At 67.6% G+C, this 108,450-nt stretch carries 91 protein-coding genes and 1 tRNA gene (1 of these 92 cut by a window edge); 54 read left to right on the top strand and 38 right to left on the bottom strand.

Features of this window, described 5'->3' with window-relative positions; all coding sequences use genetic code 11:
* Window positions 1-26 precede the first annotated feature (26 nt).
* The 9 genes from ASF77_RS06485 to wrbA all read right to left on the bottom strand — a co-directional run bounded on the left by ASF77_RS06485 (window position 27) and on the right by wrbA (window position 11,959).
* Window positions 27-998, bottom strand: a complete 972-nt coding sequence (locus tag ASF77_RS06485) for an IS110 family transposase (protein ID WP_056336086.1) — start codon at window positions 996-998, stop codon at window positions 27-29.
* A gap of 458 nt (window positions 999-1,456) precedes the next feature.
* Window positions 1,457-3,475: a Cache 3/Cache 2 fusion domain-containing protein gene (locus tag ASF77_RS06480; protein WP_056336083.1), complete on the bottom strand. Its 2,019-nt coding sequence runs from the start codon at window positions 3,473-3,475 to the stop codon at window positions 1,457-1,459.
* Between the two features lie 127 nt (window positions 3,476-3,602).
* Entirely contained in the window at window positions 3,603-5,441 is a 1,839-nt protein-coding gene (locus tag ASF77_RS06475) for an ABC transporter transmembrane domain-containing protein (RefSeq protein ID WP_056336080.1), read from the bottom strand.
* Window positions 5,442-5,479: 38 nt separating this feature from the next.
* Window positions 5,480-6,544: a lipocalin-like domain-containing protein gene (locus ASF77_RS06470; RefSeq protein WP_056336077.1), complete on the bottom strand. Its 1,065-nt coding sequence runs from the start codon at window positions 6,542-6,544 to the stop codon at window positions 5,480-5,482.
* The gene (locus tag ASF77_RS06465; protein WP_056336074.1) at window positions 6,544-9,090 is read right to left on the bottom strand and encodes an FtsX-like permease family protein; all 2,547 of its coding nucleotides are present in this window, start codon (window positions 9,088-9,090) and stop codon (window positions 6,544-6,546) included. The genes ASF77_RS06470 and ASF77_RS06465 overlap by 1 nt, the downstream gene beginning before the upstream one ends.
* Window positions 9,078-9,512 (bottom strand): DUF4124 domain-containing protein, encoded by a 435-nt coding sequence (locus tag ASF77_RS06460; protein ID WP_056336071.1) that lies wholly within the window; start codon window positions 9,510-9,512, stop codon window positions 9,078-9,080. Before ASF77_RS06460 ends, ASF77_RS06465 begins: the two co-directional genes overlap by 13 nt.
* Window positions 9,513-9,523: 11 nt before the next feature.
* The gene (locus tag ASF77_RS06455; RefSeq protein WP_056336068.1) at window positions 9,524-10,933 is read right to left on the bottom strand and encodes an FAD-binding oxidoreductase; all 1,410 of its coding nucleotides are present in this window, start codon (window positions 10,931-10,933) and stop codon (window positions 9,524-9,526) included.
* Window positions 10,926-11,324, bottom strand: a complete 399-nt coding sequence (locus ASF77_RS06450; RefSeq protein ID WP_056336065.1) for a DUF2069 domain-containing protein — start codon at window positions 11,322-11,324, stop codon at window positions 10,926-10,928. Before ASF77_RS06450 ends, ASF77_RS06455 begins: the two co-directional genes overlap by 8 nt.
* Window positions 11,324-11,959 carry an NAD(P)H:quinone oxidoreductase gene (gene wrbA, locus ASF77_RS06445; protein ID WP_056336061.1) on the bottom strand — a complete coding sequence of 212 codons (636 nt, stop codon included), beginning with the start codon at window positions 11,957-11,959 and terminating at the stop codon, window positions 11,324-11,326. The genes ASF77_RS06450 and wrbA overlap by 1 nt, the downstream gene beginning before the upstream one ends.
* Window positions 11,960-12,020: 61 nt before the next feature.
* On the opposite strand from wrbA, the gene ASF77_RS06440 reads away from it, so the two are divergent.
* Window positions 12,021-13,391, top strand: coding sequence for a YihY family inner membrane protein (locus tag ASF77_RS06440; protein WP_056336058.1), 1,371 nt, complete (start codon window positions 12,021-12,023; stop codon window positions 13,389-13,391).
* A gap of 46 nt (window positions 13,392-13,437) precedes the next feature.
* Here ASF77_RS06440 and ASF77_RS06435 read toward each other — a convergent pair whose 3' ends face one another.
* The 3 genes from ASF77_RS06435 to ASF77_RS06425 are packed head-to-tail and all read right to left on the bottom strand — an operon-like array spanning window position 13,438 to window position 15,862.
* A complete protein-coding gene (locus ASF77_RS06435) occupies window positions 13,438-13,728 on the bottom strand; it encodes a DUF962 domain-containing protein (protein WP_056336055.1) in 291 nt (96 codons plus the stop codon).
* On the bottom strand, window positions 13,725-14,549 hold the full coding sequence (locus ASF77_RS06430; RefSeq protein ID WP_056336052.1) for an alpha/beta fold hydrolase: 825 nt from the start codon (window positions 14,547-14,549) through the stop codon (window positions 13,725-13,727). The genes ASF77_RS06435 and ASF77_RS06430 overlap by 4 nt, the downstream gene beginning before the upstream one ends.
* Before the next feature lie 2 nt (window positions 14,550-14,551).
* On the bottom strand, window positions 14,552-15,862 hold the full coding sequence (locus ASF77_RS06425) for an O-acetylhomoserine aminocarboxypropyltransferase (protein ID WP_056336050.1): 1,311 nt from the start codon (window positions 15,860-15,862) through the stop codon (window positions 14,552-14,554).
* A 203-nt stretch (window positions 15,863-16,065) separates the two neighbouring features.
* On the opposite strand from ASF77_RS06425, the gene ASF77_RS06420 reads away from it, so the two are divergent.
* Window positions 16,066-16,518 carry a CBS domain-containing protein gene (locus ASF77_RS06420; RefSeq protein ID WP_056336048.1) on the top strand — a complete coding sequence of 151 codons (453 nt, stop codon included), beginning with the start codon at window positions 16,066-16,068 and terminating at the stop codon, window positions 16,516-16,518.
* A 101-nt stretch (window positions 16,519-16,619) separates the two neighbouring features.
* Here ASF77_RS06420 and ASF77_RS06415 read toward each other — a convergent pair whose 3' ends face one another.
* Window positions 16,620-18,851 (bottom strand): EAL domain-containing protein, encoded by a 2,232-nt coding sequence (locus tag ASF77_RS06415; protein WP_056336044.1) that lies wholly within the window; start codon window positions 18,849-18,851, stop codon window positions 16,620-16,622.
* Window positions 18,852-19,060: 209 nt separating this feature from the next.
* Between ASF77_RS06415 and aroC the strand changes: the two genes are divergently transcribed.
* Entirely contained in the window at window positions 19,061-20,152 is a 1,092-nt protein-coding gene (aroC, locus tag ASF77_RS06410) for a chorismate synthase (RefSeq protein WP_056336500.1), read from the top strand.
* 46 nt (window positions 20,153-20,198) lie between these two features.
* Here aroC and ASF77_RS06405 read toward each other — a convergent pair whose 3' ends face one another.
* Together ASF77_RS06405 and ASF77_RS06400 are read right to left on the bottom strand one after the other, a co-directional pair.
* A complete protein-coding gene (locus ASF77_RS06405) occupies window positions 20,199-21,701 on the bottom strand; it encodes an HDOD domain-containing protein (RefSeq protein ID WP_056336042.1) in 1,503 nt (500 codons plus the stop codon).
* Entirely contained in the window at window positions 21,698-23,434 is a 1,737-nt protein-coding gene (locus ASF77_RS06400) for a GGDEF domain-containing protein (RefSeq protein WP_082493588.1), read from the bottom strand. Before ASF77_RS06400 ends, ASF77_RS06405 begins: the two co-directional genes overlap by 4 nt.
* A 339-nt stretch (window positions 23,435-23,773) precedes the next feature.
* Between ASF77_RS06400 and ASF77_RS06395 the strand changes: the two genes are divergently transcribed.
* The 4 genes from ASF77_RS06395 (at window position 23,774) to ASF77_RS06380 (ending at window position 27,075) form a co-directional block, all read left to right on the top strand.
* A complete protein-coding gene (locus ASF77_RS06395; protein ID WP_056336036.1) occupies window positions 23,774-25,450 on the top strand; it encodes an isovaleryl-CoA dehydrogenase in 1,677 nt (558 codons plus the stop codon).
* Window positions 25,451-25,546: 96 nt separating this feature from the next.
* Window positions 25,547-26,197, top strand: a complete 651-nt coding sequence (upp, locus tag ASF77_RS06390; RefSeq protein ID WP_056336497.1) for a uracil phosphoribosyltransferase — start codon at window positions 25,547-25,549, stop codon at window positions 26,195-26,197.
* Between the two features lie 3 nt (window positions 26,198-26,200).
* On the top strand, window positions 26,201-26,581 hold the full coding sequence (locus ASF77_RS06385) for an Hpt domain-containing protein (protein ID WP_056336032.1): 381 nt from the start codon (window positions 26,201-26,203) through the stop codon (window positions 26,579-26,581).
* Between the two features lie 290 nt (window positions 26,582-26,871).
* Window positions 26,872-27,075 carry a cold-shock protein gene (locus ASF77_RS06380; RefSeq protein ID WP_036166698.1) on the top strand — a complete coding sequence of 68 codons (204 nt, stop codon included), beginning with the start codon at window positions 26,872-26,874 and terminating at the stop codon, window positions 27,073-27,075.
* Window positions 27,076-27,203: 128 nt separating this feature from the next.
* Here ASF77_RS06380 and ASF77_RS06375 read toward each other — a convergent pair whose 3' ends face one another.
* Window positions 27,204-28,130, bottom strand: a complete 927-nt coding sequence (locus tag ASF77_RS06375) for a LysR family transcriptional regulator (RefSeq protein WP_056336029.1) — start codon at window positions 28,128-28,130, stop codon at window positions 27,204-27,206.
* Window positions 28,131-28,310: 180 nt separating this feature from the next.
* Between ASF77_RS06375 and aceB the strand changes: the two genes are divergently transcribed.
* Window positions 28,311-29,900, top strand: coding sequence for a malate synthase A (gene aceB / locus ASF77_RS06370; RefSeq protein ID WP_056336027.1), 1,590 nt, complete (start codon window positions 28,311-28,313; stop codon window positions 29,898-29,900).
* Between the two features lie 54 nt (window positions 29,901-29,954).
* On the opposite strand, the gene gloB is transcribed toward aceB, so the two are convergent.
* The gene (gene gloB / locus ASF77_RS06365; RefSeq protein WP_056336024.1) at window positions 29,955-30,779 is read right to left on the bottom strand and encodes a hydroxyacylglutathione hydrolase; all 825 of its coding nucleotides are present in this window, start codon (window positions 30,777-30,779) and stop codon (window positions 29,955-29,957) included.
* A 20-nt stretch (window positions 30,780-30,799) separates the two neighbouring features.
* Here gloB and ASF77_RS06360 point away from each other — a divergent pair, with 20 nt between their 5' ends.
* From ASF77_RS06360 to ASF77_RS06345, 4 genes are all read left to right on the top strand, one after another.
* A complete protein-coding gene (locus ASF77_RS06360) occupies window positions 30,800-31,573 on the top strand; it encodes a class I SAM-dependent methyltransferase (protein WP_056336021.1) in 774 nt (257 codons plus the stop codon).
* Between the two features lie 36 nt (window positions 31,574-31,609).
* The gene (gene rnhA / locus ASF77_RS06355; protein WP_056336018.1) at window positions 31,610-32,047 is read left to right on the top strand and encodes a ribonuclease HI; all 438 of its coding nucleotides are present in this window, start codon (window positions 31,610-31,612) and stop codon (window positions 32,045-32,047) included.
* A gap of 55 nt (window positions 32,048-32,102) precedes the next feature.
* A complete protein-coding gene (gene dnaQ, locus ASF77_RS06350; RefSeq protein WP_056336015.1) occupies window positions 32,103-32,810 on the top strand; it encodes a DNA polymerase III subunit epsilon in 708 nt (235 codons plus the stop codon).
* A 39-nt stretch (window positions 32,811-32,849) separates the two neighbouring features.
* Window positions 32,850-32,924, top strand: a tRNA-Val gene (locus ASF77_RS06345).
* Between the two features lie 48 nt (window positions 32,925-32,972).
* Here ASF77_RS06345 and ASF77_RS06340 read toward each other — a convergent pair.
* A complete protein-coding gene (locus ASF77_RS06340) occupies window positions 32,973-33,482 on the bottom strand; it encodes a hypothetical protein (protein ID WP_156648744.1) in 510 nt (169 codons plus the stop codon).
* 103 nt (window positions 33,483-33,585) lie between these two features.
* On the opposite strand from ASF77_RS06340, the gene ASF77_RS06335 reads away from it, so the two are divergent.
* Entirely contained in the window at window positions 33,586-34,686 is a 1,101-nt protein-coding gene (locus ASF77_RS06335; RefSeq protein WP_056336010.1) for an MBL fold metallo-hydrolase, read from the top strand.
* 29 nt (window positions 34,687-34,715) lie between these two features.
* On the opposite strand, the gene ASF77_RS06330 is transcribed toward ASF77_RS06335, so the two are convergent.
* A complete protein-coding gene (locus ASF77_RS06330; protein ID WP_056336008.1) occupies window positions 34,716-35,030 on the bottom strand; it encodes an EthD family reductase in 315 nt (104 codons plus the stop codon).
* Between the two features lie 150 nt (window positions 35,031-35,180).
* Here ASF77_RS06330 and lhpI point away from each other — a divergent pair, with 150 nt between their 5' ends.
* The gene (lhpI, locus tag ASF77_RS06325) at window positions 35,181-36,122 is read left to right on the top strand and encodes a bifunctional Delta(1)-pyrroline-2-carboxylate/Delta(1)-piperideine-2-carboxylate reductase (protein WP_056336003.1); all 942 of its coding nucleotides are present in this window, start codon (window positions 35,181-35,183) and stop codon (window positions 36,120-36,122) included.
* Between the two features lie 193 nt (window positions 36,123-36,315).
* The gene (locus ASF77_RS06320; RefSeq protein ID WP_082493587.1) at window positions 36,316-38,991 is read left to right on the top strand and encodes an EAL domain-containing protein; all 2,676 of its coding nucleotides are present in this window, start codon (window positions 36,316-36,318) and stop codon (window positions 38,989-38,991) included.
* Window positions 38,992-39,010: 19 nt separating this feature from the next.
* On the opposite strand, the gene ASF77_RS06315 is transcribed toward ASF77_RS06320, so the two are convergent.
* Window positions 39,011-40,519, bottom strand: a complete 1,509-nt coding sequence (locus tag ASF77_RS06315) for a CYTH and CHAD domain-containing protein (protein WP_056335997.1) — start codon at window positions 40,517-40,519, stop codon at window positions 39,011-39,013.
* Window positions 40,520-40,651: 132 nt separating this feature from the next.
* Here ASF77_RS06315 and ASF77_RS06310 point away from each other — a divergent pair, with 132 nt between their 5' ends.
* The gene (locus ASF77_RS06310; protein WP_056335994.1) at window positions 40,652-42,106 is read left to right on the top strand and encodes a Ppx/GppA phosphatase family protein; all 1,455 of its coding nucleotides are present in this window, start codon (window positions 40,652-40,654) and stop codon (window positions 42,104-42,106) included.
* A gap of 24 nt (window positions 42,107-42,130) precedes the next feature.
* Here the strand turns inward: ASF77_RS06310 and ASF77_RS06305 are convergent, their stop codons facing one another.
* Complete coding sequence (locus ASF77_RS06305) at window positions 42,131-42,592, bottom strand: histidine phosphatase family protein (RefSeq protein ID WP_056335992.1); 462 nt, start codon at window positions 42,590-42,592, stop codon at window positions 42,131-42,133.
* 2 nt (window positions 42,593-42,594) lie between these two features.
* Window positions 42,595-44,724, bottom strand: a complete 2,130-nt coding sequence (ppk1, locus tag ASF77_RS06300) for a polyphosphate kinase 1 (RefSeq protein WP_056336494.1) — start codon at window positions 44,722-44,724, stop codon at window positions 42,595-42,597.
* A 176-nt stretch (window positions 44,725-44,900) separates the two neighbouring features.
* Here ppk1 and ASF77_RS06295 point away from each other — a divergent pair, with 176 nt between their 5' ends.
* Entirely contained in the window at window positions 44,901-46,058 is a 1,158-nt protein-coding gene (locus tag ASF77_RS06295) for a DUF3616 domain-containing protein (protein ID WP_082493585.1), read from the top strand.
* A gap of 145 nt (window positions 46,059-46,203) precedes the next feature.
* Window positions 46,204-46,410, top strand: coding sequence for a hypothetical protein (locus ASF77_RS06290; RefSeq protein WP_056335989.1), 207 nt, complete (start codon window positions 46,204-46,206; stop codon window positions 46,408-46,410).
* Between the two features lie 93 nt (window positions 46,411-46,503).
* Here the strand turns inward: ASF77_RS06290 and ASF77_RS06285 are convergent, their stop codons facing one another.
* Complete coding sequence (locus ASF77_RS06285; RefSeq protein WP_056335986.1) at window positions 46,504-46,860, bottom strand: translation initiation factor Sui1; 357 nt, start codon at window positions 46,858-46,860, stop codon at window positions 46,504-46,506.
* A 61-nt stretch (window positions 46,861-46,921) separates the two neighbouring features.
* Complete coding sequence (locus ASF77_RS06280) at window positions 46,922-47,395, bottom strand: hypothetical protein (RefSeq protein ID WP_056335981.1); 474 nt, start codon at window positions 47,393-47,395, stop codon at window positions 46,922-46,924.
* Between the two features lie 182 nt (window positions 47,396-47,577).
* Between ASF77_RS06280 and ASF77_RS06275 the strand changes: the two genes are divergently transcribed.
* The 7 genes from ASF77_RS06275 to ASF77_RS06245 are packed head-to-tail and all read left to right on the top strand — an operon-like array spanning window position 47,578 to window position 55,027.
* Complete coding sequence (locus ASF77_RS06275) at window positions 47,578-49,203, top strand: AMP-binding protein (RefSeq protein ID WP_056335978.1); 1,626 nt, start codon at window positions 47,578-47,580, stop codon at window positions 49,201-49,203.
* A complete protein-coding gene (locus ASF77_RS06270) occupies window positions 49,200-51,593 on the top strand; it encodes a bifunctional salicylyl-CoA 5-hydroxylase/oxidoreductase (protein WP_056335975.1) in 2,394 nt (797 codons plus the stop codon). The genes ASF77_RS06275 and ASF77_RS06270 overlap by 4 nt, the downstream gene beginning before the upstream one ends.
* Window position 51,594: 1 nt before the next feature.
* Window positions 51,595-52,149 (top strand): MarR family winged helix-turn-helix transcriptional regulator, encoded by a 555-nt coding sequence (locus ASF77_RS06265; RefSeq protein ID WP_056335972.1) that lies wholly within the window; start codon window positions 51,595-51,597, stop codon window positions 52,147-52,149.
* An 8-nt stretch (window positions 52,150-52,157) separates the two neighbouring features.
* The gene (locus ASF77_RS06260) at window positions 52,158-53,012 is read left to right on the top strand and encodes an enoyl-CoA hydratase family protein (protein WP_056335969.1); all 855 of its coding nucleotides are present in this window, start codon (window positions 52,158-52,160) and stop codon (window positions 53,010-53,012) included.
* 4 nt (window positions 53,013-53,016) lie between these two features.
* On the top strand, window positions 53,017-54,189 hold the full coding sequence (locus tag ASF77_RS06255; protein ID WP_056335965.1) for an acyl-CoA dehydrogenase family protein: 1,173 nt from the start codon (window positions 53,017-53,019) through the stop codon (window positions 54,187-54,189).
* On the top strand, window positions 54,182-54,616 hold the full coding sequence (locus tag ASF77_RS06250) for a thioesterase family protein (protein ID WP_056335962.1): 435 nt from the start codon (window positions 54,182-54,184) through the stop codon (window positions 54,614-54,616). The genes ASF77_RS06255 and ASF77_RS06250 overlap by 8 nt, the downstream gene beginning before the upstream one ends.
* An 18-nt stretch (window positions 54,617-54,634) precedes the next feature.
* Window positions 54,635-55,027: a RidA family protein gene (locus ASF77_RS06245; protein ID WP_056335959.1), complete on the top strand. Its 393-nt coding sequence runs from the start codon at window positions 54,635-54,637 to the stop codon at window positions 55,025-55,027.
* Window positions 55,028-55,109: 82 nt separating this feature from the next.
* On the opposite strand, the gene ASF77_RS06240 is transcribed toward ASF77_RS06245, so the two are convergent.
* The gene (locus ASF77_RS06240; RefSeq protein WP_056335956.1) at window positions 55,110-56,357 is read right to left on the bottom strand and encodes a glutamate carboxypeptidase; all 1,248 of its coding nucleotides are present in this window, start codon (window positions 56,355-56,357) and stop codon (window positions 55,110-55,112) included.
* A gap of 213 nt (window positions 56,358-56,570) precedes the next feature.
* On the opposite strand from ASF77_RS06240, the gene ASF77_RS06235 reads away from it, so the two are divergent.
* From ASF77_RS06235 to ASF77_RS06220, 4 genes are all read left to right on the top strand, one after another.
* On the top strand, window positions 56,571-58,514 hold the full coding sequence (locus tag ASF77_RS06235; protein ID WP_156648764.1) for an alkaline phosphatase D family protein: 1,944 nt from the start codon (window positions 56,571-56,573) through the stop codon (window positions 58,512-58,514).
* Window positions 58,515-58,705: 191 nt separating this feature from the next.
* Window positions 58,706-59,266 (top strand): efflux RND transporter periplasmic adaptor subunit, encoded by a 561-nt coding sequence (locus ASF77_RS06230; RefSeq protein WP_082493584.1) that lies wholly within the window; start codon window positions 58,706-58,708, stop codon window positions 59,264-59,266.
* Window positions 59,267-59,320: 54 nt separating this feature from the next.
* Window positions 59,321-60,301, top strand: a complete 981-nt coding sequence (locus ASF77_RS06225) for a GGDEF domain-containing protein (RefSeq protein WP_056335948.1) — start codon at window positions 59,321-59,323, stop codon at window positions 60,299-60,301.
* Window positions 60,298-60,924 carry an NUDIX hydrolase gene (locus tag ASF77_RS06220; protein WP_056335945.1) on the top strand — a complete coding sequence of 209 codons (627 nt, stop codon included), beginning with the start codon at window positions 60,298-60,300 and terminating at the stop codon, window positions 60,922-60,924. The genes ASF77_RS06225 and ASF77_RS06220 overlap by 4 nt, the downstream gene beginning before the upstream one ends.
* A 27-nt stretch (window positions 60,925-60,951) precedes the next feature.
* On the opposite strand, the gene ASF77_RS06215 is transcribed toward ASF77_RS06220, so the two are convergent.
* A complete protein-coding gene (locus ASF77_RS06215; protein WP_056335941.1) occupies window positions 60,952-62,139 on the bottom strand; it encodes an ABC transporter substrate-binding protein in 1,188 nt (395 codons plus the stop codon).
* Window positions 62,140-62,424: 285 nt separating this feature from the next.
* Between ASF77_RS06215 and ASF77_RS06210 the strand changes: the two genes are divergently transcribed.
* Genes ASF77_RS06210 through ASF77_RS06195 form a run of 4 tightly spaced genes read left to right on the top strand, consistent with a single transcriptional unit; the run spans window position 62,425 to window position 66,954 of the window.
* Window positions 62,425-63,480, top strand: a complete 1,056-nt coding sequence (locus tag ASF77_RS06210; RefSeq protein WP_056335939.1) for a branched-chain amino acid ABC transporter permease — start codon at window positions 62,425-62,427, stop codon at window positions 63,478-63,480.
* Window positions 63,477-65,261, top strand: coding sequence for an ATP-binding cassette domain-containing protein (locus ASF77_RS06205; protein WP_056335935.1), 1,785 nt, complete (start codon window positions 63,477-63,479; stop codon window positions 65,259-65,261). The genes ASF77_RS06210 and ASF77_RS06205 overlap by 4 nt, the downstream gene beginning before the upstream one ends.
* Complete coding sequence (locus ASF77_RS06200; protein ID WP_056335931.1) at window positions 65,261-66,007, top strand: ABC transporter ATP-binding protein; 747 nt, start codon at window positions 65,261-65,263, stop codon at window positions 66,005-66,007. Before ASF77_RS06205 ends, ASF77_RS06200 begins: the two co-directional genes overlap by 1 nt.
* Window positions 66,008-66,015: 8 nt before the next feature.
* The gene (locus tag ASF77_RS06195; RefSeq protein ID WP_056335926.1) at window positions 66,016-66,954 is read left to right on the top strand and encodes a 3-hydroxyacyl-CoA dehydrogenase NAD-binding domain-containing protein; all 939 of its coding nucleotides are present in this window, start codon (window positions 66,016-66,018) and stop codon (window positions 66,952-66,954) included.
* Between the two features lie 132 nt (window positions 66,955-67,086).
* On the opposite strand, the gene ASF77_RS06190 is transcribed toward ASF77_RS06195, so the two are convergent.
* On the bottom strand, window positions 67,087-67,935 hold the full coding sequence (locus tag ASF77_RS06190) for a universal stress protein (RefSeq protein WP_056335923.1): 849 nt from the start codon (window positions 67,933-67,935) through the stop codon (window positions 67,087-67,089).
* Between the two features lie 90 nt (window positions 67,936-68,025).
* The gene (locus ASF77_RS24495) at window positions 68,026-68,178 is read right to left on the bottom strand and encodes a hypothetical protein (RefSeq protein ID WP_162244814.1); all 153 of its coding nucleotides are present in this window, start codon (window positions 68,176-68,178) and stop codon (window positions 68,026-68,028) included.
* A 17-nt stretch (window positions 68,179-68,195) separates the two neighbouring features.
* Between ASF77_RS24495 and ASF77_RS06185 the strand changes: the two genes are divergently transcribed.
* A complete protein-coding gene (locus tag ASF77_RS06185) occupies window positions 68,196-69,146 on the top strand; it encodes a 2-hydroxyacid dehydrogenase (RefSeq protein WP_056336488.1) in 951 nt (316 codons plus the stop codon).
* Here the strand turns inward: ASF77_RS06185 and ASF77_RS06180 are convergent.
* Complete coding sequence (locus ASF77_RS06180; RefSeq protein ID WP_056335920.1) at window positions 69,143-70,531, bottom strand: nucleobase:cation symporter-2 family protein; 1,389 nt, start codon at window positions 70,529-70,531, stop codon at window positions 69,143-69,145. The two genes, ASF77_RS06185 and ASF77_RS06180, sit on opposite strands and share 4 nt — an antisense overlap.
* Before the next feature lie 66 nt (window positions 70,532-70,597).
* Between ASF77_RS06180 and ASF77_RS06175 the strand changes: the two genes are divergently transcribed.
* A complete protein-coding gene (locus ASF77_RS06175; protein ID WP_056335918.1) occupies window positions 70,598-71,332 on the top strand; it encodes a hypothetical protein in 735 nt (244 codons plus the stop codon).
* Here ASF77_RS06175 and ASF77_RS06170 read toward each other — a convergent pair.
* A complete protein-coding gene (locus ASF77_RS06170; RefSeq protein WP_162244828.1) occupies window positions 71,329-73,797 on the bottom strand; it encodes an ATP-binding protein in 2,469 nt (822 codons plus the stop codon). The two genes, ASF77_RS06175 and ASF77_RS06170, sit on opposite strands and share 4 nt — an antisense overlap.
* 339 nt (window positions 73,798-74,136) lie before the next feature.
* Here ASF77_RS06170 and paoA point away from each other — a divergent pair, with 339 nt between their 5' ends.
* The 4 genes from paoA to ASF77_RS06150 are packed head-to-tail and all read left to right on the top strand — an operon-like array spanning window position 74,137 to window position 79,646.
* Window positions 74,137-74,838: an aldehyde dehydrogenase iron-sulfur subunit PaoA gene (paoA, locus tag ASF77_RS06165; protein ID WP_056335911.1), complete on the top strand. Its 702-nt coding sequence runs from the start codon at window positions 74,137-74,139 to the stop codon at window positions 74,836-74,838.
* On the top strand, window positions 74,835-75,788 hold the full coding sequence (locus ASF77_RS06160) for a xanthine dehydrogenase family protein subunit M (protein ID WP_056335908.1): 954 nt from the start codon (window positions 74,835-74,837) through the stop codon (window positions 75,786-75,788). The genes paoA and ASF77_RS06160 overlap by 4 nt, the downstream gene beginning before the upstream one ends.
* Before the next feature lie 4 nt (window positions 75,789-75,792).
* A complete protein-coding gene (paoC, locus tag ASF77_RS06155; RefSeq protein WP_056335905.1) occupies window positions 75,793-77,994 on the top strand; it encodes an aldehyde oxidoreductase molybdenum-binding subunit PaoC in 2,202 nt (733 codons plus the stop codon).
* 50 nt (window positions 77,995-78,044) lie between these two features.
* The gene (locus tag ASF77_RS06150; protein WP_056335901.1) at window positions 78,045-79,646 is read left to right on the top strand and encodes a TerC family protein; all 1,602 of its coding nucleotides are present in this window, start codon (window positions 78,045-78,047) and stop codon (window positions 79,644-79,646) included.
* A 46-nt stretch (window positions 79,647-79,692) separates the two neighbouring features.
* On the opposite strand, the gene ASF77_RS06145 is transcribed toward ASF77_RS06150, so the two are convergent.
* Window positions 79,693-79,971: a hypothetical protein gene (locus ASF77_RS06145; RefSeq protein WP_056335898.1), complete on the bottom strand. Its 279-nt coding sequence runs from the start codon at window positions 79,969-79,971 to the stop codon at window positions 79,693-79,695.
* 310 nt (window positions 79,972-80,281) lie between these two features.
* Window positions 80,282-81,859, bottom strand: coding sequence for an FAD-dependent monooxygenase (locus ASF77_RS06140; RefSeq protein ID WP_056335895.1), 1,578 nt, complete (start codon window positions 81,857-81,859; stop codon window positions 80,282-80,284).
* 234 nt (window positions 81,860-82,093) lie between these two features.
* Here ASF77_RS06140 and ASF77_RS06135 point away from each other — a divergent pair, with 234 nt between their 5' ends.
* From ASF77_RS06135 to cphA (ASF77_RS06125), 3 genes are all read left to right on the top strand, one after another.
* The gene (locus ASF77_RS06135) at window positions 82,094-83,278 is read left to right on the top strand and encodes a 6-phosphofructokinase (protein WP_056335891.1); all 1,185 of its coding nucleotides are present in this window, start codon (window positions 82,094-82,096) and stop codon (window positions 83,276-83,278) included.
* Window positions 83,279-83,398: 120 nt separating this feature from the next.
* Window positions 83,399-84,856, top strand: a complete 1,458-nt coding sequence (locus ASF77_RS06130; protein ID WP_082493581.1) for an iron-containing redox enzyme family protein — start codon at window positions 83,399-83,401, stop codon at window positions 84,854-84,856.
* Window positions 84,857-84,957: 101 nt separating this feature from the next.
* Window positions 84,958-87,591, top strand: coding sequence for a cyanophycin synthetase (gene cphA / locus ASF77_RS06125; RefSeq protein WP_056335888.1), 2,634 nt, complete (start codon window positions 84,958-84,960; stop codon window positions 87,589-87,591).
* Between the two features lie 289 nt (window positions 87,592-87,880).
* On the opposite strand, the gene cphA (ASF77_RS06120) is transcribed toward cphA (ASF77_RS06125), so the two are convergent.
* The 4 genes from cphA (ASF77_RS06120) to ASF77_RS06105 form a co-directional block, all read right to left on the bottom strand.
* Window positions 87,881-90,472: a cyanophycin synthetase gene (gene cphA / locus ASF77_RS06120; protein ID WP_056335885.1), complete on the bottom strand. Its 2,592-nt coding sequence runs from the start codon at window positions 90,470-90,472 to the stop codon at window positions 87,881-87,883.
* A complete protein-coding gene (locus ASF77_RS06115; protein ID WP_056335881.1) occupies window positions 90,469-91,353 on the bottom strand; it encodes a cyanophycinase in 885 nt (294 codons plus the stop codon). Before ASF77_RS06115 ends, cphA (ASF77_RS06120) begins: the two co-directional genes overlap by 4 nt.
* A complete protein-coding gene (locus tag ASF77_RS06110; RefSeq protein ID WP_056335879.1) occupies window positions 91,353-92,261 on the bottom strand; it encodes an isoaspartyl peptidase/L-asparaginase in 909 nt (302 codons plus the stop codon). Before ASF77_RS06110 ends, ASF77_RS06115 begins: the two co-directional genes overlap by 1 nt.
* 143 nt (window positions 92,262-92,404) lie before the next feature.
* Window positions 92,405-92,860 (bottom strand): DUF2244 domain-containing protein, encoded by a 456-nt coding sequence (locus ASF77_RS06105; RefSeq protein WP_056335876.1) that lies wholly within the window; start codon window positions 92,858-92,860, stop codon window positions 92,405-92,407.
* A 219-nt stretch (window positions 92,861-93,079) separates the two neighbouring features.
* Here ASF77_RS06105 and ASF77_RS06100 point away from each other — a divergent pair, with 219 nt between their 5' ends.
* From ASF77_RS06100 to ASF77_RS06055, 10 genes are all read left to right on the top strand, one after another.
* The gene (locus tag ASF77_RS06100; RefSeq protein ID WP_056335872.1) at window positions 93,080-94,348 is read left to right on the top strand and encodes an Hsp70 family protein; all 1,269 of its coding nucleotides are present in this window, start codon (window positions 93,080-93,082) and stop codon (window positions 94,346-94,348) included.
* A 133-nt stretch (window positions 94,349-94,481) separates the two neighbouring features.
* Window positions 94,482-95,120, top strand: coding sequence for a PolC-type DNA polymerase III (locus tag ASF77_RS06095; RefSeq protein WP_200934129.1), 639 nt, complete (start codon window positions 94,482-94,484; stop codon window positions 95,118-95,120).
* A 51-nt stretch (window positions 95,121-95,171) separates the two neighbouring features.
* The gene (locus ASF77_RS06090) at window positions 95,172-95,543 is read left to right on the top strand and encodes a hypothetical protein (RefSeq protein ID WP_056335869.1); all 372 of its coding nucleotides are present in this window, start codon (window positions 95,172-95,174) and stop codon (window positions 95,541-95,543) included.
* A gap of 77 nt (window positions 95,544-95,620) precedes the next feature.
* A complete protein-coding gene (locus ASF77_RS06085) occupies window positions 95,621-97,030 on the top strand; it encodes a hypothetical protein (protein ID WP_056335867.1) in 1,410 nt (469 codons plus the stop codon).
* An 11-nt stretch (window positions 97,031-97,041) separates the two neighbouring features.
* On the top strand, window positions 97,042-97,956 hold the full coding sequence (locus ASF77_RS06080; RefSeq protein ID WP_056335863.1) for a metal ABC transporter solute-binding protein, Zn/Mn family: 915 nt from the start codon (window positions 97,042-97,044) through the stop codon (window positions 97,954-97,956).
* Complete coding sequence (locus tag ASF77_RS06075) at window positions 97,953-98,729, top strand: metal ABC transporter permease (protein WP_056335860.1); 777 nt, start codon at window positions 97,953-97,955, stop codon at window positions 98,727-98,729. The genes ASF77_RS06080 and ASF77_RS06075 overlap by 4 nt, the downstream gene beginning before the upstream one ends.
* 270 nt (window positions 98,730-98,999) lie before the next feature.
* Complete coding sequence (locus tag ASF77_RS25145) at window positions 99,000-100,394, top strand: tetratricopeptide repeat protein (RefSeq protein ID WP_056335857.1); 1,395 nt, start codon at window positions 99,000-99,002, stop codon at window positions 100,392-100,394.
* Window positions 100,395-100,520: 126 nt separating this feature from the next.
* On the top strand, window positions 100,521-102,659 hold the full coding sequence (locus ASF77_RS06065) for a prolyl oligopeptidase family protein (protein ID WP_056336480.1): 2,139 nt from the start codon (window positions 100,521-100,523) through the stop codon (window positions 102,657-102,659).
* A gap of 59 nt (window positions 102,660-102,718) precedes the next feature.
* Window positions 102,719-103,282, top strand: coding sequence for a sigma-70 family RNA polymerase sigma factor (locus ASF77_RS06060; RefSeq protein WP_056335854.1), 564 nt, complete (start codon window positions 102,719-102,721; stop codon window positions 103,280-103,282).
* Entirely contained in the window at window positions 103,279-103,995 is a 717-nt protein-coding gene (locus tag ASF77_RS06055) for an anti-sigma factor domain-containing protein (RefSeq protein ID WP_056335851.1), read from the top strand. The genes ASF77_RS06060 and ASF77_RS06055 overlap by 4 nt, the downstream gene beginning before the upstream one ends.
* Before the next feature lie 51 nt (window positions 103,996-104,046).
* On the opposite strand, the gene ASF77_RS06050 is transcribed toward ASF77_RS06055, so the two are convergent.
* On the bottom strand, window positions 104,047-105,699 hold the full coding sequence (locus tag ASF77_RS06050; RefSeq protein ID WP_056335848.1) for a DUF4394 domain-containing protein: 1,653 nt from the start codon (window positions 105,697-105,699) through the stop codon (window positions 104,047-104,049).
* A gap of 185 nt (window positions 105,700-105,884) precedes the next feature.
* Window positions 105,885-106,463, bottom strand: coding sequence for a helix-turn-helix domain-containing protein (locus tag ASF77_RS06045; RefSeq protein ID WP_056335845.1), 579 nt, complete (start codon window positions 106,461-106,463; stop codon window positions 105,885-105,887).
* A gap of 205 nt (window positions 106,464-106,668) precedes the next feature.
* Between ASF77_RS06045 and ASF77_RS06040 the strand changes: the two genes are divergently transcribed.
* Both ASF77_RS06040 and ASF77_RS06035 read left to right on the top strand, forming a co-directional pair.
* The gene (locus ASF77_RS06040; RefSeq protein WP_056335842.1) at window positions 106,669-107,883 is read left to right on the top strand and encodes a glycine C-acetyltransferase; all 1,215 of its coding nucleotides are present in this window, start codon (window positions 106,669-106,671) and stop codon (window positions 107,881-107,883) included.
* Window positions 107,884-107,911: 28 nt separating this feature from the next.
* On the top strand, window positions 107,912-108,450 hold the 5' portion of the coding sequence (locus tag ASF77_RS06035) for an NAD-dependent epimerase/dehydratase family protein (protein ID WP_056335839.1). It continues 418 nt past the right edge of the window; only the first 539 of its 957 coding nucleotides appear in the window; the start codon lies at window positions 107,912-107,914; its stop codon lies beyond the right edge, outside the window.

The raw sequence follows: 108,450 nt of genomic DNA, 5'->3' as shown, positions 1-108,450 counted from the left end.
GTAGATACCGTCTTGCCCGTCAAGCCTCACATCGCAAATGTTGGATCGTAAGGCTTGCCGGTGTAGACGACACCGAAGCAAAGATGTGCCAGTTTGCGCATCGCTGCCCCGATTGCGGCCATCGTTGACTTGCCTTTGGCGAGCAGCCTGTCGTTAAGTGCCTTGATATGAGGATTGCAGCGTCGTGCCACGACGGCGGGCATGTACAGCACTTTGCGTAGATGGGCAGGCCCGGCTTTTGACATGTGTGGCCGACCACGCACCGACGAGCCAGACTCCCACTGAACCGGCACCAGCCCAAGGTAAGCGGCTAGTTGCTCGGCACGCTCAAACGTTCGCGCGGCAAATAACGCTGTCATATGGCTCGAGACACGCGGGCCAACGCCGGGGATTGTCTCGAGTAGCTCTTTCTTGTTACGCATATCCGGATCGTCGTTGATATGCGTAGTGATCAGCTTTTCGAGACGCTTGAGCTCTGCCTCTAAAAAAGCAATTGATTGAGCAATCGATTCTCCAACTGCTTCAGGTGTCGGACTGAAATCATTGGCTTCTTTGCGATTACGCTCGCGCTGCAAATCGTCCGCGACCGCATCGCGTCGCGCCAGCAAAGCCTTGAGCTGCCTGGCCGATGGCGATGGTGGCTGCCAAGGGTCAGGATTTTGGGTGGCGCCGTAACGCGCCAAGACGACGCTATCGGCCTTGTCGGTCTTGGTTTTCACGCCCAAGCCTTGGGCAAACGAGCGCAACTGGGCAGGATTAACCAGTGAAACGGTCAAGCCAGCATCGGTCAGCGCCAATGCAGCGCCTTCGTGATACATCCCGGTCGGCTCCATCACCACGTGCGGCTTGGGTGCCTTGTTCTTAGTCAGCCACTCCAGCAGCTGGACAAAACCAGCTGGCGTATTGTGAATCGATTTTGACTTCATCTTGCCGCTCGTTGAGTCGAGCAGCATGCAATCGAGCTTGGCTTTGGCAACGTCGACGCCCAGGTAAAACATGTTCTCTCCTTGTGTTCTCGATCATCACACCCACTCTCCTTGTGCATACAGGGTCATTGCCCTTGGCTACCGTCCAGTGTTTGGTATGGTGTGGGAACGAGGTGAAGGACTTGATCTACCTTCCAAGGTCGAGCCTTAAGGGTGGGCCCAAGCTGGTCTTCACCTCTGCTGGCAGTAGCTAACCACCAACTCGATCAAGATACAAGGGTGGGCANCTACCTTCCAAGGTCGAGCCTTAAGGGTGGGCCCAAGCTGGTCTTCACCTCTGCTGGCAGTAGCTAACCACCAACTCGATCAAGATACAAGGGTGGGCATGCCCACGCGTTCGTGCGGGGGCATGCCGTGAACATTCCGAAAGGCTGCGTAACGTGAACAGCGAGCGTCAGCGTTCCCGGTTTAGCCGCAACGGATCACACCGTGAACGCGTGGGCATGCCCACCCTACGCCATAGCCGCAGACTAATCCTGTGTCAGCGCGAGGCGGCGCATTGGCGCCTCCACAGCCGCCACACCCTCATCCAGCCTGAACAAGCGTACCGCGCGCGCCAGTTCGGCCGCCTGATCCTGCATCGCCTGCGCCGCGGCGCTGGCTTCCTCGACCAGCGCGGCATTGTGCTGGGTGGTGTCGTCCATCTCGCCGATGGCGCGGTTGACCTGCTCGATGCCGCTGCTTTGCTCGGCGCTGGCGGCCGTGATGTCGGCCATGATGTCGGTCACCCGGCCGACGCTGGCGAGCACCTCGTTCATGGTGGCGCCGGCTTTCGAGACCAGCTCGCGGCCGGCGTCGACGTCGACGCTCGAGGCCGCGATCAGGGTCTTGATCTCTTTCGCCGCGGCGGCGCTGCGCTGGGCCAGGTTGCGCACCTCGCCGGCGACGACCGCGAAGCCGCGGCCCTGTTCGCCGGCGCGCGCCGCTTCCACGGCGGCGTTCAGCGCCAGGATGTTGGTCTGGAAGGCGATGCCGTCGATGACGCCGGTGATGTCCGAGATCTTGCGCGAGGACTGGTTGATCGATTCCATCGTCTCCACCACCTGCGCCACCATGCTGCCGCCCTTCTGGGCGATGGTCGACGCCGACACCGCCAGGGTATTGGCCTGGCGCGCGTGCTCGGCGTTCTGGCGCACGGTCTCGGTCAGTTCGCCCATCGACGAGGAGGTCGTGGCCAGGCTGCTGGCCTGCTGCTCGGTGCGGCTGCACAGGTCGAGGTTGCCGGTCGAGATTTCATTCGAGGCGTTGGCGATCTGCTCGGCGCCGATGCGCACCTGGCCCACCACGGTGGAGAGCTTGCGGCTGATGCCGTTCATGGCATCGATCAGCAGGCCGATCTCGTCAGCATGGCGGCGTTCGATATTGACCGTCAGGTCGCCGTCGGCGATGCGCATCGCGGCGTCGCGGGCGACGGCCAGCGGACGGGTGATGGTGGCGCGCACGAAAGCGTACAGGCAGGCGGCGAACACCGACAGCGCGACCAGGCCGAAGACAATGTACTTGTTGCGCAGGCGTGCCGCTTCCTCGGTGATCTCGTCGCGGTAAGTGCCGCCTGCGATGACCCAGTTCCAATCCTTGAAGTGGTCGAAGGCGACGACCTTCTCGCGCGCGGCCGACTCGCCCGGATTCTGCCAGTCGTAATGGATGATGCCGCTCTTTTTCTCCAGGATCTCCTTGACGAAGGCGCGCCCATCCGAGGCCTTGCTGTCGAGGATATTGTCGCCTTCGCGCTTCGGGTGCACCAGCAGCTCGCCATAAGCCTTGCCGGGCGCGGCGTTGAGCACGTAGAAATAGCCCGTGTCGCCGACCTTGATCGCGCGGATGCGCTCCTTGAGCGCGGCCAGTTCGGCACTGATGTCGACGCCGACGTAGAGGGCGCCGACCACCTTGCCGGCGGCGTCGCGCACCGGAGCGTACTGGGTGATGAACTGCTTGCCGAAGAGCTTGGCCAGGCCGACGTAGACCTTGCCGTCCCTCAGGGCAGCGTAGGCGGGGCTGGCGCGGTCGAGCTGGGTGCCGACGGCGCGCTCGCCGTTTTCCTTCTTGACCGAGGTGGTGACGCGCACGAAGTCCTCGCCGTCGGCCACGAAAATGGTGGCGTTGCCGCCGGTCTCGGCGCTGAAGCGATCCGGCGCGCTGAAATCGAGATTCAATACCTTGCCATCGTGTTTCAGCGAAGGTACCTGCTTGCCGCCGATGTCGACGGTTGCGGCGGGATCGACTTCGAAGCTGCCGCCGAAATCGGCGCCGAAGATCCTGCCGAAGCTGACGGCTTCGCTCGACACCGTGCGGTTGAACAGCTCGACGGTGTTGACAACGCCATGCAACTCGTTTTGCATGTTCTGCTGGGCGCGATCCTCCAGCAGCGAGGCGGTCGTGACCGTAATGGTCAGCACCAGCGCGGCGATGATGGCGCCGACGAGCGCGAAGCTGAAGGCACTGATCTTGGTGCCGACATTCCAGTTGGACGGGTGATATTGAGTGGTCATGGCTGAGAAAACCGAGAGTAGATAATGCCGATCATACCCCGGTATTGCCGTGAGTCAATACATAATATCGAAAAATCCGGTAATTCTTTTTCGCTGCGCAACACCCGTGCGCAACATTTCATCAGCTTTAATGTTCGACATGCACGTTATGGAACTGCAGTGCCGCCAGGTTGGCATAGATGCCGCCGAGGGCCACCAGCGAGGCGTGGGTTCCCGTTTCGACCACCCGGCCGTCTTCCATCACCACGATGCGGTCGGCGCGCTGCACGGTCGCCAGGCGGTGGGCGATGATGACGGTGGTGCGGCCGACCATCGCCGCTTCCAGCGCGCCCTGCACCAGGCGCTCGGATTCGGCGTCGAGGGCGCTGGTCGCTTCGTCGAGCAGCAGCAGCGGGGGATTTTTCAGCAGGGCGCGCGCGATCGCGATGCGCTGGCGCTGGCCGCCCGACAGGCGCACGCCGCGTTCGCCGAGGAAGGAACGGTAGCCCTGCGGCAGGCGCTCGATGAATTCGTGGGCGGCGGCCAGGCGCGCGGCCGCGATGACTTCTTCGTCCGAGGCTTCCGGGCGGCCGTAGCGGATGTTCTCCATCGCGTCGGCCGAGAAGATGACCGTGTCCTGCGGGACGATGCCGATCGCGCCGCGCAGGGTGTGCAGGTCGAGGTCGCGGATGTCGATGTCGTCGAGCGTGATCGAACCGGCCTGCGGATCGTAGTAGCGCAGCAGCAGCTGGAACAGCGTGGTCTTGCCGGCGCCCGACGGGCCGACCACGGCCACGGTCTCGCCGGGGCGGATGGCCAGGCTCACGTGCGACAGCGCAGCCGTGTCCTGGCGCGAGGGGTAGGCGAAGGTCAGGTCGTGCAGGGCCAGCGCCGCGCCGTTGGACGAGCGCTGCGGCAGCGCGCGCGGATGCGCGGGGTTGCGGATGTCCGAGCGGGCGGCCAGCAGTTCCAGCAGGCGTTCGGTGGCGCCGGCGGCGCGCTGGGCCTCGCCCATCACTTCGGCCAGGGCGCCGATGGAGCCGGCCACGATCGAGGCGTACAGGATGAACTGGCCGAGGTCGCCCCCGGTCATCGATCCTTCCAGCACGGCATGCGCGCCCAGCCACAGCACGAACACGATGGTGCCGAACACCAGCACGATGGCCAGCATGGTCAGGAGCGAGCGCGCGCGGATGCGCTGCATGGCGGCCCCGAAGGCGCCTTCGACGCTGCGGCCGAAGCGTTCGGACTCGATGGTCTCGTGGGTATAGGCCTGCACGGTCGGCATCGCGTTCAGGATCTCGCCGGCCAGGGCCGATGCGTCGGCGATGCGGTCTTGCGAATCGCGCGAGAGTTTACGCACGCGCCGGCCGAACAGCACGATCGGCACGATCACCAGCACCAGCAGGGCCAGGATGATGGCGGTCAGCTTGGCGCTGGTCACGAACAGCATCACCAGGCCGCCAGTGAACAGCAGGGTATTGCGCAGCGCCAGCGAGATGCTGGTGCCGACCACGGTCTGGATCAGCGTGGTGTCGGTGGTCAGGCGCGAGAGCACCTCGCCGGTCTGCGTGGTTTCGAAAAACTCCGGGCTCTGGTGCACGACGTGACGGTAGACTGCGCTGCGGATGTCGGCCGTGACACGCTCGCCCAGCCAGGACACCATGTAGAAGCGCGCGGCCGTGGCGACGCCCAGCACGGCGGCGACGCCGAACAGGGCGAGGAAGGTGGCGTCCACGTGGCGGATGCTCTGGGCGCCGGCCTGCGCGCCGAAGCCGTGGTCGATCATCTGCTTGAAGGCGGCGGGGATGGCCAGCGTGGCGCCGGCCGCGAACAGCAGGGCGATGCCGGCCAGGATGAACTGGCGCCGATAGGGAAGCATGAAGGGCATCAAGCCCTTGAGCGCGGCGAGGCTGCCCTTGCGGGGCCCGGTGCTGTCTGGAGCGGTGGCTGCGTTGTTGCCGGAGAGGGTGGAGCGCTTGGTCATCGTGTCGCTTGTTGTTCTACTTGTCGTTATGGTGTGATTCACAGTTTCATCTGCCGCACATAGCCCGTCATCTCGAGGTAGCCGCGTCCCGCCGGCACGCCGTCGCGCGCGACCGTCACCGCGCCTTCCCAGTAGACGGCGCCGGTCGAGCGGCGCGAGTCGAGTTCCTGGTCAAGCTGCAGGGGCGCGATCGTCCAGCGCGTGGCGCCCGTCGCGATCGTGGTCGCGACCGGATAGGCGGCATTGGTACGCGGCGACTTCCACCGCGTTTGCGGAGAAAACGCCACCTGATCCGGCGCGTAGCGGGTGACCCTGCCGTCGCGGCCGCGCACGGTGGCGTGCGCCCATAGTTTACCACCGTCCTTGGCGCGGATCTGGAAAGCCATCAGCGCCCCGCCGTCGTCGAGATTGGCGCCGATCCAGTCCCAGCCCTGGGCCTCGGGCTGCAGCGCCTCGCTCGACCATTCGTGGTCGAACCAGGCGCTGCCCGTGACCGGCCCGGCAGCGGTGCCGCGCCCGGCCACACCCGTCACCTTCAGCTGCGGCAGGCTGTAGTAATAGCTGGCGTGCCGCGCCGCCGCGCCTTTGCGCGAATAGCCGCCTTCGCCCTGGATCAGCGCCGGCTGGGTCGGCGCGAGGGTCAGGTCGAGCGTGATCTCGGCCGATTTCAAGGTGACGCGGTAATTGCCGTCGGCGCCGCGCACCATGCGCCAGTCGTCGAGCTTCACGTCGAGGTCGCCCGATTTCGCCCAGGCCAGCCCGAAACCGGCGCGGCTGCTGCGCTCGGCGTGCACCAGGCGGCCGACGGCCGGATCGGACAGGGCGGCGTGGCCGATCACCAGCTGGTGCGGCGCAAACGCGCTCGGATTGGCCGGATCGTGCTCGGTGCGGCTGCGGAAGAAGGTGACCTGGAAACCGAGCGGCTTGCCGCTGGAGGTATTCAACCAGCCGGTGACGTACCACCATTCGGTGCGGAAGTCGGGATGGGCGCCGTAATCGCGCGGAAAGGCGAGCGCCTGGCCCGGCGTCACCGGGGCGAAGGTCGGCGGCGCGGCCTGGGCCAGGCCTGACAAGAACAGCATGACAATCAACAGCAGGCGCATCACCAATCCTCCCTGACAGCGCGTACCGGCCCGCCCGACAATGCATAACGGCCCGAGACCAGCGCCGTGCCGACCGATGCGGCGACGAGCACCGCAGCCACCGTGCCCAGCAAGCCCCAGGGCAGGTGCAGCCCCATCGTCCAGTGGAAGGACTGCGGGTTGACGACGAAGACCAGGATCAGGCTGATCACGAGGCCGAGCGCGAAGCCGCAGCCCACGCCGAGGGTCGTCAGCAAGCCGCCCTCGCAGGCGAGGATGCCGAGCACCTGGCCGCGCGTAACGCCCACATGGCGCAGCATGCCGAACTCGCGCGCCCGCGCCAGCGTCTGCGCCGAGAAGGTGGCGGCCACGCCCGACAAACCGATCACGATGGCGATCGCTTCCAGCAGGTAGGTGACGGCGAAGCTGCGGTCGAAGATCTGCAGGCTGGCCGCGCGGATTTCACCGGGACGGGCCAGCTGCAGGGCGCCGCCGAAGGGCAGCTGGCGCAGGGCGCGTTCGATCCGGTCGGTCTCCCGCGCGCTGCCGGCATAGATCGCGGCGTCGGTCACTTCGAGCGCGCCGGTCAGGGCGCGGTAGTCCGCCAGGCGCACGACGACCGAGCCGGACTGGTTGGCGTAATCGCGCCAGACGCCGGCCACAAAGAAGGAGGCCGGCTTCCCGCCCAGCGGTACGGTGAGCGTCTGCCCGACCTGTACACCATACAGGTCGAGCATGGCTTCCGACACCCAGGCCGGGCGCGCACCGGCGGGTACGGGGCTTGAATCTCCAACGAGAAACAGCAGCCGCCCCGGATCGGCAGCGTCGATGTCGCGCGCGATCAGGATCACGTCGGGCCGGTCGGCCGCCAGCGACACCGGCCGCGTGCGCAGGAACTGCACCTGGCCGACCGCCGCGCGCGCGATCGCATCCTGCTCGGGCTTGCCGAAGAAACCTGAACTGCCGCCGGCGCTGCTGCGCACATACAGGTCGGCCGGCAGGATGTGGCGCATCCAGTCGTCGACCGAGATGCGAAAGCTCGCGACCATGATGCCCATCGCGACCATCAGGCTGAAGCTGGCCAGCACGCCGCCCAGCGCGATCGAGGCCTGGCCGGGCGCGTTCGCCAGGCGCGCCAGCGTCAGCGCCAGCACCGGCGGCGGGCGCTTCAAATGCAGCAGCGCGCGGTCGAGCAGGCGGAAGCCGCCCGAGGCCAGGCGCGGCATCAGGCCGATGCCGCCGATCAGGAGCAGGGCGATCGCGAAATAGCCGAACAGGGGCAGCTCGAATACGGGCGGCGCGAACGCGAACAGGGCGGCCAGCGCCAGGCAGACCAGGGACGGCCAGACCCGCGACAGGCGCGACAGCGCGGCCTCGTCGTTGCCGGCCTTGAGAGCGACGGCCGGCCGCGCGCGCGCCGCTTCCAGCGCCGGCGCCAGGCAGCCGAGCAGGGCGACGCCCAGGCCCAGCGCGAAGAAGACGGTGGCTGCCACCGGCGTGAACACGACTTGCGGTTTGATGCCGGGGAAGTAGCCCGCGCCGAGGTCGCCGCCGAAGAAGCGCAGCGCCAGCGCAGCCAGCGCATAGCCGGCCGCCACGCCCAGCAGCGCGCCGATCACGCCCAGGCCGGCGCCTTCGAGCAGCACCTGGCGCAGCAGCTGGCCGCGTTCGACGCCGAGCACGCGCAGCAGCGCGAACTGGCTGCGCCGGCGCATCACCGACAGCGCCTGGGTCGAGAAAACGAGGAAGGCGCCGGTGAACAGGGCGACCAGGGCCAGCACCGTGAGGTTCACGCGGTAGGCGCGGCTGAGGTTATTGTTGCGGCTTTGCTGGTCGCTGTCGTTGGGCTGGCCGATACGGAAGCGCCCCGGAAAGCGGCGCTCCAGATCCGCCGTCAGGCGCGCTTCGAACTCGGCGCGGTTGACGCCGTCGCGCAGCTTGAGGTCGACGCGCGAGAGTTTGCCCAGCTGGCCAAAGCGCCATTGCAGGGCGCCGATGTCCATCACGCCGAAGCGCTGCCCCGGCCGTGCGCGCTGCACCGGGCCGGCATGGCGCAGCGCCAGGTCGCCGGTGCCGGCACGTACCGTCAGCCGTCCTCCAGGCTGCAGCCCCAGCCAGCTTTGCGCGGCGGGCGAGAGGAAGACCGCGTCGTCGGCCAGGATGTCGCTGCTGCGCCCGTCCTGCGGCATGCCCAGCAGGTCGGGCGCGATGTAGCCGGCGCGCAGCGGGTCGATGCCGACCAGGCGCAGCGATCCTCCGGCACGCGGCACTGCCGCCTGGATCTCGAGCACCGGCGACGCCAGCGCGACGCCCTCGGTCTGCGCCAGCAGCGGATAAATGGTTTCGTCGAACAGCGCTTCGCGCCCGGCGACCTGGATGTCGGCCTGGCCCGACAGGCTTTTGATTGCGCTGGAAAATTCGTTGAAGGCGGCGGCGTTGATCAGGTGGATGGCGAAGCCCATGGCGACGCCGACGGCGATGGCGGTCACCGCCAGCACGGCGCGCACCGGATGGGCGCGCCACTCGCCGAGCAGCAGCCAGCGCGAGAGCGTGCTCAGCCCGGACATTGAACCGCCAATGCCTCCGCCTGCCGCCTCGCCTTGATTTGCTGGGCCTCGGTCGCTTCGCGCCCGGCGCGCGCCACGTCTTCCTGCGCCCATTTCTGCTGCAGGCGCAGGCGGTCGCATTTGCTGCGCGCCGTCGCCTCGGCACGGGCGGCGCGTTCGCCCTCGCGTTCCTCGCGCGCTGCCGCCGCGCTGCGTTCCTTCTCGACGGCCGCAAGGCGCGCCTTGTTGCGGGCAAGGCTGGCCGCTGCGGCCTTGTCGGCGCCAGGCGGTGGCGGCGGCACGGTCAGGGGAGTCGTCTTGCCCTCGGCGCAGGGCTGCTCGCGGTAGCTCACCTTGCCGTCCACCGTACATTTGTAGACCGTCTGCGCCGCCGCGCTCTGCACCAGCGCGCACAGGGCCAGCATCGTCATCGTCGTTTTCATGGTTCGCTCCCTCACAAGATTTTGCCAGGGTTCATGATGCCGAGCGGGTCGAGGGCGCCTTTGATGGCACGCATCATGTTCAGTTCGACGGGATCCTTGTAGCGCTGCAGGTCGTCGCGCTTGAGGGCGCCGATGCCGTGTTCGGCCGAGATCGAGCCCTCGAAACGGGCCACGCTGTCGTGCACGATGCGGTTGATGGCGCCCTGGTTGCCCAGGAATGCGTCGTGCGACACGCCCTGCGCCGGCGCGACGTTGTAGTGCAGGTTGCCGTCGCCCAGGTGGCCGAAGCAGACCACCTGGCATCCCGGAAAGGCGGCGGCAAGCAGCGCGTCGGTGGCGGCGATGAAGGCGGAGATCTGCGAAATCGGCAGCGAGACGTCGTGCTTGATGTTCTTGCCGGCGTTCGCCTGCGCCAGCGGAATGTGTTCGCGCAGCTGCCACAGGCCGGTCGACTGCGCCATCGAGGTGGCCACGACGGCGTCGTCCGCCAGCCCGCCTTCGAGCGCGGCTTCGATCGCGCCTTCGAGCAGGCCGACGGCGTGCTGTTCGGATTCGCTGCTCGACACTTCCAGCAGCGCGTATTGCGCATGCCTGCGCGCGAAGGGGCGCGGCAGGTGCGGGAAGTGCTCGCCCACCAGGCGCAGGCAGAAGTCCGACATCAGCTCGTAGGCCGTGAGGTTCGATCCGCACTGATCCTGCATCAGCGACAGCAGGGCCAGGGCGCGCTCGGGCGATTCCATCGCCACCAGGGCCGTGGTCGAGGCCTTTGGCTGCGGATAGAGTTTCAGCACGGCAGCGGTGATCACGCCCAGCGTGCCTTCGGCGCCGATGAACAGTTCGCGCAGCGCATAGCCCGTGTTGTCCTTGCGCAGGCCGCGCAGGCCGTCCCAGACTTCGCCGCGCGGGGTGACGACCTGCAATCCCAGGCACAGGTCGCGCGTGTTCCCGTAGCGCAGTACGGCGGTTCCGCCGGCATTCGTCGACAGGTTGCCGCCGATGGTGCAGCTGCCTTCGGCGGCCAGCGAGAGCGGGAATAGCAGGCCGGCCGCGGCGGCCGCGTCCTGGATCTGCTGCAGGATGGCGCCGGCTTCGACCGTGATGGTGCGGTTGGTGGTGTCGAGTTCGAGGATGCGGTTCAGGCGCCGCAGCGAGAGCACGACGGCCGCGCCGCTGGCATCGGGCACGCTACCCAGCACCAGGCCGGTGCGCCCGCCTTGCGGCACGATCGGCACACGGGTCTCGGCGCAGGCGGCCACCAGTTGCGCGACTTGCTCCACGGTGGCGGGCAGCAGCACCGCGCGCGCGCGGCCGGTGAAGCGGCCGCGCCAGTCGGTGAGGTAGGGCGCCATCTCGGCCTCGCCGGACAGCACCCAGGACGTGCCCACGATGCCGCGGCAGCGTCCGAGGAAATCCTCAGTCATGCGGCACTTTTACCTTGTCGAGCAGTTCCTTGGCCAGCTTCTGCGCCGCCTTTTTATAGGGACGCAGGTAGAGCAGGGCGCAGGCGAAATACACGCAGACCAGGCCGACCTCGCCGAGCGCCATCATGCGCGAGAGCTCGCCGGTATCGCTCCAGGCGCGCACCACGCCCTCGGTGAAGTAGATCAGGATCACCATCGACGACCATTGCAGCGTGTAGAGGTCGCGTTTGATGACGCCGCGCAGCGGCAGCAGCAGCGGTAAGGCTTTAAGCGCTAGCAGCGAACCGCCCGGGTGCAGCGGGGCGACCCAGATTTCCCAGGCCACCAGCCAGCCGATCAGCCAGATCAGGCTGGCGATGGCGCCACCGTGGAAGAGCTTTTGGGTTTGCATCAGCGTGGTCCGTGCAGGGGTGCCTGCGAATGCGTGTGGAGCTTGGCTGCGGCCTCGGCCAGGCGGCGTCCGAGCGCGATCGCCAGGCGCTTTTCGTCTTCCGTGACCGCCTTGTCGCCGTCGATGCCGGCCCAGTGGGTGGCGCCGTAGGGACTGCCGCCGCTGGACGTGGTCATCAGTTCCGGCTGGGTGTAGGGCAGGCCCATCACCAGCATGCCGTGGTGCAGCAGCGGAATCATCATCGAGAGCAGGGTCGCTTCCTGACCGCCGTGCAGGCTGCCGGTGGAGGCGAACACGACCGCGGGCTTGCCGGACAGGGTGCCGGCCAGCCATTCGGCCGCGGTGCCGTCGAGGAAGTACTTGACCGCTGCCGCCATGTTGCCGAAGCGCGTGGGCGAACCCAAGGCCAGTCCCGCGCACTCGGCCAGGTCGGACAGCTCGACGTAAGGAGCGCCATCCGTTGGAATGGCGGGCGCCGTCGCTTCCGCCACCGTCGAGACCGCCGGCACGGTGCGCAGGCGCGCCTCCATGCCCGGAACGCTTTCGATGCCCTGGGCGATCAGCTCGGCCAGCTTGCGGGTGGCGCCGTGGCGCGAGTAGTACAAAACGAGAATTGTCAGGGAGGTCGGGTTCATCGTTGATATTATAGAATGCTTTGCTGCAGCGAATACCCTCGGGTGCTTCTAGAACGACAACATGCTTTCCAAAACGGTTCACGCGAAATTAAACACCCTGTCGCGTTCCACGAACGAGCTCTTTAGCGACGGCTTCGAGCGCGTGCGCGGCCTCAGCCTGATCGAGGTACGCGACCTGATCCGCTTCGCGCGGCGCCGCCTGCGCGAGGAAATGCTGCCGCAGGTCGCCGGCAGCCTCACCTTTACGACGACGCTGGCGCTGGTGCCCCTGCTGACGATCGTACTGGCCATTTTTACCACGTTTCCGATCTTCGGTCAGCTCCGTACGGCCCTGGAAACGTATTTCGCACAGGCCCTGATCCCGCGCGCCATCTCGAACACGATCATCGCCAACCTGACGCAATTTGCCGACAAGGCCAAGGGCCTGTCCGCCCTCGGCGCCGTCGTGCTGCTGTTCACGACGACGGCGATGATGGGCATGATCGAGCGCGTCTTCAACCAGATCTGGCGTGTGCGGCGGCCGCGCCCGCTGATGCAGCGCGTGCTCACCTACTGGGCCCTGATCACGCTCGGCCCCTTGCTGTTCGGCCTGTCGATCAGCCTCACGGCCCAGCTGTTCACGGCGACCGGCGGCGTGACCAGGGCGCTTCCTTTCGTCGGCGCGATCCTGGCGACGCTGGCCTCGGTCGCGCTCACCACCGGCGCCTATACCCTGCTATACGTGGCCGTGCCGAACCGCCATGTCGACTGGCGCGACGCCCTGTGGGGCGCGCTGGCGGCGGCGATCGCCTTCGAGCTGGCCAAGCGCCTGTTCGCCCTGTTCATCCGCCAGTTTCCGACCTACGCCATCATCTACGGCGCCCTCGCCGCGCTGCCGCTGTTCCTGCTGTGGATGTACCTGTCCTGGCTGATCACGCTGCTGGGCGCGGTGGTGGCGGCCGCCTTGCCGGTGGTGCGCTACGAGCGCTGGTGGCATGTGCCGGCGCCGGGCGGCGCCTTTGTCGACGCCATGGCCGTGCTCAAGGTGCTGCACGGCGGGGCGCATGCGACCGGCTCGGCCCTGGTGTCGGCGAACGCGATCCGGCGCCATACGCGCATCGGTTACGACGAACTGAGCGTGCTGCTCGAGGGGATGGTGGCGGCCGGCTGGGTCGGACGGGTGCAGCGCGAGGCGGGGCCGCAAGGCTGGGGCGCGGCCGGGCGCGCGGGGGCCGAGGATTGGGTGCTGCTGGCCGACCCCGGCCTGCTGCGGGTGGCGGACGTGTACCGCTTGTTCGTGTTCGGCGGGGCCGCGGCGACGCTGGCGCCGAACGCGCAGCAGGTGGCGGGCTCGCGCCTGTCGCTCGATACCGAGGCGCTGGCGCGGCAGGTGGAAGCGGCGGTGGCGCAGGGGTTGGAGCAGACCATCGCCAGCTATTTCGCCGGCCATTGAACCCATAGGGGTGAGCGATGCCAATGGCATCGTTCACCCCACGACATCAGAAACTCAGCTTCCCCGTCAGCATCTGCCAGTACATCACCCAGTCCGCCTTGAACGACAGCCAGGGCTGCGCGAAGGTCGCCGGCTTGTTGTGCTCGTAGAAGAAATGCCCGATCCAGGCCCCGCCATAGCCGAACACGAGGGCGACCAGCACCCACCAGGCGTTGCCGGTGACGACTGCCGTGGCGATCGCCAGCAGCGCGCCGGAGCTGCCGATGAAGTGCGTGCGCCGGCAGCGGCGGTCGGCGTGCTGGGTGAGGTAATAGGGATAGAACTCGTCGAAACTCATGCCGTCGTCTCCTGTTTCAATGTGCTTGTGAACGCCGCCAGCGCGTCCAGCATCGCGTCGGGCTGCTCGCTCATCAGGGAATGGCCGGCGTCGACCTGCACCACCTTGCCGTGGGCCATCGCACTCGTCAACGCCTCCGTCGAGCGGGCCGGGGTCATCATGTCCTTGCTGCCGAAGATGAACAGCACTGGACAGCGCACGGCCGCTGCAGCTGCTTCGCCATTGGCATAGGCGTTACAGGCCGAGAAGTCCTTGTGGAAGAGCTGCTGCGGATTGAGCGCCGACATGCGCTGCATCAGGCGCCGCGCGCCGCCCATCACAGAGAAGCCCGGCCCCGGACTGGAGGGCTTGTGGGCCCAGGTCGAATGCGACCAGATGTTGACCATGTCGATGGCCATGCCCTCGTCGTCGCGCGCGGTGGCGAGCAGGGTGTCGGAGACCTTCATCGGATAGGTGGTGCCGAGCATGGCCAGGGCGCGCACCTTGCCCGGCGCGCGATGGGCCGCTTCCAGCGATACCAGCGAACCCATGCTGTGGCCGACGAGGACGGCCTGGGCGACGCCGGCGGCATCGAGCACAGCCAGCAGCCAGTCCGCCATCGCCTCCACCGTCGCCAGGGCCGGGCCGGCGCTGCGCCCGTGGCCGGGCAGGTCGACGGCGAGCACGCCGTAGCCATGGTGCGCGAACCAGCGCGACTGCAGGCCCCAGACGGAGTGGTCGTTCTGGGCGCCGTGGATGAAGACGACGGTCGGCAGCGCCGCGTCGAAGGGCTTGCCGCCGCTGTAGCAATAGGCTGCCTTCCCTGCGATATCGAAGATCATGTTCAGGCTCCCTTCTGCGACAGTTTGAGGGCGCGGCCCAGGTCTTCGATCAGGTCGTCCGCGTCTTCCAGGCCGACCGAGAGGCGCATCGTGCCTTCGGTGATGCCGCTCGCCGCCAGCTGCTCGGGCGGCACGCGGAAGTGGGTGGTCGAGGCCGGGTGGATGACGAGCGACTTGGCGTCGCCCACGTTCGCCAGGTGCGAAAACACTTTCAAGGCATCGACGAAGCGCCGGCCGGCGGCGCGGTCGCCTTTCAGGTTGAAGGTGAAGACGGCGCCGCAGCCTTTCGGCAGCAGGCTCCTGGCGAGCGCATGGTCGGGATGGCTCTCGAGTTCAGGATAGGAGACCGAGGCGACGGCCGGATGCGCCAGCAGGAAGTCGATCACGCGGCGCGTGTTGGCGACGTGGCGATCCATGCGCAGGCCGAGCGTTTCGATCCCCTGCAGCACGGCGAAGGCGTTGTGGGGACTCATCACGGCGCCGAAGTCGCGCAGTCCTTCGCGCCGGGCGCGCAGGGCAAAGGCGCCGACGGTCGACTCTTCCGCGAACACCATGCCGTGGAATCCCTCGTAGGGTTCGCACAGTTCGCCGAAGCGGCCGCTGCGCGCGTAGGCGCCTTGCCAGTCGAAGGTGCCGCCGTCGACCAGCAGGCCGCCGATCGCCGTGCCGTGCCCGCACAGGAACTTGGTGGCGGAATGGAAGACCAGATCCGCGCCCAGGTCGAAGGGACGCTGGAGGTAGGGCGTGGTGAAGGTGGCGTCGACCATCAGCGGCAGGTCGTGTTCGTGCGCAAGCGCGGCGATGCGCGGGATGTCGAGCACGTCCAGGCCCGGATTGCCGAGGGTCTCGCCGAACAGCACTTTGGTCTCCGGCCGGATCGCGGCGCGCCAGGCGTCGAGGTCGCGCGGATCGACGAAGCTCGTCTCGATGCCGAAGCGCTTCAGCGTATAAGCCAGCAGGTTGTGCGAGCCGCCGTAGAGCGCGCGCGAGGCGACGATGTGCGAGCCGGCGCCGGCGATGGTCGACAGGCCCAAGTGCATCGCCGCCTGGCCGCTGGCGGTGGCGATGCCGGCCACGCCGCCTTCCAGCGCCGCGATGCGTTCTTCCAGCACCGCATTGGTCGGGTTCGAGATGCGCGAATAGACATGGCCGCTGCGTTCCATGTTGAACAGCGAGGCGGCGTGGTCGGAGTCGCGAAAGGCGAAGGAAGAGGTGAAGTGGATGGGTGTGGCGCGTGCGCCGGTGGCCGGGTCGGGCGCTGCGCCCGCGTGCAGCGACAGGGTGTCGAAGCCGGGGTATCGTGGACCGCTCATGGTGTCTCCCTTTGGGATTATCAGGAAATAATTATGGGCGGCATCGTAGCATTCTTTCACTGCTGCGCAAGCGAAGGCGGGGCTAGTCCGCGGTTCTCTCCCTCGGTAACTGGATTTTCTGCTAGGCTTAGGCTACATTCGTGTTATGCCTTAGACAAAGAAATCGACTAGTGAATATTCCAACAGAAGCCGGGGTGGCTAATATGAAAGTTTCAGAAATCCTGCAGGTGAAGGGCAACATCCTCTACACGGTGACCCCTGAAACACTGCTCGCCGACGCGGTCAACACGATGTCGGAAAAGGACATCGGTTCCCTGGTGGTCATGGAGTATGGCGACCTCGTCGGGATGCTGACTTTCCGTGAAGTGATCAAGGTCTTGCATTCCAACGGCGGCGCCCTCGGCGCCGGCACCGTGCGCAAGCACATGGACGAGGCCCCGATCACGGTCACACCGGAAACCGAAGTCAACGAGGTGCGGCGCATGATGCTGGAAAAGCACGCGCGCTACCTGCCGGTGATGGACGCCAAGACGCTGCTGGGCGTGATCTCGTTCTACGACGTCGCGCGCGCGGTGCTGGAGGCGCAGAGTTTCGAGAACCGGATGCTGAAGGCGTATATCAGGGATTGGCCGGCGGAGCAGGCGACCGAAGACTGAGGCTTTGCGTTACACCTTAACGTGATTCCATACACGTAGGGTGGGCGGGAGACCCGCCCACCCTACGGGTCTGCTCGGCGTTCCCGGCCGGAGACGGGTTATCAGGCGGCGTTCACTTGCCCCAGCCACTCCAGCAACGCCTGCGGCGACAGCGGCCGCGAGAACAGATACCCCTGCGCCAGCGGGCAACCCAGCGCATGCAGGATCTGGGCCTGGCGCTCGTCCTCGACCCCTTCCGCGATCACCGACAGGCCCAGGTTGCGCCCGAGCTGGATCACCATCTCGGCGATGCTGCTGCCGCGCGCGGATCCCGTGATTTCGCTGACGAAGGAGCGGTCGATCTTGAGGCGATCCACCTTCAGGCGCTGCAGGTGCGACAGCGAGGAAAAACCCGTACCGAAGTCGTCGATCGCGATCGAGACACCGGTGCGCTTGACCTCGGCCAGCATCTCGGCCAGCTGCTGAGGTTCTTCCATCGCCATCGATTCCGTGATTTCGAGTTCCACGTACTGCGGCGGCGCACCGGTGTCCTGCAGCGCGCGGCGCAGCACCTCGACAAACAGCGGGTGGCGGAACTGGGCCTGCGAGACGTTCACCGACATCGTGAAGTCGACGTGGCCGGCCGCGCGCAGGCGCATCAGTTCGGCGCAGGCTGCGCGCAGCACCCAGGCGCCGATTTCGACGATGAGGCCCGAGTGCTCGGCGATCGGAATGAAGCGGTCCGGCGGGATCATGCTGCCGTCCTGCTGGCGCCAGCGCAGCAGGGCTTCGGCGCCGAAGGGGCGATGGCTTGCCAGGTCGACCTGGGGTTGGTAAGCGAGGAACAGTTCGCCGCGCGCGACGCCGCTGCGCAGCGCATGCATCAGCCGCACGCGCTCGCGGATCTCGACGCCCATCCCGCGCGAAAAATAGAAGTGGGCGCCGCGCTGCTGGGTCTTCGCGCGTTTCAGGGCGATGTCGGCGTCTTTCAAGGCGTCGCCGCCGCTGCCTTCGTGTTCGGCCAGGCGCACCAGGCCCAGCGTGCTCGAGACCTGCAGCTGCTGGCCGTCGATTGCGAAGGGGGCGGCGAAGAGCGCGTGGATCGCCGCTGGTGTATTGAGCGCGCCCGGCCCCAGCACCGCGAAGATGTCGCCGCCGATGCGCGCCACCGTCAGGCGCGGGTCGAGCTGGCGCTGCAGGCGCCCGGCCACGGTGACGAGCAGCTCGTCGCCGAACTGGTGGCCGAGGGCGTCGTTGGTGTCGGCGAAATGGTCGAGGTCGACCAGGGTCAGCGTGGCATCGTCCGCGCTGCCGGCGGCCAGCGCCGCGTCGAGTTCCTCGACCAGGCGGGTACGGTTCGGCAGGCCGGTCAGGCGGTCGAAAAACGCCGCCGTGTTCAGGCGCCCGACCAGCTCGACATTGTCCAGGCCGACGGCGACGACGCTGGCGAACACGTGCAGCAGGCGCTTCTTGCCATCGCTGACGGGCTGCGCCAGCGGGATCGCCGCGCAGAAGTCGCGGCCCGATTTTCCGGGGAAGTACAGCGCCAGGCAGGTCGGGCCGAATTCGGGACGGCGCTCGGCCAGCGCGCGCCGCGCGGCGCCGGGCAGGAGCGCGTCCTGGCCGGGTTCGAGGGTGTGGCCTTCCAGGTGCAAGGCATCGCCGGCGGCGCCGAGCACGCGCAGGGCGCCGGACTCGCCCACGCAGAGTACGCCGGCCGCATCCTGGCCGAGCAGGGCGGCGGCCTGCTGCAGCACCGAGCGCGCCACGTCGCGCGCGCCGTGCAGGCGCATCAGTTCGGTGCCGGCATGGACGATGCGTTCGAGCCCGGCGCGCCCGACGCCGAGCGCGTGCAGCTGCTGGTAGGCGCGCACGGCGGCGGCCACCGTGGTGTACAGCTTGGTGCGGGTCAGTTCGGATTTGGTGCGGTAGTCGTTGATGTCGAGGTCGCGGATGGCTTCCATCTCGGGCGTGTAGCCCGGCTGGCCGGTGCGCAGGATGATGCGCACGTCGCGCATGCCGAGCGATTCGCGGATGTGGCGCACCAGGTGGAGGCCGGCGTCGGGCTGTTCCATGACGACGTCGAGCAGGATCACGGCGATGTCGGGCTCGCGCGCCAGCAGGGCGCGCGCCGCGTGCGCCGAATAGGCGTGCAGGAATTCCAGCGGCCGCTCCTGCACTTCGAGGCCGGCGAGGGCGAAGGTGGTCGTCGAATGGACGTCGGCATCGTCGTCGACGATCAGGATGCGCCAGCCGGGCCGGCTGTCGCGGGACTGGGCGAGCGGGGCCTCGTCCAGGAAAACCAGGTCGTCGTGCATGGGTGCGGCGACGCGGGGCGTCATCGATGCGGGCATGATTGGTGCGTCTCCAGGCCTATTCTCGGCATTTCTTACCCGTGGAGTATAGCGGACAATACTGAACGTACGGGGTCAAAACATGTTCTTGTAGGAAAATATATATCCACAAGGAAACGAGCCGGGGCTGGTGGCGAGAAAATCCCGCCTCCCGCCGGCCGCCGCGCGGGCTGGTAGAATGGCTTTTTTGCACTTCGATGATGACGCCCATGTCTGGTAATTCCTTCGGTAAGCTGTTCTCTGTCACCACCTTCGGCGAGTCGCACGGCCCCGCGATCGGCTGCGTCATCGACGGCTGCCCGCCGGGCATGGCCTTGTCCGAGGCCGACATCCAGCCCGAGCTCGACCGCCGCAAGCCCGGCACCTCGCGCCACGTGACCCAGCGCCAGGAAGGCGACCGCGTCCAGATCCTGTCCGGCGTGTACGAGGGCGTCACCACCGGCACGCCGATCGCGCTCCTGATCCCGAACGAAGACCAGCGCAGCAAGGACTACGGCAACATCGCCGAGACCTTCCGCCCGGGTCACGCCGACTATACCTACTGGCACAAATACGGCGTGCGCGATCCGCGCGGCGGCGGCCGCTCCTCGGCGCGCCTGACCGCGCCGGTGGTCGGCGCCGGCGCCGTGGCCAGGAAATGGCTGCGCGAGCGCTACGGCATCGCGTTTGCCGGCTGCATGCGCCAGCTGGGCGAGATCGTGGTGCCCTTCGGCGGCTGGGAACACGTCGCCAACAACCCCTTCTTCGCCGCCACCGATGACGCGGCCCTGCTGGCGCGCATGGAAGCCTACATGGACGACCTGCGCCGCGCCGGCGACTCGATCGGCGCGCGCATCGACGTCGTCGCCACTGGCGTGCCGGTGGGCTTCGGCCAGCCGATCTACGACAAGCTCGACGCCGACATCGCCTACGCGATGATGGGGATTAACGCGGTGAAGGGAGTCGAGATCGGGGCCGGCTTCGCGGCCGTGGCGCAGAAGGGTTCCGAGGACGGCGACGAACTCACGCCCGAAGGCTTCGTCGGCAACCAGGCCGGCGGGGTGCTGGGCGGGATCTCGACCGGACAGGACATCACGGTCTCGCTGGCGATCAAGCCGACCTCCTCGATCCGCGTGCCGCGCCGCTCGATCGACAAGGCGGGCAACCCGGCCACGGTCGAAACCTTCGGCCGCCACGACCCGTGCGTGGGCATCCGCGCCACGCCGATCGCCGAGGCGATGCTGGCCCTGGTGCTGATCGACCACGCGCTGATGCAGCGCGCGCAATGCGGCGACGTACGCGTCGATACGCCTAGAATTTAAAAAGTAGGGTGGACGGCTGCGCCGTCCACGCGCGCCTACCTTCGGCTCAGGCGCTCTTCGCCGTGTGCTCCGGCTGGGCGCGCCGTTCGAGCGTGTTCACCACCAGCGTGCGCAGGTCGTTCAGCAGCGCGAACTCGGTCTGGCTCAGGCTCACCGAAGGGAAGCTGTCGTCCCAGTCGCCATAGATGAAGCCGACCGGCTGGCCGTTCATGCACATCGGGATCACGACGAAGCAGCGCGCTTCCGACAGCGTGCCGCGCCACCAGCCGGGCAGCTTGGCGGCGAACTTCGGATCGCGCGCGTTCTCGATGAAGATCACGCGGTCGCTGGTGAGCGAGGCGTGGAACACGTCGGCCTCGTAGGCATCCTCGAAAGACAGGTTCGGAATCAGGGCCTTGGCGCCGTCGCCGAAGCCCATGCGCGCCAGGTATTTGCCCTCGCGCCGGTTGCGCAGGAAGGCAAAGGCGCGCGTAAAGGAGAGGCCCTGGTAGATGGTTTCCAGCGCCATCGACATCATCTGGCCCGGATTGGCGGCGCCCCCGGCGTCGCGCATGTCGGCCACGCCGCTCATCAGGATACGGTTGCCGGCTTCGCGCTTGCGGGTGGCCGCCTGGCCCTTGGCATCGGCCTGGGCGCGCTTTTCCTGCGACTTGGCCAGCGGCGCGATGGTGAGATCGGCCTGGGCGTCGACCTTCGCCTTGCCGATGGCGACCATCACCTTCTCGGGTTCGACGCCCAGCATCGGCGCAAAGGCCGCGGCCAGTTCGGCCACTTCGGCGGCACCGGCTTCGTCGTCGTTCCAGAGCGAGCTGGCGCAGCGGGTCGACATGGTGCCGAGCGCGGCCAGCCAGTCGTCGTGGCCGAAGCCGTCTTCGCGATCGCCCGGCTCGAGCGTGCGCATGCCGGCCACCAGGTTGCGCGGCAAGCCCCAGTGTTCGGCGGTGGCGCGGCCCAGCTCTTCGAGCGAGAGGCCGAGCACGTCGAACGCGGCCGCGCCTTCGAAGCCGGCGCCGGCTTGCGCCTGCATCTGGCTCCAGCGCTCCGGCATGTAGAAGGTGACCATCATCCGGCCGAGCGAGTGCAGGATCGAGCAGACCACGGCTTCCTCGGGGTCGCGCGTGGCGGCACTGGCGGCCACCTGCTGGGCCACCATCCCGGCCAGCACGGCCTTTTCCATTTCGACGTGGGCGTGCGCCGAATCCGGCGTGCTCTTGGAGAGTTCCTCGATCAGCTTCAGGCCCAGCGCCAGGTGGCCGATGGCCTCGGTGCCCAGCACCAGCACGGCCTTCGAGACCGTGTTGATGCGCTGGCCGAAGGCGGAATACATGCCGCTGTTGGCGAGCCGCAGTACCTTCTGGGTGAGCACGGGATCGGACAGCACGGTCTGGGTCATCGAGAATTCGCGCTCGTCTTCGCCGCGCATCGAGGCCAGGATGGCGTTGATGGCGCGCGTGAAGCCTGGCATGTCGCCCTGGCGGCGGATGCGTTCCCACAACAGCGCGAGAGTGGCCTTGGCCTGGGGCCCGTGTTCGTTCGTGGCTGGCGTCATGGTGTGGTGCCTTGTCGGTCTGGCGGCAACAAGGCCGTGTAATGGTTGTCCTGCAGGGCGGCCAGGGCCACGTGGGCCGGCATCGGCTTGCCGGTGAGGTAGCCCTGGATGTAGCGGCAGTCGCGCTGGCGCAGCCAGTCCAGCTGCTCCTCGGTCTCGACGCCCTCGGCCACCACCGACAGGTCGAGGTGGCGCGCCATGTCGAGCACGGCGCTGCAGATTGCCGCTTCCTTCGGCGCGTCGGGCAGATCCTTCACGAACGCGCGGTCGACTTTCAGCACCGAGATCGGGAAGCGCTTGAGGTAGGCCAGCGAGGAATAGCCGGTGCCGAAGTCGTCGATCGCGATGCGCGCGCCGCGGCCGGCCATCTTGCCAAGGATACTTTCCGCATGCTGCGGGTCGACCATCAGCGTGCCTTCGGTGATCTCCAGCACCAGCTTGTTGCCCGCCATGCCGGACAGCGTCAGAGCCTCGTCGAGCACGTCGAGGAATTTGTCGCTCCTGAACTGGCGCGGGCTGATGTTGACCGAGATGTAGAGCTCGCGCTTGGCCGCTTCCTCGAACTGCAGCAGCTGGGCGCAGGCCGAGCGCAGGGCCCAGGCGCCGAGCATGTTGATCAGGCCGTTGGTCTCGGCGATCGGAATGAAGCGCACCGGCGGCACCATGCCCAGGGTCGGGTGCTTCCAGCGCATCAGCGTCTCGAAGCCTTCGATCAGGCGCGTGCGCGCATCGACGATCGGCTGGTAGTAAAGCAGGAATTCGCCTTCGCGCACGGCCGAGAACATGGCCGCCTCGAGCGAGATGTCGTGCTGCGGCGGGCCCTGTTCGCGGGCGCTGTAGACGAGGGCGCGGCCCTTGCCGGTTTCCTTGGCGCGCGAGAGGGCGGCGTCGGCCAGCGCCAGCAGGCCGTGGTCGTCCTCGGCATGCTGGGGGTAGAGCGCGACGCCCACCGAGGCGCCCAGATAGATCGTGTGGCCTTCGAGTTCGAAGGGCGATTGCAGGGTCGCCAGCAGCCGTCCGGTGACGAGCTTGATCTGCGCTTCGGTGGCGGTGCCGGGCAGGATCACGACGAATTCGTCGCCGCCCACGCGCGCCAGCGTGTCGCTGTCGCGCATTGCCCGGCGCAGGCGGGTCGCGGCCTGGCGCAGCACCGCGTCGCCGACCGTGTGGCCCAGCCCGTCGTTGACCTTCTTGAAGCCGTCGATGCCGACCGTGGCCACCGCGAAGCCCTGGCCCGAGCGGCGCGCATTGGCCACCACCATGCGGATGCGGTCGGACAGCAGCACGCGGTTGGGCAGCTCGGTCAGCGCGTCGTGGGTCGCCATGTGGCGCAGGCGTTCCTCGGTGGCCAGCTGGGCGCTCATGTCGCGCCCGATCACGAGCAAGCCGTCGCCCTCGCCGAGAACGGCGATGCGCAGCTCGAAGGCGGCGAAACCGTCGCCGCAGCGCAGGCGCGCGCGTGCAAGGACGGGTTCAGCGGCGGCATTCGCGTCGACGATGGCGGTGCGCAGGGCGGCGCCGTCGAGTTCGTGCACGAAGGCAGTCAGCGGCAGGCCCTCGAGGGGCAGCTGCGCGCCCAGCAGGCGGCGTGTGCGTTGGCTGGCGGCGCGGATCTCGCCATTCGGGGCGATCCGGAAGGCGCAATCGCCGGCCGCCTCCAGCACGCTCTCTGGGCCATGCCCAGGCGCGGGACGCGGCTGGTCGAGCGGCATGGCGACGGAAGTGGAGCGCATTGTTGAAATATCTGCCTTATTGCTGGCACCCGGAACAGGTGGCACCGGGCGAGTTTAACAAACCACGGGCCACCTTATCACTGAAAAATTCCAAGGGGCATTAAAAAACATCGGCGCTGAGGCCATCGATGGCTTCGTTTGACGAATCTCAGTACGCCTTGCCTGACGCGACGCTTTGCGCTAGCCTGTTGCCGGATCGCTAACAGGCGGCGTCAATACAAAACCGCCATTGTGGCTGAAACGTTGCATCGAAGAAAGCCCTAACTGAGGAGTCAGGGCGAATCCGATGCTTCCCCGCAACATTATAGACCAGCATGCGCCCGAGGGTGAGGAGCCGCCATGAACCAGTTCGACACGCACGACGTCTTCAACCAGGCGCCGCCCTTCGGCGACGTCAACCTGCTGCGCTGCGATCCGGCCCTGCGGGAAGGGCTGGCGCGCGAAGGCGCGGCCTGGGCCGGCGATACGCTCGACGCCCTCGGCGCGCGCCTCGGCCGTTTCGAGGTGCTCGACCTGGCGCGCCTGGCGAACGCCAACGGCCCGCGCCTGACCGCGTTCGACCGCAGCGGGCACCGTGTGGACGAGGTCGAGTTCCATCCGGCCTGGCACGAACTGATGGGGATGATGATCGGCGCCGGCGCCCACAGCGCGCCCTGGCGCGATCCGCGTCCCGGCGCCCAGGTGGCGCGTGCCGCCGCCTACCTGCTGTTCGGCCAGGTCGAGAACGGCGCCCAGTGTCCGGTGACGATGACCTATGCCAGCGTGCCGGCGCTGTGCCGCGCAGGCCGGCTGGGCGAGCGCTGGCTGCCGAAGATCCTCTCCAACGAGTACGATCCGCGCTCGCTGCCGATCGAACACAAGCGCGGCGCCCTGATCGGCATGGGCATGACCGAGAAGCAGGGCGGCACCGACGTGCGCGCCAACACCACCCGCGCTCGCGAGCTCCTGCCTTCCGAGGCGCGGGCGCGCTTCGGCGAAGAGGGCGAGGGCGCCTGGGCCATTGTCGGCCACAAGTGGTTTTTCTCGGCGCCGCAGTCGGACGCACACCTGATCCTGGCCCAGACCGATGAAGCCGGCAGCGGAGGCCTGTCCTGCTTCTTCGTACCGCGCTACCTGCCCGACGGCAGCCGCAACGCGATCCGCGTGCAGCGCCTGAAGGACAAACTCGGCAACCGCTCGAACGCCTCGTCGGAGGTCGAGTTCCACGACGCCGTCGGCTGGCTGGTGGGCGAGGTCGGGCGAGGCATTCCGACCATCCTCGAAATGGGCAGCCACACCCGCCTGGACTGTGTGGTCGGCACGGCCGGCATCATGCGCGCCGCGCTCTGCCATGCGCTGCACCACGCGCGCGGGCGCGCCGCTTTCGGCAAGCCGCTGGCCCAGCAGCCGCTGATGCGCAACGTGCTGGCCGACCTTGCGCTCGAATCGGAAGCAGCCACCGCTTTCGCGCTGCGCCTGGCGCGCTGCTTCGACCGCCCCGAGGATCCGATCGAGGCCGCGCTGGGCCGCATCCTGACCCCGGCCGGCAAGTACTGGCTGTGCAAGCGCGGCCCAGGCTTCGGCGCCGAAGCGATGGAGGTCATGGGCGGCAACGGCTATGTCGAGGACGGCCCGCTGGCGCGCCTGTACCGCGAATTCCCCGTCAACTCGATCTGGGAAGGCTCGGGCAACGTGATGTGCCTGGACGTGCTGCGCGCGCTCGGCAAGGCGCCGGAAGCGGCGCGCGCCGCACTCGAGGCCGAACTGGCGCCGGCGGCCGCGCTGGACGCGCGCTTCGCGGACTATGTGCGCCAGCTCGGCCGCGACATGTCGGACACCGGTGAAGAGGGCGCGCGCCGCCTGGCCGAGCGCCTCGTGATCGCAGTGCAGGGTGCGCTGCTGCTGCGCCATGCGCCGCCCTTCGTGGCCGAGGCTTTCGTCGCATCGCGCATCGCCCAGGACGTGGGCGGCGCCTTCGGCCGCCTGCCTCCAGGCACCGACTTCGACGCGATCCTGGCGCGTGCCCTCGTCGTCTAGCAGTTTATTTCTACGCCAAGGGCGCGACAAAACCGCGCTTGGCTGGGATAATGGCGGGTTACGAGCCTCAACCACAGAATATTTTTTATGTCGACCATGAAACAAGACCCGCGCTTTCCCAGCCTGTACATCACGAACCACCCGCTGATCCAGCACAAGCTGTCGCACATGCGCGAGCACGACACCTCGACCCGTACCTTCCGCGAGCTGCTCAAGGAAATCACGCTGCTGATGGGCTACGAGATCACGCGCGACCTGCCGCTGACCACGCGCCCGATCCAGACGCCGCTGGTCACCATCGACGCGCCCGTCATCGCGGGCAAGAAGCTGGCCATCGTGCCGATCCTGCGCGCCGGCATCGGCATGAGCGACGGCCTGCTGGAGCTGGTGCCGTCGGCGCGCGTCGGCCACATCGGCGTCTACCGCGACCCGGACACCCACGAGCCGGTCGAATACCTGGTGCGCCTGCCGGACACCGCCGAGCGCACCTTCATCCTGTGCGATCCGATGGTCGCCACCGGCAACTCGGCGGTGCACGCCGTCGACGTGCTGAAAAAGCGCGGCGTGCGCGACGACCAGATCATCTTCCTGGCCCTGGTCGCGGCGCCCGAAGGCGTCAAGGTCTTCCACGACAAGCACCCGGACGTGAAGCTGTACGTGGCCTCGCTCGACTCGCACCTGAACGAGCACGCCTATATCGTGCCGGGCCTGGGCGACGCCGGCGACCGCATCTTCGGTACCAAGTAAGCCGTGGCACGGACTGTCGATGCGGACTTCTTTGTCCGCTTGACGCAGGCGAACGCGGGCTTTCGCGCCGGCCTGCCGGCCACGCTGGCGCGCCTGCGCGCGGCCGGCGCCGGTTTCGATCCAGCCGCGCCGAGCGCGCCGCTGGCGGGCGAGCTGCAGTCGCTGCTGCACGCGCTGGCCGGCGCCGCCGTCACCTTCGGCTTTCGCGAGCTGGGGCAGGGCGCACGCGCGCTGGAGCAGCGCCTGCGTGTGCTGACCGCGTTCGAACTGGTCGGCGAAGACGACTGGCGCGCCTGGCTCGCCGAGCTGGACGAATTTGTCCGCACCGGCCTGGCGGCGCCGCCTCCGGCTTATCATAGCGCCGCGTTTTCGCTGTTGCCTTGAATTAAAATTCTAGCGTCGAGCCGTTTGATCCACCGCAAACTTGAAGACAGTCGATGACCTATATTGTCCGTACTGCCGATGTTGAAACAGGAACGCAGAAAGTTGATTCACAGCATTGTAAATCCGTAGGTTTTTTTATTTTGCGAAAATCGCTTGCGCGTGGGTTTATTCGGTATAATACGGGATCGTTGGGTTCGAGCTAGTAGTGCAGTCTGTCTGTCATTTCTTTCTTGCTTCTTCAAACGATCATAAACGGGCGCAAGCCCACTTAACTGAAATAGGAAATTGTAATGGCAACTGGCATCGTTAAATGGTTCAATGACTCGAAGGGCTTCGGCTTCATCACCCCTGATGAAGGCGGCGAAGATCTGTTCGCGCACTTCTCGGCTATCCAGAGCCAAGGCTTCAAGTCCCTGCAAGAGAACCAGCGCGTCTCGTTCGACGTGACCTCGGGTCCTAAGGGCAAACAAGCATCGAACATCCAGCCGCTGTAATTTTAGCGACTGTATTACGATGAAAAAATCCTCGGCATGCCGAGGATTTTTTTTCGTCCATCGTTCCGGAATCTTGCCGTAAACCGGGTGTAAGACTGCGACGGCACAGCCGTTTCGAAGCGCTGAAATCAGGCTTCCGCGCGCTGTTCAATTTCTTTCCGCCAGTAATTTGGTTGCGCATAAGCACGCCGCAGAAAATCGACAAAGGCGCGTATGCGCAGCGGCAAATGACGCCGTTGGGCGAATACCGCGTAGACATCGTTGCCTGGCGCAGCATAATCGTCGAGCACTGTCACCAGTCGTCCGGCTTCGATTTGCGCACCGACTTCCCACATCGAGCGCCAGGCCAGTCCCTTGCCGTCCAGCGCCCAGTCATGCAGCACCTCGCCGTCGTTGCACACCATATTGCCCGCTACTTTCAGCGTTACCGTCTTGTGGCCGTCGCGGAAAGTCCAGCCGCGCTGGCTCCCTTCGCTGCTGATCGCCAGGCAGTTGTGGCGCGCCAGCTCGGCCAGCGTGCGCGGCGTCCCGTGCCGCTTCAGGTAAGCGGGACTGGCCACCACCACGCGCGCATTGTCCGCCAGCTTGACGCCGACCAGGTTCGAGTCGCCCAGGCTGGCAATGCGGATGGCCACGTCGACTCCTTCGCCGACCACGTCGACGACGCGGTCGTTCAGGTTCAGGTTGACCGTCACCTCGCGGTGCTCGGCAAGAAAAGAGGGCAGCAGCGGCCCCACGTGCTGGCGGCCGAAGCCGGCCGGCGCCGACACCAGCAAGTGTCCCTTGGCGTGCGCGCTGCGCTCGGAGACGGCCGCTTCCGCTTCTTCCATCTCGGCCAGGATACGCTGGCAATCTTCGAGAAAAGCCGCGCCCTCGTCGGTGAGGGCCAGGCGCCGCGTCGTGCGTTGCAGCAGCTTGACACCGAGCCGGGCTTCCAGCGCGTCGAGGCGGCGCCCGATCATGGCCGGCGCGATGCCCTCGGCCCGCGCCGCCGCCGACAGGCTGCCGCGCGCCACCACCTCGACGAAGGTCGAGATCTCCCTGAACTTAGCCAAATCTGCTTCCTCTCGCCAGCCATTCATCACATTTACGCACGAATGAAATGCGTAAATGTATCGTTTCACTATGTTTTGGTGAATATACTTGATGATATGACAAACGCCAAGCTGGCATATACTCCACCGTATTGGCGTTCCGCGTCCGCACGATCATTCATTTCCAAGAAGGAGCAGCACATGAGCATCGCCACCCCGCAAGGCCTGGAAATCAAGGCAGAGATCAAGCCCGGTTACGAACAGATCCTGACGCCCGAGGCGCTCGAACTGGTCGCGATGCTGACCCGCCGGTTCGAGCCGCGCCGCCAGGAACTGCTGGCCGCCCGCGTCGAGCGCGCCAAGCGCCTCGATGCAGGCGAGCGTCCGGACTTCCTGCCGGAGACGAAGCACATCCGCGAGGGCGACTGGACAATTTCTCCGATCCCGCAGGCACTGGAGTGCCGCCGCGTCGAGATCACCGGCCCGGTCGAGCGCAAGATGGTCATCAACGCCCTGAACTCGGGCGCCGACAGCTACATGACCGATTTTGAGGATTCGAACGCGCCCAATTGGGACAACCAGATCACCGGCCAGATCAACATGGTCGACGCCGTCCGCCGCACCATCTCGCTCGAACAGAACGGCAAGCGCTACAAGCTCAACGACAAGGTCGCGACCCTGGTCGTGCGTCCACGCGGCTGGCACCTGGACGAGAAGCACGTGCTGGTCGACGGAAAGCGCGTCTCGGGCGGCATTTTCGACTTTGCCCTGTTCATGTTCCACAACGCGAAAGAGCAGCTGGCGCGCGGCGCCGGCCCGTACTTCTACCTGCCGAAGATGGAATCGCACCTGGAGGCGCGCCTCTGGAACGACATCTTCATCGCCACCCAGGAAGCGCTCGGCCTGCCGCGCGGCACGGTCAAGGCGACGGTGCTGATCGAAACCATCCTGGCCGCCTTCGAGATGGACGAGATCCTGTACGAGCTGCGCGAACACAGCGCCGGCCTGAACGCGGGCCGCTGGGATTACATTTTCTCCTGCATCAAGAAGTTCAAGCTGGACAAGGATTTCTGCCTGGCCGATCGGCCCAAGGTCACGATGACCTCGCCCTTCATGCGCGCCTATGCCTTGCTCCTGCTGCAGACCTGCCACAAGCGCGGCGCGCCGGCGATCGGCGGCATGGCCGCCCTCATTCCGATCAAGAACGATCCGGAGAAGAACGAGACCGCGATGGCCGGCGTGCGTGCCGACAAGGCCCGCGACGCCACGGACGGCTACGACGGCGGCTGGGTCGCCCACCCGGGCCTGGTCGAACTGGCGATGACGGAATTCACGAAAGTACTCGGCGACAAGCCGAACCAGATCGACAAGCAGCGTCCGGACGTGGAAGTGACGGCCGCCCAGCTGCTCGACTTCAAGCCGGAAACCCCGATCACGGAAGCGGGCCTGCGCTACAACATCAACGTCGGCATCCACTACCTGGGCGCCTGGCTGGCCGGTAACGGCTGCGTGCCGATCCACAATTTGATGGAAGACGCGGCCACGGCCGAGATCAGCCGCTCCCAGGTCTGGCAATGGATCCGCTCGCCGAAGGGCGTGCTCGAGGACGGACGCAAGGTGACGGCGGAGATGGTGCGCGCCATGATCCCGGAAGAACTGGCGAACGCGAAAGCGGCCGCACCGAACGGCGACAACCCGAGCTATGCACGTGCCGCCGAGATCTTCGAGGAAATGTCGACCTCGGAACAGTTCGCGGAATTCCTGACCTTGCCGCTGTACGAGGAAATCTGAGCGCCGCGTAATTCCTGAAGCGGCGCCGTCACGATCGACGGCGCCGTTTTCAATTCAAAAAACGTTCTTCCACTCCCGCAGCGCGGCAAAGGCCTCAACCGGCGCCGCCCCGTCCTGCAACTTGCCGGCCGCGACCAGCGAATCCACGATTTCCGGCTCCCGGTAGCGCAAAAACGGATTCGTGCGCCGCTCCAGGCCGATGCTCGACGGCACCGTCGGCAGTTCGGCTGCGCGCTTGGCGCTCTCGTCGCGCATGCGCAATGCCAGCGCCGCATTCCCCGGCTCCACGGCCAGCGCAAAGCGCAGGTTCGACAGCGTATATTCGTGTGCGCAATAGACTTCCGTATCCTCGGGCAGGCCCGCCAGCTTTTCGAGCGAGGCCGCCATCTGCGCCGGCGTGCCCTCGAACAGGCGGCCGCAGCCGCCCGCGAACAGGGTGTCGCCGCAGAACAGCCAGTGCAGGCCTGGCGTCTTGCGCACATAGGCGATGTGGCCCAGCGTATGGCCGGGCACATCGAGCACCGCCAGTTCCAGGTTCAGGCCGGGCACCGCCACGACATCGCCTTCGCCCAGCGGCTCGCTGACGGCCTCGATGCCGTCCGCGCGCGGGCCGAACACCGGCACCGGGAAGCGCGCGCGGAGCGTCGCCACGCCACCAATGTGGTCAGCATGGTGATGGGTGAGTAGAATGGCGGTGAGCGTGAGGCCGTGTTCGTCGAGCGCGGCCAGGATGGGGGCCGCATCGCCGGGATCGACCACCGCGGCGTGGAGACCGTCATGGATCAACCAAAGATAATTATCCTTGAACGCCGGCACGGTCAAGACACTCAAATCGTTGTGGCCGGGAGTATCGTCGTTGGGTTCTGGTCTGGTTAGCATGGTTCGTATGAGAGGGTGGCATGGATAGCGCTGCGTCCGAAAAATCCATTATAGCGCTCGACGAATGGCTGCTTTCTCCGGCAGGCGCCTACGTGCGCGCCTTCGAGCAGGCCTGCCTCGACGAGCTTACTGCCGACATCTTCGGCTACAACGCGGTGCAGATCGGCGTGCCGCAGATCGACGCGCTGGCCGCCAACCGCATGCCGAACAAGTGGCAGGCCGCAACGCGCACCTCGACCGCCGACGAGCTGGAATTCGCCGCCAAGGGCAAGCAGATCGCTGTCGCGCTCGATTTCGCCGAGCTCCCGTTCGCTTCGCAAAGCCTCGACCTGGTCGTGCTGCCGCACGTGCTCGAATTCGCCGCCGAGCCGCACCAGGTCTTGCGCGAGGTCGAGCGCGTGCTGATTCCCGAAGGGCAGGTGATCATCTGCGGCTTCAATCCGGCCAGCCTGTGGGGCCTGCGCCAGGGCATCGGCAAGGTCACGCGCAGTGGCTACCTGCCGGCGGCAGGCGAATTCATCTCTATGCCCCGCATGAAAGACTGGTTAAAATTGTTGAATCTTGGCGTCTCGCGCAGCCATTTCGGCTGTTATGCGCCACCGTTTCGCACGGCCCAGTGGATCAACCGCTTCGCGGTGATGGAAGGGGCGGGGCAGAAGTGGTGGCCCTACCTGGGCGCCGTCTACATCGTGCACGCGGTCAAGCGTGTGAAGGGCATGCACCTGATCGGCCCGGCGTGGAACAAGAAAACGAGCCGGGCGCCGCAGGCGGTGCCCGCGACGAATCGCGAATAATTCATAGAACAACGAATCAAGGAAAGACCCGGCGGCATGACGAAAGTGGAAATTTTTACCGATGGCGCCTGCAAGGGCAATCCCGGAGCGGGCGGATGGGGTGCGCTCCTGGTTGCTGACGGTCACGAGAAGGAGATCTTCGGCGGCGAGCCGAACACGACCAACAACCGCATGGAACTGAAGGCCGTGATCGAGGCTCTGGGCGTGCTGAACCGTCCCTGCGAAGTCGTGCTGCACACCGATAGCCAGTACGTGCAGAAGGGCATCTCGGAATGGATCCACGGCTGGAAGGCGCGCGGCTGGAAGACGGCGGCGAAGGAGCCGGTCAAGAACGACGACCTGTGGAAAGCCCTCGACCTGGCCCAGCAACAGCACGCCGTCGAATGGCGCTGGGTGCGCGGTCACAACGGCCATCCCGGCAACGAACGCGCCGACGTGCTGGCGAACCGCGGTGTAGCGACGCTGCGACGCTGACGGTCGCAGGCATACGCTATACTGCGGTCTTGCCTTTTTTCAAGATTAGCCCGCCATGCGCCAGATTGTCCTCGATACCGAAACCACCGGCCTGAACCCACGTACGGGCGACCGCGTCATCGAAATCGGCTGCGTCGAGCTGGTCAACCGCACGCTCACCGGCAACAACTTTCACAAGTACATCAATCCCGAGCGCGAGTCCGACGAGGCCGCGCTCGCGGTGCACGGCCTGACCACCGAATTCCTGAGCGACAAGCCCAAGTTCGCCGAGATCGCCGAGGAACTGCGCGCCTACATCGACGGCGCCGAAGTCATCATTCACAACGCCCCCTTCGACCTGGGCTTCCTGAATGCCGAATTCCAGCGCCTGGGCCTGCCGAGCTTCGTGTCGCACTGCAGCGGCGTGATCGACACCCTGGTCAACGCCAAGGAGATGCACCCGGGTAAGCGCAACTCGCTCGACGCCCTGTGCGACCGCTATGGCGTCTCGAACGCCCACCGCAAACTGCACGGTGCGCTGCTCGACTCGGAACTGCTGGCCGACGTCTACCTGGCCATGACGCGCGGCCAGAACACCCTGTCGATGGATGTGGAAGTCGAGGCTTCGGCTGGCGGCATCGAGCTCGACGCCCTCCCGCTGGGCGAGATCATCGTCGTCTCCGCGAGCCTCGAAGAAATGGCCGAGCACGAAAATGTGCTCGCCGGACTCGACAAGGGTGTCAAAGGCGAATGCGTTTGGAGAAATTATTCGCCAAAGGTTTGACGGTAGAGAAAGTTTTTGGCATAATACGCCTCGTTGTCAGGGAGGTTAGCTCAGGGGTAGAGCACTGCATTCACACTGCAGGGGTCGCAAGTTCGAAACTTGCACTTCCCACCAGAATTCTTCGAAAGGCCCATCAGCTTAGGTTGATGGGCTTTTTGCATTTCAGGGCACGTACGCCGGCGTTTCCGCGCGCCCGGGCGCCAGCAGCCGCGCCAGATACCAGACGTTCGCCAGCACGAACGGCCCGAAGGTGAACAGCAGCGTCCACGGTCGATCTGCCAGCACGATCATCTGCAGGCGCGTCGTCTCGCGCAGATTGGGCCATTGATGCAGATAGACCGGCACGACGACCGCGCCGGCGATCACGTAATGCGCTGCGAACAGCATCAGCCCGAGGCGCCGGCGCCGGAGTAATGCAAGGTAGACATACCCGCTGTACATGGCGATCGCCACTACCGGCCCGAGCTGGGCGGCCAGGGCGGCGTAGCTGAAGAAAATCGCGTGCACGAGGGCGTTGCCGATGTCGTAGTGACCGGGCCCGTCGACGCCGGCGGGTATCAGGAGCGCCGCCAGGAGCAGGTAGGGCGCGAACAGGGCGCCCGCCGTCACGGCGGCGATTCGCTTTCTGCGCAGGAGGCGCATCGATTCGATCGTCATCAATGGGCTTGTCATCGGATGTCTCGCTGGCGAGGGAAGGCGCTGCCGTGAACTCGGCGGCGCAGGGCTGTCGCTCGGAAGGTGTAGCATACGCGGGTATCTCATCGATGGAGCACACTTGAAACGGTTTCTCATTGCCAGCCTGGCGCTGGCCTGCGCCCTCGGCATCAGCGCCTGCGCGTATGTCGTTCCTTCCCTCGGCCAGCTGCCGGAACGGCAGCAGCTGCAGGCGGCGCCGCAGTACCGCGACGGCGCCTTCCGCAACGAAGTGGCCTCGCCTCCGCGTCCCGGCGGGATCGGCATGGCCTTCCGGATGATCCGCGGCCGCTTCGAGCCGCGCGATCCGCGCACCGCCCCGGGCGTCGCGCTGCCCGCCATTAAAACGGATCTCGCTGCGCTGCCGCGCGCGCAGGACGTCGTGGTCTGGCTCGGCCACTCGTCCTACTTCGTGCAGGTCGGCGGCAAGCGCCTGCTGGTCGACCCGGTCTTCAGCGGCTATGCGGCGCCGCTGCCGTGGATGGTGCGCGCTTTCGAGGGCACCAGCCCGTTCGCGATCGAAGATCTGCCCGAGATCGACGCCGTCCTCATCACCCACGACCACTACGACCATCTCGACTACAAGACCATGCGCGCCCTAGAGCCGAAGACCCGGCTGGTCATCGCCGGCGTCGGCAACGGCGCCCATCTGCGCCATTGGGGCTACCCGCCCGCCAAGATCCGCGAAGTGAACTGGCACGCCAGCGTCGAGCTCGACCCTGGCCTGCGCGTGCATGCGCTGCCGGCCCAGCACTACTCGGGCCGCTACATGGAGCGCAATCAGAGCCTGTGGGCCAGCTATGCCGTCGAGACGCAGGGGCGGCGCCTGTACTTCAGCGGCGACACCGGCTTCGGCCCGCATTTCGCGGATATCGGCAAGCGCTTCGCGCGCTTCGATTTCGCCGCGCTCGACGGCGGGCAGTACAACGCGAAGTGGGCCGACATCCACATGACGCCGGAGCAGGCGGCACGTGCGGCCGAGCTGCTCGGCGCGCAGGCCCTCCTGAGCGGCCACGCCGGCCGCTTCAGCCTGGCGCGCCACGCCTGGGACGAACCCTTTGAGCGCGCCCTCGAGGCGAGCAAGGGCAAGCCCTACCGGCTGCTGACGCCGCGCATCGGTGAGCCGGTGTACCTGAGCGATCCGCAGCAGGCCTTCAGCTACTGGTGGCGAGGGCTCGAATAGTAGCCGTCCCGTAGGCTGGATAGGGCGCGCTATCCGACCAGCACTTCGCTGATCTGAATTACCGGCTTCTGGTTGGTGTAATTCGGAATGTCGCCCATGATCTCCTTCGTGTGCGGGCCGAAGCCGGCCTGGAAGGCTTCGACCGACTCGCAGAACAGGTGGCCCATCGCGATATAGGGCGCGACCGCGCCGCCGGCACCGGCGGAAACCGCCCGATCGACCGTGTAGTACTTGCAGTAGTCGCCCATCAGTTCCTTCACCATCGGCATGTGCCGATCCCGATAGTATTCCGCGTCGAAACGGGCGTCGGGACTGTTCGGATACATCACGCTTACCTTGATCATCGTCTGTCTCCTCGTTGGGTTAGCTCGGGCAGTCCAGCTCATCGTGCGCCTACGCGCGGCGTTTTGCAAGCGCGGTTCTCCGCTTCGATGTTGCATAATCCTCAACGATCGACCATGATGAGTGCTGGCCAGACTCTCATGGAGCAACGCATGCACGATCCAGACCCATCCGGCAGCGGCAGCAGCGACATCGTCGTCCACGACCGCGCACGCACGGCCGCGCTGCTCGATTTCGCCGAGCTGGTCGATGCCGTGGCGCTGGCCGCGGCGGAGCTCGAGTCCGGCACCATCCTCAGTCCCGAACGGCAGGTGCTGCCCCTCGGCGCTGGTGCCGTCATGCTCAGCATGCCCGCGGCGGCGGCCGATATCGCCATCCACAAGCTGGTGAACGTCCATCCTGCGAATGTTGGGCGGGGCCTGGCGACCATTCACGGGGCCGTCACCGTGTGCGATGCGGCCACGGGCCGGATCGCATGCGTACTCGACGGTCCGGAGGTGACCGGTCGCCGCACCGCCGCCGTTACCCTGCTGGCGATCCGCCGCTTGCTGCCGCATCCGCCGGGCCGCATCCGGCTCATCGGCACAGGGACGCAGGCGCGCTACCACGTGGAGGCGTTGGCCGCCCTGTATCCACAGGCGCAGCTCTTCGTGCGGGGACGCAGCATCGAGGCGGCGCGGCGCTTCTGCGAGTTAAACCAGGCGCTGCATGGGCGCCTGCAGCCATGCGATGCGGCGACGGCCGACGCCGACGTGGTGGTGACGCTGACGACCAGCACCATGCCGGTCTACGACGAGGCGCCCCGGGCCGGACGCCTGGTGGTCGGCGTCGGCGCCTTCAAGCCGGAGATGGCGGAGCTGGGTGCGGCGACCCTGGATGGCAGCGACCTCTATGCGGACGATCCGGCCGGCGCGCGCCATGAGGCGGGAGATCTGCTGCGGGCGAACGTCGACTGGTCGCGCGTGGCCTCGCTCGGCGCGCTCTTGCGCGGCCCGGTCGATCTGGCGCGGCCCGCCGTGTTCAAGAGCGTCGGCACCGCCGCCTGGGATCTCGCCGCGGCGCGCACGGCGCTGCGCGCGCTGGCACGCGGGTAACAGGGAGAAGGTAAGAGAAGAGGTGGCGCGGTGCCCGCGTTCGGTCGCGGCCGGCGTGGCCGCAAATGCCGACAGTTTCCGAAATTCATTAAGTTGTCATACTCAGCCGCTATGCTCCCGGTTCCTCCACCCGGCGACCGCAAGCGAAGCTTCGCTGCCGGAAAACCTGGCGTCGTCGCGACGCGTGACGTGCATGATCAAACCCGCTTCATCCTCGCTTTCCCGTACCAACCGGTTTCTCGCCATCCTCTGGCCCGTCCTTGCCGCCTTGTGCTGTCTTGCGCTCTGGGCCGTGACCCTGTCGCGCGCGGAGTCCGAGTCCGAGCGCGCCGAAGCCCTGGTATTGAAGGAAGTCGACACCTACGCCCAGGCCTACGAGCAATACGTGACCCGGTCGTTCGCGCAGATGGATCAGATCACCATGCAGCTCAAGTACGGCTGGGAACATTCACGCAACCCGACCCTGGTCGAGGACATGCGCAGCGACGGCATGTTCACCGATCACGCGCTGCTGTCCGTGAGCATCGTCGGCGCCGACGGCACAGTGCGCTCCTCGACCAAGGAAGGCGGGATGCCGCCCTCGGTGGCGCAGTCCCCTTTCTTCCTGCAGCACCAGAACAACAATTCCACGGCCTTGCGCATCGATCTCGCCCCGGCCGGCTTCGAGAGCGGGCGCCAGCCGGTGCTGTTCACGCGCCGCCTCGATCGCGCCGACGACGAGTTCGACGGCATCGTCGTCATGGCTGTCGACGGCAGCTACTTCACGTCGTTTGTCGGCGCATCGACGCTGGGCCGCGACGGTCTGCTGGCGCTGGCCGGCGACGGCGGCAGGTTTTGGATCGAGCAGAGCGGCGCCGCGCGCGCCGGCAACGGCAGCATCCTGCACCCGGCCTTGGTCGGTAACCTGGACGGCGGGCCGCGCCTGGTCGGCGCCGAGGGCTTCCGCGACGGCGTCGCGCGGGCGCTCGGCTGGCGCGATTCGCCGGTATATCCGGTGGTGGCCGTTGCTGCGCTGTCGCGCCACGAGGGCAGCGCTGCCGCCCTGGAAAACTGGGAAGCGAGCCGCGACCGCAGCCTGGCCGCCAGCATCGGCTTGCTGATGCTCGCAGCGCTGGCCAGCTTCCTGTCGCTGCGCGCGGCGGCACGCGAGCGCGAACACGAAGCGGTGCGGCTGGCTTACCGCACCGCGACCGAGAGCGCGAATGACGGCTTTTACATGGCCGCGCCGCTGCGCGACCGCAAGGGCCAGATCGTCGACTTCCGCATCGTCGACTGCAACGAGCGCGGCGCCGCCTTCTACGGCATGCGCCGCGCCGACCTGGTGGGACGGGCGGTATCGACCATCGACCGCGGCATCACGGGCGCCGAAGTGATCGCAACCTACCGGCTGGCGATGGCGAACGGCTTTTACGAGGAAGACCGGCGCATGCCCCAGGATGACCGGCTGACGATCGCCTGGGGCCGCCGGCGCCTGGTGCGCGTCGGCGACGGCCTGGCCGTGACCCTGCAGGACATCAGCGAGCGCAAACGGCACGAGACGGATCTGGAGCGGCTGGCCAACGAGGACGCGCTCACTGGCCTGCGCAACCGCAGCTGGCTGCTGAACTTCATTCCGACGCTGCTGGGTGATGCGCCGTCCGAACCCGAGGGCCTGGCCCTGCTGTTCATCGACCTCGACGAGTTCAAGCAGGTCAACGACTCCCACGGCCACGCGGTTGGCGACCAGCTGCTGGCCGCGGCCGCGCGCCGCCTGGGCGCCTTGCTGCGCCCGGCCGACCAGGTGGTACGCTTCGGCGGGGATGAGTTCGTCGTGCTGCTGCGTCCCGCGGCAGGCGAGATCCGGCTGGCCCAGGCCGATGTGGCGGCGGTGGCCGCGCGTATCGTCGCCGCCTTCGCCGCCCCGTTTACCCTCGACGGCGAGCTCCAGGCGGCGGTCGGCGCCTCGGTTGGCATCAGCCTGTTCCCGCGCGACGGAACGGACGCCGGCACCCTGATCCGCAATGCCGACATCGCGATGTACGCGGCCAAGGAAGAGGGCAAGGGACAGTACCGCTTCTTCGACCAGTTCCTGTCGGGGCAGATCACACAGCGCGCCCGGCTCAAGGGCCAGCTGGCACGGGCGATCGAACTCGACCAGTTCCTGCTGCACTACCAGCCGCGGGTCGACCCCGTCTCGGGCCAGCTGCTGAGCATGGAGGCGCTGCTGCGCTGGCAGCTCCCCGAGTCCGGGATGGTGCCGCCGGGCGACTTCATCCCGCTGGCCGAGTCGAGCGGTCTGATCCTGCCGATCGGCGCGCTCGTGATCGAGAAGGCCTGCGCCCAGCTCGCGGCCTGGCGCGCCGACGGATTATGCCCGGTGCCGGTGTCGATCAACGTCTCACCGAAGCAGTTCGGGCGCGGCACCGTCGTGCGCCAGTTCGAGGCGGCGCTGCGGCGCCACGGCCTGCCGGCGGCGCTGGTGGAAGTCGAGATCACGGAATCGGCCATGATGGGCGAGCAGGCCGAGGTACTGGCCGAACTGGCCCAGCTGCGCGCGCTCGGGATCAAGCTGCACCTGGACGACTTCGGCACCGGCTATTCCTCGCTGTCGCAGCTGCGCACCCTGAAGATGGATGTGCTCAAGGTCGACCGCGCCTTCACCAACGAACTAGAACAGGGTGAGGGACGGGTTTTCTTCCAGGCCATCGTCTCGATGGCGCACGCGTTGCGCATGACGGTCGTGGCCGAGGGCGTCGAAACGGCCGCGCAGCTGCGCATCCTGCAGGAACTCGGCTGCGACGAGGTGCAGGGCTATTACATCGCCCGGCCGCTGCCGCCGCACGAATTCGAGACGCGCTTCCTGGCGCCGACAGGGCGCGCCTGCGCCTGACGCCGAGGCCGAAATGGCTTCACCGCGGCAGGCGCAGCTTCGCCACCGCCTTCAAGGAAGCAGCCAGTTCGCCGTCGTCGGCCTCCGAGGCGGCGGCGAGGAAGCCGCGCGCATAGGCCGCCTGGCGCGCCACTTCGCCGTTACCCTTTTGAAGTTCCGGCAGCAGGTGCTCGGCCACGGCGAAATCGTTGAGCAGGCCGAGGCGATCCTGCAGCTGCGACAGCCGCGCCACGTAGCGCTTGACCTCCTTGCCCGGCAACAGGTCGCGGAAGAACTCGGCGCCGTAGCGCGCCTTCTTCGCCGCGATGCGGATGCGGTGGCGATGCTGCGGTTCCTTGCCGTCGAAAGCGGCGATGCGCCGGCTCAGGCGCTTTTCCGCCTTGCGCAGCAGGGGCAGGCAAGCCTCCCTTGCGCGCTCGGCCAGCGGCGAATGCTTGGGCAGCTTGCCCGCGTCGCGCCACTGGCGCGCATGCAGCCAGCCGTTCACGCTCAGCAGTACCTGGGTGAAGCGCGACGAACCGATCATCTGCAGCAGTTCCTTGTGCAGCTTGTCGGCCCGCGCGCGCGCCGCCTGGCGCAGCGGCGAGGGATCGATGCCGTGCACCTGATCCAGCGTGGAATCGGCCAGCACGTCCCAGTCGCGCGTGGCGCCGAGCGCCCCGGCCAGCCAGTCCAGCCCCTCGGCGATCTCGGCGGGCGGCGGAATCAAGGGTTCGAACATGTCGACCAGGGCGCGCAGGCGGCGCAGCCCGACGCGCATCTGGTGCAGGCTTTCCACGTCCTGCTGCAGGACGCCCGGCACGTTGGCCTCCATCTGGCGCAGGCAGTTCAGGCCGATCAGCTGGAAGGCATCCTCGAGCGTGGCGCGCCGGCCCAGCTTGACGGCCTGCGCCTTGACCGCGCCGCTCGGCGCCGGTTTCAGCATCGCGAAGCCGCGCGCGGCCTTGCTGTCGTTCGACATCCGCAGCGGGATGTCGGCGTGCAGGGCCAGCGCCAGTTCGAACAGGTGGTTCGCGGAGCCGTGCTTGATTTCCAGCTCCAGCTCGGCGATTTCCGTGTTGTGGACGCCGGACTCGATGCGCCCGGCGTCGAGCGCGCACTCGACCTCGTCGCCGTCTGGCCAGCGCAGCGACCAGGTGGTGCGGCGCGTCACGTTGCGGAAGATCGGCAGCAGCTGCTCGGCCTCGGCGCGCGCCAGCGCTTCGGACAGCGCGGCCTGTTTGATCTGGCGCGCCAGCAGTACCGGTTGTGGCGTAGCATCCGGCAAGGCGCATTCCCATTCGCCCCGTTCATGCAGGCCGGGCGAGCTGGCGGCCGCCGTCTTGACGGTCTGGATCCAGGCGCCGGCGCTTTCGCGCACGCGCAGCGTGAGGCCCTGCTTCCAGAGCGCGTGCCCGGCGGTGTCGTAATAAGTGTCGGTCAGCTGGTGTTCCTGCGGGCCCGCGGCGGCATGTTCGGCGAGCACCGGATGCTGGCGCATGCGCTCGAGCTGGGCGGGCGGCACCTGCAGTTTCAGTTCGGTTTCCATGGCGATCCTTTTTGGCCGGTTACGTCGTAAGCGATGCATAGAATGGCAGTCTTTCATCCTACCCCATCCGTGCCGCCGCTGTCGCGCCCGCGCCTGTATACTTCGGCAACCACGTTTACGAAAGAATCACCCATGTTCGCAGCAGTAGATCTCGGTTCGAACAGTTTTCGCCTGCACGTCGGCGAACCCGTCGACGGCGACATCCGCATCGTGCGCACCGCGCGCGACCCGGTGCGCCTGGCCGCCGGTCTGGGCCCGGACGGCAACCTGACGGCCGACGCGATCGCCACCGCGCTCGCCAGCCTGTCCGGCTTCGCCCAGATCCTGCAGGAGTTCCGCCTCGACGGCGTGCGCGTGGTCGGCACCAACACGCTGCGCGTGGCGCGCAATGCGCCCGAGTTCCTGCCGCTGGCCGAAAAGGCGATCGGCTACCCCATCGAAGTCATCTCCGGGGAAGAAGAAGGCCGGCTGGTCTACATGGGCGTGGCCCGTGCCCTGGCCGACCCCGGCCAGCAGCGCCTCGTGATCGACATCGGCGGCGGCTCGACCGAAGTGGTCGCGGGCACCGGCGACAGCATCGCGTTGGTCGAATCCTTCAGCATCGGCACCCAGCCCCAGGCCTCGGGCTTCTTCGCCGACGGCCGCATCGGCCACGCCCGCTTCGAGGCCGCCACCACGATGGCGCGCGCCACCTTCGAGGATGCGGCCGCCGCCTACCGCGCGCGCGGCTGGAGCGCCGTCTACGGCTCCTCCGGCACGATGCGCGCGATGGCCGAGGCGATCGCGCGCGGCGGGCTGGGCGACGGCACGCTCTCGCTGGCCGGCCTGGGCGCGTTGCGCGATGCGCTGGTCGCCTGCGGCCACGTCGACCAGGTCGATTTGCCGGGCCTGAAGCGCGAACGTGTGGTCGCCGTGCTGGGCGGCGTCAGCATCCTGATGGGAGTGCTGCAGGAATTCGGCATCGAGCGCGTGCTGGCGATCAACGCCGGCCTGCGCCTGGGAGCGCTGTCGGATCTGGAGCTGCGTTCGCGCCAGCACGACCGCCGCGAGCTCGCGATCGTAGCCTGCATGGAGCGCTTCGGCGTCGACCCGGCACGGGCGGGGCGCACCGCGACGATCGCGATGCGCCTCTACGGCCAGCTGGGCGCGGCCGACGAGAGCTGCCGCCACTACCTGGGCTGGGCCTGCATGCTGCACGAGATCGGGCTGGCGGTGTCGCACACGGGCGCCCACAAGCACGGCGCCTACCTGGTCGAACACGTCGACCTGCCGGGTTTCACCACCCGCGAGCAGCGCTTGATGGCGACCCTGGTGCTCGGCCACAAAGGCAACCTGCGCAAGATCCGCGAGGCCCTGGGCGAACCGGCGCTGGCGCGCATGGTGCTGGCCCTGCGCCTGGCCGTGGCCTGCATGCACGCGCGCGTGGACGAGGATCTCGACGGCTTCCGGGTGCGCATGAAGAGCCGCATCGAGGTCGAGCTGGCGCCCGGCTGGCTAAAGACCCACCCGACCATGCGCTTCTGGCTCGAACGCGAATGCACCGCCTGGGAAGACGCCGGCCATAACTTCCAGTTCAGGGAAGCCTGAGCTAAGTCCCCGGCGGCAAGCGCGTCAGCGCAGCTTGCCGATCAGTTCCGGGCCGACCGCCAGGCGGATAAAGGGCACGCTGTCCTCGGCGTCCGAGCCCTTGATCCAGAAGACGCCGGCCTTGCGGATCTTCCAGGGCTGCGCCGTGCCGGCCAGGATCAGGGACGCCAGCTCGCCCAGCAGCGGCTGGTGCCCGATGAGGAGGGCGGGAAAACGGTGGTTCGGCCAGCCGCAGGCTTCCAGCATGCGCTCGGCCGTGGAATCCGTGTTCAGGGCCTCGTGGATGGTGTACCGGCGACCCAGCCCGTCCGCGGTCTGCAGACAGCGAACGGCGGGGCTGACCAGCACCCGGCACTGCTCCGGCAATTGATGGTCGAGCCAGGCGCCCACGCGCGCCGCATGGCGCTTGCCCTTCGAGGTGAGGGCGCGCTTGGCGTCGGGTTCGCCGTCCTGCGCTTCGGCGTGGCGCCACAGGATCAGATCCATGTCTATTCTCCTTTCGCCGGGTCGCCGTGGGCGCCGGCGCCGAGCATCGTCATCAGCAGCTCCTGGGCATTGCAGGGCTTCTGGCCCGAGCGCGGCTTGCGGCGCCGGTACTGGCCGTCGCTGCCCAGCTCCCAGGCGCTGGTGTTGTCCTTCAGGTAGGGTTGCAGGCCTTCGCGCAGCAGGCGTTTCTTCAGTCCCGGCGAAGTGACCGGGAAGGCCACCTCGATGCGGCGCATCAGGTTGCGGTTCATCCAGTCGGCGCTGCTCAGGTAGACGTCGTGCTTCAAGTTGTTGCGGAAGTAGAAGACCCGCGTGTGCTCGAGGAAGCGACCGACGATCGAGCGCACCCGGATGTTGGCCGACAGCCCGGGCACGCCCGGTCGCAGCGAGCAGGCGCCGCGCACGATCAGGTCGATCTTCACGCCGTCGCCGGAGGCGTCGTAGAGCGCGCGGATCACGGTTTCGTCGGTCAGCGAATTCATCTTGGCGATGATGCGCCCCGGTTTGCCTTCGCGCGCGATCGCCGCTTCCTGGCGGATCGCGCGCACCATTTCCTTCTGCAGCGTGAAGGGCGCCAGCCACATGCAGTCGAGCTGCTTGGGCTTGGTCATGCTGGTGAGGTGGATGAAGACCTCGTTGACGTCGGCGGTGATGCCGGCATCGGCCGTGAGCAGGCCGAAGTCGGAATAGAAGCGCGCCGTGGTGGGATTGTAGTTGCCGGTGCCGAGGTGGGCGTAGGGGCGCAGGCCCGCCGCCTCGCGCCGCAGCACCAGCGCCATCTTGGCGTGGGTTTTCAGGCCGACCACGCCGTACACCACCTGGGCGCCGGCTTCCTCCAGGCGCTCGGCCCAGTTGATGTTGGCTTCCTCGTCGAAGCGCGCCATCAGTTCGACGATGACCGTAACTTCCTTGCCGCGCTGGGCAGCGCTGATCAGCGCTTCCATCAGCTCCGAATTCATGCCCGCGCGGTAGATGGTCTGCTTGATCGCCACCACCGCCGGATCGGTCGCGGCGGACTGGATGAAGTCGACCACCGGCTGGAAGGACTGGAAAGGATGGTGCAGCAGCACGTCCTGGCGCGCCAGGGTGCCGAAGATGTCGTGCGGATTGAGCTTGGCCGGAAAGCCCGGCGTGAAGGGCGCGAACTTCAGTTCCGGGCGCGCGTGGCTGTTGACGATTTCGAGCAGGCGCCCCATGTTGACCGGGCCGTCGACGGCGAACACGCGGCTGTCGTCGATGCAGAACTGATCGCGCAGGAAGTTCGACAGGTGGGCCGGACAGCCTCGCCCCACTTCGAGGCGCACCGCGAAGCCGTACTGTCGGGTGTGCAGCTCGCTTTGCAGGGCCTGGCGCAGGTTTTTCACCTCCTCCTCGTCGACCCAGAGGTCGCTGTTGCGGGTGACCCGGAACTGCGAATAGGCGATCACTTCGCGCCCGGTGAACAGGTCGGGCAAGTGGGCCTGGATCACGGAAGACAGCAGGCAGTAGGAGGCGCCGGGCCGCTCCGACAGTTCGTCGGGCAGGCGGATCACGCGCGGCAACACGCGCGGCGCCTTCATGATGGCGATCGCAGTGCCGCGCCCGAAGGCGTCCTTGCCGGAGAGCTCGACGATGAAGTTCAGGCTCTTGTTGATCACGCGCGGGAAGGGGTGGGCCGGATCGAGTCCGACCGGGGTGAGCAGGGGCCGCACCTCCTTGTCGAAATACTGCTTGACCCAGGCGCGCTGGGCCGGGTTGCGGTCGCCGCGGCGCAGCATGTGGATGCCGTTGTCCGACAGGCGCGGCAGGATCTCGTGGTTCAGCAGCGCATACTGGCGCGCGATCAGGCGCCGGCATTCCTCGCTGGCGCGGGCCAGCGTGGCCGCGAGCGAGTGCGGCATGCCGTCCATGCTGCGCTCGATCGTGTGCTGGGCCAGCAGGCTGGCCACCCGCACTTCAAAGAATTCGTCGAGATTGGTGCTGACGATGCACAGGAAGCGCAGCCTTTCCAGCAGCGGCAGCGCTTCGTCCTCGGCCTGGGCCAGGACGCGGCGGTTGAATTCCAGCAGGGAGAGTTCGCGGTTCAGAAACTGGGCGGCGCGATCGAGCACGGGCGCCGGGGGCGCCTCGTCGTGTTTCACCTTCTTGTCCATTTTGCGGCGCGGAGTCATGCGAAAAGAGCAGTATGGTTGTCGAATATGACAGGCACGTTACATGCGGCCCCGCTCCCGCGGCGGCGGCTGCTCCGTGAGCCTACCACCGGCACCGATTCGGGCGCGCATGAGGTCAGCAATGGCGGTATGCTGCGAGCGACAACCGAGGAGAATGCATGCACCCGACGAATATCGTTCTGCTCCAGTTCCATCCCGAGCACGACAACCTGACGCCGCAGAAGGAGCTGCGCGACGGCCTGTCCGTCGTGCTGCGCATGGGACGCACGCTCTGGCTCGCGAACGACGAAACGGTCAGCCTGGAGCGCCTGACCCTGGAAGAGAAAGACAGCACCGGCCGCAGCAGCTTCACGCGCGACCACCGGCAGTTTGCGCTGCATGACTTCCTGCGGCTGCCGCTGCCGGCCCACGGCGAGACGGCGGACGACATCAACGAGGCCGACATCGAGGGCCTTGCCTGCGACGGCAAGTACCTGTGGCTGACGGGTTCGCACAGCCTACGCCGCAAGCAGCCGCGCGCGGACGACGGCACGAAAAAGGCCCACAAGCGCCTCTGCTCGGTCAGCAAGGACGGCAACCGCTACCTGATCGGACGCATCCCCATCGCCGAACAGGAGGGCGCGCCCGGCGAATACACGCTGGCCAGGGAGGCGGGGCGCAAGGACCGGAAACGCACGGCGGCCATGCTGCGCGGCGACGAACACGGCAACGAGCTGACCGCGCTGCTCGCGGACGACCCGCATTTCGGGCCCTTCCTCGCCATCCCCGGCAAGGACAACGGCTTCGACATCGAAGGCATCGCGGTGGCCGCCAAACAGTTGCTGCTGGGACTGCGCGGGCCCGTGCTGCGCGGCTGGGCGGCAATCATCGCCATCGCGCCGGTCGAGGATGCCGAGGCGGGTTGGCTGCGCCTGGGGCCGGTGGACGACGAAGGGGCGCTGCTGCGCAAGCATTTCCTCGACCTCGGCGGACTCGGTATCCGCGACCTGTGCGTACAGGGCGACGACTTGCTCATCCTCGCCGGGCCGACCATGGATCTGGACGGGCCGGTGCGCCTGTACCGCTGGGCCGGCGGCGTGCTGGCGGGCAGGGATGCGGTGGTGCCGGCGGGCCAGCTCGAACACCTGGTCGACCTGCCCTACGGCGCGGGCGTCGACCATCCCGAAGGGATCACGCTGTTCGATGACAAGCTCGGCGCCGGCGACGAGTTGCTGGTCGTCTACGATTCCGCTTCGCCGGGACGTCAGATCGGCGAGAGCACGGTGCTGGCCGACGTGTTTGCCTTGCCGCGACGCAAGAAAAACAAGGCCGACTGAGCGGCAGACCGGGCGCATGTTGCCTGTGCCCGCTCGTTAAAGGATCTTGTCGGAGGAACTTGTACGCAGCGTGCGTCATCAAGCTGTCATGCTGCCGGTGCAGGCTGCGTCATGCTTTCCAAACCTTACCAAGCGGGATACCACCATGGATGCACCATTTAACGAGCGCCGCCGCGCCTCGCATACCAGCCACGGAGGCGTCCGCTACGATGCGTGCACCGTCGAGCGCGCCCTCAAGGTGCAGCGCAGCGCCAGCACCGTCAGCGCCGTCGAGTACCTGAAAAGCCGCGACGTCGATGCGGCGGTCATCTGCCGCGTATTGACCAGCTGCGGGCGACGTGCCATCGACTAAGCCGATGGGGCCGGCGGTTCATGTACAGTAGTACTGAATAAGGCCTGATTGATGAGATGGCTGCATGAGTTCAGCCTGCGAATCCTGCCTTCTTCAGCTGCCGGCCCGCTGCGGTCGATGCCCCTGTTGCGCCAGCGCCGCCATCACCAGGTCGCAATGGTCGCCCTGGATCTCGATCACGCCATCTTTCACGGTGCCGCCCGAGCCGCAGGCCGTACGCAGCTGCTTGCCCAGCGCGGCCAGCGCGGCGGCGCCCAGCGCCAGGCCCTTGACCACCGTCACGCACTTGCCGCCCCGTCCCTTGGTCTGGCGCGAGACGCGTACCACGCCGTCGCCCTTGGGAGCGGCGTCGGCCTTGCAGGTACACGCGGCGAGGGGCTGGCCGCAGCCCGGGCACATGCGGCCGTGTTCGGTGGAGTAGACGAGGCCGCCTTTAGCGCTGCTTTTCATGGTTGGTGCAGGAGCATTGGATCTGAAACGGGGAAGTGTAGCAGCCCCCGTACGGCCCCGCCTAGTCGCCGCCTCGGCTAGTCGCCAGCGCCACGATCAAGGCGCCCGCACTCACCACCAGCGCATCTTCGATCAAGCCGCTGCGCGTCTGCCCGATCCGCGCCATCGCCTGCTTGCGCCCGGCCAGCGTGAGATACGCCAGCGGCACCGCTGTGGCCACCGCCGCCACCGCGCCGTCCCGTTCGCGGCCCTCCGGCGCCAGGGCCGCGCCGGCGATCCCCGCGCTCATCACGCGCGCCAGCAGGCCGAGGAAGACCGTGCGGTCGGGCGCGCTCTTCATCTTGTCGCCCAGGAGTTCGCCGACGCCCATCGCTAGCGCGCCGTATTTGAAGGTCGGGCGGTCGAGCAGGAAGAGCTCGCCCGAGGTCTCGCGGTGCGCGAGGCGCGCGGCCGCGATGGTGGCCATGGGCGTCATCGAGCGGGCGCTGGCGACGGCGCCGATCAGGATGGAAGGGAGGAGGTTGCGCAGGGTCATGGTATTCGTTCCGATGCAGTGAATGGCCTTTCCATTGTAGAGATCGCTCACAGCCGTGGCGCGCAGTTGAACGTCCACCAAACGCTTGCGTCCCGAACTAGTTTAGGCTTAAAGTATGTTCACTACCTGACACGGCGACCGCCCCTACGCCATCCGCATTCCCTGTACTGCCCGGAGACCCCATGAACGGAACCGCGTACCTGGACACCTTTGCGAACGATAACCTGCCGCCGCGTGAGCAGTGGCCCGAGCTGATCTTCGAGCTCGACGCGCTCCACTACCCCGAACGCCTCAACTGTGCGGCCGAACTGCTCGACGCGATGGTGGCGCACGGCCAGGGCGCCTCGGTCGCGATCCGCGGCGCGGCCGTCACATGGACGTATGCGGAACTATCGGAAAAGGTCGACCGTATTGCAGGCCTCTTGAAGGCGGAACTGCAGCTGGTGCCCGGCAACCGCGTGCTGCTGCGCGGCGCCAACAACCCGATGATGGCGGCCTGCGTACTGGCCGTGTGGAAAGCGGGCTATGTCGCGGTGCCGACCATGCCGCTGCTGCGCGCGAAAGAGCTGGGCACGATCATGGAGCTGGCCCGGGTGGACGCGGTGCTCTGTGCGGCCGACCTGCGCGAAGAACTCGACCTGGCCTGCGACGCTCTGGACGCGCCGCCGCGCGTGCTCTCCTTTAACGAAGGCGCTTTCGACGCGCAGCTTGCCGCCATGCCGGCGCGCTTCGAGGCCGTCGACACCGCCGCCGAAGACGTCTGCCTCCTGAGCTTCACCTCCGGCACCACCGGCCGCCCCAAGGGCACCATGCACTTCCACCGCGACGTGCTGGCCATCTGCGACTGCTTCCCGCGCTCGACCCTGGGCGCGACCGAAAACGACGTCTTCGTCGGCACGCCGCCGCTGGCCTTTACCTTCGGCCTGGGCGGCCTGCTGCTGTTCCCGCTGCGCGTCGGCGCCTCGACCGTGCTGCTGGAAAAACTCACGCCCGATGCGCTGCTGGCCGCGATCGCCCAGTACCGCGCCACCGTCTGCTTCACCGCGCCCACCTTTTACCGGCAGATGACGCCGCTGGCCGCCAACCACGACCTGTCCAGCCTGACCCGCACCGTCTCGGCCGGCGAGGCGCTGCCGCTGCAGACGCGCCAGGCCTGGCAGGAGGCCACCGGCCTGGCCATGATCGACGGCATCGGCTCGACCGAAATGCTGCACATCTTTATCTCCGCCGCCGGCGACGCCATCCGCCCCGGCGCCACCGGCCGCCCGATTCCCGGCTACCGCGCCTGCATCCTCGATGACGACGGCCATCCGCTCGGCGCCAACGTGGTCGGCCGGCTTGCGGTGAAGGGCCCGACCGGCTGCCGCTACCTGGCCGACCCGCGCCAGCTCGACGCCGTCTGCAATGGCTGGACGCTGACCGGCGACGCCTACCGCATGGACGACGACGGTTATTACTGGTACCAGGCGCGCCTCGACGACATGATCATCTCCGCCGGCTACAACATCGCCGGGCCGGAGGTCGAGGACGCGCTGCTGCAGCATCCGGCGGTGGCCGAATGCGGTGTCGTCGGCGCCCCCGATCCGGAGCGCGGCCAGCTGGTGCTGGCCTATGTTGTGCTGCGGCCCGGCCATGAAGCCGGGCCCGGGATGACGAAAACCCTGCAGGATTACGTGAAGCAGACCATCGCCCCCTACAAATACCCGCGCCGCATCGCGTTTCGCAGCGCGCTGCCGCGCACCGAGACCGGCAAGCTGCAGCGCTTCAAGCTGCGCCAGGAAGCGCGGCAGATCGTGGAGACCTCATGAACATCGTTTGCATCGGCGGCGGCCCGGCCGGCCTCTACTTCGGCCTGCTGATGAAGAAACAGGATCCCGCGCACGAGATCACGGTCATCGAGCGCAACCGCGCCTACGACACCTTCGGCTGGGGCGTGGTCTTTTCCGACCAGACCTTGGGCAACCTGGTGGCGGCGGACGAACAGACCGCGCGCACCATCCTGCAATCGTTCAACCACTGGGACGACATCGACGTCCACTTCAAGGGGCAGACGGTGACCTCGGGCGGGCACGGCTTCTGCGGCATCGGCCGCAAGCGCCTCCTGAACATCCTTCAGGCACGCTGCGAGGAGCTCGGCGTGCGCCTCGTGTTCGAGACCGACGTCGCGGACGACCAGGACATCGCCCGCCGCTACGGCGCCGACCTGGTGATCGCCTGCGATGGCCTCAACAGCCGCGTGCGTACCCGTTACGCCTCCACCTACCAGCCCGAGATCGACACCCGCCACTGCCGCTTCGTCTGGCTCGGCACGAAGAAGAAGTTCGACGCTTTTACTTTTGCCTTCGAACGAACCGAGTACGGCTGGTTCCAGGCCCACTGCTACCAGTACGACGGCGACACCTCGACCTTCATCGTCGAGACGCCGGAAGAGGTCTGGAGAAAAGCCGGCCTGGAAGGCTTGAGCCAGGAAGAGGGCATCGCTTTCTGCGAGAAGCTGTTCGCAAAGTACCTGGACGGCCACAGCCTGATGAGCAATGCCGCCCACCTGCGCGGCTCGGCCATGTGGATCAAGTTCCCGCGCATCGTCTGCCGCGAATGGGTGCACTGGAACGAGGTCGACGGCCGCCGCGTGCCGGTCGTGCTGATGGGCGACGCCGCCCATACCGCGCACTTCTCGATCGGCTCGGGCACCAAGCTGGCGCTGGAAGACGCGATCGAACTGGCGCGCTGCTTTGCGCAAAACGGCGAGGAGGGGATCGACGCGGTGCTGACGGCCTACCAGGAGCTGCGTTCGGTCGAGGTGCTCAAGATTCAGAGCGCCGCGCGCAACTCGATGGAGTGGTTCGAGAACGTCGAGCGCTATACCGCGATGGAGGCCGAGCAGTTCGCCTATTCGATGCTGACCCGAAGCCAGCGCCTCTCGCACGAGAACCTGCGCCTGCGCGACGCGGCCTATGTGGCGCGCTTCGAGGACTGGATCGCCGGCCGCGCCTTTGCCCAGGCAGGCCTGCCGCTGCCCGTAGCCGGCGGCAGCATCCCGCCCATGTTCACGCCCTACCGCGTGCGCGGCACGGTGCTGAAGAACCGCATCCTGGTTTCGCCGATGGCGCAGTATTCGGCGGTGGACGGCGTCGCCGGCGACTACCACCTGGTGCACCTGGGCGCGCGTGCGCTGGGCGGCGCGGCGATGGTGTTCGCCGAAATGACCTGCGTGTCGGCCGACGCCCGCATCACGCCCGGCTGCCCCGGCATGTACACGCCGGAGCATACGGCGGCCTGGAAGCGCATCGTCGACTTCGTCCACGCCAACAGCGACGCCAAGATCGCCCTGCAGCTCGGCCACGCCGGCGCCAAGGGTTCGACCAGGCGCGCCTGGGACGGCATCGACCAGCCGCTGGACGAGGGCAACTGGCCCCTGGTCTCGGCCTCGCCCCAGCAATACCTGGAGGGCGTGTCGCAGGTCGCGCGCGAAGCCACTCGCGCCGATCTCGAACGCATCAAGCGCGACTTCGTGCGCGCCACCGGCGAGGCGGTGAAGGCCGGCTTCGACTGGCTCGAGCTGCACTGCGCCCACGGCTACTTCCTGTCCAGCTTCATTTCGCCGCTGACGAACGGGCGCACGGACGAATACGGCGGCGGCATCGAGAACCGCTGCCGCTATCCCCTGGAGGTCTTCCATGCGATCCGCGCCGTCTGGCCCGACGACCAACCGATCAGCGTACGCCTGTCGGCCCACGACTGGGTCGAGGGCGGGCTCACGCCCGACGATGCGGTGGAAGTGGCGCGCCTGTTCAAGGAAGCCGGCGCCGACATGATCGACGTCTCCTCGGGGCAGGTCAGCAAGAAGGAGAAACCGGTCTACGGGCGCATGTTCCAGACCCCGTTCGCCGACCGCATCCGCAACGAGGTCGGGATTCCGACCATCGCGGTGGGCGCGATCTTCGAGGCCGACCACGCCAACAGCATCGTCGCCTCCGGCCGCGCCGACCTGTGCGCAATCGCGCGCCCGCACCTGGCCGACCCCGCCTGGACGCTGCACGAAGCGGCCAAACTGGGCTACACACCCGTTCCCTGGCCAAAGCAGTACTACGCAGGCAAGCTGCAGCTCGAACGCAACCTGGAGCGCGAGCGCCAGATGGCGGCCGCCGCCGGCGGCCTGACCCCGCAGCAGGTCGCGGCCAAGCTGCTGGAAGGCTGAGATGGCGCGCAAACAGGTTACCCTGACCCTTGCCGCCAGCGCCGTCGATGCCGGCACCGCAGCATCGCTCGATGTCGAGAGCCGCCTCACCGACGACAACCACCAGTCCTTGAAATTGTGGCTGCGCATACTGTCCTGCACGACGCTGATCGAGACCGAGATCCGCAGCCGCCTGCGCCTCGAATTCGGCATCACGCTGCCGCGCTTCGACCTGATGGCCCAGCTCGACCGCCATCCGGAAGGCCTGCGCATGGGCGAACTGTCGAAGCGCATGATGGTCACCAGCGCCAACGTCACCGGCATCGTCAACCTGCTCGAGCAGGAAGACCTGGTGGCGCGCGAGGCGGTGCCGGGTGACGGCCGCGCCTATCGCATCCGCCTGACCGCCAACGGACGGCGCGCCTTCAAGCGCATGGCGGCGCGCCACGAAGCCTGGATCATCGAACTGATGGCAGGACTAACCGCATCGGAACGCGCGGCGCTGCTGGCGCTGCTCTCGACCATGAAGCGGGGTCTCGCGCCATCTCGGCAAACCCCGCACCAACCGCAAGACTAGGAGAACGCATGCGCCATCTTCCAGGCGAACCGCACCACCTGCCCGGCAACCGCAAGGACTTTGCCGGCTACAGCCCCAGGCACTTCATGTTCGGCCTCGCGCAGGGCGTGGCCACGATTACGCTGAACCGTCCCGAGCGCAAGAATCCGCTCACCTTCGATTCCTACGCCGAGCTGCGCGACCTGTTCCGCGCGCTGGCTTATGCCGATGACGTCAAAGCCATCGTCGTCACCGGCGCCGGCGAGAATTTCTGCTCGGGCGGCGACGTGCACGACATCATCGGCCCGCTCACCAAGCTCGACATGCCGGGGCTGCTGGCATTTACCCGCATGACGGGCGACCTGGTGAAAGCGATGCGCGCCTGTCCGCAGCCGATCGTGGCGGCCATCGACGGCGTCTGCGCCGGCGCCGGCGCGATCCTGGCGCTGGCGTCCGACATCCGCTACGGCACCGCGCGCAGCAAGACCGCCTTTCTCTTCACCCGCGTCGGCCTGGCCGGCTGCGACATGGGCGCCTGCGCGCTGCTGCCGCGCGTGATCGGCCAGGGTCGCGCTGCCGAGCTGCTCTACACCGGGCGCAGCCTGGGTGGCGAGGAAGCCGAGCGCTGGGGTTTCTTCAACCGCCTGTGCGCGCCGGAGTCCGTCCTGGCGGAGGCCCAGGGCTTCGCCGCCGCGCTGGCCGCCGGGCCGACCTTCGCCCACGGCATGACCAAAAAGATGCTGCAGCAGGAGTGGAACATGGGCGTCGACGAAGCCATCGAGGCCGAAGCGCAAGCCCAGGCCATCTGCATGGCCACCAACGACTTCCACCGCGCCTACCACGCGTTCGTGGCCAAGTTAAAACCGCAATTCGAAGGAGACTGAACCCGTGGCCGACACCGACTATCTCGACTGGCCGTTTCTCGACAGCCGCCACCGCGAACTGGCGCGCGCGCTCGACGCCTGGGCCGCGCAGCATATCGCGCAGAAGCATGATCATGATGTCGACGCCGCCTGCCGCGGCCTCGTCAAGCAGCTGGGCGAAGCCGGCTGGCTGAAGCATGCGATCGGCGGCACGGCTTATGGCGGCGCGGGCGAGGCCATCGACACGCGCGCCGTCTGCCTGATCCGCGAAACCCTGGCACGGCACTCCGGCCTGGCCGACTTCGCCTTTGCCATGCAGGGCCTGGGCAGCGGCGCCATCACCCTGTTCGGCAGCGAAGAGAACAAGCGCGACTACCTGACCCGGGTCGGCCGCGGCGACGCGATCGCCGCTTTCGCGCTGTCCGAGCCGGATGCCGGCTCCGACGTCGCGGCCATGGCCTGCGCGGCGACGCTCGATGGCGACGACTATGTGCTCGATGGCGAGAAGACCTGGATCTCGAACGGCGGCATCGCCGACATGTACGTGGTCTTCGCGCGCAGCGGCGAAGCGCCCGGCGCGCGCGGCATTTCCGCCTTCATCGTCGACGCCGGCTTGCCGGGCTTCGAGATCGCCGAGCGCATCGACGTGATCGCGCCGCACCCGTTGGCGCGCCTGCGCTTTTCCGGCTGCCGCGTGCCGGTCTCCAAGCGCCTGGGCGCGGCGGGACAGGGCTTCAAGGTGGCGATGGCGACCCTCGACATCTTCCGCACCTCGGTCGCCGCCGCCGCGCTGGGCTTCGCGCGCCGCGCGCTGGACGAGGCGCTGGCGCGCGCGACCAGCCGCAAGATGTTCGGCAAGACCCTGGCCGACTTCCAGCTGACCCAGGCCAAGCTGGCGCAGATGGCGACCGGCATCGATGCCGCCGCGCTGCTCACCTACCGCGCCGCCTGGCAGCGCGATCAGGGCCGGCGCGTCACGAAAGAGGCCGCGATGGCCAAGCTGACCGCCACTGAGACGGCGCAGCAGGTGATCGACGCCGCGGTGCAGATGTTCGGCGGCCTCGGCGTGGTCAGCGAACAGCCGGTCGAGCGCTTGTACCGCGAGATCCGTTCGCTGCGCATCTACGAGGGCGCGACCGAGGTGCAGCAGCTGATCATCGCGCGTGAATTGCTGGCCGAGGCGGCCCCGCGTGGCTGAAGCGCACACCTTCGCGCGCGAGGTGCTGGTGCGCTTCGGCGACTGCGACCCGGCCGGCATCGTCTTCTATCCGCGCTACTTCGAGATGTTCAACAACCTGGTCGAGGACTGGTGCGCGCAGGGACTGGGCACCAGCTTTCGCGAACTGCACGGCGAGCGCAAGCTCGGCCTGCCGACCGTGAACGTCCAGGCCGACTTCCTCGCCCCCAGCCGGCTCGGCGACCTGCTGCGCGCGGAACTCTCGGTTGTGAAGATCGGCGGCGCCTCGCTCACGGTGGCGATCCGGCTGCTGGGCGAGGATGGCGCCGAGCGCGTGCGTGCGACCCTGGTGCTGGTCACGATGGATCTGGCGCAGGGCAGGGCGACCCGCATCCCAGACGCCATGCGCACATCCATCCTCCAGTTCATGCCCGCGGGCGCAGACTAGTCAACGAAAGGTATCACCATGGACTTCCTCCAACCGAAAGACTGGCCGCGCCCACGCGGCTACGCCAACGGCATCGCCGCCTCCGGCCGCATGGTGTTCGTAAGCGGGATGGTCGGCTGGGACGCGAACGGCGTCTTCCAGACCGACGACTTCGCCGGCCAGGTGCGCCAGGCCCTGGAAAACATCGTCGCGGTATTGGCCGAGGGCGGCGCCAGGCCCGAGCACATCGTGCGCATGACTTGGTACGTGCTCGACAAAAAGGAATACGTTGCCGCCTATCCCGCCATCGGCGCCGCCTACCGCGACCTGATCGGCCGCCACTTCCCGACCATGAGCGCGGTGCAGGTGGCGGGGCTGGTGGAAGATAGGGCGAAGGTGGAGATCGAGGTGACGGCGGTGGTGCCGGAGTGAGCAATCCCCTTTATAGAAAAGGGGCCGGTCGACGTGCGCAAACAGCGGTGCCGACGCCGCTGGCGGCACTGCCGCGACACGCTCAACGCTGGCTGCTGAGTTCCTTCACCATGCGCACGAGCAGATACAGGCGCGGCGCAATGCTCTTGATCTCCGCATACTCGCTCTCGGTGTGGATGCCGCCGCCGACGATACCCAGGCCATCGATGGTAGCCACGCCCTGCGCCGCCGTGTAATTCGCGTCCGCGGCGCCGCCGGAGCGTTCCAGGGTCAGTTTCATTCCCAGCTCGCCATAGATGGCCTGGGCCCGGCCGGCCAGCGCATCGGTGCGCGGATTCACCGGCATCGGCGCCATCCCCTGGACGAGGCTGGTCTTGACTTCGGTGTCCGGGATCAGCTTGTTGGTGGCGATGCGCGCCATCTCTTTTTCGACGCGCTCGAATTCGGCGGATTGGGTGGCGCGCATATCGCCCTGCACCCGCGCGGCGTCCGGGATCACATTCGGGCGTTCTCCGCCCTTGATGACCGTGAAGTTGACCGTGGTGCTTTTGGCGGGATCGCCGAGCTTCGACATCTGCAGCATCTGGTGCGCGGCCTCCATCGCGGCATTGCGGCCCGCCTCCGGCGCCACCCCGGCGTGTGCGCTCTTGCCCTTGACGTCGATGAGCAGGTCGGCCGAGCCCTTGCGCCAGACGACAAGCCCGTCGGCGGCACGCCCCGGCTCCATGCTCAGTACCACGTCGTGCTGGCGGGCCAGCGACTCGATCAGGCCGCGCGAGCCTTTCGAGAAGGTTTCCTCATTGGTGTTGACGAGCAGGGTGATCTTGCCGAAGCTGTTGAACTGCGTCTGCTGCAGGATCCGGATCGCCTGCAGCGCCAGGACGATGCCGCCCTTGTCGTCCATGACACCCGGGCCGTACGCGCGGTCGCCCTCGACGCGGAAGGGGCGGGCCGCGGCCGTGCCCTCGGCAAACACCGTGTCCATGTGGGTCATCAGGAGGATCTTTGCCGAACCGGTGCCAGCAAGGGTGGCGACCACATTCTTTCCGACCGCGGGCGCCAGCGCCGGGGAGAGCGTGACCGTCATGCCGAGTTTGCGCGCTTCGTCGGCGACGATCGCGCCGACGGCGTCGAGCCCGCGTTCGTTCGCCGTGCCGGAATCGATGTTGACCAGCTTTTCCAGAAGGCTCAACACCATCGGGGTCGCTTGCGTCGCCTGCGCATGCACCTGTTGGTCGATGGGTGGGGCAGCCAGTGCGCTTCCTTGAAGGGCGACTGCCAGTGCCAGCGCGCCTGGCGCGACGAGTTTCCCGATCCCGAGTCCGTGCATGCGATGCTCCTGTTGTGGTGCAGCCCAGTATCCAGCTTATCGAATGTTTGTCAATACATTAAGGGTCTGTAGTCCTCCCAGCGTTCGGAGAGAAGGGCAACAAACAAGCGGCGGGTTCGAGTCCCTCGTCCTGTCTGCTACACTGCCTTGTTCGTTTAACCACTCCAGCCTACCCGATTGATCCAGACTCCCGCTCCCGAGTCCTTGCCGCCCGTGCTCGCCGGCCCCATCCTGCGCCGCCTCGAGCCTGGCCGGCTGGTGCTGTGGCTGGCCGGCAGCGCGCCGCTCGACCTGACGCTGGTGCTGGCGCCGCGGGAAGGCGCCGTGCAGCGTCTGCGCCTGGACGAAGGCCGCTGCCGCGTGGTGCGCGTCGGCCGCCACGCCTGCGTGCATCTGATCGATGTCGCGCTGCCCGCGCCGCTGCCGCAGGACACGCTCATCGAGTACGACCTGCTCATCGACCAAGGCGACGGCGGCGAAGCCGGCATCGCGCAGTGGGCGCCGCACCTGCTGCATGCGGGCGCGGCGCGGCCGAACCTGGTGCTGCGCAGCCGCAGCGACAACATCCTGTTCGGCTCCTGCCGCAAGCCGCACCATCCCGCGCGCGACGGCCTGGCGCGCGCGGACGCGCTGGTGGCGGATCATGTCGAGCGATCCGAGGAGCGTCCCGCCATGCTCATGCTGTGCGGCGACCAGGTGTATGCCGACGACGTCGCCGGCCCGATGCTGGCGGCGATCCACGCGCTGATCCGGCGCCTGGGCCTGTACGGCGAAACCCTGGAAGGCGCGCTGGTCGCCGACAGCGACGCGCTGTACCGCCATCCGGCCGGCTACTACCGGCGCGAAGAGCTGCTGCCTGCGACGAAGTCCAACCTCGCTTTGCGCGAGCGCTTCTTCGGCGGCAGCGAAAAGCCGATCTTCACCACCGCGAACGCGCACAACCACCTGGTGACCTTCGCCGAGGTGATGGCCATGTACTTGCTGGCCTGGTCGCCCGTGTCCTGGCAACTGGTGGCCGATGCGCCGCCGCCGGCGCTGGACGCGAAGCATGCGCAGCGCTGGCGGCGCGAATCGGAGGCGCTGGCGGGCTTTCGCCAAGATCTGCCGCGCGCCGCACGGCTGCTGGCGCACGTGCAGACCCTGATGATCTTCGACGACCACGACATCACCGACGACTGGAATTTGTCGTCCCAGTGGGAGAAGACCGCCTACGAGCACCCGTTCTCACGCCGCATCGTCGGCAATGCGCTGGTCGCCTACATGCTGTGCCAGGGCTGGGGCAACCGCCCCGACGTGTTCGCGTCGGCGCTGGACGATCTGGAGAAGCTGGGCGCCACGGCGACGTCCGACGACCGTCTGGATGCGCCGCTGCAGGACGCGCTGATCGAGCGCCTGCACACGTTTCGCCAGTGGCACTTCGTCATACGCACGCAACCGACGATCATCGTGCTCGACACCCGCACGCGGCGCTGGCGCGACCGGCGCCGGCCCGGCCATCCGTCGGGCCTGATGGACTGGGAATCGCTGACCGAGCTGCAGCACGAGCTGCTCGACGAAACCGCCGCCGTCATCGTCTCGCCGGCGCCCATGTTCGGTGTGAAGCTGATCGAGGTGGTGCAGCGGCTCGCCACCTTCGCCGGCCTGGCCCTGACCGTCGACGCCGAGAACTGGATGGCGCACCGCGGCGCGGCCAGCAGCATGCTCAACATCTTCCGCCACTCGCGCACGCCTGGCAATTACGTGATCCTGTCGGGCGACGTGCACTATTCGTTCGCCTACGATATAGAGCTGCGCGACTCGGATCGCATGCCGCATATCTGGCAGGTCACCAGCAGCGGCATCAAGAACGAATTTCCGCCCCGCCTGCTCGCCTGGCTCGACCGCCTCAACCGCTGGCTGTACTCGCCGCGCTCGCCGCTGAACTGGTTCACCCAGCGCCGCGATCTGGCGCTGACGCCGCGCCTGCCCGACCGGCGCCAGGAAGGCGAGCGCGTCTGGAACGGCGCCGGCATCGGCCAGGTGTGGCTGGACGGGCAGGGACGGCCGGTGCGCATCGTGCAGCACAACGCCGATGGCGGGCCGTCGACCCGCTTCCTGGCGCCAGAGGGGGAGGCGTGCATTGCAGCGGCTGCCGGGCAGTCGGTGGCGAAGCAGTAAGGTCGCCGTGGCGGCATGCATGGGCGAGGCAGACGGGTCGCTTGCAGCCAGCCTGTGCCGATTAGCACCTCGCGCCTGTTTTTCAAAGCAATTTATTTTGTTGCACAGACGCGACGAGAAGCGCCCGGCCATACGGGTTAAATTTTCCACCGAGAAATAATCGTTCGGCGCCGGTCGACCGCCGCGGCTCGGTGAGCAAGGGGCAAGTGGTGGCGCGGCTGCAGTCCGGCGTCGAGGCGGCCGCGGTCGCGCTGTCGCGCTCGCGCATCGAGTACGACAAGCGCAAGGTCGAACGCAACGAGACCCTGTTCAAGAAGCAGCTGATCTCCGCCCAGGAGCGCGACGAGATGGTAACCGAGGCGGCGCTGCGCGAGGGCGAGCTGAAGAAAGAGCTGGAACACCTGAACCTGCGCACCATCGTCAGCCCTCTCAACGGCGTCGTGGTCGAACGCGTGCTGGGCCCGGGCGAACTGGTGCGCGCCGACCGCTCGGTGGTGCTCAAGCTGGCGCAGCTCAATCCGCTCAACATCGAGGTCATCGCGCCGGCCGCGCTGTTCGGCAAAGTCCGCGCAGGAATGACCGGTTCGGTCAGCCTCGCGCCGTATTTCCCCGGCACCTATAAAGCCAAGGTCGTCGTCGTGGATAAACTGATCGATCCGGCCAGCGGCACCTTCTGGGTGCGCCTGCAGCTGCCGAACGCGGGCAACAAGATCCCCGCCGGGATCCGCTGCAGCGTGAACTTCCAGCCCTGAGGGGCCGCTGCGCCGCCCCCCGCGGGGGCGGCCTCCCTCCCGTACAATAGCGTCATGATCAGCGCACCAGACACCACCCACGACCACGCCCCCGCCGCCCTCAACCTCGTCGACTGCGGCGTGATCGTGCTCGACGCCGAATACCGCATCGTCTTGTGGAACCGCTGGATGGTGGGCCGCTCGGGCCGCGCCGCGGCGCGGGTGCGCGGGCACTCGCTGTTCGCGGTCTTCCCCGAGCTGGGCGGTTCGCGCGTGGAGGCGGCGGTGCTGGGTGCGCTCGGCGACAGCGCGGGTGCAGCGCGGACGGTATCGCAAGCGCAGGAGCGCACGCCGTTCCCGCTGCGCGCCGCCGGCAGCTTCGACGGCGAGCGCATCGACCAGGCCATCGTCGTCACGCCTTTCAGGGAAGGCAAGGCGGTCTTCTGCATGATCGAGATCCGCGACGTGTCCGGCATCGTCGACCGCGAGCGCCACCTGCTGGAGCACGCGGAAGCGCTGCGCGCGCGCAGCTATGTCGACGGCCTCACCAGCATCCACAACCGGCGCTATTTCGACCTCTCGCTGGAACGCGAGCTGCGCCGGGCGCAGCGCAACGGCGGCGACCTGGCCCTGCTGCTGATGGACATCGATTCCTTCAAGGCCTATAACGACCACTTCGGTCACCAGCAGGGCGACGCCTGCCTGATCACGGTGGCCCAGGCGCTGGCCGCGATGATGAAACGCCCGGCCGACGTGGCGGCACGCTACGGCGGCGAGGAATTCGCGGCGATCCTGCCCGACACCTCGGCGGCGCAGGCCCTGTGCCATGCGAATGCGATCCGCGCCCATGTGGCGGCGCTGGCGCTGCCCCATGCGCCGGCCGCCACCCGGCCGCACGTCACCCTCAGCATCGGCGTGGCGACTTACGAGGCGGGCCGCCTGCTCGATGCCCCATCCCTGATCGAAGCGGCCGACCGCGCGCTGTACGCGGCCAAGCGCGCCGGGCGCGACCGGGTGATGCTGGAATCCGACATCCAGGAGACCTTGCAGGCATGAGCGAGATCTACCACCCCCATCCCGACGAACACGGCCGCAAACTGCGCCTGCTCGCCCCCTCGCAGGAATGCGACCTGGCGCGCCTGACAGATGCGCAGGCCTGCGTCACCTTCATTCCGGGCAGCGCCTGCGGCGACATGTTGAATGGGGTCGTGCTGGCGCAAGCGGCCGAATCGGAGATCGAACACGCGATGTGGCGTGCCGATGCCGAGCCGATCGAGGAGCCGCCTTTTGTCCTCCCGGCCGGCAAGCAGGCCGCGGCCGGCGCCGTGGTGGTGGAACCGGACGGGCGGCTCTGGCTGGTGGCGCCCTCGAACGCTTTCGGCGGCTACACGGCGACCTTCCCGAAAGGAAGGGCGATGGGCGCCTCGCTGCGCGCAACCGCGATCAGGGAAACCTGGGAAGAATCGGGGCTGAGCATCGTCCTGACGGGCTGGCTGGGCGACTTCAGCCGCACCCAGACCCATACCCGCTTTTATCTGGCGCGCCGGGTCGGCGGCCATCCGGCCGGCATGGGATGGGAATCCCAGGCCGTGCACCTGGCGACGCCGGCGCAGGCGCGCCAGCTGCTCAATCGCAGCACGGACCACGCCGTGCTGGACGCCTTTCTATCGCGCGGCTAGCGGAGCCAGCCGCGCGCTGGTTCCTGCTTACGGCACGTACTTCCACGCACCCTTCTCGATCTTGACCATCACCTGCGAGCGCTGATCCAGGCCCTGGTGGTTGGTCGGGCTCATGTTGAAGATGCCGTGCGAGGCCGGCACGTTCTTCAGGCCTTCGAGCGAATCGCGCAGGGCGGCGCGGAATTCCTTGGTGCCCGGTTTGGCCTTCGGCACCGCGGTCTTCGCCGCCTCCGCCAGCAGCAGCGAGGCGTCCCAGGCGTGGCCGCCGAAGGTCGAGACACTGTCCTTGCCGTGCGCCGCCGTGTACTTGGTCACATAGGTCAGGGCGGTTTTCTTGATCGGATTGGACTCGGGAAGCTGGTTCGCGACCAGCATCGGGCCGACCGGCACAAAGGTGCCTTCGCAATCGGCGCCGCAGACGCGCAGGAAGTCGCTGTTGGCCACGCCGTGGGTCTGGTAGATCTTGCCTTTGTAGCCGCGCTCGCGCAGGGCTTTCTGTGGCAGAGCGGCCGGAGTGCCGGAGCCGGCGATCAGGATCGCGTCCGGATTGGCCGCCATCAGCTTCAGGATTTGGCCGGTGACCGAGGTGTCGGTGCGGGCATAGCGCTCGTTCGCCACCAGCTTGATCTTGCGCGCCGGCGCGTATTTCGCGGCCTCGCCATACCAGCCTTCGCCGTAGGCGTCGGCGAAGCCGATGAAGCCCATGGTCTTCACGCCGGCGTTCGACATGTGCTGGGTGATGGCGGCCGCCATCTGGCCGTCGTGCTGGGTGGTCTTGAAGACCCAGCGCCGCTTGGCGTCCATCGGTTCGACGATGCGCGCGGCGCCGGCGATGGTGATCATCGGCGTCTCGGTTTCGGCCGCCACTTCCAGCATGGCCAGCGAGGTCGGCGTGACCGAGGAGCCGATCAGGAGGTCGACCTTGTCTTCGGAAACCAGCTTGCGCGCGTTCTTGACGGCCTGGGTCGCGTCCGAGGCGTCGTCGAGCACGATGTACTGCACTTTCTGTCCCGCGATCTCGTTCGGCAGCAGCGCGAAGGTGTTCTTCTCCGGGATGCCGAGCGATGCGGCCGGGCCCGTGGTCGAAATCGAGACCCCGACCTTGATCTGCGCGTGCGCGCCGCCGGCGGCGAAGGCGGCCCCCAATGCGGCGACGACGAGGACACGCTTGCGGGCGCTGTTGTGGACGGTACTGAGGCGGGAAATGCGGGTCATGCCTGTCTCCTGTTGTATTCAAAAAGTGACCGCGGCGGGGCGGCCCTGGGCACTAGTATAGGCTGACACGAAGGAAAAAATGTCAGTTCCCTAACTGTTTTCGCATATCATTTAACCATGGCGGATGGAAAACAGGCTGCCGCCATGGCGCATTTCGATGCGGTCGAACGAAAGCGTGCTTACAACGACAACCGAAAAGGAGGGCCACGCGGGCAGGGCCGGTGGCGAACGCGATGAGGAGACGCATCGCGCCGCGCGACGCATCGGCATGCTCCAGGCAGCGGTATGGATTTAACGATTTTCGCCATCCTGACCCAGGACGGCATCGCCAGCGGCGCGGTGTACGTGCTGCTGGCACTGGCGCTGGTGCTGGTGTTCTCGATCACCCGGGTGATCTTCATTCCCCTCGGCGAGTTCCTCGCCTTCGGCGCGCTGACGATGGCGGCGCTCCAGGCGGGCAAGTCCCCGCATAGCGCGGCGCTGCTGCTGATTCTCGGCGCGGCCGCCTTCCTGCAGGAGCTGTTCGCCACCCTGCGCACGCCGGCGGGGCAGGTGAACCGCGTACGCGCGGTCGGCATGGCCCTCACCAAATTCATGATCTTCCCGGCCGCGGTGTATCTCGTGGCCCGTAGCGCCGAAGGCGCAAGCTGGCCGATGCTGGCGCAACTGGCCCTGACTTTCGCCATCGTCGCGCCGATGGGCCCGATCATCTACCGCCTGGCCTTCCAGCCGCTGGCCGAGAGCCCGGTGCTGGTGCTGCTGATCGTCTCGGTGGCGGTACACCTGGTGCTGCTCGGGATCGGCCTGGTGCTGTTCGGCGCCGAAGGTTCGCGCACGGCGCCGTTCTCGGATGCCGTGTTCAACGTCGGCACCCTGAGCATTTCCGGCCAGAGCATCGTCGTGATCGCGACCGCGCTGCTCCTGATCGGCGCGCTCTACCTGTATTTCGACCGTACCTTGTCGGGCAAGGCGCTGCGCGCCACGGCGGTGAACCGGCGCGGCGCGCGCCTGGTCGGCATCGGCACCACGCAGGCGGGACGCCTGGCCTTCCTGCTCGCGTCGAGCATCGGCACCCTGTGCGGCGTGCTGATCGCGCCGCTCACCACCATCTATTACGACAGCGGCTTCCTGATGGGCCTGAAGGGTTTCGTGGGCGCCATCATCGGCGGCCTGGCCAGCTATCCGCTGGCCGCGGCCGGCGCGCTGCTGGTCGGCCTGCTGGAGGCCTATTCGTCGTTCTATGCCAGCGCCCTGAAGGAGGTCATCGTCTTTACCCTGATTATTCCGGTGCTCCTGTGGCGCTCCATCGTCCACCCGCAAGTCGAGGAGGGCGACGAATGAAGCACCCGATCTTCAGCCATCCGCTTTCCGCGCTGGCGATTGCCGTCGCCATCTTCGGCCTGCTGCCGCTGCCGGCCTATTGGGTCACGCTGGCCAACTACATCGGCCTGTATGCGATCGTCGCACTGGGCCTGGTGCTGCTGACCGGCGTCGGCGGCCTGACCTCCTTCGGCCAGGCCGCCTTCGTCGGCCTCGGCGCCTACGCCACCGCTTACCTGTCGACCGCGCACGGCATCTCGCCCTGGATCGGCCTGGCCGCCGGCCTGCTGGTGACCGCGGCCTCGGCCCTGTTCATCGGCGCCATCATGCTGCGCCTGTCCGGCCACTACCTGCCGCTGGGGACGATCGCCTGGGGCCTGTCGCTGTACTACCTGTTCGGGAACCTGGAGTTCCTCGGCAAATACGACGGCATCGCCGGCATCCCTCCGCTGACCCTGTTCGGGCTGAACCTGGGGGCCGGTTCGAGCATGTTCTTCCTGATCTGGGTGATCCTGATTGCCGCCATCGCGCTGCTGCGCAACCTGCTCAATTCGCGCTCGGGCCGGGCGATCCGGGCCCTGAAGGGCGGCGGCCTGATGGCCGAGGCGATGGGCGTGAATACGGCGGCGATGAAGATCCGCATCTTCGTGATCGCGGCCCTGCTGGCCTGCGTCTCGGGCTGGCTGTACGCACACCTGCAGCGCGCCGTGAATCCGTCGCCCTTCGGCCTGAACGCGGGCATCGAATACCTGTTCATGGCGGTGATCGGCGGGGCCGGCTACCTGTGGGGCGCGATCCTCGGGGCGGCCGTGCTGACCATCCTGAAAGACCAGCTGCAAAGCTACCTGCCGGGCCTGCTGGGCTCGACCGGCAACTTCGAGATCATCGTCTTCGGCATCCTGATGGTGATCCTGCTGCAGCATGCCCGCAACGGCATCTGGCCCTTCATCGCGCGCTGGCTGCCGCAGCGTCCGGCGGCGGTGGCGCCGGACGCCGCACCCGAACTGCCGCATCGCGCGCGTCCGCCTCTCGGCCAGCCGCTGCTCGTGATCGACAAGGCGAGGAAGCAGTTCGGCGGCCTGGTGGCCGTCAACGACATGGTCTTTACGGTGAACAGCGGCGAGATCGTCGGCCTGATCGGCCCCAACGGCGCCGGCAAATCCACCATGTTCAACCTGGTGACGGGCGTACTGCCGGTAACCAGCGGCGAGATCCGCTTCGCCACGAACGAGGGCCTGCGCCGCATCGATTCGCTGCCTTCGCGCGAGATCGTCAAGCTCGGCATCGGCCGCACCTTCCAGCACGTGCACCTGCTGCCGGAGATGACGGTGCTCGAGAACGTGGCGATCGGCGCCCACCTGCGCGCCGGGCGCGGCGTGATCGCCAGCAGTCTTTCGCTCGACCGCGCCGAGGAGGCGGCGCTGCTGCTGGAGGCGCGGCGCCAGCTGGAACGCGTGGGCCTGGGCGGCATGCTCTACGAGCAGGCCGGCAATTTGGCCCTGGGCCAGCAGCGCATCCTGGAGATCGCACGCGCCCTGTGCGCCGATCCGGCCCTGCTGCTGCTGGACGAACCGGCGGCCGGCTTGCGCTACAAGGAAAAGGAAGCGCTCGCCACGCTGCTGAACAAACTGAAGGGCGAGGGCATGAGCATCTTGCTGGTGGAGCACGACATGGACTTCGTCATGAACCTGACCGATCGCCTGATCGTCATGGAATTCGGCACCAAGATCGCCGAGGGCAATCCGGCCCAGGTGCAGCAGGATCCTGCCGTGCTGGAAGCCTATCTGGGAGGGATCGACTGATGGCCATGCCGATTTTGGAAATCAAGGATCTGCACGTCGCCTACGGCAAGGTCGAGGCCCTGCACGGCTTGAACCTGCGCGTGGGGGCCGGGCAGATCGTCACCGTCATCGGCCCGAATGGCGCCGGCAAGTCGACCATGCTGAACGCGATCGCGGGCGCGCAGGCGGCCAGCGCCTCTGCGCGCGGATCGGTGCTGCTCGACGGCGTCGACGTGCGCAGCTATCCGGTCGAGGAGCGCGTGGCCCAGGGCATGAGCCTGGTGCCCGAGAGCCGCGACCTGTTCACCACCATGAGCGTCGAGGACAACCTGCTGCTGGGCAGCTACACGCGCTACAAGCGGCGCGAAAAGGATTACGCGGCGGGACTGGAGACCGTGTACGAGCTGTTCCCGCGCCTGCGCGAGCGCCGCACGCAGGCGGCCGGCACCATGTCCGGCGGCGAGCGCCAGATGGTGGCCCTGGGGCGCGCCTTGATGGCCAAACCGCGCCTGCTGATGCTGGACGAACCGAGCCTGGGCCTGGCGCCGCTGATCGTCAAGGAGATCTTCCGCGTCATCGTGCGCCTGAAGGAGACCGGCGTCGGCATCCTGCTGGTCGAGCAGAACGCGCGCGCCGCGCTGCAGGCGGCCGACTACGGCTATGTGCTGGAGACCGGCGACGTGGTGATGGAAGGGCCGGCGGCGAAGCTGGCGAACGACCCGAAGGTGATCGACACCTACCTGGGCCTGAACAAGAAATCGGCGTGAGGAAGGGCATGAACGGGATCACCTGCATCGGCGTCGTCGGCACCGGCGTCATCGGCGCCAGCTGGGCGGCCTGTTTTCTCGCGCGCGGCTTCGACGTCTCGGCGACCGACCCGATGCCGGGTGCGGAAGACACGCTGCGCGCGGCGGTACGTGCGCATTGGCCGATTCTCGCGCAGATGGGGCTGGCGGAGGGGGCGTCGCCGGAGCGTCTACGGTTTTCGGCCGACCTGAAGGAAGCCTTGACCGGCGTGCACTTCGTGCAGGAGAGCGGGCCCGAACGCGAAGACCTGAAGCTGGCGCTGTTTCGCGAGATGGACGCGCTGCTGCCGCCCTCGGTCATCCTGGCCTCGAGTTCGTCGGGCCTCCTGATGAGCCGTGTGCAGGAAGCCTGCGCGCATCCCGAACGCGTCGTGCTCGGCCATCCCTTCAATCCCCCGCACATGATCCCGCTGGTCGAAGTGATCGGCGGCGCGCTCACCTCGGTCGAAACCGTCGAACGTACGCTCGCCTTTTATGCGGCGATCGGCAAGCGTCCGATCCACGTGCGCAAGGAAGTGCCGGGCCATATCGCCAACCGCCTGCAGGCGGCGCTGTGGCGCGAAGCGTTCCACCTGGTGCAGGAGGGCGTGGCGACGGTGGCCGATGTGGACACCGCCATCGCCTGCGGGCCGGGGCTGCGCTGGGCGCTGATGGGGCCTTTCCTGAATCTGCACCTGTCGGGTGGGGAAGGCGGCATCCGGCACATGCTCGATCACCTCGGTGGGCCGATCGAAAGCTGGTGGGCGGATCTCGGGACGCCGGCGATCACCGAGGCGCTCAAGGCGCAGCTGGCGGAGGGTGTCGCGGCGGCGCTGGCCGGGCGCGATGGTTCGCAGCTGGCGCCGGCGCGGGATGCCTTGCTGGCGGGGTTGATCGAGGCGAAGGCGGGGACGGACAAGCTGCCGTGAAGGATGTGCAGGCGTTTCGGATTCGATTCGACGTCGCGGGCATTTTAACGTTGCGCACGCGTGGGCACCCTGTGCCCACGCGGTGATACGTGTCAGCTGCAAACCGCGCCGCCGATCTCGCCCGCGCCGTCCCTAATGCGCCACCAGCACCGGCAAGTCGCTGCGCTCCAGCAGCACCCGTGTCACCCCGCCCAGCACAAGTTCCCGATAACGGCTGTGCCCGAACGCCCCGCTGACCACCAGCCCGGCATCGTAGGCACGCGCCATCGCAAGCAGGGCTTCCCCGATGGGCGCCGAACTCTTCTCCAGGACGACGTCGACACGCACGCCATGGCGCGCCAAATATAGCGCCATGTCCGCGCCGGGTTCGTCGCCGTGCAGGCCGCGGTGCAGCCCGGTTTCGCGGTCGGCATTCACCAGCGCCAGGCGCACGCTGCTGGCACGTACCAGCAGCGGCAGCGCGGCGGCAATCGCCCTGGTCGCCTGCAGGCTGCCGTCCCAGCCGACCAGAATCTCCTCGTGCAGCGGACGGCCTTCGTAGGCCGCCGGCACGGCCAGCACCGGCCGCGCGCCATGCAGGGCGACGTACTGCGGCAGGCCGCGCGCCCCGCTGTGCACAAGCCCGCGTGCACCCGTGTCCTGGCTGGTGACGACCAGATCGGCATAGCGCGACTGCAGCAGCAGCGCGTGGCGGTGCTCGTCCTCGGTCAGGCGTTCCTCGAACGATTCCACGCCGAGCTGGCGCGCCCGCTCGCCGAAGTGGCGCAGGCCGGCGCGCGTGCTGGCGCAGAGTTCGTTGAATTCGTCGATCGGCGCCACCGCCATCGAGCCCGTCAGCAGGGCATACGAGGGCCAGGACAGGCCGGTGGCGGCGCTGCCTACCAGATGGGCTTCGAACAGGTTGGCGAGCTGGGCGGCCGCCCGCAGCCGGGCTTCCATGGCATTGCTGTCGTCGACGTGAACCACGATGGTCTTGTACATGCTGCCTCCTGGGAGAAGGGAAGACACGGTGGAAACGATGCGGCCGGGGCGCGGCCGTCAGCATGAGTTTACGCCGGGCGGCGGGCGCTGTCACGCATGCGCAAGCGCTGCCGGGCCGAAGCGCTGCCCGCTGCCGCCCACCACCCCGGCGATCGGCGCGCCGATGCGCCCGAAGCAGCCGCATGACACATAGCGCTGGCGGCGCCGGCGCGAGCGATCCGTCCTATACTCTCCGGATCTCATCACGAATGGAGGCGCCCGTGCGGCCGAATATCTTACTCCTGGGCTCGGGCTGGGTGCCCGAAGTCGACGCGCTGCTCGACGCGCAATTCGAATGCCACCGCCTGGCGCAGGTACCACCCGCCGAACGCGCCGCCTTCCTCGCCCGCGTCGGCGCCGACATCCGTGGCGTCTTCACGACCGGCACCGCCGGCATCGACGCGGCCATGGCGGCGCGTCTGCCGAAGCTGGAAATCGTGGCCGTGCACGGCGTCGGCGTCGATGCAGTGGATTTCACGGCGCTGGCGCCGCGCGGCATCGCGGTCACCAACACGCCCGACGTGCTGACCGAAGACGTGGCGGATCTGGCGGTCGCCTTGCTGCTGGCCGCCAGCCGGCGCCTGCCCCAGCTCGACCGCTATGTGCGCGCCGGCGGCTGGGAAGCGAAGACGCCGCTGGCGCCTGGCCGCAGCCTGCGCGGCAAGGTGGCCGGCATCGTCGGCCTGGGACGCATCGGGCGCGCGGTGGCTACGCGCCTGGAAGCGTTCAGCATGCGCATCGCCTACTACCAGCGCAGCACGGCGGAAGTCAGCTATCCGCGCAGCCAATCGCTGCTCGAACTGGCCGCAGCCAGCGATTTCCTGGTGGTGTGCGCGCCGGGCGGTGCGGCCACGCGCGCGATGATCGACGGCGCCGTGCTCGCTGCGCTCGGGCCCGAGGGCACCCTGGTCAACATCGCGCGCGGCTCGCTGGTGGATGAAGCAGCGCTGGTCGCGGCGCTGCAGGCCGGGCGCCTGGGCGCGGCGGCGCTCGACGTCTTCGCCGACGAACCGCGCGTGCCCGCCGCGCTGCGCGAATCCGGGCGCGTCGTGCTGACCCCGCACGTGGGCAGCTTCACGATCGAGACGCGCACGGCGATGGGACGGCTGGCCGTGGACAATCTGGTGGCCCACTTTGCCGGCCGGCCGCTGCCGACGCCGGTGGTGCTTTAGATCCGCGCGCCTTCCTGCGGGTTCGCCGGCAGGAACCAGTTCATCAGCACCGCGCAGATGCCGCCCGTCGCCACGCCCGATTCGAACACGTTGCGCAGGGCGGATGGCATGTGGGCCAGGAACTCCGGCACCTGCGAGATGCCCAGGCCCAGCGCCAGCGAGACGGCGATGATCAGCAGGGCGCGGCGATCGAGCGTGACGCTGGCCAGGATGTTGATGCCGGCCGCGGCCACGGCGCCGAACATCACCATCGCCGCGCCGCCCAGCACCGGCTCCGGTACGGCCTGGATCACGCCGGCCACCGCCGGGAACAGGCCCAGCACGACCAGGAACAGGGCGATGTAGACGCCGATATGGCGGCTGGCGATGCCGGTCAGCTGGATCACGCCATTGTTCTGGGCGAAGATCGAACTCGGGAAGGTATTGAAGACGCCGGCCAGCAGCGAGTTCGCGCCATTGAGCAGCACGCCGCCCTTGATGCGGCGCATCCACAGCGGCCCCTCGACCGGCTCGCGCGAGATCTTGCTGGTGGCCGTGACGTCGCCGATCGCTTCCAGCGAAGTCACCAGATAAATGACGATCATCGGGATGAACAGCGACCAGGAAAAGTCGAGCCCGAAGTGCAGCGGGCGCGGCACCTGGAACAGCGGCGCCTCGTGCATGCCGCTGAAATCGAGCCGTCCCATCGAAGCGGCCAGCAGGTAGCCCACAGCGAGGGCGATCACGATGGCGCAGCTGCGGATCCAGACCACGGGAACCCGGTTCAGGCCGACGATCAAAGCCAGCACCACGCCCGAGAGCAGCAGATTCTCGCCGTTGGCGAAGCTGCCGTTCTGCATGGCCTGGAAGCCGCCGCCCATGCTTACCAGGCCGACCTTGATCAGGGTGAGGCCGATCATCAGCACCACGATGCCCGTCACCAGCGGCGTGATCATGCGCTTGACGTAAGGGAGGATGCGCGACACGCCCATCTCGACGAACGATCCTGCGACGACGACGCCGAAGATGGCGGCCATCACGGCTTCCACCGGGGTGCCGTTCTTGACCATCAAGCTGCCGCCGGCGATCAGCGGGCCGACGAAATTGAAGCTCGTGCCCTGCACGATCAGGAGGCCCGCGCCGAGCGGCCCGAAGCGGCGGCATTGCACGAAGGTGGCGATGCCCGAGATGACCAGCGACATCGAGACGATCAGGTTGGTGTCGCGCGCCGACACGCCCAGGGCCTGGCAGATCAGCAAGCCCGGCGTAACGATCGGCACGATGATGGCGAGCAGGTGCTGCAGGGCTGCAAGCAGGCCGATCAGGGGACGGGGACGGTCTTCCAGGCCGAGGATCAGTTCCGAGGCGGGCGGGGGCGTGACGGACGGCGGGGCTTGTGTAGTCATGGGGGAGGGCCGGGCAAAAAGCGGATTCTACAGGCTGGATGTGAAGGATGTGCTCCCGACGCGCCCGTGCTGGGTCCGGTGCTGGGCCTGCCGGCCATCGTCACCGTCGGCCAGGAAGTGACGGCCAGGCTCGGCTTCGTCGACAATTCCGCGCGCCAGACCCACACTGCGGTCGCCGACTGGGGCGACAGCTGCCCCACGCCGCATCCGCTGGTCACCGAGGCGAATGGCCGCGGCCAGGTGAGCCTGCGCCATACCTTCTGCGCGCCGGGCTTCCAGACCCTGGTGCTGCGGGTGACCGATTCGGGCGGCCGCACGACCGAGACGCGCCGCCAGGTACTGATCAACGCGCCGGGCGTCGCCGCCTTGAGCGGACGCGGCACCCTGGCGGCCACGCAGGCGGACGCCAAAGCGGGCAGGGCCCTGCAATTTGCGCTGTGGGCGCCGCTCGGCACGCAGGGCGGCTTGGGTTCGGCCAGGGCGGTCGTGGCGCTGAACCGGCCGTTCGCGTTCAAGAGCGAGCAGGTCGGTACTGTCTCGCGCAGCGGCGGCCAGGTGCGGCTGGACGGGACGGGGCGCTACAACGGCCGCCCCGGCTACCGGTTCGTGGTCGACGCCGTCGACGGCGGCGCGGCGCCGCACGCCCACCGCATGCGCGTGCGCATCAGCCACCAGGACGGCGCGGGGGAGGAGGTGGTCGACTACGACAGCGGCGCGCCTTTGACCGCGAAAATGGTCGCCGCCGCCGCCGCGGCCGACGGCCTGGCTGCGGTCGACGGCGAGCTCGCCATGAGCAATTAGGCGCCTGGAGCGGGTTCCTGTGCCGGCGCCGATGCCGGTGCAGGCACCGCGGCCAGGATGCGGTCGAGCTGCTCGAGGTCGGCCGGTTTCACCAGGTGGTGGTCGAAGCCGGCCGCTTTCGACAGCGTGAAGTCATGCGCCTGGCCGTAGCCGGTGAGGGCGACCAGCAGGGCTTGCGCGCCGCCGGCGTTCTGGCGCAGGCGGCGCGCCAGCTGGTAGCCGTCAATGCCGGGCAGGCCGATGTCGAGAATATAGGCGTCGACGGGGCCCAGCTCGGCCGCGTCCAGCAGCGACTGGGCGTCGTCGAAGAGGGCGATGCCGTGGCCGCGCGCTTCGAGCGCACTGGCGAGCGACGCGCCGGCGTCGCGGTTGTCATCGACGATGACGATGCGGCGCGGGGCCACCGGCTGCGGCTGGGCGCCGGCGCCAGCGCCTGCGGCGGCCTCGAGTGCCGGCGGCGCAATCAGGGGCAGCGCGATCGTGAAGCTGCTGCCTTGTCCCGCGCCGCCGCTGTCGGCGCGCACGCTGCCGCCGTGGTGGGCGGCAATGCTTTTCACCAGGGCCAGGCCGAGTCCGAGGCCGCCCTGGGCGCGGTCGGGCGTGCGTTCGCCCTGGGTGAACAGGTCGAACACGTGCGGCAGCAGGCTTGGGGCGATGCCGCTGCCGTTGTCGCGCACGGCGAGGCTGGCCTGGCCGTCGGCGAGCTGCAGCGTGACCTCGATGCGGCCGTGCTGCTGGGTGTACTTGGCGGCGTTGTTGAGCAGGTTCGACACCGCCTGGGTCAGGCGCGTGCGGTCGCCGCTGACCCAGGCGGGCTCGCCGTCCACGTGCACGTCGAGCGCATGGTGGCGCGCCTCGATGAGGGGCCGCGCCTGCTCCAGCGCGCTGTTAACGACCAGCTTCAGGTCGACCGGTTCGCGCGCCATCTGCACCAGGCCGCGGGTGACGCGCGAGACGTCGAGCAGGTCGTCGACCAGGTCGGTCATGTGGCGCACCTGGCGGCCGATGATGTCGCTGGCGCGCTTGACGTAGTCGGCGTCGTGGTGGCGCAGGCGCATCACTTGCGCCGCTGTGCTGATCGGCGCCAGCGGGTTGCGCAGCTCGTGGGCCAGCATGGCGAGGAATTCGTCCTTGCGCTGGTTGGCCTGGCGCAGCTCGTTCTCGGCCAGCTTCTGATCGTGAATGTCGGTGCAGGTGCCCATCCAGCGGATGATGCGGCCGGCGTCGTCGCGCACCGCCAGCGCGCGGCCCAGCACCCAGCGGTAGACCCCGGAACGGTGGCGCAGGCGGTACTGCACCTCGTAGGTGTCGCCCGTGGCCAGGCTGTGCGACCAGCGCGCCCAGGCTTCCTCGCGGTCGTCGGCGTGGAACATGTCGGCCCAGCGCTCGCCGTCGGTCTCGCCCGGCACCACGCCGGTGAAGTCGTACCAGCGCGCGTTGTAGTAGTCGTGGAAGCCGTCGGGCAGGGTCGACCAGACCATCTGCGGCATGGCGTTGGCAATGGTGCGGAACTTTGCCTCGCTGGCCGCCAGCGCGTCGGCATTGCGCAGGCGCTCGCTCGCGGTGCGCGTGCGTTCGGCCACCTCGCGCACCAGGGCGACGTCGTCCGGGCTCCATGTGCGCGCCTCCGCGCTGTTGACGTAGACCAGCGCCACCAGCCGGCCGTCCTCGATGACCGGGAGGTCGATGAAGGCGACCGAATCGAGTTCGGCCAGGGCCTGCGCGGCATGGGCCGTACGCGGATCGAGCGCCACGTCGTCGATCGCGACCGCCGCGCCGGCCCGGAGGTCGTCGATGAAATCGCCGAAGGCGCGCAGGTTGATCGTCTCGGGAAGGCTCGCCGCGCCCGGCAGCTGCCAGTTGCCGTCGAGGCGCACGGTCTCGTCCGCCGCGTTGGCCACCGCAAAGCCGACCCGGCTCGCTCCCAGCGTCTCGCCGAGGATGCGGCAGGCGCCGTTGACGATGTCCTGGGCGGCGGTCGCGTCGCGCACCATGTCGGTCAGCCGAACCAGCGCATCGCGCCGGGCTTCGATCAGCACCCGATCCGTGACGTCGGTGCCCAGGATGAAGATGCCATCGATGTCGCCGGCCGAGTTGCGCACCGGCTGCAGCACGAAATCGATGTAGCGCACGAGGACGGGGCCGCCGGGCTCCACCTGCATCCCGTATTTCGCACCGGAGGCGGTGATCGGAACCCCGGTTCGGTAGACCGCGTCGACCATGGCGACATAGCCTTGGGCGGCGACGTCATGCAGCACATCGGCCATGTTGCGGCCGATGACGTCGCGTCCCCCGATCAGGCGCTGGTAGCCCGGGTTGATGAACTCGAACTCGAGCTGCGGACCGTGCAGCAGCGCCATGAAGGTCGGCGCTTCCTCGAACAGCCCGGCAAATTCGCGCCGGCGCTCATAGTCGTGTCGGGTTCTTCGTTGGTGATCGGGATCCAGGGGAATCGATGCGTTCATCGTGGTGGCGCACTGCGCGGCAGGTGGAAAGAGGACATTCCGCCACGAAAACGGGCAGAGCGGGATCGGCGGAACCGGGATCATACCCTGCCTTGCGCCCGGCTGCCCACTTGCAGCTCTGCAGTATCCGCGGCCGCCAGGAATGCCCCCGATTGGTGCGCCGGACGCCTTTCGTGCCCCGTCGTGGCGCACCGGCACAGGGCGGGTCAACCGTGCCGCCCGCCCTCGAGAATATCTTTATCATAAGGCGACTTCCCGGACGGCCGCCGCGGCGCCCTTCTGGAAACCGAACCAACCCGGCCGCAGGACGCGGCCACAGACCAGAAGGCTTCGAAGAATATGGATGACCTGAGCGACCTGAAGCTCTCGCGGCGCGACCTGCTGTTGTCGAGCGCCGCCGCCGCGACCGCCGCCGCAATACCGACCGTGGCCGCGGCCCAGGCCAACGCGCCGCAAGCGGCGCAAACGCCGCCGAACCCGCCGCCGACGAGCGCCAGGACGACGCTGCGCGTGAACGGCCAGCGCCGCGAACTCACCGTCGACACCCGCACCACGCTGCTTGACGCCCTGCGCGAAAACCTGAAACTCACGGGCACCAAGAAAGGCTGCGACCAGGGCCAGTGCGGCGCCTGCACCGTGCTCGTCAACGGCCGCCGCATCAATTCCTGCCTGTCGCTGGCCATCATGCACGACGGCGACGAGGTCACCACCATCGAGGGCCTGGGCGCGCCGGGCAAGCTGCACCCGATGCAGGCGGCTTTCGTGAAGCACGACGGGTACCAGTGCGGCTACTGCACGCCCGGCCAGATCTGTTCGGCGGTATCCGTGCTCGACGAGATCCGCCAGGGCATCCCGAGCCATGTCAGCGCCGACCTGAACGCCAAGCCGCTGCTGAGCGTGGACGAGATCCGCGAGCGCATGAGCGGCAACCTGTGCCGCTGCGGCGCCTACTCGAACATCCTCGATGCGATCACCGAGGTGGCCGGCATGCCGGGATCGGGCAAAGTAGCGAGCACATCCGGCAAGGAGGGCAAGGCATGAAGGCATTTACCTACGAACGGGCGCGCACGCCCGCAGAGGCGGCTGCGGCCGCCGAGCGCCATCCGGGCTCGCGCTTCATCGCCGGTGGCACCAACCTGCTCGACTTGATGAAGCTCGAGATCGAGGCGCCGCCGCACCTGATCGACGTCAACGGCCTGAAACTTGACCGGATCGAGCCGGTCGAAGGCGGCGGCCTGCGCATCGGCGCCCTCGTGCGCAACACCGACCTGGCCGCCGACCCGCGCGTGCGGCGCGACTACGCCGTGCTGGCGCGAGCCCTGCTGGCCGGGGCCTCGGCCCAGCTGCGCAACAAGGCGACCACGGCCGGCAACCTGCTGCAGCGTACCCGCTGCCCGTATTTCTACGACACGAATCTGCCTTGCAACAAGCGCGTGCCGGGCAGCGGCTGTTCGGCGATCGGCGGCTATACGCGCAACCACGCGATCGTCGGCCAGAGCGCGGCCTGCATCGCCACCCACCCGAGCGACATGGCGGTGGCCATGCAGCTGCTCGATGCCGGCGTGGAAACGGTGCGCGCCAACGGCAGCACGCGGGTGATCCCGATCGCCGATTTCTATCGCTTGCCGGGCAACACCCCGCACATCGAAAACACCCTTCAATCGGGCGAACTCATCACGAGCGTGGTGCTGCCGCGTCCGCTCGGGGGCTACCACACCTACCGCAAGGTGCGCGACCGCGCTTCCTATGCTTTTGCCCTGGTTTCGGTGGCGGCGGTCGTCCAGAAGGACGGCAGCGGCCGCGTCGCCCTGGGCGGCGTGGCCCATCGACCCTGGCGCGTGCCGGCGGCCGACGCCGTCCTGGCGCGCGGCGCCGGGGCCACGACCGACACTCTGCTGGCCGGCGCCAAAACGACGGCTGAAAACGCCTACAAGGTTCCGCTGATCCGGCGCACGCTCGACAGCGTGCTGGTCGACGCAAAGAAAGGCTGACGGCATGAAATTCACCACTCCCGCCACCACCAACCCGATCGACCAGCTGAAGGTCGTCGGCAAGCCCACCGATCGCATCGATGGCCCCTATAAAACCAGCGGCACCGCGCCGTATGCCTACGAACAGCACGCGGCCGCCCCGAACGCCGCCTACGGCCACGTGATCGGATCGGCCGTGGCCAAGGGCCGGATCGCCTCGATCGACACCGCCGCCGCCAGGCGCGCGCCCGGCGTGCTCGCGGTCGTCACCTATGAGAACGCCGGCAAGCTCGACAAGGGAAAATACAACACGGCCCGGCTGCTGGCAGGCCCCGAGGTGCAGCACTACCACCAGGCCGTGGCCGTGGTGGTGGCCGAGACCTTCGAACAGGCGCGCGCCGCGGCCGGCCTGGTAAAGGTCGAGTACGTGAAGACCCAGGGCGAATACGACCTCAAGCGCGCGAAGAACAACGCCCGCCTGCCGAAGAAGGAGGAAAAGCCGGAAACGAAAACCGGCGATTTCGCCGCCGGCTTCGCCAACGCGCCGGTCAAGCTCGACGCCACCTACACCACGCCCGACCAGTCGCACGCGATGATGGAGCCGCATGCCTCGCTCGCCGTCTGGGAGGGGGACAAGCTGACCCTGTGGACGTCGAACCAGATGATCAACTGGGGCCGCCAGGACATGGCCAAGACGCTCGGCATACCCAAGGAAAACGTGCGCCTGATCTCGCCCTACATCGGCGGCGGCTTCGGCGGCAAGCTGTTCCTGCGCGCGGAAGCCCTGATGGCCGCGCTCGGCGCGCGCGCCGCCGGCCGTCCGGTGAAAGTCGCGCTGCAGCGGGCGCTGATGATGAACAACACCACGCACCGTCCGGCGACCATCCAGCGTATCCGCATCGGCGCCACGCGCGAGGGCCGGATTACGGCAATTTCGCACGAAAGCGTCTCCGGCGACCTGCCCGACGGCCAGCCGGAAACCGCGGTGCAGCAGACCCGACTGCTGTACGCCGGCGCCAACCGGTTCACCCAGCTGAAGCTGGCCACGCTCGACCTGCCCGAAGCGAACGCGATGCGCGCGCCGGGCGAGGCGCCCGGCATGATGGCGCTCGAAATCGCGATCGACGAGATGGCGGAAAAGCTGAAAATGGATCCGGTGACCTTCCGCATCGTCAACGACACGACCGTCGATCCGGAAGAGCGCTCACGCAAGTTCTCGCAGCGCCGCTTCGTGGAATGCATGCGCCAGGGCGCCGAGCGCTTCGGCTGGAAGAACCGCAATGCCACCCCGGGCAAGGTGCGCGAGGGCCGCTGGCTGATCGGCATGGGCGTGGCCTCGGCTTTCCGCAACAACATGAACATGAAGTCGGCAGCGCGCGCCCGGCTGGAAAAGAACGGCACGGTCACCATCGAGACCGACATGACCGACATCGGCACCGGCAGCTATACCATCATTGCCCAGACCGCGGCCGAGATGATGGGTCTGCCGATCGAGCGCGTCAGCGTGCGCCTGGGCGACTCCAGCTTCCCTGTGTCCTCTGGTTCGGGCGGGCAGTGGGGCGGCAACTCGTCCACGGCCGGCGTGTATGCGGCCTGCATGAAGCTGCGCGAGATGGTGGCCGCCAAGGCCGGCCTCGATCCGGCCACGGCCGAGTTCGCGGACGGCGCCGTGCGTCTCGGCACCCGTTCGATCCCGCTGGCCCAGGTCGCGCGCGACGCCGAGATCAGTGCCGAAGACATCATGGAATACGGCGACCTGGAGAAGAAGACCCAGCAATCGACCTTCGGCGCCCACTTCGTCGAAGTGGCGGTCGACTCCGCTACCGGAGAAATCCGGGTGCGGCGCATGCTCGCCGTGTGCGCGGCCGGGCGCATCCTGAATCCCAAGTCGGCGCGCAGCCAGGTGATCGGCGCGATGACGATGGGCGTCGGCGCGGCGCTGATGGAACACCTGGTAGTCGACAAGCGGATCGGCTTCTTCGTGAACCACGACCTGGCCGGCTACGAGGTGCCCGTGCACGGCGACATCCCGCACCAGGAAGTCGTATTCCTGGACGAGACCGACCCCATGACCTCGCCAATGAAGGCCAAGGGCGTGGGCGAACTCGGCATCTGCGGTGTGGCGGCGGCGGTGGCGAACGCCATCTACAACGCCACCGGCGTGCGCGTGCGCGATTATCCGATCACGCTCGACAAGCTCCTGTCCAAACTGCCGGCCTACGCATAGGCCGTACAAACGCGGGCCGCGCGGCCCGCACCTGAGGAGGCGATGTCGCAATGGAATGGTTATCGGATCCGAACATCTGGATAGGGTTCTCGACCCTGGTCGTCCTCGAGATCGTTCTCGGCATCGATAACCTGATCTTCATTGCGATCCTCGCCGAAAAGCTGCCGCCCGAGCAGCGCGACCGCGCGCGCCTGCTCGGTCTGTCGCTGGCGATGCTGATGCGGGTGGGCCTCCTCACCATGATTTCCTGGATCGTCTCGCTGACCGAACCCCTGTTCTCGGTCGGCGACCTGGCGTTTTCCGGGCGCGACTTGATCCTGCTGATGGGCGGCCTGTTCCTGCTGTTCAAGGCGACCATGGAATTGCACGAGCGGATCGAGGGCAAGACGGCGCACCGGGGCGGCGTGGTCGAATACGCGAGTTTCGGCGTCGTGGTGGCCCAGATCATCGCGCTCGACGCCGTGTTCTCGCTCGATTCGGTGATCACCGCGGTTGGCATGGTCGACGAACTCTGGGTCATGATGGCGGCCGTGGTCGTCTCCATGGGCGTGATGCTGTTCGCCTCCAAGACCCTGACCCAGTTCGTCAACGCCCACCCGACCGTGGTGGTGCTGTGCCTGAGTTTCCTCCTGATGATCGGCCTGTCGCTGGTGGCCGAGGGCTTCGGCTTCCATATTCCGAAGAGCTACCTGTACGCGGCGATCGGCTTCTCGGTGCTGATCGAGGCCTTCAACCAGCTGGCCGGACGCAATGTCGCCAAGGAAGAGGCGCGCCTGCCGCTGCGCGAGCGCACGGCCGACGCCATTCTGCGCATGTTGGGCGGCAAGGCCGAGCAGTCGGCCGGGCCCGGCGCCGCGGCGGTGGCGGCCCACAGCCAGGCCCAGGCCTTCGAGCCGGCCGAGCGCAACATGGTCAGCGGCGTGCTGAGCCTGTCGCAGCGTTCGATCCGCTCGATCATGACCAACCGCTCGGACATTTCCTGGATCGACATCGACGCCGACGCGGACGTGATCCGCGGCCAGATCATGGAGACGCCGCACAGCTTTTTCCCGGTCTGCAAGGGGCAGCTCGACGAGGTCATCGGCGTGGTGCGGGCGCGCGACCTGATGGCCGACCTGGCGGTCAGCGGGCGCATCGACCCGGCGCACGTGCGCACCCCGATCATCATGCCTGAGACCGGCGACACCCTGAAAGTGATGGAAACACTGAAACGCTCGCACGGCCAGCTGGTGCTGATCGCCGACGAATACGGCACGCTGCAGGGGCTGGTAACGCCGATCGACATCCTGGAGGCGATCGCCGGCGAATTCCCCGACGAGGACGAGCAGCCGGCCGTGGTGCAGCAGGCGCCAGGCCGCTGGCGCATCGACGGCGCGGCCGACCTGCATTACGTGGAACAGGAGCTGGGCATCGACACCCTGGTCAGCGAGAGCGACGACTACAGCTCGATGGCCGGCTTCATGCTGGAGCGCTTCGGCACGCTGCCGAAGGTCGGCGAACGCCTCGACGTCGACGACTTCAGCTTCGAGGTCGCCGAGGTCGAAGACCGGCGCATCGCCTGCGTGCTGGTAACCCGCATCGCGCGGCCGCAGGAGGCTGCCCGCGTCACCGGACGGGCCGGGCGCACGGCGCGCGGGAACGGCGCCCAATAGCTGAAGCTCCCATGCGCTTGAAGGCCCGCGCGCCGGCCCGTGGCGCTTACACCGGAATCGTCGAGGTGCCGCCGCCGGCCGCGCCGTAATTCTGCAGGTCGCCGAAGGGGAGGCGCCGCTCGTTGAGGGCGGTGAGGATGGCCTGCAGCTGCTCCTCGTCGGGCGAGATGTAGACGATCACCTGGTCGAGTTCGTTCTCGAAATAGGGTGTGTACGGTACGTCGGTCTCGGGCATGACCTTGGCGACGAAGCGTCCGTCCTGGAGTTCGGCAAAAACCGTGACGAGGGTGGCGGCGGTGGTGCTGTTGTTGACGGTGAGTTCCATGGTTCTCCGAAGGTTAGTGGTCAAATGGCGAATGCGGGTGCATGCGTGCGGACGGTGCCGCATTTGCCTCGATAGTGGAACGAATCCGGCTGAGGTGGCGCAGCTTTGCCTGCGGTTAATTACAAGCGTCGGGGATGAGCCGTAGGGTGGGCGGGGTAATTCAGGCCAATGGCCTGAATTACAAACGCCCACGCGGTGATCGTTGCGATGTGAATAGCCGCACGGCTGCAGCACCGTGATTTGGACGCATGGGCGGAGAATCGCCCACCCTACGAATGCTTCTTCATCGCCTGGGTTCAGCGCCGCGGCCTCACAGCCGCAACGAGTTCGTGCGCAGGTAGTCGTCGAGCACCTCGGTCGCCGCCGGCCCGGCGCCGACCGCAGCCGCCAGGCCGACATAGCTGTCGGGCCGCAGTAGGTAGAAGGCGTCTTCCGCCAGTCCGGCGTTGGCGCAGTCCAGGCTCCATTCGAACTGGCGCAGGGGCACGCCGTGGAGCGCGCACCAGGCGATCAGCTCGGGCCGGGCGCTGCCGTAGACATGGGCCTGCCAGCCCGGCCGCGTGCCGAAGTCCGTGCGCACCCCAAGGCCGGGGCCGCCGTTAGGCTTGACCGGGGCGAAATTGTCGCCCGTTTCGAAGCGTACCCAGGGCAGGCGGTCGCCGCCATGTACCTTGCCGGCGCGGCCGGCATTCAGCGGGCCATGCCGGTAATGCAGCACCGTCTGCGAGATGGTGCGGAAAAAATATTCGCGCGCCGCCGGCAGCTTGCCGACCAGGGGCATGATGCGCGGCACGATTCCGGTGCGGACGATTTCCGCCAGCGGGCCGTCGGCCGTGATGAAGCTGAAGGCGCGGTCGGTGGTGTCGACCAGGCGCCGCGCGAAGGGCAGGCGTTCGGCCTCGTAGGAATCGAGCAGGCTTTCGGCCGCTCCCCCCTGGACGACGGCGGCCAGCTTCCAGGCCAGGTTGATGGCGTCGCCGATGCCGGTGTTCATGCCCTGGCCACCGGCCGGGCTGTGGATGTGGCCGGCGTCGCCGACGAGGAAGGCGCGCCCGCGCCGGAACTGGTCGGCCACCCGATGGTGCACGCGGTAGGTCGAGAACCAGTTCACCATGTGCACACTGATCATCAGGTTGTCGATCGCGCGGCCGCTGACGTCGGAAAATTGCAGGGTTTCCGCGCGTTCGGCACGTTCGTCGCGCACGGTGCCGACCAGGCGCGCCTTTCCGCGCGGCGCGGTGGCGAACACGGCCAGGATGTCGGACTCGTCCAGGTCGAGGTTGAGCTCGCCGTTCAGGGCGGGACTGTCGCCTTCGATATCGGCCACATAGAACACCTGGCGGTAGGTGCCGCCGGGGAAGCCGACGCCCATGGCGTTGCGCACGCTGGAACGGGCGCCGTCGCAGCCGATCAGCCAGCGCGCCGCGCAGGTTTCCTCGTCGCCGTTCGCATGCGCCAGGCGCGCCTCGACATGGTCGCCGCGTTCCGCGTAGCCAGTGAGCGTGACCTTGCGCTCCACCTCGAGGCCGCCGGCGGCGAGCCGGTCGGCCAGCAGCCGTTCGTGCCGATCCTGCGGATAGATGTGCAGGAAAGGGTAGGGCGTGAGGTCGGCGCCGATCGCGCCCAGCGGGATGCGCGCCCGGTGTTCGCCTTCCGACCAGATGTTGAAGAACTGGATCGGGTGGCCGTCCTCCAGCACCGGTTGGGCGAGGTCGAGCTGGCGGTAGAGTTCGAGGGTGCGCGCCTGCACGGCGAGCGCGCGCGAGGTCGTGCCGGGCCCGCTTGCCGCGTCGACCAGGCGCACGTCCACGCCGAAGGCTTTCAGCCACAGCGCGAGCACCAGTCCGCTCGGGCCGGCGCCGACGATCAAGACTTCAGTTTCCCGCATGTCACACCTCCTCGTGCGCCTTGAGCGCAGGACGTCAGGACATCCTACGCCGGTCGGCTGACCGGCGTAGGATGGCGCGCGTGTCGCCGCGAGCGCGCGCCAAGTACGACGACCGCGTTGCGATTGCACCCGGAATCGTCCGTCCATGCCGCCCTTCCCATGCGTGCGCCGCGCGCAGGTACGGCCGCTCATCATGGGCGCACCAAAATCCGGCCGCGCCGGCAGGGAGACAAGATGAGCGCACATCCACAATTGAAATCGACGTCAGGGGCGCAGGCAGAAGCGGCGCCGGTCCGCCGCATCGGGCTGCTGACGGGCGGCGGCGACGCGCCCGGCCTTAACGGCGTGATCCGCGCCGTCGTGCTGGCGGCCACGCGCCTGGGTTGGGAGTGTCACGGAATCCGCGACGGCTTCAACGGCCTGCTCGCACCCGAGACCTGCATCGGCCCGCCCGTGCAGCGCCTGGGCGCGGTGGACGTGCATGCGATCGGCCACCTCGGCGGCACCATCCTCGGCACGACCAACCGCGGCAACCCGCTGCGCTACCCGGGCCGCGGCGCCGACGGCGCGCCGGTCGAGACGGATCGCAGCGGGGAGGTCGTCGCCCTGTGCCGCGCGCGCGGACTGGACGCGCTGGTGGTCGTCGGCGGCGACGGTTCGATGGGCATCGCGCAGGCGCTGCACGCCCAGGGCCTGCGCGTGGTCGGGGTGCCGAAGACCATCGACAACGATCTCGACCGCACCTTCTCCACCTTCGGCTTCGACACCGCGGTCGGCTTCGCCACCGATTGCATCGACCGCCTCCACACCACCGCGCACAGCCAGCACCGCGTGATGGTGGTCGAGGTGATGGGGCGCTACGCCGGCTGGATTGCGCTGCACGCGGGGATCGCCGGCGGCGCCCACGTCATCCTGCTCCCCGAGCTTCCCTACCGCGTCGAGGCGATTGCCGCCGCCATTGCCCAACGCGAGGCGGCCGGGCACCACCATGCGATCGTGGTCGTGGCCGAGGGCGCGCAGCCCGTGGGGGGCGAGCGCGCGGTGCAGGCCGGCGCGGAGGCGGGCCGGGCCGAGCGCCTCGGCGGCATCGGCGCGCGCCTGGAAGCCGAGCTTGCCGCCGCGACCGGCAAGGAATGCCGCAGCGTCGTGCTGGGCCACCTGCTGCGCGGCGGCAGTCCTTCGGGCTTCGACCGCGTGATCGCCGCGCGCTTCGGCGCGGCGGCGGTGCGTGCGCTGGCGGCGGGCGCGAGCGGCGTCATGGTCGCGCTCGGGCCCGAGGCGATCGAACTCGTGCCGCTGCGGGAAGTCGCCGGGCGCACCCGCACGGTGCCGGCCGCCGGCGACACCATCGCCACCGCGCGCGAGCTGGGCATCTGCCTGGGCGACGAGGCGCCGGGTGCCGGAGCGACGGGGGTGTGATCATTTTTATATTTTTGTAAGGCTTATCTTACATTTACGAAGCTTGCGTGCCGATGTGCGTTGCATAGTCCAGCCCGGATAATTCCGGTAATCATTCAATAAGATTGTGAACAACATTCCATGACGCCATCGCTCGTTACCGATGTATCCGAATCAGTCCAGTCCCGGCGCGACGCGGCGATCCCGCATCAAGCCGCCAAGGCGCTGTATTTCGACCTGTATGCCGACCCGCTGACCCATGCGCGCGCCGGCGAAGCCTTCCTGCGCGAGCAGATCGCCCGCGTGCAGGACATCCCGGCCGACCTGCCGCCGACCCTGGCCCAGCTCCCGGCCTGGATCGAGGCGCGCAGCGAAGCGGTCGGCATCCAGTACCGCGAATACCTGGCCGCGCGCAAGGGCGGCGCGCCGCGCCGTTATTTTCATAACCGCGCCCATGCGCTGAACTTCATCAAGTCGGTCGCGCCGACCAAGCTGGTCGACGGCTCCTGGCTGTATGGCCTGCTCAAGCACTGGGACAGCCCGGACTTCCATCCGCTGATCAAGACCTACCTGGAAGAGCTGGGCGAAGGCGCGCCGAGCAAGAACCACGTCACCATCTACCGTAAACTCCTGGCCACCCACGGCATCGAGGGTTGGGAAGAACTCGACGACGAGCATTTCATGCAGGGCGCGATCCAGCTGGCGCTGGGCCAGAACGCCGACCGCTTCCTGCCCGAGGTGATCGGCTTCAATCTCGGCTATGAGCAGCTGCCGCTGCACCTCCTGATCACGTCCTACGAGCTGAACGAGTTCGGCATCGACCCGTATTACTTCACGCTGCACGTCACGGTCGACAACGCGGCCACCGGTCACGCGCAAAAGGCGGTGCAGGCGCTGCTCGACCTGATGCCCCGCGTGGGCGACCGCGCCGCCTTCTACAAGCGCGTGCTCGACGGCTACCGCCTCAACGAACTGGGCGCGAGCACGAATTCCGTGATCGCCGACTTCGACCTGCAGGACGAACTGGTGCGCATCCTGGCGCAGAAGAGCACGGTCGGCAAGAACATGCACTCGGATTACTGCCGCGTCGCCGGCCGCTCGGTCAACGACTGGCTGGCCGAACCGGGCCAGATTCCGGGCTTCCTGTCGGCGATGGAATCGGCCGGCTGGATCAAGCGCGGCGAAGAGGTCGAGCACAGCCGCTTCTGGCGCCTGATCGAAGGCGAGCGCGCCGAGATGTTCGGCGTCTTTTCCAGCTACGAGCAGCAGGTGCTGCGCGACTGGATCGTCAGCGTACCGGGCAGCAGCGTCAAGGAAGAGCGCGTGCTGAGCCACCGCGCGCGCCAGCGCACCCTCGACAACCTCGGCCAGCACGCCGACCGCAGCAACAGCTTCCCCGAGCGCGGCCTGATCCGCCGCCGCGCCACCCGCGACAGCGGCAGCGAGAACGAACTCGCCCTGCTGGAGCAGCGCGTGGCCGCCGCCAGCGGCAAGGGCGAGGCGATGGCGCTGCTGCTCGAGCTGATGACGCCGGCCAGCCACCACAGCGCGGCCGGCCTGATGGCGACGCGCATGTACACCCAGCTGCTCGACATCTAGGACGCCGTACCACCGTTGTAGCTGGCCGTTGCGTTTGCTGAGAGCGCACCGGCCGCACCGATTCAGTAGCACCGATAATTCAAAATAATAGGGACTTTCTCGTGTATATCCTCGAACAACGATTCCTGCGTGGCCCGAACGTCCACGCGGATACCCCCTGCCTGCTCAGCGTGCTCGACCTGGAAGACCTGTACGGCGTCTCTTCGAAAGACATCCCCGGCTTCAACGACGCGATGCTCGAGGCCTTGCCCAAGCTGCACGGCCAGCTGCTGCCGACCGGGCAGCCCGGCGGCTTCGCCCAGCGCCTGCGCGCCGGCACCTATCTGGCGCGCGTGGTCGAACACGTCACGCTCACCCTGCAGTCGATGGCCGGCCCCACGGTCGGCTACGGCCGCACCCGTCCGGCCGCCGGCCGTCCCGGCCAGTACCGCGTCGTCGTCCAGTACGCCATCGAAAAGCTGGCCGAACCCAGCTTCCAGCTCGCCGTCGACCTGGTCACCGCGCTCGCCAAAGGCGAAGCCTTCGACCTGGAGCCGCGCCTGAAGGAACTGCGCTCGCTGGCGTCGCGTTATTCGATCGGCACCAGCACCGCGGCCGTGCTGGCCGCCGCCCACGAGCGCGGCATCCCGTATTCGCGCATCACCGACGAGGCCAACCTGTTCCAGCTCGGCTGGGGCTCGAAGCAGAAGCGCCTGCAGGCCACCACCACCGGCGACACCAGCTATGTCGCCGTGAAAATCGCCAGCGACAAGGACCTGACCAAGGCCTTGCTGAAGGAAGCCGGCGTGCCCGTGCCCGAAGGCGGCACCGTCACCACCGTCGAGGACGCCCAGCGCATTGCGCGCCGCCTGCGCGCGCCGGTGACCTTGAAACCGCTGGACGGCAACCAGGGCAAGGGCGTCACCACCCGCTGCGAGACGCCGGAGGAGGTCGAGAAGGCCTTTGCATTCGCGCGCGAATACGGCCGCCGCATCATCGTCGAGCGCTTCGTCGAAGGGCGCGACTACCGCGTGCTGGTGGCGGGCGGCCGCATCGCCGCGGCCTCCTTCCGCCGTCCGGCCCACGTCGAGGGCGATGGCGTCAGCACCATCACGGAACTGGTCGAGATCGAGAACCAGAACCCGGCGCGCGGCTCCGGCCACAGCAACGTGCTGACGCGCCTGTCGCTCGACGCCCATGCCGAGGACATGCTGCGCCGCCAGGGTTATACGCCCGATTCGGTGCCGGGTGCGGGCGTCTGCGTGGAATTGCGCAGCAACGCCAACCTGTCGACCGGCGGCACCGCCGAGGATTGCACCGACCTGCTGCCGGAATCGACGCGCGCCCTGTGCGTGCGCGCCGCCGCCAAGATCGGCCTGGACGTGGCCGGCATCGACATCGTCTGCCGCGACATCACCGTGCCGCTGGACGAGCAGGGCGGCGCCGTGATCGAGGTGAACGCCGCGCCGGGAATCCGCATGCACCAGCACCCGAGCCGGGGCGAGCCGCGCGACGCCGGCGAAGCCATCGTCGACGGCCTGATGGGGCGCTCGAACGGACGCATTCCGGTCATCGCCGTCACCGGCACCAACGGCAAGACCACCACCACCCTGATGATCGCCCACGCCGCGCGCGTGGCCGGCCTGGGCACCGGGGTCACCACCACCGAAGGCGTGTTCGTGAACGGCAAGCGCCTGGTGAAGGGCGACTGCACCGGTTATTGGTCGGCGCGCACGGTGCTGTCGGCACCGGACGTCGACTTCGCCGTGCTGGAAACGGCGCGCGGCGGCATCCTGAAACGCGGCCTGGCCTTCGACCAGTGCGACGTCGGCGTTGTGCTCAATGTGGCGGCCGATCACCTGGGCCTGGACGGCGTCGACACCATCGAAGACCTGGCGCAAGTCAAGGCGGTGGTCGCATCGTCGGCTTCGAAGGCGGTGGTGCTCAATGCCGAGGATGCCTTCTGCGTCTCGATGGTGCGGCGCGCCAAGCCGGGCGCGGAAATCATCTTTTTCTCGATGGACGCCGAGAATCCGATCCTGCTGAAGCACCTGGAGGACGGCGGCCGCGGCGCCTACCTGCAGGACAACGCCATCGTCGTCGCCGACGGCAACCTGCACCAGGAACTGATGCGGGTGGAAGCGATGCCGGCCTCGTTCGGCGGCCGCGCGCGCTACAACATCGCCAACGCGCTGGCCGCGGCGGCCGCGCTGATGGCCTCGGGTTTTTCGAACCTGCAGATCGCCGACGGCCTGTCGACCTTCGTTTCCGACAGCAAGACCAATCCGCTGCGCACGAATGTCTTCGACGTGCGCGGCGTGACCGTGATCGTCGACTACGCCCACAACCCGGCCGCCTACGTCGCCCTGGCCGAAATGGCGCGCGCGCTGCTGCCGGGGCAGCTGGTGGGCATCGTTACCGCGCCGGGCGACCGCCGCGACAGCGACCTGGTGCAGATCGGGGAAGTCTGCGGCGAGCGTTTCGACGAGCTGGTGGTGTACGAGTCGCAAAGCCGCGGGCGTCCGGTGGGCGGCGCGGTGGATCTGATCATCGAGGGCATCGAGAAGGTGATCGGGCCCTCGGACACGACGCACCGCGAGATCGAGGTCGACAAGGCGATCCGCCTTGGCCTCTCGCTGTGCCGCGCGGGGGACGTGCTGGTGTTTGCCTGCGGCTCGTCGCTGAAGACCTTCATCGATGCGTTGCGGGTGGACGATCCGGAGAGTGCGGATCGGATCGAGGCGCAGGCGGCGTGATCGTTGCCGGCGAGTGAAGAGAACCCCGCGGTGTGCGGGGTTTTTTTTGTGCCCTTGAAGGTTGCACGTGGTTCGATCGAGCGAGCGGGGAACGCGGGCATGCCCGCCCTACGGTAAGCCGCCGCAAGAGATTTCGGTCGAGACCCCGTACGTTACACGACAGCCGCAGTGAAAAACAAGACCATGGTGCACCGTAGGGCGGGCATGCCCGCGGATGTTCGTCGATCATTCGGACGGCGTAAAAAAAACGGCCCTCGCGGGCCGCTTTCGTGCCCAACAAACCGAGCGCTTACACCGCCTCCGCCTCGATCCGACGCGCGATCTCCGGCTTGGTCGGCCGCAGCGCCTCGGTCAGTTCCGAGATCGACGAGCCGCAGCCGAACACCAGCACGTCGCCCGGCTGGCACAGGGCCAGGCCACGGCGGATGGCGCTGTGGACGTTCAGTTCGAGCGAGAGCTTGTCGTGGGCGATGCGGCCCAGGCGCGCGCCTTGCGCGAGCAGGGCGGCCACGTCCCCATCGGCGCGGCCGCGGTTCTCGGTTTCGTACACGATCAGTTCGTCGAAACCGGCGGCGCAGGTGCGGCCGATGTCGATGAGGTCGGCGTCGCGGCGGTCGCCCGGGGCGGCGACCACGCCGACCACGCGGCCCGGCGTCATCGCGCGCGCCGTTTCCGACAGCGCCGCGTAGGCCGCGCAGTTGTGGGCGTAATCGACGATCACGGTCACGCCTTCGACGTCGAACAGGTTCGAGCGCAGCGGATTGTGCTTGCTGTCGGAGACGAAGCTGCACATGCCCGCCACGATCTCGGCGTTGCCGAAGCCGGTGGCGGCCAGGGCGGCCGTCGCGGCCAGCGCGTTGGCGATGTTGTAGCGCGCGCAGCCGTTCAGCGACACCGGCATGTGGCGCACGTCGAGCAGGGCCTCGTGGCGCGCGCCGGTGGCCAGCACGACGGTGTTGTCCTCCAGGTAGACGCCGCGGCCGCCGCGCTCCAGGTGGCGCAGCAGGGTCGGGTTGTCGGCGTCGAGCGAGAAGTACATGACTTCGACCGATTCCTGCAGATCCTTGGCCATCGCCACGCAATAGTCGTCCTCGGCGTTGAGCACCACGGCGCGCGAGGCGCGCTGGGCCACCACCGCCTTGACCTTGGCCAGTTCTTCGATGGTCTCGACACCGTCCAGGCCCAGGTGATCGGAGGACACGTTCAGCACGATCGAGACGTCGCAGCGGTCGTAGGCCAGGCCGCGTTTCAGGATGCCGCCGCGCGCCGTTTCCAGCACGGCGAAGTCGACGTCCGGCGCGGTCAGCAGGCTGCGCGCCGAATGGTAGCCGGTGCAGTCGCCTTCGCGGATCATCTGGCCGTCGACGTAGACGCCGGAAGTGGTGGTGACGCCCGTACGCAGGCCGGCCAGGCGCGCCGTGTGCGCGACCAGCAGCGAAGTCGTGGTCTTGCCGTTGGTGCCGGTAATCGCGATCACCGGGATGCGGCCGTCGTCCTGCCCGAACAGGGCGTCGACGATGGAGGCGCCGGCGTCGCGCGGCGTGCCGCGGCTCGGGAACTGGTGCATGCGAATGCCGGGCGCGGCGTTCACTTCGATGATGCCGCCGTTCTGCTCGCGCAGCGGCTGGGCGATATCCTGGCAGATGACGTCGATGCCGGCGACGTCCAGACCGATCGTGCGCGCGGCGCGGATGCAGATGTCGCGGGTTTCCTCGGGCAGCAGATCGGTCACGTCTTCGGCGGTGCCGCCGGTCGACAGGTTGGCGTTGCCGCGCAGGTCGACGCTCACGCCGGCCGGGACGACCGAATCGAAATCGTAGCCCTGTTTCGCCAGCGTCTGGGCCGCCAGGTCGTCCATCGGAATCTTGGTGAGGATGTTGGTATGGCCTTCGCCGCGCGCCGGGTTGCGGTTCTCGACCTCGACCAGTTCGCGCACGGTCGAGTGGCCGTCGCCGGTGACGCAGGGCGGACGGCGCCACGAGGCGGCGGCGATCTTGTTGCCGGTGACGAGCACGCGGTAGTCGCGCCCGGCCAGGAATTCTTCCACGATCACGTGGCGGCCGTACTTGCGCGCATGCGCGAACGCCGCTTCGACTTCTTCCGGCGTGGTGCAGGTGGTGGTCACGCCCTTGCCCTGGTTGGCATCGAGCGGCTTGATCGTGGCCGGGCCGTTCAGGCGGCGCGCCACGCGCTGGGCCTCGGCCAGGGTGGTGACGGTGGCGCCGCCCGGTACCGGCACGCCGGCCTGCTCGAGCAGTGTCTTGGTGAGCTGCTTGTCGCTGGCGATGCCGACCGCGATCGAATTGGTGGCGCCGGTGATGGTCGCCTGCAGGCGCTTCTGCTTCGAGCCCCAGCCGAGCTGGAACAGGTTCGCTTCGTCGGTGATGCGCAGGGCCGGGATGCCGCGGCGGAGGGCGGCGTTGACGACGGCGCCGGTGCTGGTGCCGATCGCGTAGTCTTCGGCCGTCTCGTGCAGCTGTTCGATGGCGGGCGCCAGGTCGAAGTCCTCGCCTTTGGCGAGCGCCTTGATCATGGCCATGGCGTGGTCGAGCGCCTGGCGCGCGACCTGTTCGGTGCGGTAGCCGCAGACGGCGCGGCGCGCCTCAGGCTTGCGTGGCAGCTCCAGCGTCTGGCTGAAGTCGGCCGGTGCGCCAGCCAGGCGCTGCAGTTCCATGACGACCGGCTCGACGGCTTCGGCGGCCAGGGTGATCTGCGACAGGCGCGCCGCCACGTCGAGCGGCAGACCCGGGAGCAGGGCGAGCAGGCGTGCGCCGAACCCGGGCGCGAGCGCGAGGCCGTTCGAGTCGACGACGGCCATCAGGCAGGGTGCGGCGGAGAAGAGATTCGGGCCGCGCAGGAAGCGTTGTTCGATGATTCTCATGAGATCGGGTTCCGTTTTGTGACGTTTTCTAAAAAATCGCGCAGCGAGGGCGACATCGGCTTGGCCAGAGGCTCATCCTCGGTCGGCAGGTAGAAGCGGCTGCCTGCCGGCAGCAGGTGCAGGCGCACGTCGATCAGTTCCGGCGTGGCGCGTTCCTGGATGTCGGCCATGTTGGTGTCCATCGTGCGGCCGTCGACGATCGTCACCGAGCCTTCGCCCAGCACTTCGATCCCGCGTCCGCGTTCGACGACGAGGGCCGTGTCCTCGTCGATGCCGATGCCCTGCAAATACGGGTTCTGCGCCACCACCGACAGCAGGCGCGAGAGGCGCTGGCGCTCGGAGAAGTGCTGGTCGATGACGACGCGGTGCAGGAAGCCGAGACCGGCGGCCAGGCTGACCGCGCCTTTTTCCGGCAGCAGGTCGGTCTTGCCTTGGGCGAGCATGTGGCCCGACATGGCGGAGGCGCCGGCGCTGGTGCCGCCGATGCAGGCGCCGCGTACCTTGAGGGCGGTGTGCATCTCGGCGTCGAGCGCGGTGCCGCCGATGAGTGCCAGCAGGCGTTTCTGGTCGCCGCCGGTCATGAAGATGCCGTCGGCCTCGGCCACCATGCGTACCTTCTCCTCGTCGTTGGCGTCCTGGCGGCTGGTCAGGGTCAGATGGCTCACCTGGCGCACGCCGAGGTCGCCGAAGGCCTGGTCGTAGATGCCCCACATCTCGTCGGCGATCTTGCTGGCGGCGGTGATGACGACGATACGGGCGTTCTCGCCGCCGGACAGCTCGACGAAGCGGGTCAGGATTTCCTTGCCGTACTGGCGGTCTTCATGGCCGCCGATGATGACGAGGTGGCCATGCTTTGCGGTTTGATGCGGTTCAGTTTTCATTATTTTTCGATGATGGCGGTTGGCATATGGGTATTGCTGCAGGAAGCGGCTTCGGTTTTCGTCACGCCGATCAGGCCCGTGTCGACGTCCTTGTCGATCAGGTCGATCCTGCGCTGGAGCGCCTGCCGAAGGGACTGGCCTTGTTCGAGATAGCCATAGACGGTGCGTGCCAGCATGTGGCGCACGATGTGCTCGCCCACGCCGGTGGCGGCGATCGCGCCCAGCGGGCCGGCATAGAAGCCGCTGCCCATGAGGGCGGTGTCGCCGACGCGGCCCAGCAGGGAAGGGGCCGAGCCGCCGGTCGAACCGGCCACGGCGAAGTGGCCGTCGGCCCCGCGCACGACGGCGCCGACCGTGTCGTGGGCGGCGCTCTTGGGCAGCTGCAGCGGCGTCTTGTAGTTCCAGAAGCGTTCGAACATGCGGTTGTTGATGCCGGGCATGACCGGCACCGAACCGGCCAGTTCCTTCAGCAGCTGTTCGTGTTTTTTGCGCTGGGCCGCGCTGATCGGCCTGGCCTGCTCGAGGCCGAGCGCGCGCGCCAGGCGGTCGGCGCCTTCGCCGGCCAGCAGCACGTGCGGGGTGTCGGCGACGGCGCGCGCGAGCAGGATCGGGTTGCGCACGTCGCGCACGCCGGCGACCGCGCCCAGACGCCCGCGCGTGTCCATGATCGAGGCATCCATTTCGATGGTGGCGCCGTCCAGGCAGAGCACCGAACCGGTGCCGGCGTTGAAACGCTCGTCTTCTTCGAACACCATCACCGCGGCGATCGCCGCGTCCAGCGCGTCGCCAGTCTCGATGCACTGCGCGTGGCCGCGTCGTGCGGCGCGCTCGCAGCCGTCGGCGTAGTCCAGCGGTTCGCCCGCGCCGCCGTGAACGACGATGGCGAAACCTTGATCCGTGTTGCTCACTCGCTCTTCCTCTCTATTCGTTGCCTTTACGCTCGTGACGCTTGGCATATCTAATAGACAATTATGCAAAACCGGATAGAAAACACCTATCGGTTGTACAGCCGCGTGAATGTAAGAAGAAACTTACAACGAAGACAACATTTTTAACGGAGGCGGGCGGGGTGGCCGCGCATGGCGCGCGCCAGCTCCAGCGCTACCTGCTGGCGGATCGCTTCCGACACATAGCTGCCGATTTCGAGGGTGGCGCCAGGCGCCTCCAGCCGGATCAGCTTTTGCACGCGTGGCAGGGGCGGAGCGATGCGGGTGCGGGTCGGATCGAAGCGGTACTGGCTGCGACGCCCGGCATCGATGCGCTCGACCAGCAGGCTGCGCTCCGTCAGCGCGATGCGCTCGACGTCCAGCGCGTGGCGCGCGTAATGGAGAAGGGCCCAGCCCACGGCCGCCATCTCGAGCAGGGCAAAGGCGAGCACGATCCAGATACCCTGCACCAGGAAGAACAGGGCGATGCCGAAGGAACCGGTGCACAAGAGGATGTAGGCGGCGGCCGACTGGCGCGGCGTCAGCGAGCAGTTGCGCTTGAGGATCCAGGTATGCGTCATGGCAGGCAGCCGGAACCGGCGTGGGCGCGGCCGGGATCGAGGTTGGTGGGCCGCTTCATTATAGGAAAGACAGGCAGTGCATGCCGCGCGCATGACAGTTGTATCGCCGTGACCGGCGCGCAACGCCCGACCTCTCGCCTTCGCCAGAGGAGCTGATTTCTGGTAAAGTGTCGGCCCTTCAAAACGCGTGCTTCAGCGCGGGCAATATCAAAGGCAACCATGACAAACGCTTGCGGCGTCGATTTCGGCACGTCCAATTCCACCGTCGGATGGATCAAACCCGGTGCGAGCCCGACGGCCGGCGCCGGCGCCCTGCTGCACCTCGAAGACGGCAAGGCGACCCTGCCGTCGGTGGTGTTCTTCAACGCCGACGACGAAGAGGTGCGCTATGGCCGCGCCGCGCTGGCGGACTACCTGGCCGGCTACGACGGGCGCCTGATGCGCTCGATGAAAAGCCTGCTCGGCACCAGCCTGATGGACGGCCAGACCGAAGTGGCCGGGCGCGCGCTGCCGTTCCGGGTGCTGCTGGCCCAGTTCATCGGCGAGGTCAAGCGCCGCGCCGAGTCCCAGGCCGGGCGCGGCTTCGAGCACGCCGTCTTCGGCCGTCCGGTGTTCTTCATCGACGACAACCCGCAGGCCGACAAGCTGGCCGAGGACACCCTGGCCGAGGTGGCGCGCAATGTGGGTTTCCGCGAAGTCGCCTTCCAGTACGAGCCCATCGCGGCGGCCTTCGACTACGAATCCCAGATCGACCGCGAGGAACTGGTCTTGATCGCCGACATCGGCGGCGGCACCTCGGACTTTTCCCTGGTGCGCCTGGGGCCGGGCCGCGCCGGCAAGCTCGAGCGGCGCGACGACATCCTCGCCACTGGCGGCGTCCATATCGGCGGCACCGACTTCGACAAATACCTGAGCCTGGACTCGGTGATGCCGCTGCTCGGTTACAAGAGCGCGCTGCGTTCGGGCGCCGAGATCCCGTCCAGCTATTACTTTAACCTCGCGACCTGGCACACGATCAACCAGGCTTATACGCGCAAGAGCATCGTCCAGCTCGACGACCTGGTGCGCGACGCGCGCGAGCCGGGCAAGCTGGCGCGCCTGCAGCACCTGATCGACGAGCGCGCCGGCCACTGGCTGGCGATGCAGGTCGAGGGCGCGAAGATCGCCCTGTCGGATCGGGAGCAGGTCGCCCTCGAACTCGAGCGCCTGCGCCCGGCCGAGACGCTGCTGGTGGAACGCGCGGCCTTCGAGGCGGCCATCGTCCAGCTGCTCGACAGCATCGACGCCACCGTGCTGCGCCTCCTCGACGACGCCGGCGTGGCGCCATGTCAGGTCGACACCGTGTTCTTCACAGGCGGTTCGAGCGGCGTGGGCTTGCTGCGCGAGCGCATCGGCGCCCTGGTGCCGGGCGCGCGCAAGGTCGAGGGCGACCTGTTCGGCAGCATCGGCGCCGGCCTGGCGCTGGACGCGCGGCGCAAATTCGGCTAAAAGCTTCGTATGCCTACCTTGGAGCCTGTGAAAAAATTGTCAGGGCAAGGCGCGCCGACGAAGACAGTACAAGGGTACGGCGAGGAGGTGCAACGCAGCCATGACGATTTTTTTCACATGCTCTTAGGATCGTATGTCCATATTTGAACGCCCTATCGTGATGCTCGACTTCGAGACCACGGGCCTGTCGCCCGCCATGGGCGACCGCATCACCGAGGTCGCCGCCCTGCGTATCGTGGGCGGCCAGGTGACCGAGCGCTATGTGTCGCTCGTGAACTGCGGCGCGCGCATCCCGAGCTTCATCACCCAGCTGACCGGCATCACCCAGGAGATGGTCGACGGCGCGCCGCCCGCGCGCCAGGTCGTGCCCGAGCTGCTCGACTTCATCGGCGGCGACACCCTGTCGGCCCACAACGCAAGCTTCGACGAGAAATTCCTGCTGGCCGAGAGCGAACGCCTGGGCCGCGCCTGCGGCCACGCCGACCTGGTCTGCTCGCTGAAACTCTCGCGCCGCGTCTTTCCCGGCATGCCGAGCTATAAACTGGGCACGCTCTCGCGCCAGCTCGGCATCGCCTTTCGCAGCGCGGCCCACCGCGCCGAGGCCGATGCGGAAGTCGCGGCCGAAGTGCTGATCCACATCGGGCGCCATCTGGGCACTTCCTACGGACTGGCCCAGGTCGCACCCGAGCTGCTGGTATCGATCAACAAGCTGTCGGCGGCGCGGGTGCCCACCTGGCTCGGTAAATACGTGGCCGAAAAAAACGCCGCGTAATCACATCGCGGTTCACCGCGCTTGCCGTGATGGCATTACAATGCCGCCATCATGATGCGCCGTTCCTTGCCTACGTCTGTCGTCCACGTCCTGCTCGCGCTGCTCCTGCTGGCGTCCCAGCAGATGGCCTTCGCGCATGCGATGTCGCACTGGACGGGCAAGATCGGTGCCCCCGTGTCGGCAGCCGCGGTCGCGGTCGCCGGGGTCGAGGCGGGATCCGACCTTTCCAGCTCGGTCGCGCAGGACGGCAGCTGCAGCCAGTGCCTGGCCTTCGCCGAGATGGCCTCGGCCATCGGCAGCACCCCGCGCCAGTTCGTCCCGCTCGACCTCCACGCCGAGCGCGGCGGCGCCTTCGCCACCGTTCAAGTCGCGCCGCGCACCGTCTGCGCCTTCCACTCGCGCGCACCGCCTTCCATCGTCTAGCGAACCGTTTTGCCCCTGGCCTTCCGCACGCCTTGCCGGAAGCCGCCTGTCGTTCCCTATTCGATCGAAAGCACACGATGTTGAAAACTACCTGCCTGTCGGTGGCGCTGTCCGCCGCCTTTGCACTGCCCCTGTCCGCCTCCGCCGCCGATACTCCTGAACTGGCGGCGATCCGCGCCCAGATCGCGGAGATGAAGCAATCCTACGAAGCGCGCCTGCAGGCGCTCGAACAGCGCCTGCAGGATGCGCAGGCCGCCGTGGCCGCGGCCCAGAACGCGGCGGCGAGCGCGCAGCAGGCGGCTGCGAGCGCACCGGTCGCTCCGGCGGCGGCTCCGGTACCCGAAGCGGCGCCGGCCATCGTGGCGCAGCGCGACAACAGCTTCAATCCGAGCATCTCGCTCGTCCTGGGCGGCACTTTCAACAAGCTGCAGCGCGATCCCGGCAGCTACCGCTTCGGCGGCTTCATGCCGCCCGAAGGCGAGATCGGCCCCGGCGCGCGCAGCTTCAACCTGGGCGAGTCGGAGCTGACCATGGCCGCCAACATCGACCCGATGTTCGCCGGCCAGCTGACCTTCGCGCTGACGGGCGAGAACGAGGCCGAAGTCGAAGAAGCTTTCGTGCTCACGCGCGAGCTGGGCGGCGGCATGAACCTGAAGGCCGGCCGCTTCCTGTCCAGCGTCGGCTACCTGAACGGCCAGCACAGCCACACCTGGGACTTCGTCGACGCACCGCTGAACTACCAGGCTTTCTTCGGCGGCCAGTACAAGCCGGACGGCATCCAGGTGCGCTGGCTGGCGCCGCTGAACACCTTCCTCGAATTGGGCGCGGAACTGGGCAGCGGGCGCAGCTTCCCCGGCAACGACCGCAACAAGAACGGCTTCAACGCCGCCAGCGTGTTCGCGCACGTGGGCGACGACATCGGCGACTCCGCCAGCTGGCGCGCCGGCGTCTCCTACCTGCGCACCGGCTCGGCGGGACGCGAGTACGACGAAGGCGGCGTGCCGACCGTGTTCGACGGCCGCTCGCGGCTGTGGGTCGCCGACGCCGTCTTCAAATGGGCGCCGGACGGCAACCCGACCCGCACCAACTTCAAGCTGCAGGGCGAGTACATGCGGCGCAAGGAGAGCGGCAGCCTGGCATCCGGCGAGCTGGCCGACGCCTATGCCGGCACCCAGTCGGGTTGGTACCTGCAAGGCGTCTACCAGTTCATGCCAAACTGGCGCGCCGGCCTGCGCCACGACCGGCTTTCCTCCGGCAGGCACTTCATTGGCCTGGTCGACAGCGGCGCGCTCGGCATGGATGCCTTCCCGGCGCTGGCGGCCTACAAGCCGAAGCGCTCGAGCGTGATGCTGGACTGGAGCCCGTCTGAGTTCTCGCGCCTGCGCCTGCAGTTCGCGCGCGACGAGGCGCGTCCGGGAGAGTCCGACAATCAGCTCTTCCTGCAATACATCATGAGCCTTGGCGCGCACGCCGGCCATACCTTCTGAGAGGCTTCGCCATGACTTCACTTCATCTGAAACTGCTGGCCGGCTGCGCGCTGGTCTTCGCCAGCCTGGCCACGCCGGCGCAGGCCGCCATCAACGTCCTCGCCTGCGAACCCGAATGGGCCGCGCTGACCCAGGAACTGGCCGGCGACAAGGTCAACGTCTCGAGCGCGACCACGGCGCTGCAGGATCCGCACCGCGTGGAGGCGCGTCCCGGCCTGATCGCGCGCACCCGAAATGCCGACCTGCTGGTCTGCACCGGCCTGGATCTGGAAGCGGGCTGGCTGCCGCTGCTGGTGCAGCAGTCGGGCAACGCAAAAATCGCGCGCGGCCAGCCGGGCTTTTTCGAAGCGGGCAGTTTCGTGCCGCGCCTGGACATCCCGACGAAACTCGACCGCGCGGACGGCGACGTCCACGCCTACGGCAACCCGCACGTGCACCTGAATCCGCACAACATCGCCCTGATCAGCGCGCAGCTGGCCAAGCGCCTGGCCACGATCGACCCGGCCAACGCCGCCTTCTACGGCACGCGCCAGGCCGACTTCGCCGGCCGCTGGGCGCAGGCGATGCGCAAATGGGAAACGCAGGCGGCGCCGCTGCGTGGCGTGCTGGTGGTCGAACACCATCGCAACATGGAATACCTGCTGTCCTGGCTCGGCATGCGCCAGGTCGGCACGCTGGAGCCGAAACCCGGCGTCGAGCCGAGCGCGGCCCAGCTGGGCCAGCTGCTGGCGCAACTGCAGAAACAGCCGGCGAAGATGGTGCTGCGCGCCGCCTACCAGGACGAACGCGCCTCGCAATGGCTGTCTCAGCGCGCGCGCATCCCGGCGGTGGTGATTCCCTACACGGTCGGCGCCGATGCCGGCAGCCGCGACCTGTTCGCGCTGTTCGACACGACGGTGCAGCGTTTGACGGAAGCGGCCAAGTGAGCTTCGATACCTTCGCGAATTTTGATTTCCTTATCGTGCTCCCGGCCTTCGTCGCCGGGCTGCTCGTGCTGGCCACCCACATCCCGCTCGGCGCACAGGTGCTGCGGCGCGGGATCGTCTTCATCGACCTGGCCATCGCCCAGATCGCGGCGCTCGGCGTGATCGTCGCCAGCACCCTCGATTTCGATCCGCACGGCTGGACGATCCAGGTGGCCGCCGGCGTGGCAGCCGTGCTCGGGGCCTTGCTCCTGACCTGGACCGAGAAGCGCTGGCCGGACGTGCAGGAAGCGCAGATCGGCGTGCTGTTCGTGCTGGCGGCGACCGCCGGCCTGCTGCTCCTCGCCCACATTCCGCATGGCGGCGAGCACCTGCAGGATCTGCTCGCCGGCCAGATCCTCTGGGTCAGCTACGGGCAACTGGTCATGCCGGCCATCGGCGCGGTGCTGATCCTGGCGCTGCTCGCGCTGTTTCGCAATAGCCTCGGCCGGCTCGGCTTCTATCTGGTTTTTGCGCTCGCGGTGACGGCCTCGGTGCAGCTGGTCGGCGTCTACCTGGTGTTCGCCAGCCTGATCGTGCCGAGCCTGGCCGTGCGCCATTATGCCGAGGCGCGCAAGCTGCCCGTGGCCTACCTGGTCGGCATCGGCGGCTATGCGGCCGGCCTGGTGCTGTCGGTGGTGCTCGACCTGCCGTCGGGCGCCCTGATCGTCTGGTGTCTGGCGCTGCTGGCGATGCTCGTCTACGCCCTCGGGCCGAAGCGCAGCGCGCTCGCCTGAATGTTCGCCTGAGCGCCCGCCTGAGCGCTTGACTGAGCGCTCGGCCGAGCCCGCTTCGAACCCGCCGCGCCCCGCGCCCGGCGGGTTTTTTCTTTGCCGCGCGCCGGCACGATTGTGCACGGTCAAACCCGCGCTGGGTCGCCCTCGTTAAAATTTTGTTAATACATATGAGGCCGCTTGTCGGGATTTTTCGGCGCATTTTCGTCTCGGCGCCAGGCACGCGGCCGACAACCGAACACGGCAAACGTCGACTCCGAACCGGGGAACAGCATGAACCACCAGAAGCTCCAGAACGAGAGCCACCAGACCTATCTGTGGTTCCGCCAGGCGGCCGAACGCGGCAACGCCTATGCCCAGTTCAACCTCGGGCTCATGTACAAGAGGGGCAAGGGCGTCGAGCGCGACGACGCGGCCGCCGTGCGCTGGCTGCGCCTGGCCGCCGTCCAGGGACTGGCCTTCGCCCAGAACCACCTGGGCGCCATGTACTATCACGGGCGCGGTGTCGAGCGCTGCGACCACGAGGCGGCGCGCTGGTTCCGGCGCGCCGCCGAGCAGGGCGACGCCTCGGCCCAGCAGAATCTCGGCCACATGTGCCGCCAGGGGCGCGGCATGGCGATCGACCCCGAGCGCGCGCTGTCCTGGTACTACCGCGCGGCCGAGCAGGGCATGGCGGGCGCGCAGAACCAGCTGGGCGAATGTTATCTGCACGGCGTCGGCGCGGCCATCAACTATCCGCTGGCCATGGCCTGGTTCCGCAAGGCGGCGCTGCAGGGAGAAGCGGCGGCCCAGCTCAACCTGGGGATGATGTACCAGCAGGGGCAGGGCGTCGACGCCAGCGAGCAGCAGGCGCTGTACTGGTTCCGCAAGGCCGCCGCCGCGGGCGAGCGCGGCGCCCAGCGCGAGCTCGGCATCGCCTATGCCGAGGGCCGCGGCGTGCGCCCCGACGCGCGCCGCGCCGGCGCCTGGCTGCAGCGCGCGGCCGAACACGGCGACCGCGAAGCCCAGTTCCGCTTCGCTACCATGTGCCTCAACGGCCGCGGCGTCGAGCGCGACGAGGTGCGCGCCCTCGAATGGTTCACGCGCGCGGCCTCCGGCGGGCACGTGGCGGCCCAGTACAACCTGGCCAACATGTACGCGCACGGGCGCGGCACCGAACGCGATCCGGCCCAGGCTTTCGACTGGTACCGGCGCGCGGCGGAGGGAGGCGCCCCGAATGCCCAGTTCAACCTCGGCGTCATCTATGCCAACGGCCAGGGCGTCGAGAAGGATGAGGCGCGCGCCGCCTACTGGTACCGCCTGGCGGCCGAGCAGGGCGACGCCAGCGCCCAGAACAACCTGGGCGTGATGTACGCCAGCGGCCAGGGCGTGGCCCAGGACGACAAACAGGCCGTCTACTGGTACGAGCAGGCCGCCGAGCAGGGCCATGCCCTGGCCCAGTACAACCTGGGCGGCATGGTCGGCAGCGGCCTGGGCGTGGCGCGCGACCCCGTGCGCGCCTACATGTGGATGCTGCTGGCGGCCGAGGGCGGCGACAGCGCGGCCAACGTCAACAAGACCATCGTCGCCCGCCGCCTGAGTCCCGCCGAAATCGGCTGGGCGCTCGATCTGCAGCACAAGTGGCAGATGAGCCACCGCGAGGTGATGGCGCGCCGGGCCGGCCAATAGGCGGCACGGCCGCGCCGCCCGTATTGACGGGCGAAACATGGGTTCGCTTCCCGCCGGGTTTCGCGCTATGATGCCTCTCGGCACATTCCGCCTTCCACCGTTTTCGAGAAGAATATGCACCTGAATATGCGCATGAGACACGCTACGCTCGCCGTCGCCCTGATGGCGGCCTTCGGTTCCTCGCAGGCGGCCGATCCGGCCGCCTGCGCCGCCGGTACCGCGCCGACCTATCCGGTCACGGCGAAAGTCGCTCACACCGACAACTACCACGGCACCACGATTGCCGACCCTTACCGCTGGCTGGAAGACGCGAACAGCGCCCAGACCAAAACCTGGGTCGATGCGCAGAACGCCGTGACCCAGGCCTGGCTCGGCCAGATCCCGCAGCGCGAAGCGATCCGCCAGCGCCTCACCAAGCTGTGGAACTACGAGCGCTATTCCGTCCCGTCGAAAGATGGCGGCCGCTATTTCTACACCCGCAACGACGGTCTGCAGAACCAGTCCGTGCTGTACACGCTGAAGAATCTGGGCGACGAGCCACGCATGCTGCTCGACCCGAACAAGCTGGCCGCAGACGGTACCGTCGCCCTGGCCGGCGCAGAGGTCAGCCCGGACGGCAAGCTGCTGGCCTACAGCACCGCCGCTTCCGGTTCGGACTGGAACGAGATCCGCGTGCGCGACATCGAGTCCGGCAAGGATCTGGACGACCACGTCAAGTTCGTCAAGTTCTCGAACACGGCCTGGACGAAGGACGGCAAGGGCTTCTTCTACAGCCGCTATGACGAGCCGAAGGAAGCGACCAAGCTGGCCGACGTCAACTACTTCCAGAAGCTGTACTACCACCGCATCGGCACCCCGCAAAGCGCCGATACCCTGGTCTACGACCGTCCCGACCAGAAGGAATGGGGCTTCGGCGGCCAGACCACGGACGACGGCCGCTACCTGGTGATCACCACCACCAAGGGCACGGCGCCGAAATACCGTGTCTCGTACAAGGATCTGTCCAAGCCCGATTCGAAAGTGGTCGACCTGATCGACAACTTCGACGCCGGCTACACCTTCATCGACAACGTCGGCAGCGTGTTCTACTTCAGCACCGACCGCAAGGCGCCGAAAAAGCGCATCGTCGCCATCGACGTCAGCAAGCCGGGCGAAGCGAACTGGAAGGAAATCGTCGCCGAAAGCGCCGAGACCCTGACCGGCGCCGACATCATCAATAATCAGCTCGTGCTCGAATACCTGAAGGACGCGCGCAGCGTCGTCAAGGTCGTCGACCTCAAGGGCAAACCGGCGCGCGAGATCGCATTGCCGGGCATCGGCACCGTCGGCGGCCTGTCGGGCAAGCGGAGCGAAACCGAGACCTTCTATTCCTTCACCGGCTTTACCACGCCGACCACGATCTACCGCCTGAACCTGAAGACCGGCCAGAGCAGCGTGTTCCGCCAACCGAAGGTCGACTTCAACCCGGCCGACTACGAGACGCGCCAGCAGTTCTTCACGAGCAAGGACGGCACCAAGGTGCCGATGTTCATCGTCTCGAAGAAGGGCATCAAGCTGGATGGCAGCAACCCGACCTACCTGTACGGCTACGGCGGCTTCAACATTTCGATGACACCGGGCTTCTCGCCGGCCAACCTGGCCTGGATGGAGATGGGCGGCGTCTACGTGGTCGCCAACCTGCGCGGCGGCGGCGAGTATGGCGAAGCCTGGCACCAGGCCGGCACCAAGCTGCAGAAGCAGAATGTGTTCGACGACTTCATCGGCGCGGCCGAATGGCTGGTCGCCAACAAGGTGACCTCGCCGGCGAAGCTGGCGATCGGCGGCGGCAGCAACGGCGGTTTGCTCGTCGGTGCGGCCATGACCCAGCGTCCGGATCTGTTCGGCGCGGCGATCCCGATGGTCGGCGTGATGGACATGCTGCGCTTCCACAAGTTCACCATCGGCTGGGCCTGGACCTCGGACTACGGTTCGGCCGACAACCCGGAAGAGTTCAAGGCACTGGTCAAGTACTCGCCGCTGCATAACCTGAAGCCCGGCACGGCTTACCCGGCGACGATGGTCACCACGGCCGACCACGACGACCGCGTGGTGCCGGCGCACAGCTTCAAGTTCGCCGCCGCGGCCCAGGCCGCGCAAGCGGGCTGCAACCCGGTACTGATCCGCATCGACACCAAGGCCGGCCACGGCGCGGGCAAGCCGACGGCCAAGCAGATCGAGGAAGTGGCGGATCGCTGGGGCTTCCTGAGCCGGGCCCTGAAGATGTAAGCCGCACGGGAGCCGTCGCCAGACGGCTCCTTTTTTTTTGAATACGAAAGCGCCGCCGCATGAATGTGCCGACCGAATTCGATTACGAGGCCGCGCTCGCCGCCTGCGCACGCGGCGACCAGCACGCCCTGCGCAGCATCTACGACCGCGATGGCCGCCATCTGTTGGGCGTCGCCTTGCGCATCGTGCGCCGCCGCCAGGTCGCCGAGGACGTGCTGCACGATGCCTTCCTCGCCATCTGGACGAAGTCCGGCAGTTTCGATCCGCGGCGCGGCGCGGGCCGCGGCTGGATCTACAGCATCGTGCGCCACCAGGCGCTTGACACGGTGCGCGGCAGCAGCCGCGAAGTACAAGCCGCGGAGGAGACGCTCGATGCGATCGGGGCCGACAGCGCCGGCGCGGACGGCGCCGGCCTCGCCGACGCTTTCGAACGGCGCATGGATCTGGGCCGCCTGCACGACTGCCTGGTGGGCCTCGACCCATCCAAGCGCAACAGCATCCTGTATGCCTATGTCGACGGCTGCTCGCATGCCGAGATCGCCGCGCGCATGCAGTCGCCGCTGGGAACCATCAAGGCATGGATCAAGCGCGGGCTGAACGCGCTGAAGGAGTGCATGGGATGACGGGTTCGCACAACGACGAGTTCGACGCCGATGCCGGCGATCTGGCGGGCGAATACGTGCTTGGCACGCTGTCGGCAGACGAGCGCCGCGGCGTCGCGCTGGCCTTGCCGCACGATCCCGCCTTGCGTGCGGCGGTGGCGGCCTGGGAGGCGCGGCTGCTGCCCCTGAGCGGGCTGGCCGAACCGGTACAGCCATCCTCCGGCTTGTGGCCGCGGATCGAAGCCGCGCTCGGCAGCTCGCGCATGCCTGCGCCGGCCGCCACCGGCTCGCGCTGGTGGGATCGGCTCGATGTCTGGCGCGGCCTGGCCGCCGCGGGGCTCGCCGCGGCGGCAATCCTGGCGGTCGTTCCGCGCCTGCAAACGCCAGAAGCCACGCCGCGCTACATGGTGGTGCTGGCTGCGCCAGGCAACATGGCGCCGGGCTGGATCGTGCAGGCCGGCGCCGCGGGGCAGCTCGAGCTGGTGCCGCTCGGATCGACCGCGGTGCCGCCGGACAAATCCCTGCAGCTGTGGACGAAGGCAGACGGATGGAAAGGCCCGGTCTCGCTCGGCCTGGTGCAACCCGGGAAGCGGGCCGGGGTATCGGTGGCGGCGCTGCCGCCGCTGCAGCCCAACCAGCTGTTCGAGATCACGCTGGAACCGAAGAGCGGCTCGCCGCTCGACCGGCCGACCGGGCCGATCCTGTACATCGGCCGCGCCGTCCGCATGCTCTAGCGGACGGCACGGTCGTCTGGTTGCCCGCACGCGCGGGCAACCGCTCCTCCCTTACTTGATCAGGATGGCGATGTCGCGCAATCCGACCTGGCCGTTGCCGATCGCGGATGCCGCCGGACTGGCCGCGCTGTTGATGAGGACGGCGGCGCCGGTCGCCAGGTCGATCCGGTACAGCGAGGAAGGCCCGCCCGCGCTCGCGCGCAGCGCCGCCAGCACCAGTCCATTGGCGCCGCCGGCGATGTCCATGCCGGCATCGCCCGCGAAGGTCACGCCGAGCGGCCCGACGAGAGCGAGCGTGCCGTCGTTGGGCGGATTCTGCAGCGCCAGGCTGGCGCTGGCGCTGTCGAGGTCGTAGAGCGCGGTGGCGCTCGCGCCGGCGATGCTGTTGGTATAGGCGGCCGCGCTCACCATCGGCATGAAGCCGGCGCGGTTGATGGCGCCGTCGGTCGTGGTGGCGCCGGTGTCGACGTTGATGCGCAGACTCTGGCCGCTGTCGCCGATCACGCGCAGGCGGTCGGCGACCGGGTTGAAGTCGACGGCGAACATGGTGCCGGCGATGCCCGCATACGGAGTGCTGGTGTCCGCCGCATCGGCCGCCAGGGTGGCCTTGACGCTGGCCGCGCCGGTTGCCGGATCGATGGTGACGATGCGCGCCGCCGAGGTGATCCCGTAGAGCAGGCCGTCTTTCGGGCGGAAGTCGATCCCGAGCAGGGTCTCGCCGCTGTTCATGCCGGTGATCGCGACGGAGCTGTCGATCGTGTTCGGCGTGGCCGGCTTGAAGCCCAGCAGGCGGTTGTCGTCGGACAGGCCGTAGACGCCAGGCGCCGCCGCCGGGCGCAGCGCGATGCCGCGGATGTCTTCGGCCAGGCCGAGTGCGCCAACGCTGGTGGCGGGACTGGCGCTGGCGGCGAGGTTGATCGAATACAGGTTGCGGGCGCCGCCGACGGTCAGCACGGCATAGGCCATGTTGGTACGGGCATCGATGTCCATCCCGTTGGCCGCGCCCGCATCCACCCCGAGCGCCAGCGGCAGGCTCAGGGTGCCGTTGTTCGGCGGGTTCTGCACGTACAGGGTGTCGGTGGCGGTATCGAGCGCATACAGGGTGGTGCTCGCGGTGCCGGCGAAGGAATTCGTGTAGGCCGAGGCGGTGACCGCGGCATTCGCCGCGCCGCCGTTGATGTCGCCGTCGGTCGTCGTGGCGCCGCTGTCGACGTTGATGCGCAGGCTCTGTCCGGTATTGCCGACCACGCGCAGGCGGTCGGCGACGGGATTGAAGTCGACGCCGAAGTCGGTGCCGCTCAGGGCGGTGAACGGCATGGTGGTATCGGCGGCGTCCGCCGCCAGCGTCGCTTTCTGTGTGGCGGCGCCGCTCGTGGTATCGATCGTATAGATGCGGCCGCTGCTGCCTACCGCGTAGAGGCGGCCGTCGGCGGGCCGGAAGTCGATGCCGAGCAGGGTTTCCGCACTCTGCAGGCCGGTGACGGCAACGTTGGTGCGGATGGTGCCGGGCGCGTCCCGGTTGAACGAGACCAGCTTGTTGCTTGCCGTGATGGCGAACACGTCGCCCGCCGTCATCACCGGCGGCGCCGGAACCGGAGCCGGCGCCGGGGCCGGCATGTCATCGTCGTCGCTGCCGCCGCAAGCGGCCAGCGCCAGGGCGATGGAAGAGGCGAGGATCAGCTTGGGGAAAAGCTTCTTGTTCATGATTGCATCCTAAAATGGTTGGCACATGCCGTGCGGTAAGGAATCGGATCGACATCACCGGAAAACGGGGCGCTGTCGCGCTGTCGATGCCCTTACTACGCTGCCAACCATGGTTTGGATGCAGTTCGAACAAAATAAATGGAACAACAAGTCTGCCGCCGCGGCGGGCGGCCTGCCGGCGAGGTTCAGCGGTGCACGACGACCAGCAGGGCCTTGGCCTCGGTCTTGCCGACATTCCTCACCACGTGATCCTGATCCGCCGGATAACGCGCGGTGCCGCCCGCCTTGACCTTGCGCTTGGAGGTGCCGACTTCGACCTCGAGCGTGCCGTTAATGACGGTCATGTGTTCCTTGGTGCCCGGGTCGTGTGCCTGCGAGGCCAGCTCGCCGCCCGGCGCCAGGGTCAGCTCGTACCATTCGTACTGGCCGGCCAGTTCCATCGGGCCCAGGATGCGCAGGGTGTAGCCGGCGTGGGTGCCGGGCAGGGTCGGGGTCTCGTGCGCGTCAAGCACCCGGATCGCCTCGACGTCGCGCGTTTCCGACGCCAGCAGCTCGCCGATCTGCACGCCGAGCGCGTTCGCGAGACGCCAGGTGATGGCGATGGTAGGATTCGCCTTTTCGCGCTCGATCTGCGACAGCATCGACTTCGACACGCCGGCGATGCGCGACAGATCCTCCAGCGTCAGGCCACGCGCCAGGCGCAGGCGCTGCAGGGTGGCGCCGACTTCGGGCGGGGCGTTATTGGTCGTGACCAGGGTTTTCATTGTCAGGCGGCTTTGAGTTTTGGCAGAGATGTAAGTGCAGCGTCCGATCTTGCCAAGTTCGACAGGTCGGCGTAATATTCATTATATTGAATTTCAGTTCGAGATACCGAAAATTCGGCCTGCTGTTAAAAATGCATGGCAGCGAATCACGGTACAGCATAGTCCAACCGCCGGTCAAGTCGGCATCCACAGACGAGGTAATCAGATGAGCGAGCAAGCGAAGAACGCCTTTTACACCGGTTTGCAGCAGAACCTGTCCACCCTGCGCGACCAGGGCCTGTTCAAGCCGGAGCGCGTGCTCGCCTCGCGCCAGGGCGCCGAAGTCCAGTCGGAAGACGGCCGCACCCTGATCAACATGTGTGCGAATAACTACCTCGGCCTGTCGGGCGACCTCGAGACCCAGAAAGCCGCCGAGCAGGCGCTGGCCAAGTACGGCTACGGCCTGTCCTCGGTGCGCTTCATCTGCGGTACGCAAACCGTGCACAAGGAACTTGAACGCAAGCTCTCCGAATTCCTCGGCACCGAGGACACGATCCTGTACGCCGCCGCTTTCGACGCCAATGGCGGCGTGTTCGAGCCGCTGTTCGACGAGAACGACGCCATCATCTCGGACGCCCTGAACCACGCCTCGATCATCGACGGCATCCGCCTGTGCAAGGCGGCGCGCTACCGCTACGCCAACAACGACATGGCCGACCTGGAAAAGCAGCTGATCGCAGCGACCGAAGCGGGCAAGCGCCACAAGGTCATCGTCACCGACGGCGCCTTCTCGATGGACGGCACGATCGCCCAGCTCGATAAAATCTGCGACCTGGCCGACAAGTACGGCGCGCTGACCCTGATCGACGAATCGCACGCCTCCGGCTTCATGGGCGCGACGGGCCGCGGCACGCACGAGCACTGCGGCGTGATGGGCCGCATCGACATCATCACCGGCACCCTGGGCAAGGCCCTGGGCGGCGCGATGGGCGGTTTCACTTCCGGCCGCAAGGAAGTCATCGAGACCCTGCGCCAGAAGTCGCGTCCCTACCTGTTCTCGAACACGCTGGCGCCGATGATCGCCGGCGCCTCGCTGTCGGTGCTGGAGCGGATTTCGAAGTCGACCGAGCTGCGCGACCGCCTGCACGAGAACACCGCCTACTTCCGCAAGGAGATCGAGCGCATCGGTTTCACCATCAAGCCGGGCACCCACCCGGTGGTGCCGGTGATGCTGTTCGACGCGCCGGTGGCGCAGAAATTCGCGGCGCGCATGTTCGAACTGGGCGTGCTGCTGTCGGGCTTCTTCTATCCGGTGGTGCCGATGGGCCAGGCGCGCGTGCGCGTCCAGCTGTCCGCCGCCCACACCCGCGCGCAACTCGACACCGTGCTCAAGGCCTTCGAGCAGGCCGGCCGCGAACTTGGCATCATCAAAAACAATTAATCAAACCGGCTTTAGTTTAGGAATACTTATGGAACGCATCCTCATCATCGGCGCCAACGGCCAAATCGGCAGCGAGCTGGTCTCCGCATTGGCCGAACAGCACGGCGCCGCCAACGTCCTCGCCACCGACATCGGCGCCAACAACGTGTACGGCGCCGCGCGCTATGCCCAGCTCGACGTGCTGGACAAGGAGCGCCTGATGGCGCTGGTCGAGGAAGAGGGTGTGACCCAGGTCTACCAGCTGGCCGCGCTGCTGTCGGCCACCGGCGAAAAGGCCCCGCTGAAGGCCTGGACGCTGAACATGGACGGCCTGCTGAACATCCTGGAAGTGGCGCGCGAACGCGGCGAGGCGGGTAAGCCGCTGAAGGTCTTCTGGCCTTCGTCGATCGCCGCGTTCGGCCCCAATACGCCAGCGGACAACACGCCGCAGTACACGGTGATGGATCCGACCACGATCTACGGCATCAGCAAACTCGCCGGCGAGCGCCTCTGCGAGTACTACCACACCAAGTACGGCGTGGACGTGCGCAGCATCCGCTACCCGGGCATCATCAGCTTCAAGTCGCC

The organism is Massilia sp. Leaf139, assembly GCF_001424165.1.
Lineage (GTDB): Bacteria > Pseudomonadota > Gammaproteobacteria > Burkholderiales > Burkholderiaceae_D > Telluria.
Note: the sequence above shows the minus strand (reverse complement) of the source record. Positions and strands in the feature narration are given on the sequence as shown.

Coding starts and splice junctions, on each gene's coding strand:
- ASF77_RS06095 (WP_200934129.1), top strand. CDS start 94,482: ATGTCCATATTTGAACGCCCTATCGTGATGCTCGACTTCGAGACCACG.
- ASF77_RS06085 (WP_056335867.1), top strand. CDS start 95,621: ATGTTGAAAACTACCTGCCTGTCGGTGGCGCTGTCCGCCGCCTTTGCA.
- ASF77_RS06485 (WP_056336086.1), bottom strand. CDS start 998: ATGTTTTACCTGGGCGTCGACGTTGCCAAAGCCAAGCTCGATTGCATG.
- ASF77_RS06295 (WP_082493585.1), top strand. CDS start 44,901: ATGCACCCGACGAATATCGTTCTGCTCCAGTTCCATCCCGAGCACGAC.
- rnhA (WP_056336018.1), top strand. CDS start 31,610: ATGACGAAAGTGGAAATTTTTACCGATGGCGCCTGCAAGGGCAATCCC.
- ASF77_RS06135 (WP_056335891.1), top strand. CDS start 82,094: ATGAGCGCACATCCACAATTGAAATCGACGTCAGGGGCGCAGGCAGAA.
- ASF77_RS06460 (WP_056336071.1), bottom strand. CDS start 9,512: ATGAAAACGACGATGACGATGCTGGCCCTGTGCGCGCTGGTGCAGAGC.
- ASF77_RS06360 (WP_056336021.1), top strand. CDS start 30,800: ATGGATAGCGCTGCGTCCGAAAAATCCATTATAGCGCTCGACGAATGG.
- ASF77_RS06265 (WP_056335972.1), top strand. CDS start 51,595: ATGGCGCGCAAACAGGTTACCCTGACCCTTGCCGCCAGCGCCGTCGAT.
- aceB (WP_056336027.1), top strand. CDS start 28,311: ATGAGCATCGCCACCCCGCAAGGCCTGGAAATCAAGGCAGAGATCAAG.
- paoC (WP_056335905.1), top strand. CDS start 75,793: ATGAAATTCACCACTCCCGCCACCACCAACCCGATCGACCAGCTGAAG.
- ASF77_RS06200 (WP_056335931.1), top strand. CDS start 65,261: ATGGCCATGCCGATTTTGGAAATCAAGGATCTGCACGTCGCCTACGGC.
- ASF77_RS06430 (WP_056336052.1), bottom strand. CDS start 14,549: ATGATCTTCGATATCGCAGGGAAGGCAGCCTATTGCTACAGCGGCGGC.
- ASF77_RS06090 (WP_056335869.1), top strand. CDS start 95,172: ATGATGCGCCGTTCCTTGCCTACGTCTGTCGTCCACGTCCTGCTCGCG.
- ASF77_RS06470 (WP_056336077.1), bottom strand. CDS start 6,544: ATGCGCCTGCTGTTGATTGTCATGCTGTTCTTGTCAGGCCTGGCCCAG.
- ASF77_RS06190 (WP_056335923.1), bottom strand. CDS start 67,935: ATGTACAAGACCATCGTGGTTCACGTCGACGACAGCAATGCCATGGAA.
- ASF77_RS06270 (WP_056335975.1), top strand. CDS start 49,200: ATGAACATCGTTTGCATCGGCGGCGGCCCGGCCGGCCTCTACTTCGGC.
- ASF77_RS06340 (WP_156648744.1), bottom strand. CDS start 33,482: ATGACAAGCCCATTGATGACGATCGAATCGATGCGCCTCCTGCGCAGA.
- ASF77_RS25145 (WP_056335857.1), top strand. CDS start 99,000: ATGAACCACCAGAAGCTCCAGAACGAGAGCCACCAGACCTATCTGTGG.
- gloB (WP_056336024.1), bottom strand. CDS start 30,779: ATGCTAACCAGACCAGAACCCAACGACGATACTCCCGGCCACAACGAT.
- ASF77_RS06150 (WP_056335901.1), top strand. CDS start 78,045: ATGGAATGGTTATCGGATCCGAACATCTGGATAGGGTTCTCGACCCTG.
- ASF77_RS06380 (WP_036166698.1), top strand. CDS start 26,872: ATGGCAACTGGCATCGTTAAATGGTTCAATGACTCGAAGGGCTTCGGC.
- ASF77_RS06170 (WP_162244828.1), bottom strand. CDS start 73,797: ATGAACGCATCGATTCCCCTGGATCCCGATCACCAACGAAGAACCCGA.
- ASF77_RS06080 (WP_056335863.1), top strand. CDS start 97,042: ATGACTTCACTTCATCTGAAACTGCTGGCCGGCTGCGCGCTGGTCTTC.
- ASF77_RS06305 (WP_056335992.1), bottom strand. CDS start 42,592: ATGGATCTGATCCTGTGGCGCCACGCCGAAGCGCAGGACGGCGAACCC.
- ASF77_RS06105 (WP_056335876.1), bottom strand. CDS start 92,860: ATGACGCATACCTGGATCCTCAAGCGCAACTGCTCGCTGACGCCGCGC.
- ASF77_RS06280 (WP_056335981.1), bottom strand. CDS start 47,395: ATGACCCTGCGCAACCTCCTCCCTTCCATCCTGATCGGCGCCGTCGCC.
- ASF77_RS06160 (WP_056335908.1), top strand. CDS start 74,835: ATGAAGGCATTTACCTACGAACGGGCGCGCACGCCCGCAGAGGCGGCT.
- lhpI (WP_056336003.1), top strand. CDS start 35,181: ATGCACGATCCAGACCCATCCGGCAGCGGCAGCAGCGACATCGTCGTC.
- ASF77_RS06415 (WP_056336044.1), bottom strand. CDS start 18,851: ATGCCCGCATCGATGACGCCCCGCGTCGCCGCACCCATGCACGACGAC.
- paoA (WP_056335911.1), top strand. CDS start 74,137: ATGGATGACCTGAGCGACCTGAAGCTCTCGCGGCGCGACCTGCTGTTG.
- ASF77_RS06260 (WP_056335969.1), top strand. CDS start 52,158: ATGCGCCATCTTCCAGGCGAACCGCACCACCTGCCCGGCAACCGCAAG.
- ASF77_RS06420 (WP_056336048.1), top strand. CDS start 16,066: ATGAAAGTTTCAGAAATCCTGCAGGTGAAGGGCAACATCCTCTACACG.
- cphA (WP_056335885.1), bottom strand. CDS start 90,472: ATGAGAATCATCGAACAACGCTTCCTGCGCGGCCCGAATCTCTTCTCC.
- ASF77_RS06215 (WP_056335941.1), bottom strand. CDS start 62,139: ATGACCCGCATTTCCCGCCTCAGTACCGTCCACAACAGCGCCCGCAAG.
- ASF77_RS06320 (WP_082493587.1), top strand. CDS start 36,316: ATGATCAAACCCGCTTCATCCTCGCTTTCCCGTACCAACCGGTTTCTC.
- ASF77_RS06465 (WP_056336074.1), bottom strand. CDS start 9,090: ATGTCCGGGCTGAGCACGCTCTCGCGCTGGCTGCTGCTCGGCGAGTGG.
- ASF77_RS06040 (WP_056335842.1), top strand. CDS start 106,669: ATGAGCGAGCAAGCGAAGAACGCCTTTTACACCGGTTTGCAGCAGAAC.
- ASF77_RS06195 (WP_056335926.1), top strand. CDS start 66,016: ATGAACGGGATCACCTGCATCGGCGTCGTCGGCACCGGCGTCATCGGC.
- ASF77_RS06180 (WP_056335920.1), bottom strand. CDS start 70,531: ATGACTACACAAGCCCCGCCGTCCGTCACGCCCCCGCCCGCCTCGGAA.
- ASF77_RS06405 (WP_056336042.1), bottom strand. CDS start 21,701: ATGACGCCAGCCACGAACGAACACGGGCCCCAGGCCAAGGCCACTCTC.
- ASF77_RS06425 (WP_056336050.1), bottom strand. CDS start 15,862: ATGAGCGGTCCACGATACCCCGGCTTCGACACCCTGTCGCTGCACGCG.
- ppk1 (WP_056336494.1), bottom strand. CDS start 44,724: ATGGACAAGAAGGTGAAACACGACGAGGCGCCCCCGGCGCCCGTGCTC.
- ASF77_RS06130 (WP_082493581.1), top strand. CDS start 83,399: ATGACGCCATCGCTCGTTACCGATGTATCCGAATCAGTCCAGTCCCGG.
- ASF77_RS06440 (WP_056336058.1), top strand. CDS start 12,021: ATGCTTTCCAAAACGGTTCACGCGAAATTAAACACCCTGTCGCGTTCC.
- ASF77_RS06285 (WP_056335986.1), bottom strand. CDS start 46,860: ATGAAAAGCAGCGCTAAAGGCGGCCTCGTCTACTCCACCGAACACGGC.
- ASF77_RS06475 (WP_056336080.1), bottom strand. CDS start 5,441: ATGACCAAGCGCTCCACCCTCTCCGGCAACAACGCAGCCACCGCTCCA.
- ASF77_RS06145 (WP_056335898.1), bottom strand. CDS start 79,971: ATGGAACTCACCGTCAACAACAGCACCACCGCCGCCACCCTCGTCACG.
- ASF77_RS06450 (WP_056336065.1), bottom strand. CDS start 11,324: ATGCAAACCCAAAAGCTCTTCCACGGTGGCGCCATCGCCAGCCTGATC.
- ASF77_RS06240 (WP_056335956.1), bottom strand. CDS start 56,357: ATGCACGGACTCGGGATCGGGAAACTCGTCGCGCCAGGCGCGCTGGCA.
- dnaQ (WP_056336015.1), top strand. CDS start 32,103: ATGCGCCAGATTGTCCTCGATACCGAAACCACCGGCCTGAACCCACGT.
- ASF77_RS06455 (WP_056336068.1), bottom strand. CDS start 10,933: ATGACTGAGGATTTCCTCGGACGCTGCCGCGGCATCGTGGGCACGTCC.
- ASF77_RS06435 (WP_056336055.1), bottom strand. CDS start 13,728: ATGAGTTTCGACGAGTTCTATCCCTATTACCTCACCCAGCACGCCGAC.
- ASF77_RS06245 (WP_056335959.1), top strand. CDS start 54,635: ATGGACTTCCTCCAACCGAAAGACTGGCCGCGCCCACGCGGCTACGCC.
- ASF77_RS06050 (WP_056335848.1), bottom strand. CDS start 105,699: ATGAACAAGAAGCTTTTCCCCAAGCTGATCCTCGCCTCTTCCATCGCC.
- ASF77_RS06060 (WP_056335854.1), top strand. CDS start 102,719: ATGAATGTGCCGACCGAATTCGATTACGAGGCCGCGCTCGCCGCCTGC.
- ASF77_RS06220 (WP_056335945.1), top strand. CDS start 60,298: ATGAGCGAGATCTACCACCCCCATCCCGACGAACACGGCCGCAAACTG.
- ASF77_RS06045 (WP_056335845.1), bottom strand. CDS start 106,463: ATGAAAACCCTGGTCACGACCAATAACGCCCCGCCCGAAGTCGGCGCC.
- ASF77_RS06205 (WP_056335935.1), top strand. CDS start 63,477: ATGAAGCACCCGATCTTCAGCCATCCGCTTTCCGCGCTGGCGATTGCC.
- ASF77_RS06115 (WP_056335881.1), bottom strand. CDS start 91,353: ATGAAAACTGAACCGCATCAAACCGCAAAGCATGGCCACCTCGTCATC.
- ASF77_RS06275 (WP_056335978.1), top strand. CDS start 47,578: ATGAACGGAACCGCGTACCTGGACACCTTTGCGAACGATAACCTGCCG.
- ASF77_RS06225 (WP_056335948.1), top strand. CDS start 59,321: ATGATCAGCGCACCAGACACCACCCACGACCACGCCCCCGCCGCCCTC.
- ASF77_RS06210 (WP_056335939.1), top strand. CDS start 62,425: ATGGATTTAACGATTTTCGCCATCCTGACCCAGGACGGCATCGCCAGC.
- ASF77_RS06140 (WP_056335895.1), bottom strand. CDS start 81,859: ATGCGGGAAACTGAAGTCTTGATCGTCGGCGCCGGCCCGAGCGGACTG.
- wrbA (WP_056336061.1), bottom strand. CDS start 11,959: ATGAACCCGACCTCCCTGACAATTCTCGTTTTGTACTACTCGCGCCAC.
- ASF77_RS24495 (WP_162244814.1), bottom strand. CDS start 68,178: ATGAGATCCGGAGAGTATAGGACGGATCGCTCGCGCCGGCGCCGCCAG.
- ASF77_RS06395 (WP_056336036.1), top strand. CDS start 23,774: ATGAACCAGTTCGACACGCACGACGTCTTCAACCAGGCGCCGCCCTTC.
- ASF77_RS06330 (WP_056336008.1), bottom strand. CDS start 35,030: ATGATCAAGGTAAGCGTGATGTATCCGAACAGTCCCGACGCCCGTTTC.
- ASF77_RS06310 (WP_056335994.1), top strand. CDS start 40,652: ATGTTCGCAGCAGTAGATCTCGGTTCGAACAGTTTTCGCCTGCACGTC.
- ASF77_RS06480 (WP_056336083.1), bottom strand. CDS start 3,475: ATGACCACTCAATATCACCCGTCCAACTGGAATGTCGGCACCAAGATC.
- ASF77_RS06055 (WP_056335851.1), top strand. CDS start 103,279: ATGACGGGTTCGCACAACGACGAGTTCGACGCCGATGCCGGCGATCTG.
- aroC (WP_056336500.1), top strand. CDS start 19,061: ATGTCTGGTAATTCCTTCGGTAAGCTGTTCTCTGTCACCACCTTCGGC.
- ASF77_RS06290 (WP_056335989.1), top strand. CDS start 46,204: ATGGATGCACCATTTAACGAGCGCCGCCGCGCCTCGCATACCAGCCAC.
- upp (WP_056336497.1), top strand. CDS start 25,547: ATGAAACAAGACCCGCGCTTTCCCAGCCTGTACATCACGAACCACCCG.
- ASF77_RS06400 (WP_082493588.1), bottom strand. CDS start 23,434: ATGCGCTCCACTTCCGTCGCCATGCCGCTCGACCAGCCGCGTCCCGCG.
- ASF77_RS06100 (WP_056335872.1), top strand. CDS start 93,080: ATGACAAACGCTTGCGGCGTCGATTTCGGCACGTCCAATTCCACCGTC.
- ASF77_RS06065 (WP_056336480.1), top strand. CDS start 100,521: ATGCGCATGAGACACGCTACGCTCGCCGTCGCCCTGATGGCGGCCTTC.
- ASF77_RS06315 (WP_056335997.1), bottom strand. CDS start 40,519: ATGGAAACCGAACTGAAACTGCAGGTGCCGCCCGCCCAGCTCGAGCGC.